Below are 81435 nucleotides of genomic sequence, written 5' to 3'. Positions count from 1 at the left end.
TGTTTTGGCGGTGAGAGAGACGATTTTCAGCCTGATACAGATTAACAGAATTTGCCTGGCGGCTTTAGCGCGGTGGTCCCACCTGACCCCATGCCGAACTCAGAAGTGAAACGCCGTAGCGCCGATGGTAGTGTGGGGTCTCCCCATGTGAGAGTAGGGAACTGCCAGGCATCAAATTAAGTAGTAAGCCGGTGCATTAATCCGGTGGTTACAAGCAGTCTTCGGTGGAGCGGTAGTTCAGTCGGTTAGAATACCTGCCTGTCACGCAGGGGGTCGCGGGTTCGAGTCCCGTCCGTTCCGCCACTTATTAAGACGTTAAGCCTGCCAGTAATGGCAGGCTTAATGGCAAAAAACTTTAGGGGCGTAGCTCAGTTGGTAGAGCACCGGTCTCCAAAACCGGGTGTCGCGAGTTCGAGTCTCTCCGCCCCTGCCATATAGAATCCTTTGCTTCGGCAAAGGATTTTTTTTTGCCTGAAACCCGGTGAAATTTCAGCATTCTTAAATGCAGCCAGCGTCCCTGCTGGCCTCAGCCTCAATCCATTACATTGATTTTTAATAGATCTTTTATTTGCGATTGCTTGTCGCTATTTTGCAACCAAATCGCATACAGCGGCCGCAAAAGGGTAGTGGAATCCACCACGGTATGCAGTCCAGGCTTGGTATCTGCCCAACGGACTGGTAACCAGGTGCAACCCTTCAGCAAGGGGAGTTGCTGACAGGCAATCTCGGCAGAACTGGTTGTTAACTGTGGAACATCATCAGGTGCGATCAATCCCGTCTCATGTTGCTGAAAATCAGGTCCCCACTCCAGCCGCAAATAGGTCAGGTCTGCTTTCATCTTTGAGGGTTCAGAAGCATAAAGAGCCAGACCGAACTGTCCAACAATCTGGCTGCTAAATTCGTCCATCTTGGGGGCTTCTGTAGTGATCAGCAGATCCAACTGACGCTCATGAAGTTGCTTAACCAGCGACTGACGTTGCGCAATTCTGGCTTCAAATTGTAAATGGCCATGGGAGTGATATAGCCGGGTAAGCCACTGACTGAGCATGCATTCCCACAGAGATGCGCTGGCCCCTATCGAGAACTCGTTGTGCCTCGACGTATGTGCAACCTCTTTGCGCGCTGCCTGCCAGGTATTCATCAATGTCTCCGCATACGGAAGCAGTTTTTCACCGGCAGGCGTGAGGCGGATATTGTTGCGATGGCGGGTAAAAAGATTCACACCCAGTTGATTTTCCAGCTGTCGAATACGAAAACTGACTGCTGACTGCGTCAGGTAAAGGGCTTCAGCGGCTCGCCCGAAGTGACGCGTTCTACTCACTTCAAGGAAAGTTTTTAGCAATTCCGTATCCACATCTTTCTCCGCAAAATAATTTGTCGTTATGATTTAAATGTTTTGTTTTACACTCTGTCAAGCGTAACTAATACTCCGCGCCATAAATAGCTCGGCCAAAGAATTAGGAGCGTGTAGGATGGCGGAAAGCTTTACGACGACTAATCGTTTTTTCGACAATAAACATTATCCGCGCGGGTTCTCTCGTCACGGCGATTTCACCATCAAAGAGGCGCAGCTGCTTGAGCGTCATGGTTATGCCTTTAACGAGCTGGATCTGGGTAAACGTGAGCCTGCAACTGAAGATGAAAAACAGTTTGTCTCAGTGTGCCGTGGTGAGCGTGAGCCGCAGTCTGAAGCGGAACGTGTATGGATCAAGTACATGGCTCGCATTAAGCGTCCAAAACGTTTCCATACGCTGTCTGGCGGTAAACCGCAGATGGAAGGTGCAGAAGACTACACCGAGTCTGACGACTAATAAAAAAAGGGGCTACGGCCCCTTTTTTATGCCAGTAACTTTTGCAGATGCAAAAGCAAACGATCGATCGCCCGATAGCTCAGCGCTTCCTGCAAGTGTTTCCTCGCAATATCAGTACAGCCCTCCACGTCCGCAATGGTTCTGGCTACTTTTAACAAGCGCTGCCACGCACGTATGGAAAGCCCAAAGCGCGTCAACGTCTCCTCCAGCCAAGCCGCATCTTCAACGTTAAGAGAACAAAACTGTCGGATCCCTGCATTATCCAGTCGTGCATTCAGCCTGTTTTGACGGACATACTGTCTCGCCTGTGCCGCGATAACCCGCTCGCGAACATGCGCGGAGCTTTCACCCAGTCTATCCGTCTGCCTGAGCAGGCCCGGCGGCGGAAGGGGGATTTCCAGTGATAAATCGAAACGGTCGAGAAACGGGCCAGACAGCTTTCCCAGATAGCGCAGCGTCTGCTCTGGCGTACAGCGGTTATGGTTGCCCTGATAATGCCCCGTCGGACTGGGGTTCATCGCCGCCACGAGCTGAAAACGGGCGGGATAGCTTATTTTGGCTCGCGTGCGTGAAATATGTATCTCACCGGATTCAATGGGCTCCCTCAGCGCATCCAGCACGCGGCGCTCAAACTCAGGCAGCTCATCGAGAAACAGAATGCCATTGTGTGCCAGCGAGATCTCACCCGGCCCCGGAATAGACCCACCACCGACCATTGCCGTCAGTGACGCGCTATGATGCGGGGAACGAAAGGGACGTCGACGCCACTGTTTGTGCAACGACGTCGAACCGATCAGGCTATAGATGGCGGCGCTTTCCAGCGCTTCATGGTTACTAAGCGGCGGGAGCAGCCCGCTTAGCCTGCTCGCCAGCATGGTTTTGCCCGTACCCGGCGGGCCAATCAGCAGGAGATTGTGCCCACCCGCTGCCGTAATCTCCAGCGCCCGTTTCCCTTGCTCCTGTCCCATGATCTCGCTGAGGTCTTCTGGCGCATCCGCTATAGCCTCGTCGCACTCTTCCGGCTCGGACAGTTCATGGCGGCCTTCCAGCCAGGCGCACACTTCCTGAAGATGCCCGGCGACGAGACATCCCTTTTCTGCAATAAGACTCACTTCTGATGCGTTTTCATTGGCCACAACGATTTGCCGCCCTGCACGTATGGCTTCCAGCGCTCCCGATATCGCACCGGGAACGCCTCTCAGTGCGCCTGTGAGCGCGAGTTCACCCACGAACTCATACGAGCCTAGCCTGGTCGTATTAAGCTGCTCAGAAGCCGCGAGAAGCGCAATTGCGATAGGTAAATCGTATCGCCCACCCTCTTTGGGCAGGTCGGCGGGAGCAAGGTTGATGGTGATCTTCTTTGCGGGGAAGGTATAACCGCTGTTTATTATTGCGCTACGAACGCGGTCCCTGGCCTCTTTAACCGTGGTTTCAGGTAACCCGACAAGCGTGAGTCCGGGCAGCCCATTACTCAAATGAACCTCTACGGAAATAAGCGGAGCCTTTACCCCGAGAGCCGCTCGCGTATAAACAACTGACAGTGACATTTGTACTACCTCCTGGTCTGACTATGCCAGTGCCTTTTTTCTATGTTTAGCGTCTTTTTACGTATTTACGCCGCCTGTTCAGAGATTTTCAGGGTGCATTGAAACCATTGCATCACCGTGGAAGCACACTCGCAAAATGTAAAAAGACGCGCTTTAAGGGTTAGATCTGCAATAAAAAAATGAAAAATATTCACTTCCAAATTTCCTCATATAAAACAATGCGTTCATGAAATTTGGTTCGCTTGCTAACCAAATACTTCATAAATAAATCTTGTGTTTGATTTAAAAACTGTGATAACTCTTTAGGTATTCCTTCGAACAAGATGCAAAAAGAACTGAAAATGACAGCCCTTCTACGAGTGATTAGCCTGGTCGTGATTAGCGTGGTGGTGATTATTATCCCACCGTGCGGGGCTGCACTTGGACGAGGAAAGGCTTAGAAATCAAGCCTTAACGAACTAAGACCCCCGCACCGAAAGGTCCGGGGGTTTTTTTATGACTAAAAAACTTAAATGAGGAGCAGAGAATGACGACTAGCACAAAATTCTGTTTCTCCAGATTTATGACGGGGAACTAACTATGAATGGGGCACAATGGGTAGTACATGCGTTGCGCGCGCAGGGAGTCGAAACCGTATTCGGTTATCCGGGTGGCGCAATTATGCCGATTTACGATGCACTGTATGACGGCGGCGTGGAACACCTCTTGTGCCGACACGAGCAGGGCGCAGCGATGGCAGCTATTGGTTATGCCCGCGCGACAGGTAAAACCGGTGTATGCATGGCGACCTCAGGTCCGGGCGCAACGAACCTGATCACCGGCCTGGCTGACGCGCTGCTCGATTCCGTTCCTGTCGTGGCGATTACCGGTCAGGTGGCCTCTCCGTTCATCGGTACCGATGCCTTCCAGGAAGTAGATGTCCTCGGCTTATCGCTAGCCTGCACCAAGCACAGCTTCCTCGTTCAGTCCCTCGAAGAGCTGCCGCGCGTGATGGCCGAAGCGTTCGAGGTTGCCAGTTCTGGCCGTCCTGGCCCGGTTCTGGTGGATATTCCGAAAGATATCCAGGTTGCATTTGGCGATCTGGAGCCGCATTTCTCCACCGTGGAAAGCGACGATGCGTTTCCCCATGCAGAGGTTGAAGAGGCGCGTCAGATGATGGCGCAGGCGAAGCAGCCGATGCTGTACGTCGGCGGCGGGGTGGGTATGGCGCAGGCTGTTCCGGCGCTTCGCGCGTTCCTTGCAACCACGCAAATGCCCGCCACCTGCACCCTGAAAGGTCTGGGTGCGGTAGACGCGGACTACCCGTACTACCTCGGCATGCTGGGAATGCACGGCACTAAAGCGGCAAACCTGGCGGTGCAGGAGTGCGACTTGCTTATCGTCGCAGGCGCCCGTTTCGATGACCGCGTCACCGGCAAGCTGAATACCTTCGCGCCGAATGCCAAAGTGATCCATATGGATATCGACCCGGCGGAGATGAACAAACTGCGTCAGGCGCACGTGGCGTTGCAGGGCGATCTTAACGCGCTGTTACCGGCGCTGGAGCAGCCGCTAGATATCAACACATGGCGTCAGCACGCCGCAGACATGCGCGCCGAGCACGCCTGGCGTTACGACCATCCCGGCGAGGCCATCTACGCGCCGCTGCTGTTGAAGCAGTTGTCCGACCGTAAACCCGCCGACAGCGTGGTGACGACGGATGTGGGCCAGCATCAGATGTGGTCAGCCCAGCATATGACCTACACCCGCCCGGAGAACTTCATCACCTCCAGCGGCTTAGGCACGATGGGCTTTGGCCTGCCGGCAGCCGTTGGCGCACAGGTGGCCCGCCCGAACGATACCGTGATCTGTATCTCCGGTGACGGCTCCTTCATGATGAACGTTCAGGAGCTCGGCACCGTGAAGCGCAAGCAGTTACCGCTGAAGATCGTGTTGCTCGATAACCAGCGTTTAGGGATGGTTCGCCAGTGGCAGCAGCTGTTCTTCCAGGAGCGTTACAGCGAAACAACCCTGACCGATAACCCCGATTTCCTCACCCTGGCCAGCGCCTTCGGCATTCCTGGCCAGCACATCACCCGTAAAGACCAGGTTGAAGCGGCACTCGACACCATGCTGTCAAGCGAAGGGCCATACCTGCTTCATGTCTCAATCGACGAGCTTGAGAACGTCTGGCCGTTGGTACCGCCCGGTGCCAGTAACTCACAAATGCTGGAGAAATTATCATGATGCAACATCAGGTCGCCGTGCAGGCTCGCTTCAACCCGGAAACGTTAGAACGCGTTTTGCGTGTGGTCCGCCACCGTGGTTTTCAGATTTGCTCTATGAATATGGAAACGGCCACCGACGCCCAGAACATCAGTATCGAATTAACCGTTGCCAGCCCGCGGCCGGTCGACTTACTGTTTAGTCAGTTATCAAAGCTGGTAGACGTTGCCCATGTTGCCATCTGCCAGAGCACAACCACATCACAACAAATCCGCGCTTGAGCGTGACAGGACGAAAAAATGACGACAAAAAAAGCTGATTACATTTGGTTCAATGGTGAGATGGTTCGCTGGGAAGACGCGAAAGTTCACGTGATGTCCCATGCGCTGCACTACGGTACCTCCGTGTTTGAAGGCATCCGTTGCTACGATTCTCACAAAGGGCCAGTGGTGTTCCGCCATCGCGAACACATGCAGCGTCTGCATGACTCAGCCAAAATTTATCGTTTCCCGGTCTCTCAAAGCGTTGATGAGTTGATGGAAGCCTGCCGCGAAGTGATTCGCCAGAACAAACTGACCAGCGCCTATATTCGCCCGCTGGTCTTCGTGGGTGATGTGGGCATGGGCGTGAACCCGCCGGCCGGTTACAACACTGATGTGATCATTGCTGCGTTCCCGTGGGGCGCCTACCTGGGCGCAGAAGCACTGGATCAGGGGATCGACGCAATGGTTTCTTCCTGGAACCGCGTGGCGCCAAACACCATCCCGACCGCCGCAAAAGCGGGCGGTAACTACCTCTCCTCACTGCTGGTCGGCAGCGAAGCGCGCCGCCACGGCTATCAGGAAGGCATCGCCCTCGACGTGAACGGCTACATCTCAGAAGGCGCGGGCGAAAACCTGTTTGAAGTAAAAGACGGCATTCTGTTTACCCCGCCGTTCACCTCTTCCGCGCTGCCGGGCATCACCCGTGATGCGATCATCAAGCTGGCGAAAGATCTGGGTATCGAAGTGCGCGAGCAGGTGCTGTCCCGCGAATCCCTCTACCTGGCAGACGAAGTGTTCATGTCCGGTACCGCGGCTGAAATCACGCCGGTTCGCAGCGTCGACGGTATTCAGGTGGGTGAAGGCCGCTGTGGTCCGGTGACCAAACGCATCCAGCAAGCCTTCTTCGGCCTCTTCACCGGCGAAACAGAAGACAAATACGGCTGGTTGGATCAGGTTAATCACTAAATATAAATGTGGGACGGCACGCACCGTCCCATTAAATAGTCAGACGGGAGTCAATAAAGCATGCCTAAGTATCGTTCAGCCACCACCACCCACGGCCGTAACATGGCGGGTGCCCGCGCATTGTGGCGCGCCACCGGAATGACCGACGCCGATTTCGGCAAGCCGATTATCGCCGTGGTGAACTCCTTCACCCAGTTTGTACCGGGCCACGTGCATCTGCGCGATCTCGGTAAGCTGGTTGCCGAGCAAATCGAAGCCTCCGGCGGCGTGGCGAAAGAGTTCAACACCATTGCGGTGGATGACGGTATCGCAATGGGCCACGGGGGAATGCTCTATTCACTGCCGTCGCGCGAGCTGATCGCCGACTCGGTGGAGTATATGGTCAACGCCCACTGCGCCGATGCGATGGTCTGTATCTCCAACTGCGACAAAATCACCCCGGGGATGCTGATGGCCTCCCTGCGTCTGAACATTCCGGTGATCTTCGTCTCAGGCGGTCCGATGGAGGCGGGTAAAACCAAGCTCTCCGACAAAATCATCAAGCTCGACCTGGTCGATGCGATGATCCAGGGCGCAGACCCGAAAGTCTCTGACGAGCAGAGCGATCAGGTGGAACGCTCCGCGTGCCCGACCTGCGGTTCTTGTTCCGGCATGTTCACGGCCAACTCCATGAACTGCCTGACCGAAGCGCTGGGCCTTTCCCAGCCGGGCAACGGCTCGCTGCTGGCGACCCACGCCGACCGTAAGCAGCTGTTCCTCAACGCCGGTAAACGTATCGTTGAGCTGACTAAGCGCTACTACGAGCAGGACGACGCCAGCGCGCTGCCGCGCAGCATCGCCAGCAAAGCGGCGTTCGAGAACGCCATGACGCTGGATATCGCCATGGGCGGTTCCACCAACACCGTTCTGCACCTGCTGGCCGCCGCGCAGGAAGCCGAAATCGACTTCACCATGAGCGACATCGACAAGCTCTCCCGTAAAGTGCCGCAGCTGTGTAAAGTCGCGCCGAGTACCCAGAAGTACCACATGGAAGATGTCCACCGTGCGGGTGGCGTGATTGGTATCCTCGGCGAGCTGGATCGCGCCGGGCTGCTGAACCGCGACGTGAAAAACGTGCTCGGCCTGACGCTGCCGGAGTCGCTGGAGCAGTACGACGTCATGCTGACCAAAGACGACGCGGTGAAAAACATGTATCGCGCCGGTCCGGCGGGCATCCGTACCACCCAGGCGTTCTCGCAGGACTGCCGCTGGGACACGCTGGATGACGATCGCGCCGAAGGCTGCATCCGCTCGCTGGAACACGCCTACAGCAAAGACGGCGGCCTGGCCGTGCTGTACGGTAACTTTGCGGAAAATGGCTGCATCGTGAAAACCGCTGGCGTGGACGACAGCATCCTCAAATTCACCGGTCCGGCAAAAGTGTATGAAAGTCAGGACGAAGCGGTAGACGCTATCCTCGGCGGCAAAGTGGTGGCGGGCGACGTGGTGGTCATTCGCTACGAAGGGCCGAAAGGCGGTCCGGGCATGCAGGAGATGCTCTACCCGACCACCTTCCTGAAATCGATGGGCCTCGGCAAAGCCTGCGCGCTGATCACCGATGGTCGTTTCTCTGGCGGCACGTCAGGCCTCTCCATTGGCCACGTCTCCCCCGAAGCGGCAAGCGGCGGCAATATCGCGATCATCGAAGATGGCGACCTGATCGAAATCGACATTCCGAATCGCGGCATTCAGCTCAAGCTGAGCGACCAGGAGATTGCGGCCCGCCGTGAAGCGCAGGAAGCCCGCGGCGACAAAGCCTGGACGCCGAAAGATCGCCAGCGCGAAGTCTCCTTCGCCCTGCGCGCCTACGCGAGCCTTGCAACCAGTGCAGATAAAGGCGCGGTGCGCGATAAATCTAAACTTGGGGGCTAATGATGGCCGAGTCACAACCCTTATCCGCCGCCCCTGAGGGGGCGGAATACCTGAGAGCGGTGCTACGCGCGCCGGTCTATGAAGCCGTGCAGGTCACGCCCCTGCAAAAAATGGAAAAACTCTCCTCGCGCCTCGACAACGTCATTCTGGTGAAGCGCGAAGACCGCCAGCCGGTGCACAGCTTTAAGCTGCGCGGTGCCTACGCGATGATGGCCGGGCTGACGGATGAGCAGAAAGCGCGCGGCGTCATTACTGCGTCGGCGGGCAACCATGCGCAGGGCGTGGCGTTCTCGTCTGCTCGTTTGGGTCTGAAAGCGCTGATCGTGATGCCGGTTGCCACCGCGGATATCAAAGTCGACGCGGTGCGCGGTTTTGGCGGAGAAGTGCTGCTCCACGGCGCGAATTTTGACGAAGCCAAAGCCAAAGCGATCGAGCTGGCGCAGCAGCAGGGCTTCACCTGGGTGCCGCCGTTCGATCACCCGATGGTGATTGCCGGGCAGGGCACGCTGGCGCTTGAGCTGTTGCAGCAGGATGCCCATCTCGACCGCGTCTTCGTCCCGGTGGGCGGCGGCGGGCTGGCGGCAGGCGTGGCGGTGCTGATTAAACAGCTGATGCCGCAGATCAAAGTCATCGCCGTTGAGGCGGAAGACTCTGCCTGCCTGAAGGCGGCGCTGGACGCCGGTCATCCGGTAGACCTGCCGCGTGTCGGGCTGTTTGCCGAGGGCGTGGCGGTGAAGCGCATTGGCGATGAAACGTTCCGTCTGTGCCAGGAGTATCTGGACGATATCGTCACCGTCGACAGCGACGCCATCTGCGCGGCAATGAAAGATCTGTTCGAAGATGTACGTGCGGTGGCGGAGCCGTCCGGCGCGCTGGCGCTGGCGGGGATGAAAAAATACATCGCCCAGCACAACATTCGCGGCGAACGTCTGGCGCACGTGCTCTCTGGTGCGAACGTGAACTTCCACGGCCTGCGCTACGTTTCCGAGCGCTGTGAGCTGGGTGAGCAGCGTGAAGCGCTGCTGGCGGTGACCATCCCGGAAGAGAAGGGCAGCTTCCTCAAGTTCTGCCAGCTTCTGGGGGGACGTTCGGTAACGGAGTTCAACTACCGCTTTGCCGATGCGAAAGATGCCTGCATTTTTGTCGGCGTGCGTCTGAGCCGTGGCGTGGAGGAGCGTAAAGAGATCCTCAGCCTGCTGCATGAAGGCGGCTACAGCGTGGTCGATCTGTCCGACGATGAAATGGCTAAGCTGCATGTGCGTTACATGGTTGGCGGTCGTCCCTCAAAGCCGCTCCAGGAACGCCTGTTCAGCTTCGAGTTTCCGGAATCGCCGGGCGCGTTGCTCAAATTCCTGCACACGCTCGGCACGCACTGGAACATCTCTCTGTTCCACTACCGTAGCCACGGCACCGACTACGGGCGCGTGCTGGCGGCGTTCGAACTGGGCGAGCACGAGCCGGATTTCGAAACGCGCCTGAACGAGTTGGGCTATGAGTGCCACGACGAAACCCATAACCCGGCGTTCAGGTTCTTTCTGGCTGGCTAGTGGTTCGGCAATATCGTCCAGAACGCATCAATAAGCGGCTCATGCAGCCGCTTTTTTTGTGCGCACACGCCAAGTTCAAAAGGCGTCTTCTCGTCGCTGCGCTCCAGAATCATCACGCGATTACGCACCGGTTCCGGGCTGTTTTCCAGCACCACTTCCGGCAGCAGCGCCACGCCGCAGCCGAGCGCCACCATCGACACCATCGCCTCATGACCGCTAACGGTGGCGTAAATCGATGGATTGCTGATTTTCTGACGGCGGAACCACAGCTCGATGCGGCGGCGCACCGGCCCCTGATCGGCCATGATAAACGGCACCGTCGACCAGTCCGGTTTTTCTACCGATACCTGATTACGCACCGGGCAGGGCAGCGCCGGGGCAATCAGCACCACCGCCAGATTCTCCAGCATCGAGAACGCCACCGCGCCCGGCAGGGTTTCGGGTTTTCCGGCAATGGCCAGATCCGCTTCGCCGGTCACCACTTTTTCCATTGCGTCGGCGGCGTCGCCGGTGGTGAGCTTAATTTCAACCGACGGATGCGCCGCGCGGAAGCGGTCAAGGATGGGGGGCAGATGGCTGTAGGCGGCGGTTACGGAGCAAAAAATATGCAGCTCACCGGAGAGTGATGGCCCCTGCTGATCGATTGAGTGCCGCAGCTGCTGGTACTGTAACAGCGTCTGCTGGGCAAAAATGCGCAGCTCTTCGCCCGCTTCCGTGAGGGTGACGGTGCGGTTATCGCGCACGAAAAGCGGCTGGCCGAGGTCTTCCTCAAGGCGCTGGATCTGGCGCGAAAGCGTGGACGGGCTGACGTGCATCGCCCGGGCGCTGCGGCCAAAGTGACGGCTTTCCGCCAGGTGCAGGAACATTTTTAGATCGCGTAAATCCACCGATTCCACTCCCTCTTTTTACATTGCAAAAATTGCAATGTGACGTTGTGAATATATCAATTTCCGCAATAAATTTCCTGTTGTAATGTGGGTACATTCTCGCTGAAACGCGAACCGAACAATAAGACACACAACATCACGAGGTATCACCCATGGCTAACTACTTTAATACACTGAACTTGCGCCAGCAGCTGGCGCAGCTGGGCAAATGCCGCTTCATGGCGCGCGATGAATTTGCCGATGGCGCAAGCTACCTTCAGGGTAAAAAAGTGGTCATCGTCGGCTGTGGCGCACAGGGCCTGAACCAGGGCCTGAACATGCGTGACTCCGGTCTGGATATCTCTTACGCCCTGCGTAAAGAAGCGATTGCCGAGAAGCGCGCTTCATGGCGTAAAGCGACTGAAAACGGCTTCAAAGTGGGTACCTATGAAGAGCTGATCCCGCAGGCGGACCTGGTCGTTAACCTGACGCCAGACAAGCAGCACTCTGACGTGGTGCGTTCCGTACAGCCGCTGATGAAAGACGGCGCCGCGCTGGGTTACTCCCACGGCTTCAACATCGTTGAAGTGGGCGAGCAGATCCGTAAAGACATCACCGTAGTGATGGTGGCGCCGAAGTGCCCGGGTACCGAAGTGCGTGAAGAGTACAAGCGTGGCTTCGGCGTGCCGACGCTTATCGCAGTTCACCCGGAAAACGATCCGAAAGGCGAAGGCATGGCGATTGCCAAAGCCTGGGCTGCGGCGACCGGCGGTCACCGCGCTGGCGTGCTGGAATCTTCCTTCGTTGCGGAAGTGAAATCTGACCTGATGGGCGAGCAGACCATTCTGTGCGGCATGCTGCAGGCGGGTTCTCTGCTTTGCTTCGACAAGCTGGTGGAAGAAGGTACCGACCCGGCATACGCAGAAAAACTGATTCAGTTCGGCTGGGAAACCATCACCGAAGCGCTGAAGCAGGGCGGCATTACGCTGATGATGGACCGTCTGTCCAACCCGGCAAAACTGCGTGCTTACGCTTTGTCTGAACAGCTGAAAACCATTATGGCGCCGCTATTCCAGAAACATATGGACGACATCATCTCCGGCGAATTCTCTTCCGGCATGATGGCGGACTGGGCCAACGACGACAAGAAACTGCTGACCTGGCGTGAAGAAACCGGTAAAACCGCGTTCGAAACCGCGCCGCAGTATGAAGGTAAAATCGGCGAGCAGGAGTACTTCGATAAAGGCGTACTGATGATTGCGATGGTGAAAGCAGGCGTTGAGCTGGCGTTCGAAACCATGGTGGATTCCGGCATCATCGAAGAGTCGGCGTACTACGAATCTCTGCACGAGCTGCCGCTGATCGCGAACACCATCGCCCGTAAGCGTCTGTACGAAATGAACGTGGTTATCTCTGATACCGCAGAATACGGTAACTATCTGTTCTCTTACGCCTGCGTACCGCTGCTGAAAGAGTTCATGACCACACTGCAGACGGGCGATCTGGGCAAAGCGATTGCGGAAGGTGCGGTAGACAACGCGCAGCTGCGCGACGTAAACGAAGCGATTCGCAGCCACCAGATCGAGAAAGTGGGCCACAAACTGCGCGGCTACATGACCGATATGAAACGTATTGCTGTAGCAGGTTAACAACCTTGTCGGGTGGCGCTTCGCTTACCCGACCTACAAAAACGTAAGATGTAGGCCGGGTAAGGCGCAGCCGCCACCCGGCTTTTTTATTTGCGATACAGCACTTTAATAATGTGATAACCGAACTGAGTATGCAGCGGACCGGTTGGCTCCAGCACCGGGCAGGAGAAGACCACTTTATCGAACGCCGGAACCATTTGACCCTGACGGAATTCGCCTAAATCGCCGCCACGCTTGCCTGACGGACAAATAGAGTGCTTCTTCGCCAGTTTGCCGAAGTCGGCGCCGTTTTTGATCTGCTCCAGAAGATCCAGAGCCAGTTTCTCTTCTTTAACAAGAATATGCAGTGCTGCTGCTGTTTTTGCCATGATCGTGCCTTGAGTGGTATGGATTAGGCTCGCTATACTACCACGCTGTTATTCTCCCCTCCTGACTTTCATTGAGCGATCATTTATGCGTTTAAATCCCGGACAACAACAAGCCGTCGAATTTGTAACCGGACCGTGTCTGGTGCTGGCGGGCGCAGGATCCGGTAAAACGCGCGTCATCACCAATAAGATTGCGCACCTGATCCGCGGCTGCGGCTATCAGGCCCGCCACATTGCGGCGGTTACCTTTACCAACAAAGCGGCGCGCGAGATGAAAGAGCGTGTTGGCCAGACGCTGGGGCGCAAAGAGGCGCGCGGGCTGATGATCTCTACCTTCCACACGCTGGGGCTGGATATCATTAAACGTGAATATGCAGCGCTGGGGATGAAATCCAACTTTTCGCTGTTCGATGACACCGACCAGGTGGCGTTGCTCAAAGAGCTCACCGAGGGGCTGATCGAGGATGATAAGGTGCTATTGCAGCAGCTGATCTCAACGATCTCGAACTGGAAAAACGATCTGATGACCCCGGCCCAGGCTGCGGCGATCGCCAAAGGCGAACGGGATCGGATCTTTGCCCACTGCTATGGTCTGTACGACGCGCACATGAAAGCGTGCAACGTGCTGGACTTCGACGATCTGATCCTCTTACCGACGCTGCTTTTACAGCGAAATGAAGAGGTGCGCGAGCGCTGGCAGAATAAAATCCGCTACCTGCTGGTGGATGAGTATCAGGACACCAACACCAGCCAGTACGAGCTGGTGAAGCTGCTGGTGGGGCAGCGCGCGCGCTTCACCGTGGTTGGCGATGATGACCAGTCAATTTACTCCTGGCGCGGCGCACGCCCGCAAAACCTGGTGCTTCTGAGCAAAGATTTCCCCGCGCTGCAGGTGATTAAGCTGGAGCAGAACTACCGTTCCTCCGGGCGCATCCTGAAGGCGGCAAACATCCTGATTGCCAATAACCCGCACGTTTTTGAAAAGCGTCTCTTCTCCGAACTTGGCTACGGTACGGAGCTGAAGGTGCTCAGCGCCAATAATGAAGAGCATGAGGCGGAGCGCGTGACGGGCGAACTGATCGCCCACCACTTCGTCAATAAAACCGAATACAAGGATTACGCGATCCTCTATCGCGGCAATCACCAGTCGCGCGTCTTTGAAAAGATGCTGATGCAGAACCGCATTCCGTACAAAATTTCCGGCGGCACTTCGTTCTTCTCGCGGCCAGAAATTAAAGATCTGCTGGCCTATCTGCGCGTGCTCACGAACCCGGATGACGACAGCGCGTTTCTGCGCATCGTGAATACACCAAAGCGCGAGATTGGTCCGGCGACGCTGCAAAAGCTGGGCGAATGGGCGATGACCCGCAATAAGAGCCTGTTTACCGCCAGCTTTGATATGGGGCTGAGCCAGACGCTGACGGGGCGCGGGTATGATAATTTAACCCGCTTCACCCACTGGTTAGGTGAAGTGCAGCGCCTGGCTGAGCGCGAGCCCGTGGCGGCGGTACGCGATCTGATCCACGGCATTGACTACGAATCCTGGCTGTACGAAACCTCTGCCAGCCCGAAAGCGGCAGAAATGCGTATGAAAAACGTTAACCAGCTTTTTAGCTGGATGACCGAAATGCTGGAAGGCTCTGAGATAGATGAGCCGATGACGTTAACGCAGGTGGTCACCCGCTTTACCCTGCGCGACATGATGGAGCGCGGCGAGAGCGAAGAAGAGGCCGACCAGGTTCAGCTGATGACGCTGCATGCGTCAAAAGGGCTGGAGTTCCCGTATGTGTATCTGGTCGGTATGGAAGAAGGATTATTGCCGCACCAGAGCAGCATTGATGAAGATAATGTCGACGAGGAGCGCCGTCTGGCCTACGTGGGGATCACCCGCGCGCAAAAGGAGCTGACGTTCACGCTCTGTAAAGAGCGCCGTCAGTACGGTGAACTCGTGCGCCCGGAACCCAGCCGTTTCCTGCTGGAACTGCCGCAGGACGATCTGATCTGGGAACAGGAGCGCAAAGTGATTACCGCGGAAGAGCGGATGCACAAAGGGCAGGCTAACGTGGCGAACATTCGCGCCATGCTAGCAAAAGCCAAAGAGAAGGGATAATGATGAGTAGGCCGGGTAAGGCGAAGCCGCCACCCGGCAGTGTTCAGCGTATTACTTCACCTCAAGCACCCAGTGCACATAGCTCTGCCACTGGCACTCCTGCTCGATCATCTCTGCCCCAAGCGGGTGATTCTCAATCCAGTTTTCCGGCAGCGTCAGCGTCAGCTTCTCATCATCGGCTAGCAGATTAATGGCGGGTAACAAATCATCGCGGCGGCGGCTGGCAAACAGAATTGCCAGACGCAGCAGGCGACACATATGCTCGGCCACGCGCGGCGGTACGGCATTTTGCTGATGCAAAGAGGAGAGATCGACGGCGTTGGTCTGGTTCAGCAGTAGCGTTGCCAGCAGCTTTTTCTGTGCGGGCGTGTAGCCCGGCAAATCCAGGTTGCGCACCAGATACGCTGCGTGAGCAGGTGCCTGCTTAAAATCTATGCTGAGCCCCACCTCGTGCAGCGCACAGGCGCTCAGCAATAAATCGCGGCTCAGATGATCAAGATCCCAGGCGTTAGCGACCTGGTCGGCAAAGCGTGATGCCAGCTGTGATACGCGGCCAGCCTGATCGATATCAACCAGAAAACGACGCTGGACGTTGCGCAGCGTACGGTTGCGGATGTCCTGATCCACCGACAGATGCAGCATCCCGTAGACCAGACCTTCGCGCAGCGCGCCGCCGGCCAGGGTCATACACTGGATATTTAGTTCGGTGAATATGGCGATCAGAATGGCCAGCCCGCTTGGGAAAACCAGGGCACGTTCCAGCGTCAGGCCTTCAATTTCCAGCTCTTCCAGACGTCCGCACTGAATGGCACGCTGTTTAAGCTGCTGAAGTTTGGCAAGCGTAATCCGCTCGTCCATGCCCTGCGCCATCATGATTTCCTGCAGGGCCTGCACGGTACCCGAAGCCCCGACGCAGACTTTCCAGCCGTGATAGCGCAGTTCGTCCATTACCGGGCGTAGCACTGCGCGCGCGGCGTTTTCCGCCTCGTCGAAGTTCTCTTTACCCAGATTCCGGTCAGTAAAGTAACGTTCAAGCCAGGTTACGCAGCCCATCGACAGGCTGAACAGCGACGTCGCCTGCGCGCCGGTGCCGGTTACCAGTTCGGTACTCGCTCCGCCGATATCCACCACCAGACGGCGATCGTCACCCCCGGTGGTGTGGGCAACGCCCTGGTAGATCAGGCGTGCTTCTTCTTCACCGCTGATAACCTGAACCGGACACCCCAGAATTTCCTGCGCTTTGGCAATAAAATCTACGGCGTTAACTGCCAGTCTGAGCGTCGCTGTGGCGACGACGGTGATTTGAGCATGCGGGATATCCTGCAGACGCTCAGCAAAGAGCCGCAGGCATTGCCAGCCACGTTCCATGGCTTCAGGCGAGAGGTAATTATCACTGCTCAGGCCCGCCGCGAGGCGGACCTTGCGCTTAATGCGCGTCAGCGTTTGTATGCTTCCCGCCACCTCACGCACAACCAGCATATGAAAACTATTCGAACCGAGATCAATTGCCGCATAGAGCGAGGTGGAGCTGAGCATAATGTATTAACCTGAACGACGACGATTACGCGGTGCGCCGCCTGAACGACGCGGACCATTGCCGGAGCGCGGGCGGGAAAGACGCTTAGGCGGCGGCAGTTCGCTTAACAGCGCTTCCGGATTGTATTTACTCTGCGGAATAGAGTGACCGATGTAGGTCTCAATGGCTGGAAGATTCAGCGCATACTCTTCACACGCAAGGCTAATCGAGTGACCGCTTGCGCCCGCACGACCGGTACGACCGATACGGTGTACGTAGTCTTCGCAGTCGTCTGGCAGATCGTAGTTAAAGACGTGCGTCACGGCCGGAATGTGTAAACCACGTGCCGCCACATCGGTTGCGACCAGAATATCAAGATCGCCACGGGTGAACTCGTCGAGGATACGAAGGCGTTTTTTCTGCGCCACGTCGCCGGTCAACAGGCCAACACGGTGACCGTCGGCAGCCAGATGGCCCCAGATGTCTTCACAGCGGTGTTTAGTGTTCGCGAAGATAATGGCGCGATCGGGCCATTCTTCTTCGATCAACGTTTGCAGCAGACGCATTTTCTCTTCATTGGAAGGATAGAAGAGCTCTTCTTTAATGCGGTGGCCCGTTTTCTGCTCCGGCTCCACTTCCACATACTCGGCGTTGTTCATCTGCTCGAACGCCAGCTCGCGTACGCGATAAGAAAGGGTGGCAGAGAACAGCATGTTCAGGCGCTGATTTGCCGGCGGCATGCGGCGGAACAGCCAGCGGATATCTTTAATGAAGCCCAGATCGTACATACGATCTGCTTCATCAAGCACCACAACCTGGATGGCGCCGAGGTTGATATGGTTCTGTTTGGCGTAGTCGATAAGACGGCCGGTGGTCCCAATCAGGATATCCACGCCGCTTTCCAGCACTTTCAGCTGCTTATCGTAGCCGTCGCCGCCATAGGCCAGGCCAAGCTTCAGACCAGTAGCCTGTGCCAGGGGTTCAGCGTCTGCATGGATCTGTACCGCCAGTTCTCGCGTCGGGGCCATAATTAGCGCGCGCGGCTGGTTAACTTTGCGGTCTGCAATCGCTGGGTGAGAAAGTAAATAATGGAACGTTGACGTTAAAAACGCCATCGTTTTGCCGGTACCGGTTTGCGCCTGCCCTGCAACATCGCGACCGGCCAGCGTCAGCGGCAGGGCGAGAGCCTGAATGGGCGTGCAGTTATGAAACCCTTTTGTTTCAAGGGCTTCGATCACTTTTGGGTGCAGGGCGAAGTCGGAAAACTTCTGTTCTGTTAAATGTGTTTTGCTCATAGTGTGGTAGAATATCAGCTTACTATTGCTTTACGAAAGCGTATCCGGTGAAATAAAGTCAACCTTTAGTTGGTTAATGCGACATCAACACGTCGTTGGTGGAGACAAAACCAACGTACCAGGCTTATTCCTGTGGAGTTATATATGAGCGATAAAATTATTCACCTGACTGACGACAGTTTTGACACGGACGTACTTAAGGCTGACGGGCTGATCCTCGTCGATTTCTGGGCTGAATGGTGTGGTCCTTGCAAAATGATCGCCCCGATTCTGGATGAGATCGCTGACGAATATCAGGGCAAACTGACGGTTGCCAAGCTGAACATCGACCAGAACCCGGGCACCGCACCGAAATACGGTATCCGTGGAATCCCGACCCTTCTGCTGTTCAAAAACGGCGAAGTGGCGGCGACCAAAGTGGGCGCGCTGTCCAAAGGTCAGCTGAAAGAGTTCCTGGACGCTAACCTGGCGTAAGGTTTCTCCGCTGTGCGTCCAGAGCCCCCGGCTAAATGATGTGGAACTCTGGACGCCCGGCTGAAGTCGTGCTAAGTTAGCTATGACTTCGTTTTAAACATATCTATTGTTTGAATCTTGTTTTACCCGATACTTCCCTTTGTTGACATGAACAATGCGTGAAGTGGCTAAATTCCGGGCTTGTCACTCAATCCGTCTTGTCGTTTCAGTTCTGCGTTTTTTCCCTGTGACCAGACAGCGAACAGACATGAGGTGATGGCCGCTAAACAGGCATGGATGACCCTGCCATACCATTCACAACATTAAGTTCGAGAATCACTCCGAGTTTAAGAACCCACACCATTATGAATCTTACCGAATTAAAGAATACGCCGGTTTCTGAGCTGATCACTCTCGGCGAAAATATGGGACTGGAAAACCAGGCTCGTATGCGCAAGCAGGACATCATTTTCGCCATCCTGAAGCAGCACGCTAAGAGTGGCGAAGATATCTTTGGCGACGGTGTGCTGGAGATATTGCAAGACGGATTTGGTTTCCTCCGCTCTGCAGACAGCTCCTACCTCGCCGGCCCTGACGACATCTACGTATCCCCCAGCCAAATCCGCCGTTTCAACCTCCGCACTGGTGACACCATTTCAGGTAAGATTCGTCCTCCTAAAGAGGGTGAACGCTACTTTGCGCTGTTGAAAGTCAATGAAGTTAACTTCGATAAACCAGAAAACTCGCGTAACAAGATCCTCTTTGAGAACTTAACGCCTCTGCACGCGAACTCTCGCCTGCGCATGGAGCGTGGTAACGGTTCTACCGAAGACTTAACCGCGCGCGTCCTGGATCTGGCATCGCCAATCGGTCGCGGCCAGCGTGGTCTGATTGTGGCCCCGCCAAAAGCGGGTAAAACCATGCTGCTGCAGAACATCGCGCAGAGCATTGCCTACAACCACCCAGACTGCGTGCTGATGGTGCTGCTGATTGACGAACGTCCGGAAGAAGTGACCGAGATGCAGCGTCTGGTTAAAGGTGAAGTGGTTGCTTCTACCTTCGACGAGCCAGCATCTCGCCACGTTCAGGTTGCGGAAATGGTTATCGAGAAGGCGAAACGCCTGGTTGAGCACAAGAAAGACGTGATCATCCTGCTTGACTCCATCACCCGTCTGGCGCGTGCCTACAACACCGTGGTGCCAGCTTCCGGTAAAGTGTTGACCGGTGGTGTGGACGCTAACGCCCTGCACCGTCCAAAACGCTTCTTCGGTGCGGCACGTAACGTGGAAGAGGGCGGCAGCCTGACCATCATCGCAACGGCGCTGATCGATACCGGCTCCAAAATGGACGAGGTTATCTACGAAGAGTTTAAAGGTACAGGTAACATGGAACTGCACCTCTCTCGTAAGATCGCTGAAAAACGCGTCTTCCCGGCTATCGATTACAACCGTTCCGGTACCCGTAAGGAAGAGCTGCTCACCACGCAGGAAGAGCTGCAGAAAATGTGGATCCTGCGCAAAATCATCCATCCAATGGGTGAAATTGACGCGATGGAGTTCCTCATTAACAAACTGGCGATGACCAAAACCAACGACGATTTCTTCGACATGATGAAGCGCTCGTAACGCAAATAAAGCCAGCGAACGCCACGTTTTTACGTGGCGTTTTTCTTTTATGGACTATACGCTAGTATCGCCTACTCCCAATTTTGACCGGTCAGTGCGACAATAAGATAATTCGCACAGTAAAAACATTAATAGCTTGAATAATAAACAAATGGAATTGTAAGAGGTTTGCTTTATAACTTCAGGCGCGGCCCCTTGATGGTTATACTTCCTTGACTAACATTTGTTGAGAACATCCATTGTGAACCTACTTGATACGTTTACTGAACTAACCAGTATTTTCTTGTTTACCACCTGCTTTTTGTTTCTGGCACGTAAGGTTGCAAAATATCTGGGCTTAGTGGATAAACCCAACTTCCGTAAACGTCATCAAGGCATGATCCCTCTGGTCGGTGGCATCTCTGTTTTTGCGGGGATCTGCTTCACTTTTGCTATTGCAGATTACTATATTCCGCATGCCAGGCTTTATCTCATATGCTCAACAGTTCTTGTTGTGATTGGTGCGCTGGACGATAGATACGACATCAGCGTCAAAATCCGCGCTTTCGTTCAGGCAGCTGTCGCTATTGCAATGATGGTGTTTGCTAAGTTGCACCTGAGTAGCCTGGGCTATATTTTCGGGGCCTGGGAGATGGAACTCGGCCCATTCGGCTATTTCCTGACACTTTTTGCCGTGTGGGTGGCGATTAACGCGTTCAACATGGTTGACGGTATTGATGGTTTGCTTGGTGGCCTGTCCTGCGTCTCATTTGCCGCCATTGGTTTCATTTTATGGTTCGATGGGCAATATAGCCTTGCTATGTGGTGTTTCGCCATGATTGCTGCCATCCTGCCTTATATCCTGTTAAATCTCGGCGCATTGGGCCGACGCTATAAAGTCTTCATGGGCGATGCGGGTAGCACGCTTATCGGCTTTACTGTCATTTGGATCTTGCTGGAAACCACTCAGGGCGATGTGCATCCCATCAGCCCGGTAACGGCGCTATGGATTATTGCCATCCCCTTAATGGATATGGTTGCGATTATGTATCGCCGCCTGCGTAAAGGAATGAGTCCATTCTCTGCTGACCGTCAGCACATTCATCATTTGATCATGCGAGCCGGATTCACTTCCCGGCAGGCATTTGTGCTTATTACGCTGGCGGCTGCTATTCTAGCGGGGATTGGCGTGACGGCGGAATATACGCACTTTGTGCCTGAGTGGGCCATGTTGGTATTGTTCTTGCTAGCATTTTCTCTCTACGGCTACTGCATTAAGCGCGCATGGAAGGTGGCGCGATTCATTAAACGTATTAAGCGCAGGATGCGACGTAACAGTAGCAAAAACACAACATTAACTAAGTAAAACCGGGACTATGATGACTCAACCGTTGGCGGGAGCGAAATCAGTGGTAACAGAGAATGAACTGGACATTCGGGGTTTGTTTCGCGTGTTATGGGCAGGCAAACTTTGGATTGTGGGGATCGCGCTGGGGTTTGCACTGTTAGCGCTAGCCTACACGTTCTTTGCAAAACAGGAGTGGAGCGCCACGGCAATCACGGACAGACCCACGGTTAACATGCTCGGAGGGTACTACTCCCAGCAGCAGTTCCTGCGAAACTTGGATATTAAAGCCAGCCTTGCCACCCCGGATCAGGCTTCCGTTATGGATGAGGCCTACAAAGAGTTTGTGATGCAGCTGGCCTCGTGGGATACGCGCCGCGATTTCTGGTCCCAGACAGATTACTTCAAGCAGCGTCGGGTTGATAACACCAAAGCCGATGCCGCGCTGCTGGACGATCTGATTAACAATATTCAGTTTATGCCGGGCGACGTGCTGCGTAACGTCAACGACAGCGTCAAGCTGATTGCCGAAACTGCGCCGGATGCAAACAACCTGTTGCGCCAGTACGTCGCGTTTGCCAGCCAGCGTGCCGCCAGCCATCTAAATGAAGAGCTTAAAGGCGCCTGGGCAGCGCGCACTATCCAGATGAAAGCGCAGGTCAAACGTCAGGAAGAGGTGGCAAACGCCATTTTTGCGCGCCGCGTGCATAACATTCAGCAGGCGCTGAAAATTGCGGAGCAGCACAACATTTCCCGCACTGAGACGGATGTTCCGGCTGATGAATTGCCTGATTCTGAAATGTTCCTTCTTGGTCGCCCAATGCTGCAGGCGCGTCTGGAAAACCTGCAGGCCGTTGGGCCTGATTTTGATCTCGACTACGATCAAAACCGCGCGATGCTTAACACGCTTAATGTCGGTCCCTCCCTGGACCCGCGTTTTCAGACCTATCGTTATTTGAGAACGCCTGAAGAACCTGTAAAACGCGACAGTCCGCGCCGCGCATTCCTGATGATCATGTGGGGTATTGTGGGTGCACTCGTTGGTGCTGGCGTGGCGTTAACGCGTCGTCGTACAAACTAAGAACGCCGTTTACGATGAAGGCTGCGGCCTTCATCGCCTAATCGAAGAGAATCGATGTGAAAGTACTTACCGTATTTGGCACCAGGCCGGAGGCCATTAAGATGGCGCCTCTGGTTCATGCGCTGGCCAGCGATCCTGATATTGAAGCGAAGGTCTGCGTCACGGCCCAGCACCGTGAGATGCTCGATCAGGTCCTAACCCTCTTTTCCATCGTCCCGGATTACGACCTTAATATTATGAAGCCGGGACAGGGATTGACGGAAATAACCTGCCGCATTCTGCAGGATCTCAAGCCGATCCTGGAGTCATTCAAGCCCGACGTCGTGCTGGTGCACGGGGATACCACGACGACGATGGCAACAAGCCTGGCCGCGTTTTACCAGCGTATTCCCGTCGGCCATGTTGAAGCGGGCCTGCGCACCGGCAATCTTTATTCTCCATGGCCGGAAGAGGCCAACCGTACGCTTACCGGGCATCTGGCGATGTACCATTTTGCGCCAACCGAGAACTCTCGCCAGAACCTGCTGCGTGAAAATGTCGCCGATAACAACATCTTTGTTACCGGCAATACGGTCATTGACGCGTTGATTTGGGTACGCGATCGCGTGCTGGCAAACAGCGATCTGCAGAAAGAACTCGCTGCCCGCTATCCTTTCCTGAATAACGGCAAAAAAACCATTCTGGTCACTGGCCACCGTCGCGAAAGCTTTGGTCGGGGCTTTGAGCAAATCTGTCACGCGCTGGCTGAAATCGCCGCGCAGAACGACGATGTGCAAATTGTCTATCCGGTACACCTTAACCCTAACGTCAGCGAGCCAGTCAACCGCATCCTGGGCCACGTCGAAAACGTCCTGCTGATTGAACCGCAGGACTACATGCCGTTTGTCTGGCTGATGAACCACGCCTGGCTGATCCTCACCGATTCCGGTGGGATTCAGGAAGAAGCGCCCTCTCTTGGCAAGCCGGTGCTGGTGATGCGTGAAACCACTGAACGTCCGGAAGCGGTTAAAGCCGGGACAGTGCGTCTTGTCGGCACCAACGCACAGCTCATCGTCGAAGAGGTCACGCGGCTGCTACACGACGATGAAGCGTATCAGGCGATGAGCCGGGCCCACAATCCCTACGGAGATGGGCAGGCTTGTGGCCGTATTTTGCAAGCACTTAAACACAATCGGGTATCGCTATGAGTTTTACTACCATCTCTGTCATTGGTCTTGGCTACATTGGCCTGCCTACTGCGGCGGCATTCGCCTCCCGTCAAAAGCAGGTTGTTGGTGTGGATATCAACGCACGTGCGGTAGAAACCATTAATCGTGGCGAAATTCATATTGTGGAGCCCGATCTTGACCGCGTGGTGAAAGAGGCGGTTGATGGCGGCTTCCTGCGCGCCAGCACGACGCCAGTGGAAGCGGATGCCTACCTGATTGCCGTTCCAACGCCCTTTAAAGGCGATCACGAGCCCGATATGGTCTACGTCGAGGCGGCGGCAAAATCTATTGCCCCCGTGCTCAAGAAAGGGGCGCTGGTAATTCTGGAGTCGACTTCTCCCGTCGGCGCTACCGAGCAGATGGCGCAGTGGCTGGCCGATGCGCGTCCTGATTTACGCTTCCCGCAGCAGGCCGGTGAGCAGGCGGATATCAACATCGCCTACTGCCCGGAGCGCGTGCTGCCGGGGCAGGTGATGGTCGAACTGATTAAAAACGACCGGGTGATAGGCGGCATGACGCCGGTCTGTTCTGAACGCGCCAGCGCGCTGTACAAGATTTTCCTGGAAGGCGAATGCGTGGTAACCAACTCCCGCACCGCCGAGATGTGCAAGCTGACGGAAAACAGCTTCCGTGACGTTAACATCGCCTTCGCAAACGAACTGTCGCTGATCTGTGCCGATCAGGGGATTAACGTCTGGGAGTTAATCCGCCTGGCGAATCGACATCCGCGCGTCAACATTCTCCAGCCTGGCCCAGGGGTGGGCGGTCACTGTATCGCCGTCGACCCGTGGTTTATCGTGGCGCAGAACCCGGCGCAGGCGCGCCTGATTCGCACCGCGCGTGAAGTGAACGATAGCAAACCTCACTGGGTGCTCAACCAGGTTAAAGCGACGGTAGCGGATTGTCTGGCAGAGAGCGGCAAGCGCGCCAGCGAGCTGAAAATTGCCTGCTTTGGTCTGGCATTTAAACCCAATATTGACGATCTGCGCGAAAGCCCGGCGATGGAAATTGCTGAGATGATTGCCGAATGGCATAAGGGCGAAACGCTGGTGGTCGAGCCAAATATTCATGAACTGCCGGCAAAACTGGCGGGGCACTGCACGCTGACGACGCTCAATGACGCGCTGGCGACGGCGGACCTGCTGGTGCTGCTGGTGGACCATAAAGAGTTTAAAGCGACGTCCGGTGATGCAGTGCGTCAGCAGTATGTGGTTGATACGAAAGGCGTCTGGCGTTGAGTGCACTCCACGGCGTGCTGGAATCCCTTGAGTGGGAAAGCGCATTTTTTGCCCGCCCCTCGGCGATAGTCCGCTGGCGCGAGAATGCGCCCGCCCTGCAGGAAGTGGACTTCAGCGCCTGGCAGCGCGTGCAGGCTAAGATCCCGGCGGACCGTGCCGACCTGCTTGACGCGCTCCAGCAACACGGTTTTCAGCTGGTTGAAGGCGAGGTAGACCTTTCCATCACCCTCACCCGGCACGATGCGTCCGGCGCGGAAATTGCAACGGAACAGGACATTCCTGTGCTGCGCCAGATGGCGGCCCGGGCGTTTGCGCAAAGCCGCTTTCGCACGCCCTGGTATGCGCCTGACGATAGCGGACGTTTCTATGCCCAGTGGGTAGAGAATGCGGTCAAAGGTACCTTTGACCACGTCTGCCTGATTTTCCGTGCAGCGAACGGTCAGATCCAGGGATTTGTCTCGCTGCGCAAGCTTAACGAGCGCGAGGCGCGTATTGGCTTATTAGCCGGGCGCGGCATGGGGGAGAAACTCATGCAGGCGGCGCTGCACTGGGCGCAGCTGCAGCAGGTTGAGACGCTGCGGGTGGCGACCCAGGTGGGCAACACCGCCGCGCTTAAACGTTATATTGCGAGTGGTGCCAACATCGACGCCACCGCCTACTGGTTATACAGGTGACAAGATGATTCCATTTAACGCACCACCCGTCGTGGGAACCGAGCTCGACTATATGCAGTCTGCTATGGGCAGCGGCAAACTCTGCGGTGACGGCGGTTTTACCCGTCGCTGTCAGCAGTGGATGGAGCAACGTTTTCGCAGTGCTAAAGTGCTGCTGACCCCGTCCTGCACGGCATCGCTGGAAATGGCGGCCCTGCTGCTGGATATCCAGCCCGGTGATGAAGTGATCATGCCGAGCTATACCTTCGTCTCTACCGCGAATGCATTTGTCCTGCGCGGAGCGAAAATCGTCTTTGTGGATATCCGCCCGGACACCATGAACATTGATGAGACGCTGATTGAAGCGGCGATCACCGACAAAACGCGTGCGATTGTGCCGGTTCACTACGCGGGCGTGGCCTGTGAAATGGACACCATCATGGCAATCGCCAAAAAGCACAACCTGTTTGTGGTAGAAGATGCCGCGCAGGGCGTGATGTCCACCTACAAGGGGCGCGCGCTGGGCACTATCGGCCACATCGGCTGCTTCAGCTTCCACGAAACGAAAAACTACACTGCCGGCGGTGAGGGCGGTGCGACGCTGATTAACGATCGTGCCCTGGTTGAGCGTGCGGAAGTGATCCGTGAAAAAGGCACCAACCGCAGCCAATTCTTCCGCGGTCAGGTTGATAAGTACACCTGGCGCGATATCGGCTCAAGCTATCTGATGGCCGACCTGCAGGCAGCGTACCTGTGGGCACAGCTGGAAGCGGCAGAGCGAATTAATCTCCAGCGCCTGTCCCTGTGGCAAACCTATTACGATGCGCTTGAGCCGCTGGCAAAAGCCGGTCGCATTGAGCTGCCAACCATTCCGGCCGATTGTGTCCACAACGCCCACATGTTTTACATCAAGCTGCGCGATAACGACGATCGCAGCCAGCTCATCGCCTGGCTGAAAGAGGCCGAAATTATGGCGGTCTTTCACTATATTCCGCTGCACTCCAGCCCGGCGGGCGAAGCGTTTGGGATGTTCGCAGGGGAAGACCGTTACACCACGAAAGAAAGTGAGCGTTTGCTTCGCCTGCCACTGTTCTTCAACCTCGCGCCAGTTAACCAGCGTACGGTGATCAATACCCTTCTGAGCTATTTCGGCTGATATGTCTCTGGCAAAAGCATCGGTGTGGACCGCCGCGTCCACGCTTGTAAAAATTGGTGCCGGACTGCTGGTCGTCAAGCTGCTGGCCGTCTCATTCGGCCCCTCAGGCGTCGGGCTGGCGGGCAACTTCCGCCAGCTTGTTACCGTCCTTGGGGTGCTGGCCGGTGCCGGAATCTTCAACGGCGTAACCAAATACGTTGCTCAGTATCATGATGATGCGGCCCAGCTTCGCAGGGTAGTGGGCACCGCGTCGGCAATGGTCACGGGCTTTTCGACCCTGCTGGCGATTGTGTTTCTGCTGGCCGCGGCGCCCATTAGCCAGGGATTGTTCGGGCACACCCATTATCAGGGGCTGGTGCGTCTGGTCGCGCTGGTCCAGATGGGCATTGCCTGGGCCAACCTGCTGCTGGCGCTGATGAAAGGTTTTCGCGATGCAGCCGGGAACGCGCTTGCGCTCATCCTGGGTAGCGTCATCGGCGTGATTGCCTATTATTTCTGCTACCGCCTGGGCGGCTATGAAGGCGCACTGCTTGGGCTGGCGCTGGTCCCGGCACTGGTTGTTGTGCCTGCGGCGTTCATGCTGATGCGCCAGGGCGTTATTCCTCTGAGCTACCTGAAACCGCAATGGGACAAGGTGCTTGCCAGCCAGCTGGGTAAGTTTACCCTGATGGCGCTCATTACTTCCGTCACGCTGCCGGTGGCTTACGTGATGATGCGAAACCTGCTGGCGGCGCATTACAGCTGGGATGAGGTGGGGATCTGGCAGGGCGTAAGCAGTATTTCCGATGCTTACCTCCAGTTTATAACGGCTTCCTTTAGCGTTTATTTGCTGCCAACCTTATCGCGTCTGACGTCCAGGCAGGATATTACCCGCGAAATTTTCCGCTCCCTGCGTTTTGTATTACCCGCAGTGGCGGCGGCCAGTTTGGCCGTCTGGTTATTGCGTGATGTCGCCATCTGGCTGCTGTTCTCGGCGAAGTTTACCGCCATGCGCGATCTTTTTGCCTGGCAACTGGTGGGTGATGTGCTGAAAGTGGGTGCTTACGTTTTCGGCTATCTGGTGATTGCGAAAGCCTCGCTGCGGCTGTATATCCTCGCGGAGGTTAGCCAGTTTGCATTGCTGACAGCATTTTCGCACTGGCTGATACCCGCGCACGGTGCGCTGGGGGCGGCTCAGGCCTACATGGCAACCTATATCGTTTATTTCGCTGCCTGCTGCGGCGTATTTTTATTGTGGCGTAAACGCGCATGACTGCACTGATTCACATCCTGGGATCGGATATCCCACACCATAACCAGACCGTTTTGCGGTTCTTCAACGACGAGCTGGCATCGGGCAATCCTGATGCGCGCGAGTTTATGGTTGCAGGTCAGGATAATGGCCTGAGCGCGGCGTTTCCGGCGCTGACAATCACCTTCTGGCCGGATAAAGCTGCCCTGGCGAAGGCGGTTATTGCCAAAGCCAAAGCGGATCGTGAGCAACATTTCTTTTTCCACGGGCAGTTCAATACCGGCCTGTGGCTGGCTCTGCTCAGCGGGGGAATTAAACCCTCCCAGTGCAGCTGGCATATCTGGGGAGCCGATCTCTACGAAGTCTCGCGCGGCTGGAAATTCCGTCTTTTCTATCCGCTGCGTCGCATGGCGCAGGGAAGGGTGGGCCGCGTTTTTGCCACCCGTGGCGATCTGAATTATTTTGCGAAGCAGCACCCTAATGTGCGCGGTGAGCTACTCTATTTCCCAACCCGTATGGATCCGGCGCTGAACACCATGGCGAATGACGCGGTTCGCGAAGGCAAGCTGACGGTGCTGGTGGGGAATTCCGGCGACCGCAGTAACGAACATGTCGCCGCGCTCCGGGCGGTACACCAGCAGTTTGGCGACACGGTGAACGTGGTGGTGCCGATGGGTTATCCGGCCAACAACGACGCCTACATTGATGAGGTTCGCCAGCAGGGGCTTGCGTTATTCAGCGAAGAAAATCTGCACATTCTCAGCGAAAAGCTGGAGTTTGATGACTATCTTGCGCTGCTGCGAAAATGCGATCTGGGCTATTTCATCTTTGCTCGCCAGCAGGGGATTGGTACGCTGTGCCTGCTGATTCAGGCGGGTGTACCGTGCGTGCTTAATCGTGAAAACCCGTTCTGGCAGGACATGGCCGAGCAGCATATTCCGGTGTTGTTCACCTCAGACGCGCTGAATGTCGAAGTGGTACGTGAAGCACAACGCCAGCTCACGCTGGTGGATAAAAATAGCATCGACTTTTTCAGCCCGAATTACCTCACGCCGTGGCACCGCGCGCTGCGTAGCGCTTCAGGAGACAACGCATGAGTCAGTTGCAGTTTAGCGGCTTACTGGTTGTCTGGCTTCTGAGCACGCTATTTATCGCCACGCTCACCTGGTTTGAGTTCCGCCGGGTGCGCTTCAACTTTAACGTGTTCTTCTCGTTGCTGTTTCTGCTGACCTTCTTTTTCGGCTTCCCGCTGACCAGCATTCTGGTCTTCCGTTTTGACGTGAGCGTCGCGCCGCCGGAAATTCTTCTCCAGGCCCTGCTGGCGGCGACCTGCTTCTATGGTGTTTACTACGTCACCTATAAAACGCGTCTGCGACCAGCGCAGGCCGCTGCCCCGCGTCGGGCGCTCTTTACCATGAACCGGGTGGAGACCCATCTGACGTGGGTGATGCTCATGACGATCGCCCTGGTCAGCGTCGGCATCTTCTTCATGCATAACGGCTTCCTGCTGTTTAAGCTCCACTCCTACAGCCAGATTTTTTCGGCTGAAGTCTCAGGCGTGGCGCTTAAGAGATTCTTCTATTTCTTCATCCCGGCGATGCTGGTGATCTTCTTCCTTCGCCAGGACAGCAAGGCGTGGCTGTTCTTCCTGGTCAGTACGGTTGCGTTCGGTATCCTGACCTACATGATCGTGGGCGGTACGCGTGCCAACATTATCATCGCTTTCGCTATCTTCCTCTTCATCGGCATCATCCGCGGCTGGATCTCGCTGTGGATGCTGGTTGCGGCAGGGGTATTTGGCATTGTGGGGATGTTCTGGCTGGCGCTGAAGCGCTACGGGATGAACGTGGCGGGCGACGAGGCGTTTTACACGTTCCTCTACCTGACGCGCGACACCTTCTCGCCGTGGGAAAACCTGGCATTGTTGCTGCAAAACTACGACAAGATTGATTTCCAGGGGCTGGCGCCGATTGTGCGCGATTTCTACGTCTTTATCCCGAGCTGGCTGTGGCCGGACCGCCCTGGCGTAGTACTCAATACCGCGAACTATTTTACCTGGGAAGTGCTGAACAACCATTCGGGCCTGGCGATCTCGCCTACCTTGATTGGTTCCCTGGTGGTGATGGGGGGAGGCTGGTTTATCCTGCCGGGCGCGTTTGTCGTAGGGTTGATTATTAAGTGGTTTGACTGGCTTTACGTGCGTGGTAACGAAGAGACCAACCGCTATAAAGCGGCCATTTTGCACAGTTTCTGCTTTGGTGCCATTTTCAATATGATCGTTCTGGCGCGCGAGGGGCTGGACTCGTTCGTTTCGCGCGTGGTGTTCTTCATGGTCGTTTTTGGCATCTGCCTGTTACTGGCCAAACTGTTGTACTGGCTGTTCGACAGCGCAGGGCTTGTGCACAAGCGCGAGCCACAGGGCAGCACAACGCTGTCGCAAGTCTGAGTAGGGAAAGTAATGACTGATAAAACTTCTGCACCGCGCTATGCGCTTCGTGGTTTGCAGCTGATTGGCTGGCGCGACATGCAGCACGCGCTGGATTTTCTGTTCGCCGACGGGCAGATGAAATCCGGTACGCTGGTCGCTATCAATGCGGAAAAGATGCTGGCGGTGGAAGATAACGCCGAAGTCAAAAGCCTGATAGAAGCGGCTGAATTTAAATACGCGGACGGTATCAGCGTGGTCCGCTCTATCCGTAAAAAATATCCTGACGCTAATGTATCTCGCGTGGCGGGTGCCGATCTCTGGGAGCAGCTTATGGCCCGCGCTGGTGCGGAGGGTACGCCGGTGTTCCTGATTGGCGGTAAGCCTGAGGTGCTGGCCGAGACCGAAGAGAAACTGCGTCGTCAATGGAATGTTAATATTGTTGGTAGCCAGAATGGTTACTTCAAGCCTGCAGACCAGCAGGCTTTGTTTGCCCGCGTGCACGACAGCGGGGCAAAAATCGTCACCGTGGCAATGGGGTCCCCGCGCCAGGAGATCCTGATGCGCGACTGCCGCCTGGTCTGCCCGGATGCGCTTTATATGGGCGTCGGCGGCACCTACGATGTCTTTACCGGCCACGTGAAGCGCGCGCCGAAGATTTGGCAAAATATGGGGCTGGAGTGGCTCTACCGCCTGCTCTCCCAACCCACCCGCATTAAACGACAGATTCGACTGCTTCGCTACCTCACCTGGCACTATACCGGTAAAATGTAATCAAAATGTAGCGCGATATGCTGTTCGCGCTGCAACTCACCTGCAAAACTGCCGATAATTTGTGCAATGCATTCATTTTTTTAATGCATCGTTTGCCATTTGGCCGATTTTAAGAAACCATTCGCACCGTATTTTAGTACCCCTAAAAAACAATAACCGGTATTAAGCCGGGAAACAGCAAACACAATCGAGGATCTATGGCAGAGAAAAAACCGGAGCTACAGCGTGGGCTGGAAGCTCGTCATATTGAACTGATAGCGCTGGGTGGCACTATCGGCGTGGGCCTGTTTATGGGCTCCGCAAGCACCCTCAAATGGGCAGGCCCTTCCGTATTACTGGCGTATATTATCGCCGGGCTGTTTGTTTTCTTCATCATGCGCTCAATGGGCGAAATGCTCTTCCTGGAGCCGGTAACCGGCTCTTTCGCCGTTTACGCACACCGCTATATGAGCCCGTTCTTTGGCTACCTGACGGCCTGGTCATACTGGTTTATGTGGATGGCGGTGGGCATCTCTGAAATCACCGCCATAGGGGTTTACGTCCAGTTCTGGTTCCCGGACATGGTCCAGTGGATACCGGCACTCATTGCTGTGGGGCTGGTGGCGCTGGCAAACCTGGCCGCCGTGCGCCTTTACGGTGAAATCGAGTTCTGGTTTGCGATGATCAAAGTAACCACCATCATCGTGATGATTGTTATTGGCCTGGGCGTGATTTTCTATGGTTTTGGCAACGGCGGACATGCCATCGGCTTTGGCAACCTGACTGAACACGGCGGCTTCTTCGCCGGCGGCTGGAAGGGCTTCCTGACGGCGCTGTGTATTGTTGTGGCCTCGTATCAGGGCGTGGAGCTGATCGGGATTACCGCCGGGGAAGCGAAAAACCCGCAGGTTACGCTGCGTAGCGCGGTGGGCAAAGTGCTGTGGCGCATCCTGATTTTCTACGTGGGCGCAATCTTCGTTATTGTGACCATCTTCCCGTGGAACGAAATCGGCACGACGGGGAGTCCGTTCGTATTAACCTTTGCGAAGATTGGGATTACAGCAGCAGCGGGTATCATCAACTTTGTGGTCCTGACGGCAGCGCTGTCAGGCTGTAACAGCGGGATGTACAGCTGTGGCCGTATGCTCTACGCACTCTCGAAAAATAACCAGCTGCCTGCGGCAATGAGTAAAGTCTCACGTGCTGGCGTGCCGGTAGCGGGCGTCGCGGTCTCCATTGTCATCCTGCTGATTGGCTCCTGCCTGAATTACATCATCCCTAATCCGCAGCGCGTGTTTGTTTATGTCTACAGCGCCAGCGTGCTGCCGGGCATGGTGCCGTGGTTTGTTATCCTCATCAGCCAGCTGCGTTTCCGCCATGCGCATAAAAAAGCGATCGCCAGCCATCCGTTCCGCTCGATCCTTTTCCCGTATGCGAACTATTTGACGATGGCGTTCCTGATTTGCGTATTAATTGGAATGTACTTTAATGAAGATACCCGCATGTCGCTGTTTGTCGGGCTGATCTTCCTGGCGGCAGTGACGGCCGCGTATAAGCTTTTTGGCCTGGGTCGCCGTGCCACCACGCAGAAAGTGGAGGAATAAGCGGCAAAATGTGCAAACCATAACCAAACGCGCATTTTTTTCAAAAAAGCACTAGACAGCGGGGACGGAGGTACGTAATATCCAGCCCCGCAACGGCGCTAAGCGCCCGTAGCTCAGCTGGATAGAGCGCTGCCCTCCGGAGGCAGAGGTCTCAGGTTCGAATCCTGTCGGGCGCGCCATTTTAGTTCCCGGCGCTAGAGCTGCGGTGGTCTGAGAAGTAGTCAGTACCGCGTGAAAGAATACAGTGGTGGCTATAGCTCAGTTGGTAGAGCCCTGGATTGTGATTCCAGTTGTCGTGGGTTCGAATCCCATTAGCCACCCCATTATTGAAAGAGTTGTGAATTGCGAAGGTGGCGGAATTGGTAGACGCGCTAGCTTCAGGTGTTAGTGTCCTTAGGATGTGGGGGTTCGAGTCCCCCCCCTCGCACCACGACTTTTTAAATGAATTGAACTAAAAATTCAAAAAAGCAGTACATCGGCGAGTAGCGCAGCTTGGTAGCGCAACTGGTTTGGGACCAGTGGGTCGGAGGTTCGAATCCTCTCTCGCCGACCAATTTTGAACCCCGCTTCGGCGGGGTTTTTTGTTTTCTGTAAGTTTTTTCCCCTGTCGTTATCTCCAGAAAGCACCCTTTATCATTGTCGCGATTCAGTGACATGCAAGTCATTGAAAATAAGATAAATAATTATTTGTGGGATTTACTGTCTCTTCCTGGCGACATATTTCTGCTTTTGCCGATACGCTATGAAGCTTCAGATGCGACTTAACAGCATAATTTCCTTTTATCTTAAAATGTTGCGCCATGTAAAAGTTCTGCGTGTAAATCTGGCACGTAACGTGCAATAATATACGCGTAGATGCTCATTCCATCTCTTATGTTCGCCTTAGTGCCTCATAAACTCAGGAATGACGCAGAGCCATTTACGGTGCTTATCGTCCACTGACAGATGTCGCTTCGGCCTCATCAGACACCATGGACATAACGTTGAGTGAAGCACCAAATATGTTGTCTTACAGACCTGTTTTAACGCCTGCTTTTATAGCAGGCGTTTTTTTATGTCTTATTCCCGATACCCACGCATGATCAGGGCGACCAACAGCAGGGCGGCTGACGAGACCGTATAGAGCGCCAGCACTGAGCCAAGCCCAACAGCCACTATCGCTGTAATGCCGGTGAAAAGCGAGGCGCTGAGCGTTTGCCAGCGCCAGGCTTTACCGCTGGCTGACGCGGTTTGCGTGATATGAAAACTGCTGAGTACGCCAAACGTGCCGGCTGCGAAGAGAACGTTTGAGGCCAGATGCGCGATAAAGATCATCCCCAGCGCACATGCCATCCACCCGGACAACAACGGCAGCATTCCATAAGCGGCAAGAAAAATACCGAGACAAACGATGATTCGCGGCGTGTGGACGGCAAAGCGCGTCAGGCTCTCTTTTTTTAGCAGCATGGGGCCGCAAAGTTGCCCCATGCTCCTTGCGAAAAGCAGAGGCAGAGCAAGGCCCGCCGCATCCTGAGGATGGAGCTGCTGCGCCAGGGCCGGAAGTAGCGCCATAGCCGGTGAGCCGACGGCCGCCAGCGCCGGCAAAATGAGCAGGCTGCGCTTTTGCCGAACGGTCAACGTCCCCCAGCGCAGTGGCGCGGGGGCTGCCTCTTCACCGGGGAGAGGTAGCAATGGCGCAGAAAACCGGCGCCCAGCCAGCCACAGTAGCAGCAGCGATCCGAGAAAACTGGCGGCATCAATAGCCAGCAAGGTAAACACAGAGGTCTGCTTGAATAGCACCACGCCGAGTCCAGTACCTAATAACACCTGAGAAGCAAAAATCACATTTTCCAGACAGGTCGCAGCAGGCAGCTCTGTTTCGCTAAGTCCGCGTTTAAAGAGTAATGTCAGCGCGGGCCAGCTCATCCCGCTGAGCAGCGCTTCGGTGGATTGCACGGCGAGAAGCGAGGCAATGCTGTGATAACCCGCACCGAGCAGGGGGAAGAGCAGGGCGAGCAGGCCCAACGCCTCGGTCAGTATCAGCAGGAATACTGGAGAATAGCGCGAGCACAGCTTTTCGCCGATCGCGCTGCCGATGAATCCCGGAACCGTTGCGAAAAGAAAAGCGAGGGTGAGCAGGGCGGGCGGGGCCGACCACGCTAACAGTAAACCAAAGACCACGACCTGGGTTAAACCATTTCCCAGCGAAGAAAAGATAAAAGCACAGGCAAGCAGGCGCAGCCAGCGGTGGCAGCGCAGCGCTTCAATAAGCGCATACAAAAGCGAGTTCATGAAGATTTCCTTTCAAAAACGATTTAATCCACGCTGCAGAAAGTGCGCGTGTGTGAAAAAAGGTTAATGAAAAGACATCGTTACATTGGCGGGTTCGTTTGCAGATGTGGGTGTAAAGAATGTAGCAGGAGAAAGGCGATAAAAAAAGGAGGCCGTCTGGCCTCCTTTTTTATTTATTGCGGGTTACCGTTATTTTGCAGCGTCAGCAATAGCCCATCGCGCCGCATGGCGGCCGCCTCTTCTGGCTTATGCTGTTTGTCCAGCGTATCGGCAAGCCACGCGTAGTCAAACGCGTCCGGACGCTGTTTCAGTGCCGCACGGAAGGCCAGGCTCGCCTCTTGCCATTCGCCGTGCTTCATCAGCGACTGGCCCAGGGTACTCCACAGCAGCGGACGGTCACCGACGGTTTTGATCTGCTGGCGCAGCACTTTTTCGACCTGCTCGGGGTTATTGGTTTTCAGGCGCGGGATCACCATGACCAGGCGATCGTCGTACTGGCGCTTCAGGCCGTCGAGAAGGATCTCCTGGGCAGTGTCATGATCGTCACATTCAATAAGATGTTCCGCCATGGCCACCTGCAGGGGGACCTGCTGGCGCGTTTTCCGGCTCTGATTCTTCCACCAGGTTTTCAGGCCTTCGCTGCCCAGGTCGGCGCGCGCCTGATCCATCAGGCCAATCCATGCCAGACGCTGAAGTTCATCACGATGTTCATCATCACCCACCTCGGCCTTCGCCATCGACGGAATAATGTCCAGCAACGAGCCCCACGCTCCGGTACGAATATAGGCCTGCTCCGCAAGGCGCAGGACTTCCGGATGACGCGGTGCGATTTCCAGCAGACGGTCAATGCCGTGGCGCGCCGCGTGGTTCTCATTGCGCGCGAGCTGCAGGCGTACGCGGGTAATTTCCACTGGGATCGGGTCGCCAGACGCCAGTTCTGACGCGCGTTCCAGATGCTGGTTAGCGCGGGCTTCATCACCGCGCTGCTGCGCCGCTTCGGCGGCCAGAAGATAGTTCACCACCGGCTGTTCCGCGTGATCGGCGTTTTTCGACATCAGCTTTTCAACCTGCTGGTAATCGCCTTCGGCCAGCTTTAGCAGTGCCTGTTCCGTTTGCTTACGGGCGCGGCGACGCTTACGACCAACGAACCAGCCGCGGGTATGGGCACCGGTGCGGAAAATACGGCGCAGGATCCATTCAACGGCAAGCAGGACCACGACGCCGAGGATCAGAACGATCGCCAGACCCGTTACGCTGGTTTCAATGTTGTAGTTATCGGTCTGGATCAGGACGTATCCCTGATGACCTGCAAGCATCGGGCCCAGGACGATCCCGGCGATCAGCAGGATGAAGAGTAAAAGGACTTTTAGCATCATTACTCTCCCTGTGGCGCGCTTTCAGGCGCTGGTGCCGCCGCTGTGCCGGTCTGCCCGGCCGGAACGCCCGGCTGCGCCAGCAGGTTACGCACGCGCGTCTGCATCAGCTTCTCCAGAATCGGCTGGCTGGCCAGTTTATCCGGCACGTTCATGGTGATGTTCTGCTGGCTCAGCTTGTCGATATCTTCGAGGAAGGCGGTGGTCGTTGCATCATCGGTGTTGTAGTAGGCGCGTACCCACGTCGAGACGTTATCCAGCGCCTGTTTGTACGTTTCTTCCTGATGGCGCGGCACGGCCTGCGCCGCGACCAGCAGGCGGGAACGGATGTTTTCGCGCAGATAGATATCCTGATTCGGCGCTAACAGCGGTACGGCGGTTTCATCGCGACGGCGGATGGTGATGAAGCTGTCCATAAAGTTCTGCCAGCTTTTCTGCAGGTTTATGCGCCATTCGCTCAGGGAGCTGGACAGCTCGGTACCGTCAGAGTCCATCGGGGAGTCGTCGTCATTGTTATCCGCCAGCTGCAGGTTATCTATTTGATTCGAAAGCTGGTTCACCTTGAGGATAATGCCGTCGTAATCCACCTGTGAAACGGCGGAGAGGCTGGCGATATCTTCGGTAATCGCACGGCGCGCGGTAATGAGGCTCGGATCGTTCATGTCGGCCAGGCTCGCATCGGCGCTTTTCAGCAGCGCGGCGGCGGTGGTCACGTCCTGATCGCTCCACAGCTTACGCCCGGCGAGTTTGACGAGGAAATCGGCCTGCGAGAGCAGCCAGGTTTTGGCATCGGTGCCGGAGATGGTGGCGACTTTCTGCTGTACTTCGCCCAGCTGTTTGGTCAGCTCTTCCTGTTTGCTGTTCGCCTCGGCAAGCGCGGCGGCCTGCTGCTTAATCACCGCTTCCAGCTCGGTTTTCTGCGTTTCCTGCGCTTTTTGCAGGGAGGTAAGCTGATTGACCAGCGTATCGCTGGTGGCCGTCTGGTTAGCACTCTGTTGCTTTACCAGACCATACAGGCCGACGCCTGCTGCCAGCGCAATGGCGATGGCAATCGCGCTCAGCGCGAGGCTGGTTTTATTGCTGCCGTTTTTCTTCTCAGCGGTTTTCTCAGTCGTCTCTGGCTGTGGCGTTGTCTCCACAGTCTCCCTGGTCTCTTCAACCACGGCGGAGGATTTTTCGTGTTCCGTCATTATGGCTTCCCATTTGAGAGTTATTGTAATGCGCGCAGCAGCGCATCGTTGTCGGCGTTATCAGCGATCCGAATATCCTGCCAGCCCAGTTCCCGGGCGAGGTTCGCCAGACGCTCACTGACGACCAGAAGCCGACAGCGGAGTAACCAGTTTTCGCGATACCAACGCGGTATCAGCGACCAAAGCTGTTGTAACATTTCACCGCTGGTGACCACCAGCGTATTAATACCGCGCGCGTGCCAGCGCATCGCCTCTTCAGCACCGTCGTAGTGTTTCGCACAGCGCTGGTAGCACTCAACAAACGTGACGTCAGCCCCGCGTTCCCGCAGCGTTTCACCCAGCAGTTCGCGGCCACCGTTGCCGCGCAAAATGAGCGCGCGCTTTCCGGCAATAGTTTGTAATTCAGGTAATTGTAGCAAGACTTCGCTGATTTCCCGATCCAACGGGTAGCGAACGTCTGTTCCACTCACGGTATGTAAGGCCAGCGCGGTGGTTCTGCCGATAGCGAAATAGCGCGGAGCGGTCGGCCAGCGTGTTCCCGCCTGTTGCAGCTGCGCATGGGCAAATTCCACGGCATGCTGCGATAGCGCAAACAACAGGTCGCCTTCCTGAAGAGTATTCATCTGGTCGGCGAGCGCAGAGAGCTCCCGACCGGGGGAGAATTCAATTAGCGGAAAACTCCAGGCCACCTGCCCCAGTGCGCGCAGACGGCTCACTAACTGCTCTCCTGCGGGAGAAGGGCGGGTGACAAGAATACTCATGCAGGGGGTTCTCCGTTATAGACCTCGGCCAGAATTTCACGTGCGCCGTTATTCAGCAGCTCTTCCGCCAGCGACACGCCAAGCGCTTCGGCATCCTGCGGCTTGCCGCGACGTTCGCCGCGCACCATCTGTGAACCGTCCGGCGCGCCCACCAGCGCACGCAGCCACAGTTCACCGTCTGTTAATTCAGCATAGCTGCCAATCGGCACCTGACACCCGCCTTCGAGGCGAGTATTCATCGCCCGCTCGGCTTTTACGCGGGTTGCGGTCTCGTCATGGTTCAGCGGAGCGAGCAGCTCGCGGGTGCGCGCATCGTCCAGACGGCACTCAATGCCGACGGCGCCCTGTCCGACGGCCGGCAGCGACAGCTCTGGCGGCAACGCCACGCGAATGCGTTCCTCCAGCCCCAGGCGCTTCAGGCCTGCAACGGCAAGAATAATGGCATCGTAATCGCCGTTATCCAGCTTGCCCAGACGCGTGCCAACGTTACCGCGCAGCGAGCGGATGATAAGGTCAGGACGACGCTCCGCCAGCTGACACTGACGGCGTAAACTGGACGTGCCAACCACGCTACCCGCCGGCAGCGCGTCGAGCGAGTCATAGCGGTTTGAGACAAACGCATCGCGCGGGTCTTCGCGCTCGCAGATGGTCACTAGCCCCAGCCCTTCCGGGAACTCGACGGGCACGTCTTTCATCGAATGTACGGCGATATCGGCGCGGTTCTCAAGCAATGCCAGTTCCAGTTCTTTGACAAACAGGCCCTTGCCGCCCACTTTCGCCAGCGGCGTATCGAGGATCACGTCACCGCGCGTGACCATCGGCACCAGCTCGACGCGCAATCCACTGTGGCAGGCTTCCAGGCGCTGCTTCACATAATGTGCCTGCCAGAGCGCGAGAGGGCTTTGGCGTGTGGCAATTCTCAAAACATTGTCTAACATGCTTGTTACCGTCATTATCAATCGCTAACCATCCTAACATTGTTGACTCTGGGATGGCAGTTTTACGGTTGATGAAGCGTGAGAGGGACAAGGCGGCGTATTCGTCAGCCATAGCCGTATTCAGGAATTTACACGTACAGAACGGTGCTACACTTGTATGTAGCGCATCTTTCTTTACGGTCAACCGGCAAGGTGTTAAATTGATCACGTTTTAGACCATTTTTTCGTCGGTACCACCATAATGACAAGGGCGAAAAAAGGGTAACGGTTATCTTTTTGAAATACTGCGGGCTCGCTGTTATTCGTGTTTTGAATAGCTTACGATACCCGGAAACATCAGGCGATACGTCTTGTACCTCTATATTGAGACTCTGAAACAGAGACTGGATGCCATAAATCAATTGCGTGTGGATCGCGCGCTTGCTGCCATGGGCCCTGCTTTCCAGCAGGTATACAGTCTGCTGCCGACATTATTGCACTATCACCACCCGCTAATGCCTGGCTACCTTGATGGTAACGTTCCCCAGGGCATTTGCCTCTTCACGCCTGATGAAACCCAACAGCATTATTTGAACGAGCTGGAACTCTACCGCGGCATGCCGCCTCAGGTTTCTCCGAAAGGTGAACTGCCGATTACCGGCGTTTACTCCATGGGGAGCACCTCATCGGTAGGGCAAAGCTGTTCTTCGGACCTGGACATCTGGGTCTGCCATCAGTCCTGGCTCGACAACGAAGAGCGCCAGCTGCTGCAGCGTAAATGCAGCCTGCTGGAGAGCTGGGCGGCATCGCTCGGCGTGGAAGTGAGCTTCTTCTTGATTGATGAAAACCGTTTCCGCCATAACGAAAGCGGCAGTCTGGGTGGTGAGGACTGCGGCTCGACCCAGCACATTCTGTTGCTGGATGAGTTTTACCGTACTGCCGTTCGCCTGGCCGGGAAACGTATTCTGTGGAATATGGTGCCGTGCGATGAAGAAGAGAATTATGACGATTACGTCATGTCGCTTTACTCGCAGGGCGTACTGACGCCTAACGAGTGGCTTGATCTGGGCGGCCTGAGCTCCCTGTCTGCCGAAGAGTACTTCGGCGCAAGCCTCTGGCAGCTCTATAAGAGTATTGATTCACCGTACAAAGCGGTACTCAAAACCCTGCTGCTCGAAGCCTACTCCTGGGAATACCCTACGCCGCGCCTGCTGGCGAAAGACATCAAGCAGCGCCTGCACGATGGCGAGATTGTCTCCTTCGGGCTGGACGCTTACTGCATGATGCTGGAGCGCGTAACCGAATACCTGAAAGCCATTGATGACGCCACGCGTCTTGACCTGGTGCGTCGATGTTTCTATCTCAAAGTCTGTGAGAAGTTGAGCCGTGAGCGCGCCTGCGTGGGCTGGCGTCGTGAAGTGGTCAGTCAGCTAGTGAAAGAGTGGGGATGGGACGAAGCGCGTCTGTCCATGCTTGATAACCGCGCCAACTGGAAGATCGATCAGGTGCGTGAAGCGCACAACGAACTGCTCGACGCGATGATGCAAAGCTACCGTAACCTGATCCGTTTTGCGCGCCGCAATAACCTTAGCGTTTCCGCCAGCCCGCAGGATATCGGGGTGTTAACCCGTAAGCTGTACGCCGCGTTTGAAGCGCTGCCGGGCAAAGTGACCCTGGTTAACCCGCAGATTTCGCCTGACCTGTCTGAACCAAACCTGACCTTTATCTATGTGCCGCCGGGCCGCGCGAACCGCACCGGGTGGTATCTGTACAACCGTGCGCCAAGCATGGATTCCATCATCAGCCATCAGCCGCTGGAATATAACCGCTATCTGAACAAGCTGGTGGCGTGGGCCTGGTTTAACGGCCTGCTGACCTCGCGCACGCGCCTGTTTATCAAAGGCAACGAGGTGGTCGATCTCGCTAAGCTGCAGGAGATGGTGGCGGATGTCTCGCACCACTTCCCGCTGCGTCTGCCTGCCCCAACGCCAAAAGCGCTCTACAGCCCGTGCGAGATCCGTCACCTGGCAATCATCGTTAACCTGGAGTACGACCCGACGGCGGCCTTCCGCAATCAGGTGGTCCATTTTGACTTCCGCAAGCTGGACGTCTTCAGCTTTGGCGAGCAGCAAAACTGCCTGGTGGGCAGCGTAGACCTGCTGTACCGCAACTCGTGGAACGAAGTGCGTACCCTGCACTTCAACGGCGAGCAGGCGATGATTGAAGCGCTGAAAACCATTCTCGGCAAGATGCACCAGGACGCCGCGCCGCCGGACAGCGTCGAAGTGTTCTGCTACAGCCAGCACCTTCGCGGTTTAATTCGTACCCGCGTGCAGCAGCTGGTGTCTGAATGCATCGAACTGCGTCTCTCCAGCACCCGCCAGGAAACCGGGCGCTTTAAAGCGCTGCGCGTCTCCGGGCAGACGTGGGGCCTGTTCTTCGAGCGTCTGAACGTGTCGGTGCAGAAGCTGGAAAACGCTATCGAGTTCTACGGCGCGATTTCACACAACAAGCTGCACGGCCTGTCGGTTCAGGTGGAAACCAACCACGTCAAGCTGCCGCAGGTGGTGGATGGCTTTGCCAGTGAAGGGATTATTCAGTTCTTCTTTGAAGAGTCGGGCGACGATGCCGGGTTCAACATCTACATTCTGGATGAGACCAACCGCGCCGAGGTGTATCACCACTGTGAAGGCAGCAAAGAGGAGCTGGTGCGCGACGTCAGCCGCTTCTACTCTTCCTCGCATGACCGTTTCACCTACGGTTCCAGCTTTATCAACTTCAACCTGCCGCAGTTCTACCAGATTGTGAACGTGGATGGGCGAGCGCAGGTGATCCCGTTCCGTACGCAGGCGATTACCCCAGCAGTGCCTGCGAATCAGGATACCGCACCGCTGTTGCAGCAGTATTTTTCCTGAGGCTTTTCGCCCGGTAAGGCGTAGCCGCCACCGGGCAACAAAACTACCTGAAACGCACTTCCTCGCCCGCCTGCGCGGTCGCCGCCTGTTCCAGCAGATCCCAGAACGTTTCGCCGCTGCGATCGCAAACCCACTCGTCACCCTTCAAATCAAAGTGATAGCCGCCCTGTTTGGCCGCCAGCCACACCTGGTGAAGCGGCTCCTGACGGTTAATAATAATTTTGCTGCCGTTTTCGAAGCTCAGGGTCAGAATGCCGCCGTTGATTTCACAATCGATATCGCTGTCGCCGTCCCAGTCGTCGATACGTTCTTCGATGGTCATCCACAGGGTGTCGGCAAGGCGATGGAATTCACTGTCGTTCATGGTTTTGTTCCTGTTTTTCGTGATGGCGGCAGTATAACGCTAAATAATTCCCGTTGCAGGAAAGCGGCAAACTCTTGCTTTTGTGTCTTCTCCTGCGATGATAGAAACAGATTTGAACTTACGGGCAACTTTATAATGAAAAACGCTTTCCGAACGCTTGCCGTTCTCATCACGCTGTTTAGCCTGACCGGCTGCGGACTGAAGGGACCACTCTACTTCCCGCCTGCGGATAAAACCGCGCCGCCGCCGACAAAACCGGTTAACAGCGGCATCGAGTCTTCCACGCCAAAGACTAACGATCGTGGCGATAACGGCGGTCCGACTCAGGTTAACCTCTGACGACAACGTTCTGTACCCGCGCAATGGAGCAAATGATGCAGTTCTCTAAAATGCATGGCCTTGGCAACGATTTTATGGTCGTCGACGCGGTAACGCAGAATGTGTTTTTCTCCCCGGAACTGATCCGCCGCCTGGCGGATCGGCACGTGGGCGTGGGGTTCGATCAGCTGCTGGTGGTTGAGCCGCCCTACGATCCTGACCTCGATTTCCACTACCGTATTTTCAACGCTGACGGCAGTGAGGTTAACCAGTGCGGCAATGGCGCGCGCTGTTTCGCCCGCTTTGTCCGCCTGAAAGGGCTCACCAATAAGCGCGATATCCGCGTCAGTACCGCCAACGGTCGTATGGTGCTCAGCGTTACCGACGATGAGCTGGTGCGCGTCAATATGGGTGAGCCTAACTTCGAGCCTTCCGCCGTGCCGTTTCGCGCAAACAAAGCGGAAAAGACCTATATTATGCGGGCGGCCGAGCAGACAGTATTGTGCGGCGTTGTCTCGATGGGTAACCCGCACTGCGTGATTCAGGTGGATGACGTGGAAACTGCGGCGGTCGAAACGCTCGGTCCGGTGCTGGAGAGCCACGAGCGGTTCCCGGAGCGGGCGAACATCGGCTTTATGCAGGTAGTGAAGCGTGAACACATCCGTCTGCGGGTTTACGAGCGCGGCGCGGGCGAAACCCAGGCCTGCGGAAGCGGCGCCTGTGCGGCGGTGGCCGTCGGTATCTCCCTGGGGTTACTGGCAGAAGAGGTTCGCGTGGAATTACCGGGCGGTCGTCTTGATATCGCCTGGAAAGGAGCGGGTCATCCACTGTACATGACTGGCCCGGCGACACATGTTTATGACGGGTTTATCCATCTATGAAACAACCAGGGGAAGAACTGCAGGAAACAGTGACGGAACTGGACGACAGCGCTGTTGTTGATTATCTGCTGAACAATCCTGAGTTTTTTATTCGCAATGCACGCGTCGTCGAACGAATGCGCGTGCCGCATCCGGTTCGCGGGACCGTGTCGCTGGTCGAATGGCACATGGCGCGCTCGCGTAACCACATCAACCAGCTCGAAGAGAATATGACGCTGCTGATGGAGCAGGCCAGCACCAACGAAAGCCTGTTCTATCGCCTTCTGCACCTGCAGGCGCGTCTGGCCTCGGCGCATAGCCTTGAAGAGTTTCTCAGCCGCTTCCATCGCTGGGCGCGCGAGCTGGGGCTGGCGGGCGCAACGATTCGTCTGTTCCCTGACCGCTGGCGCATCGGCGCACCGTCGGGGTTCACCCATCTGGCGCTCAGCCGTCAGGCGTTTGAACCGCTGCGCATTCAGCGCCTGGGTCATGAGCATCACTATCTGGGGCCGCTGAACGGACCTGAGCTGCTGGTAGTGCTGCCGGAAGCCAAAGCGATTGGCTCGGTGGCGATGTCGCTGATGGGGCGCGATGGCGACCTGGGGGTAATATTATTTACCAGCCGCGACGCGCACCACTATGAGCAGGGGCAAGCCACGCACCTGCTGCAGGAGATCGCCCTGATGCTGCCCGAGCTGCTGGAGCGCTGGATTGAACGCGTATGACGGACGGACTGCTCGCCACTGACGTCACCCGGTTTCTGCGCTATCTGGGCGTTGAGCGCCAGCTCAGCCCCATTACGCTGCTTAACTATCAGCGTCAGCTTGATGCCATCATGCAGATTGCCGAAGAAATCGGCCTGAAAAGCTGGCAACAATGTGACGCCGCCACGGTACGCGGGTTCGTCGTGCGTAGCCGTAAAAAAAACCTTAGCCCGGCGAGCCTTGCGCTCCGGCTCTCTGCCCTGCGCAGCTTTTTCGACTGGCTGGTCAGCCAGGGCAAGCTGAAAGCTAACCCGGCAAAAGGGATCGCCACGCCAAAAGCCCCGCGCCATCTGCCGAAAAATATTGACGTCGACGACGTAAACCGCCTGCTGGATATCGATCTAAACGATCCGCTGGCCGTGCGCGACCGCGCGATGCTGGAGGTAATGTACGGTGCGGGCCTGCGTCTCTCCGAACTGGTGAACCTCGACTTAAAGCATCTCGATCTGGAATCCGGCGAAGTGTGGGTGATGGGCAAGGGCAGCAAAGAGCGCCGCCTGCCGATTGGCCGCAACGCCGTCTCCTGGATTGAGCACTGGCTGGATCTGCGCGGCCTGTTTGGCGCGGAAGAGGATGCGCTGTTTTTATCAAAGCTCGGCAAGCGGATCTCCGCGCGTAACGTGCAGAAGCGCTTTGCGGAGTGGGGCATCAAGCAGGGGCTGAACAGCCACGTGCATCCCCACAAGCTACGCCACTCTTTTGCGACACACATGCTGGAATCGAGCGGCGATCTGCGCGGCGTACAGGAACTGCTTGGCCACGCGAATCTGTCGACCACTCAAATCTACACCCACTTAGACTTCCAACACCTTGCCTCGGTGTATGACGCGGCGCATCCACGCGCCAAACGGGGGAAATAATGCGTTTTTACCGCCCACTCGGTCAGATCTCAGCCCTGACGTTTGACCTTGATGACACCCTTTATGACAACCGCGAGGTGATCCTGCGTACCGAGCAGGAGTCGCTGGCGTTTGTGCAGAACTACCATCCCGCGCTGAAGGCGATGCAGAACAAGGATTTCCAGAAGCTGCGTCAGTCCCTGCGGGAGACCGAGCCGGACATTTACCACGACGTGACCGAATGGCGTCGTCGCGCGGTTGAGCAGGCGATGCTGAACGCGGGTCTGAGCGCACAGGATGCCGCCGTCGGTGCCGAAGCGGCAATGGAAAACTTCGCCAAATGGCGCAGCCGCATCGACGTGCCGCAGGAAACCCACGACACGCTGGCGAAGCTTGCCGAAAAGTGGCCGCTGGTGGCCATCACCAACGGCAATGCCCAGCCGGAGCTGTTTGGCCTCAGCGATTATTTTGAATTCGTGCTGCGCGCGGGTCCGCACGGGCGCGCGAAGCCGTTCAGCGACATGTACCATCTGGCAGCGGAGAAGCTTAACCTGCAGCTGGGTGAGATCCTGCACGTGGGGGATGACCTGACCACAGACGTGGCCGGTGCCATCCGCTGCGGCATGCAGGCCTGCTGGATCAAGCCAGAAAATGCGGAGCTGATGACCGCAACAGACAGCCGTCTTCTGCCGCACGTGGAAATTTCGCGGTTGGCATCCCTCACGACGCTGATATAATCATCAATTGTTCTGTATAAATTAACAGGGTTTTGGCGAGTGGAAACATTTGCCTGCCCGACATGACGTGACGGTGCCAATGGACGTTTCTTACCTGCTCGACAGCCTTAATGACAAACAGCGTGACGCGGTTGCCGCCTCGCGCACCAACCTGCTGGTTCTGGCTGGGGCGGGGAGTGGTAAGACACGCGTGCTGGTTCACCGTATCGCCTGGCTGCAGAGCGTGGAAAACTGCTCACCGTACTCGATTATGGCCGTGACGTTTACCAACAAGGCGGCGGCGGAGATGCGTCACCGTATCGCCCAGCTGATGGGCACCAGCCAGGGCGGCATGTGGGTTGGCACCTTCCACGGCCTGGCGCACCGTCTGCTGCGCGCGCACCATATGGACGCTAACCTGCCGCAGGATTTCCAGATCCTCGACAGCGAAGATCAGCTCCGTCTGCTGAAGCGCCTGATCAAGGCGATGAACCTCGATGAGAAGCAGTGGCCGCCGCGTCAGGCGATGTGGTACATCAACGGTCAGAAAGACGAGGGGCTGCGCCCGCACCACATTCAGAGTTTCGGCAACCCGGTCGAGCAGACCTGGCAGAACGTCTATAAGGCCTATCAGGAAGCGTGCGATCGCGCCGGCCTGGTGGATTTCGCCGAGCTGCTGCTGCGCGCCCACGAGCTGTGGCTCAACAAACCGCATATCCTGCAGCACTACCGCGAACGCTTCACCAACATCCTGGTTGACGAATTCCAGGATACCAACAACATCCAGTACGCGTGGATCCGCCTGCTGGCCGGAGATACCGGCAAGGTGATGATCGTGGGCGATGACGACCAGTCGATCTACGGCTGGCGCGGCGCGCAGGTGGAGAACATCCAGCGCTTCCTCAACGATTTTCCCGGCGCGCAAACCATCCGTCTGGAGCAGAACTATCGCTCAACCAGCAACATCCTGAGCGCGGCCAACGCCCTGATTGAGAACAACAACGGGCGTCTGGGCAAAAAGCTGTGGACCGACGGCGTCGACGGCGAACCGATTTCGATTTACTGCGCCTTCAACGAGCTCGACGAAGCGCGCTTCGTGGTGAACCGCATCAAAACCTGGCAGGACAACGGCGGCGCGCTGGAGCAGTGCGCCATTCTCTACCGCAGCAACGCCCAGTCGCGCGTGCTGGAAGAGGCGCTGCTGCAGGTGAGCATGCCGTACCGCATTTACGGCGGCATGCGATTCTTCGAACGTCAGGAGATCAAAGATGCGCTTTCGTATCTGCGCCTGATCGCCAACCGCAACGACGACGCGGCGTTTGAGCGCGTGGTGAACACGCCGACTCGCGGGATTGGCGACCGTACGCTGGACGTGGTGCGTCAGGCCTCGCGCGATCGCCAGCTGACGCTGTGGCAGGCGTGCCGCGAGCTGCTGCAGGAAAAGGCCCTTGCCGGACGCGCAGCCAGCGCCCTGCAGCGCTTCCTTGAGCTGATTGACGCCCTGGCGCAGGAAACCGCCGACATGCCGCTGCACGTGCAGACCGACCGGGTGATTAAAGACTCCGGCCTGCGCACCATGTACGAGCAGGAAAAAGGCGAGAAGGGTCAGACCCGTATTGAGAACTTAGAGGAACTGGTCACGGCAACGCGCCAGTTCAGCTACAACGAAGAAGACGAAGACCTGATGCCGCTGCAGGCGTTCCTCTCTCACGCCGCGCTGGAAGCGGGTGAAGGGCAGGCGGACACCTGGCAGGACGCGGTTCAGCTGATGACCCTGCACTCCGCCAAAGGTCTGGAGTTCCCGCAGGTGTTTATCGTCGGCATGGAAGAGGGCATGTTCCCAAGCCAGATGTCGCTCGATGAAGGCGGGCGTCTGGAAGAAGAACGTCGTCTGGCTTACGTGGGCGTGACGCGAGCGATGCAGAAGCTGACGCTAACCTACGCTGAAACCCGCCGCCTGTACGGTAAAGAGGTCTATCACCGTCCGTCGCGCTTTATCGGTGAACTGCCGGAAGAGTGCGTGGAAGAGGTGCGTCTGCGCGCCAGCATCAGCCGTCCGGTTAGCCATCCGCGCATGGGCTCGCCGATCTCTGAAACCGACACCGGCTACAAGCTGGGCCAGCGTGTGCGCCATTCTAAGTTTGGCGAAGGTACCATTGTGAATCTGGAAGGCAGCGGCGAGCACAGCCGCCTGCAGGTCGCGTTCCAGGGGCAGGGGATCAAATGGCTGGTGGCGGCCTACGCGAAGCTGGAAACAGTCTAACATTCAGAAAAATATCATTATTTTGTAATAATCTGCTAGCCTTATACGTTGAAGGTCAATTAATGCCCTTCAGCGTTCCGTTGCGTGTTGACGCCACAGTTACTGCTGGCGTAACATGCGCGCACGATTACGCTAAGAGGACATTCGCCTTGGACACACCCAGTAGATACTGGCTCAATTCCCTGTCATCCAGGAACAACTCCTAAGGCTATCTCCTCATGCTGATGGCCTTAGTGGTTGTCAGCGACTGCATTATTCCCGTCGCGCTGAGTCAGGCTGTTTAATGGTCTGAAACCCAATTTGTTTCTGTGTGCCCACCGAACTGTCCGATATTTTTTGCATTGGGAGTCCCGGTCATGTTGAGCGCATTTCAACTCGAAAATAACCGACTGACTCGGCTTGAAGCCGAAGAGTCACAGCCCCTCATTGATGCCGTATGGGTGGATCTGGTCGAGCCGGACGACGATGAACGCCTTCGCGTACAATCTGAGCTGGGGCAAAGCCTGGCAACCCGCCCGGAACTGGAAGACATCGAAGCCTCCGCGCGTTTCTTTGAAGATGAAGACGGCCTGCACATTCACTCCTTCTTCTTCTTTGAAGATGCGGAAGATCACGCGGGCAACTCCACCGTGGCGTTTACCATTCGCGACGGTCGTCTGTTTACTCTGCGTGAACGCGAACTGCCGGCATTCCGTCTCTACCGCATGCGCGCCCGCAGCCAGGCGATGGTGGACGGTAACGCTTACGAGCTGCTGCTCGATCTGTTCGAGACTAAAATTGAACAGCTGGCGGATGAAATTGAAAACATCTACAGCGATCTGGAAAAGCTGAGCCGCGTGATCATGGAAGGCCATCAGGGGGATGAGTACGACGAAGCGCTTTCGACGCTGGCAGAGCTGGAAGATATCGGCTGGAAGGTGCGTTTGTGTCTGATGGATACCCAGCGCGCGCTGAACTTCCTGGTGCGCAAGGCGCGTCTGCCGGGCGGTCAGCTGGAGCAGGCGCGTGAGATCTTACGCGATATCGAATCTCTGCTGCCGCACAACGAATCCCTGTTCCAGAAGGTGAACTTCCTGATGCAGGCGGCGATGGGCTTTATCAACATCGAGCAGAACCGCATCATCAAGATCTTCTCGGTAGTGTCCGTGGTGTTCCTGCCGCCGACGCTGGTGGCGTCCAGCTACGGAATGAACTTCGAGTTTATGCCGGAGCTGAAGTGGAGCTTTGGCTACCCAGGGGCGATTATCTTCATGATCCTCGCCGGGCTGGCACCGTATCTGTACTTTAAGCGTCGGAACTGGCTGTAAAATCTGGCGGGTGGCGCTGCGCTTACCCGCCCTACAAAACACCTACATTCCTCTGCGGGTTCTGCGCTGGGTATAAATCGCATCGGCGACGAAAATCGCCAGCGCCACCCAGATAAAGGCGAAGGTCACCATCTTATCCGCACCCGGCACTTCGCCGTAAAACACCACCGCCAGCAGGAACATCAGCGTCGGGCCAATGTACTGGAAGAAGCCCAGCGTGGAGAGGCGCAGGCGCGTTGCCGCACCGGTGAAGCACAGCAGCGGAATGGTGGTCACTACGCCCGCCGCCATCAGCATCAGGTTCAGCGACCACGGGTTGCTGCCCATATGGCTGGTGGCGCTGTCGGCGATACCGAACAGATAGATCGCCGCCACCGGCAGCAGCCACAGGGTTTCAAACAGCATCCCGGTTTGCGCTTCCACCGCAATTTTCTTACGTACCAGGCCGTAAAAAGCAAAGCTGAACGCCAGACCGAGGGCGATAACCGGCAGCGAGCCAAACGTCCACAGCTGCACCAGCACGCCGCAGAAGGCGAGAATCACCGCCACCCACTGCATCCGGCGGAAGCGTTCGCCGAGGAAAATCATCCCCAGCACGATATTCACCAGCGGGTTAATGAAGTACCCCAGGCTCGCTTCGAGCATGTGGTGGTTATTCACCGCCCAGATAAACAGCAGCCAGTTGCCGCCGATCAGCACCGCAGAAAGCGCCAGCAGGAAGACCTTTTTAGGGGTTTGCAGCAGCGTTTTAACGCCGGACCACTGACGGCTGATGCTCATCAGCGCGATCATAAAGAAAAACGACCAGATGACGCGGTGAGTGAGGATCTCGTCGGCCGGAACATAGGCGATAAATTTGAAGTACGCCGGGGCGATACCCCAAATAAAATAAGCGGCAAGGGCGAGTAAAACGCCCTGCCGCGTCTGTTTAGCATCCATCGGGAAAATCCGTTACAAAAAAGTGAATCAATTTTACCCGAATTTGCCGCCTCAACCCACCATATAAGTGGCGGTTGCGCTGGCGATATAAACCTGCTCCTCGTTATGCAGCTCAACGCGGGCAACGGCAACTTTGTTCCCGGCACGCAGCAGGCTGCTGGTGCAGGTAAAGCGGTTTCCGCGCCCCGGGCGAAGATAGTCGACGCGTAAATCAATGGTGCCCATGCGCGCCAGACGCTGGCGGAGTTCATCTTCGTTGATGGTGTCATGGCGCGTCAGCGTACTGCCCACGCAGACCAGGCCTGCCGCCACGTCCAGCGCGGAGGCAATCACCCCGCCGTGCAGAATACTTTGCGCCCAGTTACCCACCATCATCGGCTGGTTGTTGAAACTCAGCTGGGCAAACTCTTTCTCATAACGCTCCAGCTCAAGACCCAGCGCACGGTTAAACGGCATATGGTAAACAAAAATCTCGCCCACGAGTTTTAACACTTCTTCGGCGGTAAGCATGGCTGACATGAGACATTACATCCTTATTGTTAATGAAATGTTGATTTTATGCTTCAGCAATAAGGAATTCCACTTTCAGAAACGAGGATGCAGCAGTTATCGCAGAAGTCTGTAGAATGTTCGCCTCATAACTATTCAGGTAATTTTACTCTTTGCAGGAGAACACCACCGATGCGGACGTATCTGGCCTGGTTACTGGCGGCGGTTGCGCTGCCCCTCACAGCATATGCGCAGGAAGCGACGATTAAAGAAGTCCATGATAAACCTGCCGTTAAGGGCAGCATTATCGCCAATATGCTGCAGGAGCATGACAATCCGTTCACGCTCTACCCGTATGACACGAACTACGTGATTTATACCCAAACCAGCGATCTCAACAAAGAGGCGATAAGCTCCTATAACTGGTCTGATAATGCGCGTAAGGATGAGGTGAAGTTCCAGCTTAGCCTCGCGTTCCCGTTCTGGCGCGGCATCCTGGGGCCGAACTCGGTGCTTGGGGGCTCTTACACGCAGAAGTCCTGGTGGCAGCTCTCTAACAGCGGGGAATCCTCGCCGTTTCGCGAAACCAACTACGAGCCGCAGCTGTTCCTCGGCTTCGCAACGGATTATGAATTCGCCGGCTGGACGCTGCGTGACGTCGAAGTGGGCTTTAATCACGACTCCAACGGCCGCTCTGATCCAACCTCGCGTAGCTGGAACCGCGCCTATACGCGTCTGATGGCGCAGAACGGTAACTGGATGGTGGAGGTGAAGCCGTGGTATGTGGTGGGCAGCACCGATGACAACCCGGACATCACCAAATACATGGGCTACTACCAGCTCAAGGTCGGCTACCAGCTTGGTGATGCCGTGCTGAGCGCGAAGGGGCAGTACAACTGGAACACCGGCTACGGCGGTGCGGAGCTCGGTCTGAGCTACCCGGTGACGAAGCACGTGCGTCTCTATACCCAGGTGTATAGCGGCTACGGCGAGTCGCTGATCGACTACAACTTCAATCAGACTCGCGTTGGCGTGGGCGTAATGCTGAACGATATTCTCTAAGCTGCTCGAATGTTTTTGCGTTAAACGTTGAAGTTTCTCTCTCAGGCGCTGAAAATAGCGCCTGTTTTATTTTTCGCAAATGGGGTTAACGTGGCGCAGGCGGAAGTATTGAATCAGGAGTCGCTGGCTAAACAGGTTTTGCATGAAACCTTTGGCTACCAGCAGTTCCGCCCCGGCCAGGAAACCATCATTGAAACCGTGCTGGAAGGCCGAGACTGCCTGGTGGTGATGCCGACCGGCGGCGGTAAATCCCTCTGTTATCAGGTGCCCGCGCTGGTGCTTAACGGCCTGACGGTCGTGGTATCCCCGCTCATTTCCCTGATGAAAGACCAGGTTGACCAGCTGCTCGCCAACGGCGTGGCGGCGGCCTGCCTGAACTCGACGCAAACCCGCGAGCAGCAGCAAGAGGTGATGGCCGGATGCCGCACCGGGCAGATCCGCCTGCTGTATATCGCGCCAGAGCGCCTGATGCTCGATAACTTCCTCGACCATCTCGCGCACTGGAACCCGGTCCTGCTGGCGGTGGATGAAGCCCACTGTATCTCCCAGTGGGGACACGATTTCCGTCCGGAATACGCTGCCCTCGGCCAGCTGCGTCAGCGCTTCCCTGAACTGCCGTTTATGGCGCTTACCGCCACGGCGGACGACACCACGCGTCTGGACATTGTTCGCCTGCTGGGGCTGAACGACCCGTATATTCAGGTCAGCAGCTTCGACCGCCCGAACATCCGCTACATGCTGATGGAAAAATTCAAGCCGCTGGACCAGCTCCTGCGCTACGTTCAGGAGCAGCGCGGCAAGTCCGGTATCATCTACTGCAACAGCCGTGCGAAGGTGGAAGACACCGCCGCGCGTCTGCAAAACCGTGGCTTTAGCGCCGCGGCCTATCACGCCGGGCTGGAGAACCACATCCGCGCCGACGTGCAGGAGAAATTCCAGCGCGACGACCTGCAAATCGTGGTCGCAACGGTGGCGTTCGGGATGGGGATCAACAAGCCCAACGTGCGCTTTGTGGTGCATTTCGACATTCCGCGCAATATCGAATCCTACTATCAGGAGACCGGCCGCGCCGGGCGTGACGGCCTGCCTGCGGAAGCGATGCTGTTTTATGATCCGGCCGATATGGCGTGGCTGCGCCGTTGTCTGGAAGAGAAGCCCCAGGGACAACTCCAGGACATCGAGCGCCACAAGCTCAACGCGATGGGTGCCTTCGCTGAAGCGCAAACCTGCCGCCGTCTGGTGCTGCTCAACTACTTTGGTGAAGGGCGACAGGAGCCGTGCGGCAACTGCGATATCTGCCTCGATCCGCCAAAGCAGTACGATGGGCTGATGGACGCGCGCAAAGCGCTCTCGACCATTTACCGCGTGAATCAACGCTTCGGGATGGGCTACGTGGTGGAAGTGCTGCGCGGTGCCAATAACCAGCGTATCCGCGACATGGGGCACGACAAGCTGCCGGTTTACGGCATCGGTAAAGACCAGAGCCACGAGCACTGGGTCAGCATTATTCGTCAGCTGATCCACCTCGGCTTTGCCACACAGAACATTGCCCAGCACTCCGCGCTACAGCTGACCGAAGCAGCGCGTCCGGTGCTGCGCGGTGACGTTGAGCTCAAGCTCGCCGTGCCGCGCGTGGTCGCCCTCAAGCCGCGCGTGATGCAGAAATCCTACGGCGGTAACTACGACCGCAAGCTGTTTGCCAAGCTCCGCAAGCTGCGTAAAGCTATCGCTGACGAAGAGAACATCCCGCCATACGTGGTGTTCAACGACGCGACGCTGATAGAGATGGCTGAGCAGATGCCGCTCAGCGCCAGCGAAATGCTCAGCGTTAACGGCGTGGGGACGCGTAAGCTGGAGCGCTTCGGTAAAGAGTTTATGGCGCTTATCCGCTCTCACGCCGATGGTGACGACGAGGAGTAGTCAGACGGGCGAAAAAGTGCCAGGATGATGACTCACTGAATTATTTCCCCGCGAGCTAATTATGTTAATGCTATTTCTCACCGTGGCGTTAGTGCACATCGTTGCGCTGATGAGCCCTGGCCCAGACTTTTTCTTCGTGTCGCAAACTGCCGTCAGCCGCTCCCGCAAAGAGGCGATGATGGGCGTGCTCGGTATTACCATGGGCGTTATGGTCTGGGCGGCGGTCGCGCTGCTCGGTCTGAACCTGATCCTGGCGAAGATGGCGTGGCTGCATAACATCATTATGGTTGGCGGCGGGCTGTACCTGTGCTGGATGGGCTACCAGATGCTGCGCGGGGCGCTGAAGAAAGAAGAGAAAAAGCCAGAAGAGCCAAAGGTAGAGCTGGCAACGGGCGGCCGCAGCTTTGTAAAAGGGCTCCTGACTAACCTGGCAAACCCGAAAGCGATTATCTATTTCGGATCCGTGTTCTCGCTGTTTGTGGGTGACAGCGTCGGCGCAGGCGCGCGCTGGGGGATCTTCCTGCTGATCGTTGTTGAGACGTTCGCCTGGTTCACTATTGTTGCCAGCCTGTTCGCCTTACCGGCGATGCGCCGCGGCTATCAGCGCATCGCGAAGTGGATCGACGGCTTCGCCGGCGCGCTGTTCGCCGGCTTCGGCATTCATCTCATCATCTCTCGCTAAGCATGACGCGCTGACGCAAGCAGCGCGCCCACCAGCATAAACAGCGAACCAAAGACTTTGTTCAGGGCCTTCATCTGCTTAGGCCCTTTGATCCACGCCGCTATCCGCTGCGCCAGCGTCGCGTAACCAATCATCACGATGATATCGACAATAATGGTGGTCGCGCCCAGCACCACGTACTGCATCACCTGAGGCTGATGTGGCACGATAAACTGTGGGAACAGGGCGGCGAGGAACACGATGCTTTTCGGGTTCGTCAGGTTCACGAACACCGCGCGCTTAAACAGGTGGCCGCGCGTTTGCGTCCTGGAGAGCGTATTCAGGTCAATCGAGCCTGCCGCGCGCCACTGCTGGATACCGAGCCAAATCAGATACGCCGCACCGGCCCACTTCAGCACTTCAAACGCCAGCACCGAACGAGAGAACAGCGTCCCCAGACCAATCCCCACCAGCACAATATGAATGCCGAGCCCGGTCTGTAAACCGGCAATGGACGCCGCCGCACCGCGATAGCCGTGGTTGATGGAGGTGGTCATAGTGTTAATGGCGCCAGAGCCGGGTGAAAGGCTAAGGATGATTGATGTCAGCAGGTAGGCGAACCACCACTCGAAGGTCATTTGAAGCTCCCGAACCGTCTATTTTTATGCCACAATACGCTATTGTTGAGTCATTTTGTGACCAGTGACGAAAAAAAACGATATTCCCTGGATTACGTGAGTGGAAACCCAATGTTTCAGCAGAAAAAGGACTGGGAAACACGAGAAAACGCGTTTGCTGCTTTCTCAATGGGGCCGCTGACCGATTTCTGGCGGCAGCGTGAGGAAGACGAGTTTACGGGCGTCGGTGGCATCCCGGTGCGCTTCGTTCGCTTCCGCAATGAAAAAAATGACCGGGTGATCGTGGTCTGCCCCGGGCGTATCGAAAGCTACGTTAAATATGCCGAACTGGCCTACGACTTGGTCAACATGGGGTTTGACGTGCTGATCATCGACCACCGTGGACAGGGGCTGTCCGGGCGCATGCTGCCGGATACGCACCGCGGGCATGTGGATCACTTCAGCGATTATGTCGACGATTTTGCCGCGTTCTGGCAGCAGGAAGTTCAGCCCGGCCCCTGGCGCAAGCGGTACATCCTTGCGCACTCCATGGGCGGCGCCATTTCGACGCTGTTTTTGCAGCGGTATGAGCACCAGTGCGACGCCATTGCGCTCACCGCGCCGATGTACGGTATTGTCATTCGTTTTCCCGACTGGATGGTGCGCCATCTTCTCGACTGGGCTGAGGGCCATCAGCGCATTCGTGAAGGCTATGCCATCGGAACCGGACGCTGGCGCGCTTTGCCGTTCGCCATCAACGTCTTAACCCACAGTCGGCAGCGCTATCGCCGCAACCTGCGCTTTTATGCCGATGAACCGCGCTTGCGCGTCGGCGGCCCGACCTGGCACTGGGTGCGTGAGGGTATTCTGGCCGGTGAGCAGGTGCTGGCAGGCGTAGGCGATGATGACACGCCGACGCTTCTGATTCAGGCGGAGGAAGAGCGTGTGGTGGATAACCGCATGCATGACCGCTATTGTGAACTGCGCGCTGCCGCCGGTCACCCTTGTGAAGGGGGTAAACCGCTGGTCATCAACGGCGCGTACCATGAGATCCTTTTTGAAAAGGACGCTATGCGCTCAGTCGCGCTTAACGCCATCGTCGAGTTTTTCGACCGGCATAACTGATTTTCTATTGAGGTTAAATTTTCCTATGTACCAGGTTGTTGCATCTGATTTAGATGGCACGCTGCTTTCCCCCGACCACACCCTGTCGCCTTATGCGAAAGAGACCTTAAAGCTTCTGACCGCCCGTGGCGTGAACTTTGTGTTCGCTACCGGCCGCCACCACGTGGACGTGGGGCAGATCCGCGATAATCTGGAGATCAAGTCGTACATGATCACCTCCAACGGTGCGCGCGTGCATGATACCGACGGCAACCTGATCTTCACCCATAACCTGGATCGCGATATTGCTGCCGATCTCTTCGGCGTGGTGCATAACAATCCGGCTATCGTCACCAACGTATACCGTGACGACGAATGGTTCATGAACCGCCACCGCCCGGATGAAATGCGTTTCTTCAAGGAAGCGGTATTCAACTACTCCCTGTATGAGCCGGGCCTGCTGGATCCAGAGGGGATCAGCAAGGTGTTCTTCACCTGCGACAGCCACGAAGAGCTGCTGCCGCTTGAGCAGGCGATCAACGCCCGCTGGGGCGATCGCGTCAACGTGAGCTTCTCTACCCTGACCTGTCTGGAAGTGATGGCGGGCGGCGTTTCTAAAGGTCACGCGCTCGAAGCGGTTGCGAAACGTCTGGGCTTCGCGCTTAAAGACTGTATCGCCTTTGGCGACGGCATGAACGACGCCGAGATGCTCTCTATGGCGGGCAAAGGCTGCATCATGGAAAACGCGCACCAGCGCCTGAAGGATCTGCATCCGGAGCTGGAGGTCATCGGCACCAACGCAGACAACGCGGTACCGAAATACCTGCGCAAACTGTTCCTTGAATAATCTTCATTCGGTTGTTTATTGTTCAGTTGTCAACTAAAGAGTTCGCTACAATGCCTGTCCTTCTTTCTGAGAGACAAGCATTGTGGCGCTACTCATTATCACCACTATCCTGTGGGCCTTCTCCTTTAGCCTGATTGGCGAATACCTTGCCGGTTCGGTCGACAGCTACTTCTCGGTGCTAATGCGCGTGGGGCTGGCGGCGCTGGTGTTTCTGCCGTTCCTGCGCACGCGCGGGCAATCGCTGAAAACCATTCTGCTGTACATGCTGGTGGGGGCGATGCAGCTTGGCATCATGTATCTGTTCAGCTTCCGGGCTTACGTCTACCTGTCCGTCTCCGAATTCCTGCTCTTTACCGTGCTGACGCCGCTCTATATCACCCTGATCTACGACCTGCTCAGCAGGCGCCGTCTGCGCTGGGGATATCTGCTAAGCGCCGCGCTGGCGGTTATTGGCGCGGCGATCATTCGCTACGACAAAGTTAGCGATCACTTCTGGACAGGGCTGATGTTCGTCCAGCTTGCCAACATCAGCTTTGCCATTGGTATGGTGGGCTACAAGCGCCTGATGGAAACCCGCCCGATGCCGCAGCACAACGCGTTTGCGTGGTTCTATATGGGTGCGGCGATCGTCGCGGTGGCGGCGTGGTTTATGCTCGGCAACCCGCAAAAGCTGCCGACCACCACCGTGCAGTGGAGCGTTCTGGTCTGGCTGGGCGTGGTGGCGTCGGGGCTGGGGTACTTTATGTGGAACTACGGCGCTACGCAGGTAGACGCCGGTACGCTGGGGATCATGAACAACGTGCACGTCCCGGCGGGGCTGCTGGTGAACCTTGCCATCTGGCAGGAACAGCCGCACTGGCCGAGCTTCCTTATTGGGGGGGCGGTGATCCTGGCTTCACTGTGGGTCCATCGCCGCTGGGTCGCTCCGCGCTCCGCACAAACGGAAGATGGTCGCACGCGTGGTTCCGCGCTGAGCGAATAAACGCCTCCGTAACCGGCTGACGCTGCTCGCCATCGCGCACGGCGGCGTACAACCGGCTCCACAGTCCTTCCCCCAGGGTTTTGGTGACCACCAGACCCTGGCGTTCAAAGCTCTCAACCACCCAGTGCGGCAGCGCCGCGATACCCATGCTGGCCGCCACCATCTGGATCAGCAGCAGGGTGTTATCCACGCTTTTCAGTTGAGGGCTGATGCCTGCCGGCTGCAGAAAATGACGCCAGATATCCAGGCGGCTGCGCTGAACCGGGTAAATCAGCAGCGTTTCTGTCGCCAGATCTTCCGGCGTAATGCGCGTTTTGGCCGCCAGCGGATGGTCCGGCGCCAGCACCAGACGCACCTCAAAATCAAACATCGGCGAATAGTGCAGGCCGCTGCGCGGCAGGATGTCGGACGTCATCACCAGATCCAGCTCGCCCTGCTGGAGCGAGGGCTGCGGGTCGAACGTCACGCCGGATTTAAAGTCCATCTCCACCTGCGGCCACTTCTGGCGAAAGTTCTCAAGCGCGGGGGTCAGCCACTGAATACAGCTGTGGCACTCAATGGCGATCCGCAGTTTGGTCTGCTGCGGCTCGTTACACGCCTGCAGCGCGCTGGCGATCTGCGGCAGTACCTGATTCGCCAGTTGAAGAAGAATTTCACCCTGCGGCGTAAAGCGCAAAGGCTGGCTCTTACGCACAAAAAGACGAAATCCGAGGCGTTGTTCCAGATCGCTGAACTGGTGAGAAAGGGCGGACTGGGTCTGGTGCAGCGTGGCCGCTGCCGCCGCTAGCGAACCGCAGTTCCGCAACGCTTGTAGCGTTTTCAGGTGTTTAATCTCGATCATGAAAGTCCTTCACTCCGCCATGAACATTTTGCGCTTGAGGAATATACAGTACCTGCCAATTATAGATGTGTAAACATCTGGACGTCTAAATAACAAATTTCACAAGGGGCATACCATGACAATCCGCACTCACACTCTCGGTTTTCCTCGCGTTGGCCTGCGTCGCGAGCTGAAAAAAGCGCAAGAAAGCTACTGGGCGGGCAACGCCACCCGTGAAGAACTGCTGGCGGTGGGGCGGGAGCTGCGCGCCCGTCACTGGGATCAGCAAAAACAGGCGGGTATTGACCTGCTGCCTGTGGGCGATTTCGCCTGGTACGACCATGTTCTGACGACCAGCCTGCTGCTGGGCAACGTGCCGGCTCGTCATCAGAACAAAGATGGATCGGTGGATATCGACACCCTGTTCCGCATCGGCCGTGGCCGCGCGCCAACGGGTGAGCCAGCGGCAGCGGCGGAAATGACCAAGTGGTTTAACACCAACTATCACTATATGGTGCCGGAGTTCGTCAAAGGTCAGCAGTTTACGCTGGCCTGGACGCAGCTTCTGGACGAAGTGGATGAAGCACTGGCGCTGGGTCACCAGGTGAAGCCCGTATTGCTGGGGCCGGTAACCTACCTGTGGCTGGGTAAAGTGAAGGGCGAACAATTTGACCGCCTCAGCCTGCTGAACGATATTCTGCCGGTCTATAAGCAGGTGCTGATTGAGCTGGGCAAGCGCGGCATTCAGTGGGTGCAAATCGACGAACCCGCGCTGGTGCTGGAGCTGCCGCAGGAGTGGCTCGATGCCTTCAAACCGGCGTATGATGCGCTCACCGGACAGGTGAAGCTGCTGCTGACCACCTATTTCGAGGGCGTGACGCCGAACCTCGACACTATCACCGCGCTGCCGGTTCAGGGCCTGCACGTTGACCTGGTTCACGGTAAGGACGATGTCGCAGAGCTGCACAAGCGCCTGCCTGAGGAGTGGTTGCTCTCCGCCGGTCTGGTCAACGGCCGTAACGTCTGGCGCGCCGATCTGACCGAGAAATACGCCCAAATTAAAGACATCGTCGGCAAACGTGAGCTGTGGGTGGCTTCATCCTGCTCGCTGCTGCACAGTCCTATCGATCTGAGCGTGGAGACCCGTCTCGACCCTGAAGTAAAAAGCTGGTTTGCCTTCGCCCTGCAAAAATGTGAAGAGCTGGCACTGCTGCGCGACGCGCTCAACAGCGGCGACACGGCGGCGATTACCGACTGGAGCGCACCGATTCAGGCGCGTCGTCACTCGGCTCGCGTGCACAACCCGGCGGTAGAAAAACGTCTGGCGGCCATCACCGCCGGGGACAGCCAGCGTCAGAGCCCGTACGAGGTACGTGCCGAAGCCCAGCGCGCCCGCTTCAACCTGCCCGCATGGCCGACCACGACCATCGGTTCATTCCCGCAGACTACCGAGATCCGCGGCCTGCGTCTGGACTTCAAAAAGGGCAATCTGGATGCGAATCACTACCGCACCGGCATTGCGGAACACATCAAGCAGGCGATTATCGAGCAGGAACGCCTCGGGCTGGACGTGCTGGTGCACGGTGAAGCCGAGCGTAACGACATGGTGGAATATTTCGGTGAGCACCTGGACGGCTTCGTCTTTACCCAGAACGGCTGGGTACAGAGCTATGGCTCCCGCTGCGTGAAGCCGCCGGTGGTCATTGGCGACGTCAGCCGCCCGGAACCGATCACGGTGGAGTGGGCGAAGTACGCCCAGTCCCTGACCGACAAGCCGGTAAAAGGCATGCTGACCGGCCCGGTGACCATCCTCTGCTGGTCGTTCCCGCGCGAAGACGTGACCCGTGAAACCATCGCCAAACAGATCGCCCTGGCGCTCCGTGATGAAGTGGCGGATCTGGAGGCGGCGGGGATTGGCATCATCCAGATTGACGAACCGGCGCTGCGCGAAGGTTTACCGCTGCGCCGCAGCGACTGGGATTCTTACCTGCAGTGGGGCGTGGAAGCATTCCGCATCAACGCCGCAGTGGCGAAGGACGACACCCAGATCCACACCCATATGTGTTACTGCGAATTTAACGACATTATGGATTCGATTGCCGCGCTGGATGCAGACGTGATCACCATCGAGACCTCGCGTTCAGACATGGAGCTGCTGGAGTCGTTTGAAGAGTTCGACTACCCGAACGAAATTGGGCCGGGCGTGTACGACATTCACTCCCCGAACGTGCCGAGCGTGGAGTGGATTGAGGCGCTGCTTAAAAAAGCCGCTCAGCGTATCCCGGCAGAACGCCTGTGGGTAAACCCGGACTGCGGCCTGAAAACCCGCGGCTGGCCGGAGACGCGTGCGGCGCTCGCCAACATGGTGAAGGCGGCGCAGAACTTACGTCAGGCTTGATGACGCGCAGGCCCGGTAAGGCGCAGCCGCCACCGGGCTTTTTTTTATGCTTTCTTCCCGCCGTACTGGCTAAACCATGCCAGCATTCTCTGCCAGCCATCTTTAGCGGATTCCGCGTGATAGCTCGGACGATAATCGGCATTAAACGCGTGTCCGGCATCGGGATACACCACGATTTCGGCCTTCGCGTTCGCCGCCCGCAGCGCGTGGCGCATCGTCTCGACGGTATCAAGCGGAATGCCGGTATCCTGGCCGCCATATAGCCCTAACACCGGGGCATTGAGATCGGTAGCGATATCAACCGGATGCTTCGGTGAGTTCAGCGTCTTTTCGCCCACCAGTTTGCCGTACCAGGCAACGGCGGCTTTCAGCTGCGGGTTATGCGCGGCATACAGCCAGCTAATGCGTCCACCCCAGCAGAAACCGGTGACCATTAAGCGGTGCGGGTCGCCGCCGTTGCGCGCCGCCCAGCTGGCGACGTGGTCGAGGTCTGCCAGCACCTGCGCGTCCGGCACTTTGCTGACCAGGTTGCTGAACAGCGTCGGGATATCACTGTAGTCATTCGGATCGCCCTGACGGAAGTAGAGCTCTGGCGCAACGGCCAGATAACCCTCCAGCGCCAGGCGGCGGCAGAGGTCGCGAATATGTTCGTGAACGCCGAAAATCTCCTGAACCACAATCACGATGGGCAGCGGGCCGTCTGCTGACTTTGGCCGCGCGTGCCAGGCAGGCATATTTTCTCCCTGAGAGGGGATGGAGGTCTCGCCCGTTGTAATGGCCTCTTCTGAGGTTGAGACGATGGTTGAAGCATGCGGAGCCGCAGCAGGTGCAAATCCGGTTTTTTCAGTCATGGCATTCTCCGTACCAATGAGTTAGCGCAAAGGTAAATATAGTCACCAGGTTAACAACTCACAGTGCCTTAAACGGTCTATCTTTTGTGCAGCACCTGACGATATAACTTGTTAATGTGATGTAAATCACTTTTTTATGGAAATTCAATGCAATCATTTTCATTCATGGTGAGATGCGTCACGAAATTATGCTTACCGCTTCTGTAAAGTACCGTTTTACTTCTTCTGACTAACCGACCCACAGAGGAGTCACCTATGTCTAAGTCTGATGTTTTTCATCTCGGCCTCACTAAAAACGATTTACAAGGGGCTACGCTCGCTATCGTCCCTGGCGACCCAGAGCGTGTGGAAAAGATCGCCGCGCTGATGGATAAGCCGGTCAAGCTGGCTGCCCATCGTGAATTCACCACCTGGCGCGCAGAGCTGGATGGCAAAGCGGTGATTGTGTGCTCTACCGGTATCGGTGGCCCGTCTACCTCTATCGCCGTGGAAGAGCTGGCGCAGCTGGGCATTCGTACTTTCCTGCGTATCGGCACCACCGGCGCGATTCAGCCGCACATTAACGTGGGCGACGTGCTGGTGACGACCGCTTCCGTGCGTCTGGACGGCGCAAGCCTGCACTTTGCACCGATGGAATTCCCGGCAGTGGCTGACTTCGAGTGCACCACCGCGCTGGTTGAAGCGGCGAAATCCGTGGGCGCAACCACTCACGTGGGCGTAACTGCCTCTTCTGATACCTTCTATCCGGGCCAGGAGCGTTACGACACCTTCTCAGGCCGCGTGGTGAGCCGCTTCAAAGGCTCAATGGAAGAGTGGCAGTCTATGGGCGTGATGAACTACGAGATGGAATCCGCAACGCTGCTGACCATGTGCGCAAGCCAGGGTCTGCGTGCCGGTATGGTGGCGGGCGTTATCGTCAACCGTACCCAGCAGGAGATCCCGAACGCCGAAACCATGAAGCAGACAGAAAGTCACGCGGTGAAAATCGTGGTTGAAGCGGCTCGCCGCCTGATCTAGTTCTCCTCTCTGAGATAAAAGGCCGACGCGTTCGGCCTTTATTTTTTGCGTAGCGCCTCGCAGGAAAACCCTTTCAAACTGGACGTTTATACAGCACAATCTTATTTTGTGCGGGTAATACGTTGATGCAGGGGGCATTGTGGATATATCAATCCTGATTTATGCGGTAATTGCGCTGGCGGGCGTGGCGATAGGCTGGCTGATATCCAGCTATCAGCATGTACAGCAGAAGACCGAGCAGTTGGCTGAACGCGAAGAGATCGTCGCCGATTTAAGCGCCGCAAAACAGCAGCTTGCCCTAAGCGACCACTGGCGCGACGAGTGTGAACTGCTCAATAACGAACTGCGTAACCTGCGTGATATCAACACCTCGCTGGAGGCCGATCTCCGCGAAGTGACTACCCGCCTTGAATCCACCCAGCTGCATGCCGAAGACAAAATCCGCCAGATGATCAACAGCGAGCAGCGCCTCAGCGAGCAGTTCGAGAACCTCGCCAACCGCATTTTCGAGCACAGCAACCGCCGCGTTGATGAGCAAAATCGCCAGAGCCTGAACAGCCTGCTGACGCCGCTGCGCGAACAGCTGGACGGCTTTCGCCGTCAGGTACAGGACAGCTTTGGTCAGGAAGCCCGCGAACGCCACACGCTGGCGCATGAGATCCGCAATCTTCAACAGCTGAATGCCCAGATGGCGCAGGAGGCGGTCAACCTGACGCGGGCGCTGAAAGGCGATAACAAAACCCAGGGTAACTGGGGGGAAGTGGTGCTCACCCGCGTGCTGGAGGCCTCTGGCCTGCGGGAAGGGTATGAATACGAAACGCAGGTGAGTATCGAAAACGATGCCCGCTCGCGAATGCAGCCGGATGTGATTGTGCGTCTGCCGCAGGGCAAAGATGTGGTCATTGACGCCAAAATGACGCTGGTGGCCTATGAGCGCTACTTCAACGCTGAAGATGACTATACGCGCGAATCGGCGCTGCAGGAGCACATTGCCTCCGTGCGTAACCATATTCGCCTGCTGGGTAGAAAGGATTATCAGCAACTGCCGGGGCTGCGCTCGCTGGACTACGTGCTGATGTTTATCCCGGTCGAACCCGCGTTTTTGCTGGCGCTCGACAGACAGCCCGAACTGATCACCGAAGCGCTGAAAAATAACATTATGCTGGTCAGCCCCACCACGCTGCTGGTGGCCTTACGCACCATTGCGAACCTGTGGCGCTATGAGCACCAGAGCCGTAACGCGCAGCAGATTGCCGACCGCGCCAGCAAGCTGTACGACAAAATGCGCCTCTTCGTGGACGACATGTCCTCCGTCGGGCAAAGCCTGGATCGTGCGCAGGATAACTACCGCCAGGCGATGAAAAAGCTCTCCTCCGGGCGTGGCAACCTGCTTGCGCAGGCTGAAGCATTCCGCAGCCTGGGAGTGGAGGTTAAACGCGAGATTAATCCGGAATTGGTCGAACAGGCGACAGCCCAGGACGAAGAGTTCCGACTGCGTGAGGGCGGGGATGAACAAAATTCACCCAGCCAGGACAACGATTTAGCGCCGGATTTATCGCCAGACGAGCAGCCAGCGCGTTTCTTTCGCGGTGGTTGAATCGTAGGGCAATTGCGCCCAATCTGTTACACTTCACGAACATTTGACTGATTAGCAGGCTCTGAAATGGTTGACGATTCACAAGACACGACGCACTTTGGCTTTCAGACTGTAGCCAAAGCGCAGAAAGCTGACATGGTGGCCCACGTATTTCATTCCGTGGCGGCGAAGTACGATGTGATGAATGACTTGATGTCGTTCGGCATTCATCGCTTGTGGAAGCGCTTCACCATCGACTGCAGCGGTGTGCGTCGTGGACAAACGGTTCTCGATCTGGCTGGCGGTACGGGCGATCTGACGGCGAAATTCTCCCGTCTGGTGGGCGAAACCGGTCGCGTTGTACTGGCTGATATTAATGACTCCATGCTTAAAATGGGACGCGAAAAGCTGCGTAACATCGGCGTGGTGGGTAACGTGGAATACGTGCAGGCCAACGCCGAAGCGCTGCCGTTCCCGGACAATACTTTTGACTGCATCACGATTTCCTTCGGTCTGCGTAACGTCACTGATAAAGAAAAAGCGCTGCGCTCCATGTACCGCGTGCTGAAGCCGGGTGGACGCCTGCTGGTGCTCGAGTTCTCTAAACCGATTATCGACCCGCTGAGCAAAGCCTACGACGCCTATTCCTTCCACGTGCTGCCGCGTATTGGCGAACTGGTGGCAAACGACGCGGAAAGCTATCGCTATCTGGCGGAATCAATTCGCATGCATCCGGATCAGGACACCTTAAAAGCCATGATGCAGGATGCGGAATTTGAGAACGTTGAGTACTTCAACATGACGGCGGGTGTCGTCGCGCTGCATCGCGGTTACAAATTCTGAGTGGAGGTGTCCCGTGCCCTTTAAACCCTTAGTCACCGCAGGCATCGAGAATGTGCTGAATGCCTTCCTGTATCGCGCTCCGGCGCTGAAAGCCGCACGTCAGCGGCTAAACGGGAAGGTACTGCGCATTGTGTTAAAAGAGTTCTCGACGCCGCTCGTGCTGGTTTTCAGCGAACGTCAGCTTGACGTTCTGGGTGAGTGGGAAGGTGAAGCTGATTGCTCGGTCATTACCCATATGAGCGTGCTGCCAAAACTGCGCGATCGCCAGCAATTAACGGCGCTTATCCGCAGCGGTGAGCTGGAAGTGGAAGGCGACATCCAGGTCGTGCAGAACTTCGTTGCGCTCAGCGATCTGGCTGAGTTTGACCCGGCAGAGCTGCTGGCGCCTTTTATTGGCGACATCGCCGCTGAAGGGATCGGGAAAGTTATTCATGGCGGCACGGCGTTCCTGCGCAAAAATCTGCAACGCCAACAGCGTTATGCCGCAGAAGTACTGACCGAGGAGTGGCGCATGGCGCCCGGGCCGCTGGAAGTTGCGTGGTTCGCAGAAGAGACGGCCGCGGTTGAACGTGCGGTTGATGCCCTAAGCAAACGGCTGGAAAAACTGGAGGGCAAATGACGCCTGGTGAAATTCGGCGCCTCTATTTTATCATCCACACCTTTTTGAGTTACGGGCTCGACGAGCTCATCCCCAAAATGCGTATCACGCTGCCGCTCAGGATCTGGCGGCGGACGCTGTTCTGGATGCCAAATCGCCATAAAGGTCAGCCGCTGGGTGAACGCCTGCGTCTGGCGCTGCAGCAGCTCGGCCCGGTATGGATTAAGTTCGGACAGATGCTCTCAACTCGCCGCGATCTCTTCCCGCCGCACATTGCCGATGAACTGGCGATGCTGCAGGACCGTGTCGCCCCGTTTGACGGGGTGAGAGCGAAGAAACAGATCGAGGAGGCGATGGGTAACCTTCCCGTTGAAACCTGGTTTGACGATTTCGAAATAGAACCGCTGGCGTCGGCTTCTATCGCTCAGGTGCACACTGCGCGTCTGAAAGAGAACGGCAAAGAGGTGGTGATCAAGGTGATCCGCCCGGATATCCTGCCGATTATCAAAGCCGACATGAAGCTAATTTATCGTCTGGCGCGTTGGGTTCCGCGTCTGCTGCCGGACGGCCGTCGACTGCGCCCGATGGAAGTGGTGCGGGAATATGAAAAAACGCTGATTGATGAGCTTAATCTGCTGCGTGAATCGGCAAACGCCATTCAGCTGCGCCGCAATTTTGAAAACAGCCCGATGCTGTACGTGCCTGAAGTCTATTCTGACTATTGCAGCCAGAACATGATGGTCATGGAGCGCATCTACGGTATTCCGGTTTCGGATGTGGTGGCCCTGGAGAAGCAGGGAACGAACATGAAGCTGCTGGCCGAACGTGGCGTGCAGGTCTTCTTTACTCAGGTATTCCGCGACAGTTTTTTCCATGCGGACATGCATCCGGGCAATATCTTCGTGAGCTATGAGCATCCTGAGGATCCGAAATACATCGGTATCGACTGCGGAATTGTGGGCTCGCTGAATAAAGAAGATAAACGTTATCTGGCTGAGAACTTCATCGCCTTCTTCAACCGCGACTACCGTAAGGTGGCCGAGCTGCATGTGGATTCCGGCTGGGTTCCGCCAGACACCAACGTCGAAGAGTTCGAGTTTGCTATCCGTACCGTTTGCGAACCGATTTTTGAAAAACCGCTGGCAGAGATCTCTTTTGGACACGTGCTGTTAAACCTGTTCAATACGGCCCGCCGCTTTAATATGGAAGTTCAGCCACAGTTAGTTTTACTTCAGAAAACATTACTTTACGTTGAGGGTGTAGGTCGACAACTCTATCCTCAGTTAGACTTGTGGAAGACGGCTAAACCTTTCCTGGAATCCTGGATTAAGGATCAGGTTGGCCTTCCAGCGCTGGTGCGTTCGCTGAAAGAGAAAGGACCGTTCTGGATCGAAAAAATGCCTGAAATTCCTGAACTGGTTTACGACAGTTTGCGTCAGAGCAAGAATCTTCAGCACAGCATGGATAAAATCGCCCGCGAGCTTCAGTCCAGCCGTGTGCGCCAGGGACAGTCACGCTACCTCTTTGGCATTGGCGCAACGCTGCTGCTGAGCGGTACGTTGCTGCTGATCAACCGTCCTGACTGGCAGATGATGCCCGCCTGGCTGATGGCTGGCGGGGTTGTTGTCTGGCTTGCAGGATGGAGAAAAACGCGCTGAGTTTGCATCGCCATCGACAGGTCGCATACGTATAATGCGACCTGACCAATTAATCATCTATCCCTGAGGAATATGTATGGGTGGTATCAGTATCTGGCAATTAGTCATTATTGCCGTCATCGTTGTGCTGCTGTTTGGCACCAAAAAGCTCGGTTCTATTGGTTCCGATCTGGGCGCGTCTATCAAAGGCTTCAAGAAAGCAATGAGCGATGATGAGAGCAAGCAGGATAAAACCAGCCAGGACGCTGACTTTACTGCTAAATCCATCTCCGATAAGCAGGAAGATGCCAAAAAGGAAGACGCTAAACGCCACGATAAAGAGCAGGTGTAAGTCGTGTTCGACATTGGTTTTAGTGAGCTGCTGCTGGTCTTTGTGATTGGTCTGATTGTGCTGGGACCGCAGCGTCTGCCGGTAGCGGTGAAAACCGTTGTGGGCTGGGTTCGAGCGCTAAGATCGCTGGCTTCGACCGTTCAGAACGAGCTGGCGCAGGAACTTAAGCTGCAGGAATTTCAGGAAAGCCTGAAAAAGGTTGAGAAGGCGAGCATGGATAACCTGACGCCGGAACTGAAAGCCTCAATGGATGAGCTGCGCGAAGCGGCGGAATCCATGAAGCGCTCTTACAGCGTTAACGATCCTGAAAAAGCGAGCGATGAAGCGAACACTATTCATAACCCGGTGGTGAAGGACAGCGAAGCGCAGCGTGAGGGCGTGACGCCAGCGAGTGCGGAGCACCAGGCCGCAGCGCCTGAACAAACGCCGCAGGAAACTGAACTGAAAAAACAGGCGCAGCCGGAAGAGCCGGTTGTAAAAGCGGCTGAAGCGAAACCCGCTGCGCCCGTTTCCGAATCATCCCCCTCGTCGAGTGATAAAGCGTAACCATGGCAGTAGATGATACTCAACCGCTTATTACGCACCTGATTGAGCTGCGTAAGCGCCTGTTAAACTGCATTATTGCGGTATTCCTCATATTCCTGTGCCTGGTCTATTTCGCCAACGATATTTATCAGGTGGTTTCTGCGCCGCTGATCAAGCAGATGCCGCTGGGGGCAACTATGATTGCAACAGACGTTGCATCACCGTTTTTCACCCCGATTAAGCTCACCTTCTGGGTGTCGTTGATTGCGTCTGCACCCGTCATCCTTTATCAGGTATGGGCATTTGTGGCGCCAGCACTGTACAGGCACGAACGTAAACTGGTGATCCCGCTGCTGGTCTCCAGTTCGCTGCTGTTCTATATCGGCATGGCGTTTGCCTACTTCGTTGTCTTCCCGCTAGCCTTTGGCTTCCTGACGCATACCGCGCCGGAAGGGGTTCAGGTATCGACGGATATCGCCAGCTACCTCAGCTTTGTGATGGCGCTGTTTATGGCGTTCGGTGTGGCGTTTGAAGTGCCGGTGGCCATTGTGCTGCTCTGCTGGGTTGGGGTAACCACCCCTGATGACCTGCGTAAGAAGCGTCCCTATATTCTGGTGGGCGCCTTCGTAGTCGGCATGCTGCTGACGCCGCCGGACGTCTTCTCACAAACGCTGCTGGCAATACCGATGTACTGCCTGTTTGAGGTTGGCGTATTCTTCTCGCGTTTCTACGTGGGAAAAGGACGCCGGTCGGACGATGAAGACGATGCGTCCGAAAAGACCACTGAAGAGTAAAACCAGCCGCCCGTCAGGGCGGTTGTTCTATGGGGAATCGCATGTTTGATATCGGACTCAACCTGACCAGCTCGCAGTTTGCGAAAGATCGTGACGAGGTGGTTGCGCGTGCTTTTGAGGCTGGCGTAAAAGGGCTGCTCCTGACCGGGACCAACCTGCATGAGAGCGAGCAGGCGCTGCTGTTGGCGCAACGCTATCAACACTGCTGGTCAACCGCCGGCGTCCACCCTCATGACAGCAGCCAGTGGACGGCTGAGAGCGCAGAAACCCTGCGCACGCTGGCAAAAACGGCAGAGGTGGTGGCTATTGGCGAGTGCGGGCTCGATTTTAACCGCAACTTCTCCACGCCTGAAGAACAGGAAAAGGCGTTCACTGCCCAGCTTGTGCTGGCGGCAGAGCTTCAAATGCCCGTCTTTATGCACTGTCGCGATGCGCATGAACGTTTTCTCGCACTGCTGGACCCGTGGCTGGATAAACTGCCCGGCGCAGTGCTCCACTGCTTCACCGGGTCTCGCCAGGAAGCGCTGGATTGCCTGAACCGCGGTTTGTATCTGGGGATCACCGGTTGGGTGTGTGATGAGCGCCGCGGGCTTGAGCTTCGCGAGCTGCTGCCGATAATCCCGGCAGACCGTTTGCTTCTTGAAACCGATGCGCCATACCTGCTGCCGCGAGATATGAAGCCCAAACCGGCATCGCGGCGAAACGAGCCCGCCTTGCTGGGGCACATTGTTGAGCGCGTAGCGCACTGGCGCGGAGAGGATCCGCACTGGCTTTCCGCGCAGACGGATGACAACGTGCGTCGCCTGTTCGGGATAAACGTTTAAACTTTGCGGAAGTCGGTGTTTTTCACGCTCTGCAGCACCTGCTTGTTCAGCAGATTGAGCAACAGCATGGAGCGCGCTTCACCGTCCGGCTCGGCGAAAATCGCCTGCAGGCCTTCGAATGCGCCTTCGGTAATGACGACGCTATCACCCGCGTAAGGGGTTTCCGGGTCGGTGATCCCTTCAGGCTGTTGATAAACAGACAGCTGATGAATGACGGTCGACGGAACGGTTGCCGGGTGGGCACCAAAACGAACGAAGTGGCTGACGCCGCGCGTTGCGCTGATGGTAGTGGTGTGGATCACCTCAGGGTCGAACTCCACGAACAGATAGTTCGGGAATAAAGGCTCACTGACGGTTGTGCGCTTCCCGCGCTGCATTTTTTCAAGCGTGATCACGGGTGTCAGACAATTTACAGACTGACGTTCAAGATGTTCCTGCGCGCGCTGAAGTTGCCCGCGTTTGCAATACAGTAAATACCAGGCCTGCATAATCACTCTTTCCCTTAGTTCGGGGCGCAAGCATATCAAAACCCTGGAGGGATCGCTAAGTTGATTATAATGGGGGAAATTCGAACACAGCGGATAAGTTCACGCTAATTTAACAAAATTACAGCATCAAGCAGGCTTACGCCGTATAATGAAGCGCTTACAGAGAGGCCATGACTAACTGCATGAAATACCACGATCTCCGCGACTTCCTGACGCTGCTGGAAAAGCAGGGTGAACTGAAACGCATTACACTTCCTGTTGATCCTTATCTGGAAATGACAGAAATTGCTGACCGCACCCTGCGTGCCGGTGGCCCTGCATTACTGTTTGAAAATCCAAAAGGTTACTCAATGCCGGTGCTGTGCAACCTGTTTGGCACCCCGCGTCGTGTCGCGCTGGGAATGGGGCAGGAAGACGTTACCGCGCTGCGTGAAGTGGGGAAACTGCTGGCATTTCTGAAAGAGCCTGAGCCACCGAAAGGTTTCCGCGATCTGTTCGATAAGCTGCCGCAGTTTAAGCAGGTGTTGAACATGCCCACCAAACGCCTGCGCGGCGCGCCGTGTCAGCAGAAAGTGCTGGAAGGCGATGCGGTGGATCTCACCAAAATCCCTATCATGCAGTGCTGGCCTGAAGATGCTGCGCCGCTGATCACCTGGGGCCTCACCGTGACGCGCGGACCGCATAAAGAGCGGCAAAACCTCGGTATTTATCGCCAGCAGCTGATTGGCAAGAATAAGCTCATCATGCGCTGGCTGTCGCACCGCGGCGGCGCGCTGGATTTCCAGGAGTGGTGTGCTGCACATCCGGGTGAACGGTTCCCGGTGTCTGTCGCGTTAGGTGCCGATCCGGCCACCATTCTGGGGGCGGTCACGCCCGTACCGGATACGCTCTCTGAATATGCGTTTGCTGGCCTGCTGCGCGGGACTAAAACCGAGGTCGTGAAGTGTATCTCCAACGATCTCGAAGTGCCGGCCAGCGCCGAAATTGTGCTGGAAGGTTACATTGAGCAGGGTGAAATGGCGCCAGAGGGCCCATACGGCGACCATACCGGCTATTACAACGAAGTGGATAACTTCCCGGTGTTTACCGTCACGCATGTTACTCAACGTGAAGATGCGATTTATCACTCCACCTATACTGGCCGCCCACCGGATGAACCGGCGGTGCTCGGCGTGGCACTGAACGAAGTATTTGTGCCGATCCTGCAAAAGCAGTTCCCGGAAATCGTTGATTTTTATCTGCCGCCTGAAGGATGCTCGTATCGCATGGCGGTGGTCACGATGAAGAAGCAGTATCCCGGACATGCTAAACGCGTGATGATGGGCGTATGGTCTTTCCTGCGCCAGTTTATGTATACCAAATTTGTTATTGTCTGCGATGATGACGTTAACGCCCGTGACTGGAACGATGTTATCTGGGCGATAACCACGCGAATGGATCCTGCGCGTGATACGGTGTTAGTCGAAAATACGCCGATAGATTATCTGGATTTTGCCTCGCCGGTTTCCGGTCTTGGCTCAAAGATGGGACTGGATGCCACAAATAAATGGCCTGGCGAAACCGACCGTGAATGGGGTCGCCCGATCAAAAAAGATCCTGCTGTGACCGCGCGAATTGACGCGATCTGGGACGAACTGGCCATAATGAATAACGGTAAACCCTGAGCTGACCGTTAAGCCCTATAGACTTCCCGACAGAGAGAGCGAATGACAACCTTAAGCTGTAAAGTGACGTCGGTAGATGCTATTACCGACACCGTATATCGCGTCCGTTTGGTTCCTGAAGCGGCATTCTCATTCCGTGCCGGCCAGTACCTGATGGTGGTGATGGATGAGCGTGATAAGCGTCCTTTCTCTATGGCCTCTACGCCAGCAGAGCAGGAATTTATTGAGCTGCATATTGGTGCGTCTGAGCTTAACCTGTACGCGATGGCCGTGATGGACCGCATCCTGAAAGAGCGTGAGATTGTGGTCGACATTCCTCACGGCGACGCGTGGTTGCGTGATGACGAAGACCGTCCGCTGATTCTGATCGCGGGCGGTACGGGCTTCTCCTATGTGCGCTCTATTCTGTTGACCGCGCTGGCGCGTAATCCAGACCGTGACATCACCATCTACTGGGGCGGCCGCGAAGAGAAGCACCTGTACGACCTGTCTGAACTGGAAGCGCTGAGCGTTAACCATCCTAACCTGCGCATTGAGCCAGTGGTCGAGCAGCCGGAAGAGGGCTGGCGTGGACGTAGCGGGACGGTGCTGACGGCGGTACTGCAGGATCACGGCACGCTGGCGGGACATGATATCTACATTGCAGGCCGTTTTGAGATGGCGAAAATTGCCCGCGACCTGTTCTGTAACGAACGCGATGCGCGTGAAGATCGCCTGTTTGGCGATGCGTTTGCCTTCATTTAAATAAAAAACCCGCCCCTGACAGGCGGGAAGAACGGCAACTAAACTGTCTCTCTTCGCCAATGACGCCATAACTGCGTTGGCTGCGCTCGTTCACCCGAATCACTTACTAATGTAAGCTCATCGGGATTCGCTCGCTTGCCGCCTTGTTCTGACGTCATTGGCTTTGAGATACTTTTCCTTACTTACACTCTCTCAAACACCGTCGCGATACCCTGACCCAGGCCGATACACATCGTTGCCAGACCAAACTGGGCATCTTTGCGTTCCATCAGGTTAATCAGCGTCGTGCTGATACGCGCCCCGGAACAGCCCAGCGGGTGACCGAGGGCGATCGCGCCGCCGTTGAGGTTAATCTTCTCGTCGATCTGCTCCATCAGCCCCAGATCTTTAATGCACGGCAGGATCTGTGCGGCAAACGCTTCGTTCATCTCGAACAGATCGATATCGCTGGCAGTTAAGCCCGCTTTTTTCAGCGCCAGCTTCGAGGCCGGAACCGGGCCGTAACCCATGATTGAAGGATCGCAGCCCACCACCGCCATCGAACGCACGCGAGCGCGTGGCGTCTGGCCCAATTCACGGGCACGGCTTTCGCTCATCACCAGCATCGCGGCGGCACCGTCGGATAGCGCCGACGACGTCCCTGCCGTTACCGTACCGGTGACCGGATCAAATGCCGGACGCAGGGTAGAAAGCGCTTCGACCGTCGTTTCCGGACGAATGACTTCGTCGTAGCTAAACTGCTTCAGTACGCCGTCTGCATCGTGGCCCCCGGTCGGGATGATCTCATTCTTGAAGGCACCGGACTGCGTGGCGGCCCAGGCGCGGGCGTGAGAGCGCGCGGCAAAAGCATCCTGCATTTCACGACTGATGCCGTGCAGGCGGGAGAGCATCTCGGCGGTAAGGCCCATCATGCCTGCGGCTTTCGCCACGTTGCGGCTCATGCCCGGATGGAAATCGACCCCGTGGCTCATCGGCACATGGCCCATGTGTTCAACGCCGCCGACCAGACAGGCCTGCGCATCGCCGGTCATGATCATGCGCGCCGCGTCGTGCAGGGCCTGCATCGACGAACCGCACAGGCGGTTGACGGTGACCGCCGGAACCGAATGCGGGATCTCCGCCAGCAGCGACGCGTTGCGGGCGATGTTGAAGCCCTGCTCCAGCGTTTGCTGCACGCAGCCCCAGTAGATATCGTCGAGCGCTGCTGGGTCCAGCGCCGGGTTACGCGCCAGCAGGCTACGCATCAGGTGCGCGGAGAGATCTTCCGCTCGCACGTTACGGAACGCACCGCCTTTTGAACGGCCCATCGGGGTGCGAATCGCATCAACAATGACAACCTTTTCCATTGTGACTCCTTAAGCCGTTTTCAGCGCGCCAACCGGACGGGCTGGCTCAACTGCTGGATAGTAGGGTTCGTTATGGCGCGCTTTGTTACGCAGCCCTTCCGGCACTTCATAAAGCGGACCGAGGTGCTGATACTGCTGCGCCATATCGAGATAGCGGGCGCTGCCGAGCGTATCCAGCCAGCGGAACGCGCCGCCGTGGAACGGAGGGAAGCCCAGGCCGTATACCAACGCCATATCCGCTTCTGCCGGGCTGGCGATAATGCCTTCTTCCAGGCAACGGACCACTTCGTTGATCATCGGAATCATCATGCGGGCAATAATTTCGTCGTCGGTGAAGTCGCGTTTCGGCTGGCATACGTCGGCCAGCAGGCCATCCACCGCCGCATCTTCTTCTTTCTTCGGTTTGCCTTTGCTGTCTTCTTTATAACGCCAGAAGCCCAGGCCGTTTTTCTGTCCGAAGCGGTTGGCGTCAAAGAGGGCGTCAATGGCATCGCGATAATCTTTCTGCATGCGCTGCGGGAAGCCCGCCGCCATGACGGCCTGCGCGTGGTGGGCGGTATCAATGCCGACGACGTCCAGCAGATACGCCGGGCCCATCGGCCAGCCGAACTGTTTTTCCATTACTTTGTCGATTTTGCGGAAGTCCGCGCCGTCGCGCAGCAGCTGGCTGAAGCCGGCGAAGTACGGGAACAGCACGCGGTTGACGAAGAAGCCTGGGCAGTCATTAACGACGATCGGCGTTTTACCCATCTTGCTTGCCCACGCCACGACTTTAGCGATGGTTTCGTAAGAGGTTTTTTCTCCACGGATCACTTCGACCAGTGGCATACGGTGTACCGGGTTGAAGAAGTGCATTCCGCAGAAGTTTTCCGGACGCTTCAGCACGCTCGCCAGTTCGCTGATGGGGATGGTGGAGGTGTTTGAGGCCAGGACGGCGTCCGGGCGAACCTTGTCTTCCGTTTCCGCCAGCACCGCTTTTTTGACTTTCGGGTTCTCAACGACCGCTTCAACCACCACGTCCACACGGTCGAAACCGCTGTATTCCAGCACAGGCTGGATGGTTGAGATCACGCCTGCGAGCTTCAGCCCGTCAATTTTTCCGCGCTCAAGCTGTTTATTCAGCAGCTTGGCGGCTTCGGTCATGCCCAGCGTCAGAGATTTCTCGTTGATGTCTTTCATCACTACCGGCACGCCTTTCCAGGCCGACTGGTAAGCGATGCCGCCGCCCATAATACCGGCGCCGAGTACCGCCGCGTGTTTTGGCGTCTCAACGTTTTTGGTCAGCTGTTTGGCTTTGCCCTTCACGAACTGATCGTTGAGGAAGATGCCAACCAGCGCGCGGGCTTCATTGGTGTGCGCCAGCGGAACAAAGCTCTGGTTTTCCAGCTTCAGGGCTTCGTCGCGGCCAAAGCGGGCTGCCGCTTCAATGGTTTTCACCGCCGTGATTGGCGCCGGGTAGTGTTTACCCGCCGTCTGCATCACCATGCCTTTGGCGATGGTGAAGCTCATGGTGGCTTCAATCTTGCTGAGCTTTAACGGCTCCAGCTTCGGCTGACGTTTGGCCTTCCAGTCGAGGTCGCCGTTAATCGCCTGACGCAGAATGGCGAGTGCACCTTCAACCAGCTTCTCTGGTTTCACGACGCCGTCGAGCAGACCGATTTTCTGCGCCTGTTCTGCACCCACGTCTTTACCAGCGGCAATGATTTCCAGGGCGCTGTCGGCGCCCAGCATGCGGGGCATACGCACGGAACCGCCAAAGCCCGGCATGATGCCCAGCTTGGTTTCCGGCAGGCCGATACGCAGGTCCGGCGTCGCCAGACGGTAGTCGGTCGCCAGCACGCACTCGCAGCCGCCGCCCAGCGCGTAGCCGTTCACGGCAGAGATCGTTGGAACAGGCAGATCTTCCAGACGATTAAAGACGCTGTTGGCAAAGTGCAGCCACTGGCTCAGCTGTTCTTCCGGAACCTGGAACAGCGAAAGGAATTCGGTGATATCGGCACCGACGATAAAGGCCGCTTTGTTCGAACGCAGCAGCAGCCCTTTTAATTCAGATTGCTTTTCAAGTACTTCCAGCGCCTGGCCAAGACTGGCCACCGTCGCGGTATCAAGCTTATTCACTGAGCCGGGGGCATCGAACACCAGTTCGGCAATGCCATCTTCCAGCCAGTTGAGGTACAGGGTGTCGCCTTTGTAAAGCATGTCAGTCTCCTGAATCCAGCAAGTGGATCTGGTCATACCAGATGAGACGGAGTGTGGAATTTATGTTAATAAAATGCAAATTACTCATTAAGAAATTGCTGCGTTGATCACGGTCGGTGGAAATCACGCAGCCGGAGTGAGGTGTGCTAAGATGCGATGACTTGAGGTCAAAAAAACGAAAGGAAGAATGATGGACTCACTGGCTTCGCTTTATAAAAATCATATCGTTACCCTACAGGAACGTACCCGCGATGTACTGGCCCGCTTCAAGCTGGATGCTCTTCTGATCCACTCCGGCGAGCTGATGAATACTTTTCTTGATGACCACGCCTATCCGTTTAAGGTTAACCCGCAGTTTAAAGCCTGGGTGCCGGTGACACAGGTTCCGAATTGCTGGCTGCTGGTGGACGGCGTGAACAAGCCGAAACTGTGGTTCTACCTGCCGGTTGATTACTGGCACAACGTCGAACCGCTGCCGACCTCTTTCTGGACCGAAGAAATTGAGGTGATCGCCCTGCCAAAAGCGGACGGCATTGGCAGCCAGCTGCCAGCGGCGCGCGGCAACATCGGCTACATTGGCCCTGTACCTGAACGTGCGCTCGGTCTGGATATTCCGGCAGACAAACTCAATCCGAAAGGCGTGCTGGATTACCTGCACTATTACCGCGCGTATAAAACCGACTATGAACTCTACTGCATGCGTGAAGCGCAAAAAACGGCGGTGAATGGTCACCGCGCCGCGCACGAAGCGTTCCAGTCAGGCATGAGCGAGTTCGATATCAACCTGGCCTACCTGACCGCAACCGGTCATCGTGACACCGACGTACCGTACAGCAACATCGTCGCGCTGAATGAGCATGCGTCTGTTCTCCACTACACCAAACTGGATCATCAGGTTCCGTCTGAGATGCGCAGCTTCCTGCTGGACGCAGGCGCAGAGTACAACGGCTATGCGGCCGATCTGACTCGCACCTGGGCGGCGAATGCGGATACCGATTTTGCGCAGCTTATTAAGGACGTAAACGACGAACAGCTGGCGTTGATTGGCACCATGAAGGCCGGAACCAGCTACGTGGATTACCACATCCAGTTCCATCAGCGCATTGCTAAACTGCTGCGTAAGCATCAGATTGTGAAAGACATGAGCGAAGAGGCGATGGTCGAAAACGACCTGACCGGACCATTCATGCCGCACGGTATCGGCCACCCGCTGGGCCTGCAGGTTCACGACGTTGCGGGCTTCATGCAGGATGATACCGGTACGCACCTGGCGGCACCGTCTAAATATCCTTACCTGCGCTGCACCCGTATTCTTGAGCCGCGCATGGTATTGACCATCGAGCCGGGGATCTACTTTATTGAATCCCTGCTGGCGCCGTGGCGTGAAGGGCAGTTCAGCAAGCACTTCAACTGGGAAAAAATCGACGCGCTGAAACCGTTTGGCGGCATTCGTATCGAAGATAACGTGGTGGTTCACGAGAACGGTATCGAGAATATGACGCGAGACCTGAAGCTGGCCTGATGGAAAGCTGGCTGATACCGGCTGAACCGGTCACTTTTGTTGAGGAAATCAAGAAAAGCCGCTTTATTACGCTGCTGGCGCACACCGACGGCGTAGAGGCGGCGAAAGCGTTTGTCGAGTCCGTTCGCGCGGAGCACCCTGACGCACGTCACCACTGCGTGGCGTGGGTGGCAGGGCCGCCGGACGATTCGCAACAGCTCGGTTTTTCCGACGACGGTGAACCGGCGGGCACAGCCGGTAAACCCATGCTCTCCCAGCTGATGGGCAGCGGCGTGGGTGAAATTACCGCCGTGGTGGTGCGCTACTACGGCGGCATCCTGTTGGGCACGGGCGGGCTGGTTAAAGCGTATGGCGGTGGGGTGCAGCAGGCACTGAATATCCTGACGACCACCCGCAAAACGCCGCTCACCGAATATACTTTATTGTGCGATTACGCTCAGCTATCGGGCATTGAAACACTGCTCAAACAATTTAACGGCGTGATTGCGCACAGTGATTACCAGGCAATGGTGCAATTACGCGTGGCGCTTCCTCAGGCAGAACTGGCTGCTTTTTCAGCAAAACTGGCTGATTTCAGTCGCGGTTCGTTGCAATTGCTGCCGATTGAAGAATAATCCCCACCTCACTTTTTGAATACCAAAGGAAGCGGCAGAGATGCATTTTCGTGCCATAACCCGAATCGTTGGACTGCTGGTCATACTCTTTTCGGGGACGATGATTCTCCCTGGACTGGTGGCGCTTATCTACCGGGACGGCGCGGGGCGGGCTTTTACCCAGACCTTCTTTGTCGCGCTGGCGATCGGCTCGCTGCTGTGGTGGCCGAACCGTCGTCAGAAAGGTGAACTGAAATCTCGCGAAGGCTTTCTGATTGTGGTCCTGTTCTGGACGGTGCTGGGAAGCGTCGGTTCGCTGCCCTTTATCTTCTCTGAGCAGCCTAACCTCAGCATCACGGATGCCTTTTTTGAATCGTTTTCTGGTTTAACGACCACTGGTGCGACGACGCTGGTGGGGCTGGATTCGTTACCCCACGCTATTCTCTTTTATCGCCAGATGCTGCAGTGGTTCGGGGGGATGGGGATCATCGTCCTGGCGGTGGCCATCCTGCCGATTCTGGGCGTCGGGGGGATGCAGCTGTACAGGGCTGAAATGCCGGGGCCGCTGAAAGACAACAAGATGCGCCCACGTATTGCCGAGACGGCGAAAACCCTGTGGCTGATTTATGTTCTGCTGACGGTAGCCTGCGCGCTGGCGCTATGGTTTGCCGGGATGCCTGCCTTCGATGCTATCGGGCACAGCTTCGCGACGATTGCCATTGGCGGGTTCTCCACCCACGACGCCAGCGTGGGGTACTTCGACAGCCCAACGATTAACACCATCATTGCGATTTTCCTGCTGATCTCCGGCTGTAACTACGGCCTGCACTTCTCTTTACTGAGCGGACGTAGTCTGAAGGTGTACTGGCGCGATCCTGAGTTCCGCATGTTCATTGGCGTCCAGCTTACCCTGGTCGTCATCTGCACCCTGGTGCTGTGGTTCCATGATGTTTACAACTCGGCGCTGACCACGCTCAATCAGGCGTTTTTCCAGGTGGTGTCGATGGCGACGACCGCCGGTTTTACCACGGACAGCATCGCGCGCTGGCCGCTGTTCCTGCCGGTACTTCTGCTGTGCTCCGCGTTTATCGGCGGATGCGCCGGGTCGACGGGCGGTGGTCTGAAGGTGATTCGTATTCTGCTGCTATTCAAGCAGGGGAACCGTGAGCTGAAGCGCCTGGTCCACCCGAATGCGGTCTACAGCATTAAGCTGGGGAACCGCGCGCTGCCGGAACGTATCCTCGAAGCGGTGTGGGGGTTCTTCTCGGCGTATGCGCTGGTCTTTATCGTCAGCATGCTGGCTATCATCGCGACGGGAGTGGATGATTTCTCCGCTTTTGCGTCCGTCGTCGCAACACTAAACAACCTCGGGCCTGGCCTGGGGGTTGTGGCGGATAACTTTGCCAGCATGAACCCGGTTGCGAAATGGATCCTTATTGCCAATATGCTGTTTGGTCGTCTTGAGGTCTTTACGCTGCTGGTGCTGTTTACCCCAACATTCTGGCGCGAATAAGGAGCCGTTGATGAAAACACTGATTCTTTTCTCTACGCGAGACGGGCAAACGCGTGAGATTGCCGCGTATCTGGCGTCGGAATTAAAAGAGCTGGGCATTTACTCAGATGTGGTGAACCTGAATCGCGCGGAGGAGATTGCCTGGCAGGAGTACGATCGCGTGGTGATTGGCGCCTCCATTCGTTACGGACACTTCCATCCGGCGCTGGATCGCTTTGTGAAAAAGCATACGGCGGTACTCAACACATTGCCGGGCGCGTTTTACTCGGTCAATCTGGTTGCCCGTAAAGCTGAGAAGCGTACGCCGCAGACCAACAGCTACACGCGCAAGTTTTTGCTCGGCTCGCCGTGGCAGCCAGACCTGTGCGCCGTCTTTGCCGGTGCGCTGCGCTATCCTCGCTACCGCTGGTATGACCGCTTCATGATCCGCCTGATAATGAAGATGACGGGTGGCGAAACCGATACGCATAAAGAAGTGGTTTATACCGACTGGTCGCAGGTGGCCAGTTTTGCGCGGGAAATTGCCCATTTAGCGGGCGATTCGCGACTTAAATAAGCGTTAAGTTTGAAAAGTGAGCGAACGAAAAGTTTTTTGTATTTTGTGCTTGTCACTTCAGAATAACTCCCTATAATGCGCCTCCACTGACACGGAACAACGGCACACACGCCGCCGGGTCAGCAGAGAAAAGCAAAATAAAGGCTTGACTCTGAAGCGGGAAGGCGTAATATGCACACCCCGCGCCGCAGCGAAAACGAAGCGGCACTGCTCTTTAACAATTTATCAGACAATCTGTGTGGGCACTCAAAGTGACATGGATTCTTAATGTCTTCGGACAATAAATGAATA

At 56.5% G+C, this 81435-nt stretch carries 74 protein-coding genes, 6 tRNA genes and 1 rRNA gene; 61 read left to right on the top strand and 20 right to left on the bottom strand.

Annotated elements, in window-relative coordinates; translation table 11 throughout:
* Nucleotides 1–54 precede the first annotated feature (54 nt).
* From rrf to APT89_RS11555, 3 genes are all read left to right on the top strand, one after another.
* Nucleotides 55–170 (top strand): 5S ribosomal RNA (gene rrf, locus APT89_RS11565).
* A gap of 56 nt (nucleotides 171–226) precedes the next feature.
* Nucleotides 227–303, top strand: a tRNA-Asp gene (locus APT89_RS11560).
* 54 nt (nucleotides 304–357) lie between these two features.
* Nucleotides 358–433, top strand: a tRNA-Trp gene (locus APT89_RS11555).
* Between the two features lie 99 nt (nucleotides 434–532).
* Here the strand turns inward: APT89_RS11555 and hdfR are convergent.
* A complete protein-coding gene (gene hdfR / locus APT89_RS11550; protein WP_045631349.1) occupies nucleotides 533–1354 on the bottom strand; it encodes an HTH-type transcriptional regulator HdfR in 822 nt (273 codons plus the stop codon).
* Nucleotides 1355–1472: 118 nt separating this feature from the next.
* Here hdfR and APT89_RS11545 point away from each other — a divergent pair, with 118 nt between their 5' ends.
* Entirely contained in the window at nucleotides 1473–1811 is a 339-nt protein-coding gene (locus APT89_RS11545) for a DUF413 domain-containing protein (RefSeq protein ID WP_008501577.1), read from the top strand.
* Nucleotides 1812–1837: 26 nt separating this feature from the next.
* On the opposite strand, the gene APT89_RS11540 is transcribed toward APT89_RS11545, so the two are convergent.
* Nucleotides 1838–3358: a YifB family Mg chelatase-like AAA ATPase gene (locus APT89_RS11540; protein ID WP_060572404.1), complete on the bottom strand. Its 1521-nt coding sequence runs from the start codon at nucleotides 3356–3358 to the stop codon at nucleotides 1838–1840.
* 341 nt (nucleotides 3359–3699) lie between these two features.
* Here APT89_RS11540 and ilvL point away from each other — a divergent pair, with 341 nt between their 5' ends.
* The 7 genes from ilvL to ilvA all read left to right on the top strand — a co-directional run bounded on the left by ilvL (nucleotide 3700) and on the right by ilvA (nucleotide 10250).
* On the top strand, nucleotides 3700–3798 hold the full coding sequence (ilvL, locus tag APT89_RS23395; protein ID WP_001311244.1) for an ilv operon leader peptide: 99 nt from the start codon (nucleotides 3700–3702) through the stop codon (nucleotides 3796–3798).
* Between the two features lie 86 nt (nucleotides 3799–3884).
* Nucleotides 3885–3935, top strand: a complete 51-nt coding sequence (gene ilvX, locus APT89_RS24480; RefSeq protein ID WP_166792073.1) for a peptide IlvX — start codon at nucleotides 3885–3887, stop codon at nucleotides 3933–3935.
* Between the two features lie 2 nt (nucleotides 3936–3937).
* Nucleotides 3938–5584 (top strand): acetolactate synthase 2 catalytic subunit, encoded by a 1647-nt coding sequence (gene ilvG / locus APT89_RS11535; protein ID WP_045631347.1) that lies wholly within the window; start codon nucleotides 3938–3940, stop codon nucleotides 5582–5584.
* Nucleotides 5581–5844 carry an acetolactate synthase 2 small subunit gene (gene ilvM / locus APT89_RS11530; protein WP_003860184.1) on the top strand — a complete coding sequence of 88 codons (264 nt, stop codon included), beginning with the start codon at nucleotides 5581–5583 and terminating at the stop codon, nucleotides 5842–5844. The genes ilvG and ilvM overlap by 4 nt, the downstream gene beginning before the upstream one ends.
* Nucleotides 5845–5862: 18 nt before the next feature.
* On the top strand, nucleotides 5863–6792 hold the full coding sequence (gene ilvE / locus APT89_RS11525) for a branched-chain-amino-acid transaminase (RefSeq protein ID WP_003860182.1): 930 nt from the start codon (nucleotides 5863–5865) through the stop codon (nucleotides 6790–6792).
* A 60-nt stretch (nucleotides 6793–6852) separates the two neighbouring features.
* Nucleotides 6853–8703 (top strand): dihydroxy-acid dehydratase, encoded by a 1851-nt coding sequence (gene ilvD / locus APT89_RS11520; RefSeq protein ID WP_060572402.1) that lies wholly within the window; start codon nucleotides 6853–6855, stop codon nucleotides 8701–8703.
* A 2-nt stretch (nucleotides 8704–8705) separates the two neighbouring features.
* On the top strand, nucleotides 8706–10250 hold the full coding sequence (gene ilvA, locus APT89_RS11515; protein WP_088204713.1) for a threonine ammonia-lyase, biosynthetic: 1545 nt from the start codon (nucleotides 8706–8708) through the stop codon (nucleotides 10248–10250).
* Here ilvA and ilvY read toward each other — a convergent pair.
* Entirely contained in the window at nucleotides 10247–11137 is an 891-nt protein-coding gene (gene ilvY / locus APT89_RS11510) for an HTH-type transcriptional activator IlvY (RefSeq protein ID WP_008501572.1), read from the bottom strand. The two genes, ilvA and ilvY, sit on opposite strands and share 4 nt — an antisense overlap.
* 152 nt (nucleotides 11138–11289) lie before the next feature.
* Between ilvY and ilvC the strand changes: the two genes are divergently transcribed.
* A complete protein-coding gene (ilvC, locus tag APT89_RS11505; protein WP_021242831.1) occupies nucleotides 11290–12765 on the top strand; it encodes a ketol-acid reductoisomerase in 1476 nt (491 codons plus the stop codon).
* Nucleotides 12766–12851: 86 nt separating this feature from the next.
* Here ilvC and ppiC read toward each other — a convergent pair whose 3' ends face one another.
* Nucleotides 12852–13133 carry a peptidylprolyl isomerase PpiC gene (gene ppiC, locus APT89_RS11500; RefSeq protein ID WP_004886861.1) on the bottom strand — a complete coding sequence of 94 codons (282 nt, stop codon included), beginning with the start codon at nucleotides 13131–13133 and terminating at the stop codon, nucleotides 12852–12854.
* Between the two features lie 85 nt (nucleotides 13134–13218).
* On the opposite strand from ppiC, the gene rep reads away from it, so the two are divergent.
* The gene (rep, locus tag APT89_RS11495) at nucleotides 13219–15243 is read left to right on the top strand and encodes a DNA helicase Rep (protein ID WP_028014817.1); all 2025 of its coding nucleotides are present in this window, start codon (nucleotides 13219–13221) and stop codon (nucleotides 15241–15243) included.
* A gap of 51 nt (nucleotides 15244–15294) precedes the next feature.
* Here the strand turns inward: rep and gppA are convergent, their stop codons facing one another.
* Nucleotides 15295–16779: a guanosine-5'-triphosphate,3'-diphosphate diphosphatase gene (gene gppA, locus APT89_RS11490; protein WP_045631343.1), complete on the bottom strand. Its 1485-nt coding sequence runs from the start codon at nucleotides 16777–16779 to the stop codon at nucleotides 15295–15297.
* 6 nt (nucleotides 16780–16785) lie between these two features.
* Complete coding sequence (gene rhlB / locus APT89_RS11485) at nucleotides 16786–18054, bottom strand: ATP-dependent RNA helicase RhlB (protein WP_028014815.1); 1269 nt, start codon at nucleotides 18052–18054, stop codon at nucleotides 16786–16788.
* A gap of 144 nt (nucleotides 18055–18198) precedes the next feature.
* On the opposite strand from rhlB, the gene trxA reads away from it, so the two are divergent.
* The 17 genes from trxA (at nucleotide 18199) to APT89_RS11400 (ending at nucleotide 33358) form a co-directional block, all read left to right on the top strand.
* Complete coding sequence (gene trxA / locus APT89_RS11480; RefSeq protein WP_006179218.1) at nucleotides 18199–18528, top strand: thioredoxin TrxA; 330 nt, start codon at nucleotides 18199–18201, stop codon at nucleotides 18526–18528.
* Between the two features lie 344 nt (nucleotides 18529–18872).
* Nucleotides 18873–20132 carry a transcription termination factor Rho gene (gene rho / locus APT89_RS11475; RefSeq protein WP_008501566.1) on the top strand — a complete coding sequence of 420 codons (1260 nt, stop codon included), beginning with the start codon at nucleotides 18873–18875 and terminating at the stop codon, nucleotides 20130–20132.
* Nucleotides 20133–20373: 241 nt separating this feature from the next.
* The gene (gene wecA, locus APT89_RS11470) at nucleotides 20374–21477 is read left to right on the top strand and encodes a UDP-N-acetylglucosamine--undecaprenyl-phosphate N-acetylglucosaminephosphotransferase (protein WP_028014814.1); all 1104 of its coding nucleotides are present in this window, start codon (nucleotides 20374–20376) and stop codon (nucleotides 21475–21477) included.
* A gap of 13 nt (nucleotides 21478–21490) precedes the next feature.
* Nucleotides 21491–22537, top strand: coding sequence for an ECA polysaccharide chain length modulation protein (wzzE, locus tag APT89_RS11465; RefSeq protein WP_028014813.1), 1047 nt, complete (start codon nucleotides 21491–21493; stop codon nucleotides 22535–22537).
* A gap of 56 nt (nucleotides 22538–22593) precedes the next feature.
* Complete coding sequence (wecB, locus tag APT89_RS11460) at nucleotides 22594–23724, top strand: non-hydrolyzing UDP-N-acetylglucosamine 2-epimerase (RefSeq protein WP_028014812.1); 1131 nt, start codon at nucleotides 22594–22596, stop codon at nucleotides 23722–23724.
* Entirely contained in the window at nucleotides 23721–24983 is a 1263-nt protein-coding gene (gene wecC, locus APT89_RS11455; protein ID WP_060572399.1) for a UDP-N-acetyl-D-mannosamine dehydrogenase, read from the top strand. Before wecB ends, wecC begins: the two co-directional genes overlap by 4 nt.
* On the top strand, nucleotides 24980–25657 hold the full coding sequence (gene rffC, locus APT89_RS11450; RefSeq protein WP_049138385.1) for a dTDP-4-amino-4,6-dideoxy-D-galactose acyltransferase: 678 nt from the start codon (nucleotides 24980–24982) through the stop codon (nucleotides 25655–25657). The genes wecC and rffC overlap by 4 nt, the downstream gene beginning before the upstream one ends.
* A gap of 4 nt (nucleotides 25658–25661) precedes the next feature.
* The gene (gene rffA, locus APT89_RS11445; RefSeq protein ID WP_041911819.1) at nucleotides 25662–26792 is read left to right on the top strand and encodes a dTDP-4-amino-4,6-dideoxygalactose transaminase; all 1131 of its coding nucleotides are present in this window, start codon (nucleotides 25662–25664) and stop codon (nucleotides 26790–26792) included.
* A 1-nt stretch (nucleotide 26793) separates the two neighbouring features.
* On the top strand, nucleotides 26794–28044 hold the full coding sequence (wzxE, locus tag APT89_RS11440) for a lipid III flippase WzxE (RefSeq protein ID WP_060572397.1): 1251 nt from the start codon (nucleotides 26794–26796) through the stop codon (nucleotides 28042–28044).
* Nucleotides 28041–29120 carry a TDP-N-acetylfucosamine:lipid II N-acetylfucosaminyltransferase gene (locus APT89_RS11435; RefSeq protein WP_060572394.1) on the top strand — a complete coding sequence of 360 codons (1080 nt, stop codon included), beginning with the start codon at nucleotides 28041–28043 and terminating at the stop codon, nucleotides 29118–29120. The genes wzxE and APT89_RS11435 overlap by 4 nt, the downstream gene beginning before the upstream one ends.
* A complete protein-coding gene (gene wzyE / locus APT89_RS11430; protein WP_028014806.1) occupies nucleotides 29117–30469 on the top strand; it encodes an ECA oligosaccharide polymerase in 1353 nt (450 codons plus the stop codon). Before APT89_RS11435 ends, wzyE begins: the two co-directional genes overlap by 4 nt.
* Before the next feature lie 12 nt (nucleotides 30470–30481).
* A complete protein-coding gene (wecG, locus tag APT89_RS11425; protein WP_047362652.1) occupies nucleotides 30482–31222 on the top strand; it encodes a lipopolysaccharide N-acetylmannosaminouronosyltransferase in 741 nt (246 codons plus the stop codon).
* Between the two features lie 197 nt (nucleotides 31223–31419).
* Nucleotides 31420–32805 (top strand): bifunctional threonine/serine APC transporter ThrP, encoded by a 1386-nt coding sequence (gene thrP, locus APT89_RS11420; RefSeq protein ID WP_049001421.1) that lies wholly within the window; start codon nucleotides 31420–31422, stop codon nucleotides 32803–32805.
* A 102-nt stretch (nucleotides 32806–32907) separates the two neighbouring features.
* Nucleotides 32908–32984 (top strand) — tRNA-Arg (locus APT89_RS11415).
* 68 nt (nucleotides 32985–33052) lie between these two features.
* Nucleotides 33053–33128 (top strand) — tRNA-His (locus tag APT89_RS11410).
* Nucleotides 33129–33149: 21 nt separating this feature from the next.
* Nucleotides 33150–33235, top strand: a tRNA-Leu gene (locus tag APT89_RS11405).
* Nucleotides 33236–33281: 46 nt separating this feature from the next.
* Nucleotides 33282–33358 (top strand) — tRNA-Pro (locus tag APT89_RS11400).
* Nucleotides 33359–33864: 506 nt separating this feature from the next.
* Here APT89_RS11400 and APT89_RS11395 read toward each other — a convergent pair.
* From APT89_RS11395 to hemC, 5 genes are all read right to left on the bottom strand, one after another.
* Nucleotides 33865–35076, bottom strand: coding sequence for a hypothetical protein (locus APT89_RS11395; protein ID WP_060572392.1), 1212 nt, complete (start codon nucleotides 35074–35076; stop codon nucleotides 33865–33867).
* 173 nt (nucleotides 35077–35249) lie between these two features.
* On the bottom strand, nucleotides 35250–36449 hold the full coding sequence (gene hemY, locus APT89_RS11390; protein WP_028014802.1) for a protoheme IX biogenesis protein HemY: 1200 nt from the start codon (nucleotides 36447–36449) through the stop codon (nucleotides 35250–35252).
* 2 nt (nucleotides 36450–36451) lie between these two features.
* The gene (gene hemX, locus APT89_RS11385; protein ID WP_041911826.1) at nucleotides 36452–37639 is read right to left on the bottom strand and encodes a uroporphyrinogen-III C-methyltransferase; all 1188 of its coding nucleotides are present in this window, start codon (nucleotides 37637–37639) and stop codon (nucleotides 36452–36454) included.
* Between the two features lie 20 nt (nucleotides 37640–37659).
* Complete coding sequence (gene hemD / locus APT89_RS11380) at nucleotides 37660–38400, bottom strand: uroporphyrinogen-III synthase (protein WP_045631336.1); 741 nt, start codon at nucleotides 38398–38400, stop codon at nucleotides 37660–37662.
* Nucleotides 38397–39338, bottom strand: a complete 942-nt coding sequence (hemC, locus tag APT89_RS11375) for a hydroxymethylbilane synthase (protein WP_060572390.1) — start codon at nucleotides 39336–39338, stop codon at nucleotides 38397–38399. Before hemC ends, hemD begins: the two co-directional genes overlap by 4 nt.
* Before the next feature lie 350 nt (nucleotides 39339–39688).
* Here hemC and cyaA point away from each other — a divergent pair, with 350 nt between their 5' ends.
* Nucleotides 39689–42232: a class I adenylate cyclase gene (gene cyaA / locus APT89_RS11370; RefSeq protein WP_060572387.1), complete on the top strand. Its 2544-nt coding sequence runs from the start codon at nucleotides 39689–39691 to the stop codon at nucleotides 42230–42232.
* A gap of 43 nt (nucleotides 42233–42275) precedes the next feature.
* On the opposite strand, the gene cyaY is transcribed toward cyaA, so the two are convergent.
* On the bottom strand, nucleotides 42276–42596 hold the full coding sequence (cyaY, locus tag APT89_RS11365; RefSeq protein ID WP_041911829.1) for an iron donor protein CyaY: 321 nt from the start codon (nucleotides 42594–42596) through the stop codon (nucleotides 42276–42278).
* A gap of 135 nt (nucleotides 42597–42731) precedes the next feature.
* On the opposite strand from cyaY, the gene lptM reads away from it, so the two are divergent.
* The 8 genes from lptM to corA all read left to right on the top strand — a co-directional run bounded on the left by lptM (nucleotide 42732) and on the right by corA (nucleotide 49663).
* Entirely contained in the window at nucleotides 42732–42935 is a 204-nt protein-coding gene (lptM, locus tag APT89_RS11360; protein ID WP_041911830.1) for an LPS translocon maturation chaperone LptM, read from the top strand.
* A gap of 35 nt (nucleotides 42936–42970) precedes the next feature.
* On the top strand, nucleotides 42971–43795 hold the full coding sequence (gene dapF / locus APT89_RS11355; RefSeq protein WP_060572385.1) for a diaminopimelate epimerase: 825 nt from the start codon (nucleotides 42971–42973) through the stop codon (nucleotides 43793–43795).
* Nucleotides 43792–44499 carry a DUF484 domain-containing protein gene (locus APT89_RS11350; protein WP_028014794.1) on the top strand — a complete coding sequence of 236 codons (708 nt, stop codon included), beginning with the start codon at nucleotides 43792–43794 and terminating at the stop codon, nucleotides 44497–44499. The genes dapF and APT89_RS11350 overlap by 4 nt, the downstream gene beginning before the upstream one ends.
* Complete coding sequence (xerC, locus tag APT89_RS11345) at nucleotides 44496–45398, top strand: tyrosine recombinase XerC (protein WP_041911832.1); 903 nt, start codon at nucleotides 44496–44498, stop codon at nucleotides 45396–45398. Before APT89_RS11350 ends, xerC begins: the two co-directional genes overlap by 4 nt.
* Nucleotides 45398–46114, top strand: a complete 717-nt coding sequence (gene yigB / locus APT89_RS11340; RefSeq protein ID WP_060572383.1) for a 5-amino-6-(5-phospho-D-ribitylamino)uracil phosphatase YigB — start codon at nucleotides 45398–45400, stop codon at nucleotides 46112–46114. The genes xerC and yigB overlap by 1 nt, the downstream gene beginning before the upstream one ends.
* Nucleotides 46115–46193: 79 nt before the next feature.
* Nucleotides 46194–48356, top strand: coding sequence for a DNA helicase II (gene uvrD / locus APT89_RS11335; protein ID WP_041911833.1), 2163 nt, complete (start codon nucleotides 46194–46196; stop codon nucleotides 48354–48356).
* A 149-nt stretch (nucleotides 48357–48505) separates the two neighbouring features.
* The gene (gene ysgD / locus APT89_RS24585) at nucleotides 48506–48562 is read left to right on the top strand and encodes a YsgD/CorL family protein (RefSeq protein ID WP_212743980.1); all 57 of its coding nucleotides are present in this window, start codon (nucleotides 48506–48508) and stop codon (nucleotides 48560–48562) included.
* Between the two features lie 150 nt (nucleotides 48563–48712).
* Nucleotides 48713–49663: a magnesium/cobalt transporter CorA gene (gene corA / locus APT89_RS11330; RefSeq protein ID WP_008501540.1), complete on the top strand. Its 951-nt coding sequence runs from the start codon at nucleotides 48713–48715 to the stop codon at nucleotides 49661–49663.
* A 42-nt stretch (nucleotides 49664–49705) separates the two neighbouring features.
* Here the strand turns inward: corA and rarD are convergent, their stop codons facing one another.
* Both rarD and yigI read right to left on the bottom strand, forming a co-directional pair.
* Nucleotides 49706–50602, bottom strand: a complete 897-nt coding sequence (rarD, locus tag APT89_RS11325) for an EamA family transporter RarD (RefSeq protein ID WP_048959726.1) — start codon at nucleotides 50600–50602, stop codon at nucleotides 49706–49708.
* A 51-nt stretch (nucleotides 50603–50653) separates the two neighbouring features.
* Nucleotides 50654–51121: an acyl-CoA thioesterase YigI gene (gene yigI, locus APT89_RS11320; RefSeq protein WP_028014789.1), complete on the bottom strand. Its 468-nt coding sequence runs from the start codon at nucleotides 51119–51121 to the stop codon at nucleotides 50654–50656.
* Nucleotides 51122–51283: 162 nt separating this feature from the next.
* On the opposite strand from yigI, the gene pldA reads away from it, so the two are divergent.
* From pldA to rhtC, 3 genes are all read left to right on the top strand, one after another.
* A complete protein-coding gene (gene pldA, locus APT89_RS11315) occupies nucleotides 51284–52153 on the top strand; it encodes a phospholipase A (protein WP_060572381.1) in 870 nt (289 codons plus the stop codon).
* Between the two features lie 90 nt (nucleotides 52154–52243).
* On the top strand, nucleotides 52244–54073 hold the full coding sequence (recQ, locus tag APT89_RS11310) for an ATP-dependent DNA helicase RecQ (protein ID WP_032644788.1): 1830 nt from the start codon (nucleotides 52244–52246) through the stop codon (nucleotides 54071–54073).
* 61 nt (nucleotides 54074–54134) lie between these two features.
* The gene (rhtC, locus tag APT89_RS11305; RefSeq protein ID WP_010426287.1) at nucleotides 54135–54755 is read left to right on the top strand and encodes a threonine export protein RhtC; all 621 of its coding nucleotides are present in this window, start codon (nucleotides 54135–54137) and stop codon (nucleotides 54753–54755) included.
* Here rhtC and rhtB read toward each other — a convergent pair.
* Entirely contained in the window at nucleotides 54752–55372 is a 621-nt protein-coding gene (rhtB, locus tag APT89_RS11300) for a homoserine/homoserine lactone efflux protein (RefSeq protein ID WP_028014786.1), read from the bottom strand. The genes rhtC and rhtB overlap by 4 nt on opposite strands.
* A 111-nt stretch (nucleotides 55373–55483) precedes the next feature.
* On the opposite strand from rhtB, the gene pldB reads away from it, so the two are divergent.
* The 3 genes from pldB to APT89_RS11285 all read left to right on the top strand — a co-directional run bounded on the left by pldB (nucleotide 55484) and on the right by APT89_RS11285 (nucleotide 58284).
* The gene (gene pldB / locus APT89_RS11295) at nucleotides 55484–56476 is read left to right on the top strand and encodes a lysophospholipase L2 (RefSeq protein WP_041911835.1); all 993 of its coding nucleotides are present in this window, start codon (nucleotides 55484–55486) and stop codon (nucleotides 56474–56476) included.
* 25 nt (nucleotides 56477–56501) lie between these two features.
* Complete coding sequence (yigL, locus tag APT89_RS11290; RefSeq protein ID WP_028014784.1) at nucleotides 56502–57302, top strand: sugar/pyridoxal phosphate phosphatase YigL; 801 nt, start codon at nucleotides 56502–56504, stop codon at nucleotides 57300–57302.
* Nucleotides 57303–57384: 82 nt separating this feature from the next.
* Nucleotides 57385–58284, top strand: a complete 900-nt coding sequence (locus APT89_RS11285) for a carboxylate/amino acid/amine transporter (RefSeq protein WP_032644934.1) — start codon at nucleotides 57385–57387, stop codon at nucleotides 58282–58284.
* On the opposite strand, the gene metR is transcribed toward APT89_RS11285, so the two are convergent.
* Nucleotides 58172–59125, bottom strand: a complete 954-nt coding sequence (gene metR / locus APT89_RS11280) for an HTH-type transcriptional regulator MetR (RefSeq protein ID WP_028014783.1) — start codon at nucleotides 59123–59125, stop codon at nucleotides 58172–58174. The two genes, APT89_RS11285 and metR, sit on opposite strands and share 113 nt — an antisense overlap.
* 115 nt (nucleotides 59126–59240) lie before the next feature.
* On the opposite strand from metR, the gene metE reads away from it, so the two are divergent.
* A complete protein-coding gene (gene metE, locus APT89_RS11275; RefSeq protein ID WP_060572379.1) occupies nucleotides 59241–61502 on the top strand; it encodes a 5-methyltetrahydropteroyltriglutamate--homocysteine S-methyltransferase in 2262 nt (753 codons plus the stop codon).
* Nucleotides 61503–61546: 44 nt separating this feature from the next.
* Here metE and APT89_RS11270 read toward each other — a convergent pair whose 3' ends face one another.
* Entirely contained in the window at nucleotides 61547–62353 is an 807-nt protein-coding gene (locus APT89_RS11270; protein ID WP_059355313.1) for a dienelactone hydrolase family protein, read from the bottom strand.
* A 255-nt stretch (nucleotides 62354–62608) separates the two neighbouring features.
* On the opposite strand from APT89_RS11270, the gene udp reads away from it, so the two are divergent.
* The 9 genes from udp to tatD all read left to right on the top strand — a co-directional run bounded on the left by udp (nucleotide 62609) and on the right by tatD (nucleotide 70519).
* Nucleotides 62609–63370 carry a uridine phosphorylase gene (gene udp / locus APT89_RS11265; RefSeq protein ID WP_003860792.1) on the top strand — a complete coding sequence of 254 codons (762 nt, stop codon included), beginning with the start codon at nucleotides 62609–62611 and terminating at the stop codon, nucleotides 63368–63370.
* Between the two features lie 139 nt (nucleotides 63371–63509).
* Nucleotides 63510–64967 (top strand): DNA recombination protein RmuC, encoded by a 1458-nt coding sequence (gene rmuC, locus APT89_RS11260; protein ID WP_060572376.1) that lies wholly within the window; start codon nucleotides 63510–63512, stop codon nucleotides 64965–64967.
* 66 nt (nucleotides 64968–65033) lie between these two features.
* Entirely contained in the window at nucleotides 65034–65789 is a 756-nt protein-coding gene (gene ubiE, locus APT89_RS11255) for a bifunctional demethylmenaquinone methyltransferase/2-methoxy-6-polyprenyl-1,4-benzoquinol methylase UbiE (protein ID WP_028014779.1), read from the top strand.
* A gap of 13 nt (nucleotides 65790–65802) precedes the next feature.
* On the top strand, nucleotides 65803–66408 hold the full coding sequence (ubiJ, locus tag APT89_RS11250; protein WP_028014778.1) for a ubiquinone biosynthesis protein UbiJ: 606 nt from the start codon (nucleotides 65803–65805) through the stop codon (nucleotides 66406–66408).
* Nucleotides 66405–68045 carry a ubiquinone biosynthesis regulatory protein kinase UbiB gene (gene ubiB / locus APT89_RS11245; RefSeq protein WP_047362643.1) on the top strand — a complete coding sequence of 547 codons (1641 nt, stop codon included), beginning with the start codon at nucleotides 66405–66407 and terminating at the stop codon, nucleotides 68043–68045. The genes ubiJ and ubiB overlap by 4 nt, the downstream gene beginning before the upstream one ends.
* Nucleotides 68046–68121: 76 nt before the next feature.
* On the top strand, nucleotides 68122–68376 hold the full coding sequence (gene tatA / locus APT89_RS11240) for a Sec-independent protein translocase subunit TatA (protein ID WP_013099238.1): 255 nt from the start codon (nucleotides 68122–68124) through the stop codon (nucleotides 68374–68376).
* A 3-nt stretch (nucleotides 68377–68379) separates the two neighbouring features.
* Nucleotides 68380–68922: a Sec-independent protein translocase protein TatB gene (gene tatB / locus APT89_RS11235; RefSeq protein WP_028014776.1), complete on the top strand. Its 543-nt coding sequence runs from the start codon at nucleotides 68380–68382 to the stop codon at nucleotides 68920–68922.
* Nucleotides 68923–68924: 2 nt separating this feature from the next.
* Nucleotides 68925–69695: a Sec-independent protein translocase subunit TatC gene (gene tatC, locus APT89_RS11230; RefSeq protein WP_028014775.1), complete on the top strand. Its 771-nt coding sequence runs from the start codon at nucleotides 68925–68927 to the stop codon at nucleotides 69693–69695.
* A gap of 41 nt (nucleotides 69696–69736) precedes the next feature.
* Nucleotides 69737–70519, top strand: a complete 783-nt coding sequence (tatD, locus tag APT89_RS11225; protein WP_041911840.1) for a 3'-5' ssDNA/RNA exonuclease TatD — start codon at nucleotides 69737–69739, stop codon at nucleotides 70517–70519.
* Here tatD and rfaH read toward each other — a convergent pair.
* Nucleotides 70516–71007, bottom strand: coding sequence for a transcription/translation regulatory transformer protein RfaH (gene rfaH / locus APT89_RS11220; protein ID WP_020882871.1), 492 nt, complete (start codon nucleotides 71005–71007; stop codon nucleotides 70516–70518). The two genes, tatD and rfaH, sit on opposite strands and share 4 nt — an antisense overlap.
* A gap of 170 nt (nucleotides 71008–71177) precedes the next feature.
* Here rfaH and ubiD point away from each other — a divergent pair, with 170 nt between their 5' ends.
* Together ubiD and fre are read left to right on the top strand one after the other, a co-directional pair.
* Nucleotides 71178–72671 carry a 4-hydroxy-3-polyprenylbenzoate decarboxylase gene (ubiD, locus tag APT89_RS11215; protein ID WP_028014773.1) on the top strand — a complete coding sequence of 498 codons (1494 nt, stop codon included), beginning with the start codon at nucleotides 71178–71180 and terminating at the stop codon, nucleotides 72669–72671.
* A 42-nt stretch (nucleotides 72672–72713) separates the two neighbouring features.
* Nucleotides 72714–73415, top strand: coding sequence for an NAD(P)H-flavin reductase (gene fre, locus APT89_RS11210; RefSeq protein WP_028014772.1), 702 nt, complete (start codon nucleotides 72714–72716; stop codon nucleotides 73413–73415).
* A gap of 182 nt (nucleotides 73416–73597) precedes the next feature.
* Here fre and fadA read toward each other — a convergent pair whose 3' ends face one another.
* On the bottom strand, nucleotides 73598–74761 hold the full coding sequence (gene fadA / locus APT89_RS11205) for an acetyl-CoA C-acyltransferase FadA (protein WP_041911841.1): 1164 nt from the start codon (nucleotides 74759–74761) through the stop codon (nucleotides 73598–73600).
* Between the two features lie 9 nt (nucleotides 74762–74770).
* Complete coding sequence (gene fadB, locus APT89_RS11200) at nucleotides 74771–76960, bottom strand: fatty acid oxidation complex subunit alpha FadB (RefSeq protein ID WP_060572374.1); 2190 nt, start codon at nucleotides 76958–76960, stop codon at nucleotides 74771–74773.
* 190 nt (nucleotides 76961–77150) lie between these two features.
* Between fadB and pepQ the strand changes: the two genes are divergently transcribed.
* Genes pepQ through hemG form a run of 4 tightly spaced genes read left to right on the top strand, consistent with a single transcriptional unit; the run spans nucleotide 77151 to nucleotide 81144 of the window.
* A complete protein-coding gene (pepQ, locus tag APT89_RS11195; RefSeq protein WP_028014769.1) occupies nucleotides 77151–78482 on the top strand; it encodes a Xaa-Pro dipeptidase in 1332 nt (443 codons plus the stop codon).
* A complete protein-coding gene (locus APT89_RS11190; RefSeq protein WP_041911843.1) occupies nucleotides 78482–79096 on the top strand; it encodes an IMPACT family protein in 615 nt (204 codons plus the stop codon). The genes pepQ and APT89_RS11190 overlap by 1 nt, the downstream gene beginning before the upstream one ends.
* A gap of 40 nt (nucleotides 79097–79136) precedes the next feature.
* Nucleotides 79137–80588 (top strand): Trk system potassium transporter TrkH, encoded by a 1452-nt coding sequence (trkH, locus tag APT89_RS11185; RefSeq protein ID WP_013099227.1) that lies wholly within the window; start codon nucleotides 79137–79139, stop codon nucleotides 80586–80588.
* A gap of 10 nt (nucleotides 80589–80598) precedes the next feature.
* Complete coding sequence (gene hemG / locus APT89_RS11180; RefSeq protein ID WP_047362642.1) at nucleotides 80599–81144, top strand: menaquinone-dependent protoporphyrinogen IX dehydrogenase; 546 nt, start codon at nucleotides 80599–80601, stop codon at nucleotides 81142–81144.
* The last annotated feature ends 291 nt before the right edge of the window (nucleotides 81145–81435 follow it).

Source organism: Enterobacter sp. 50588862 (genome assembly GCF_001462935.1).
Classification (GTDB): domain Bacteria; phylum Pseudomonadota; class Gammaproteobacteria; order Enterobacterales; family Enterobacteriaceae; genus Enterobacter; species Enterobacter bugandensis.
Note: the sequence above shows the minus strand (reverse complement) of the source record. Positions and strands in the feature narration are given on the sequence as shown.

Coding starts and splice junctions, on each gene's coding strand:
- fadA (WP_041911841.1), bottom strand. CDS start 74,761: ATGGAAAAGGTTGTCATTGTTGATGCGATTCGCACCCCGATGGGCCGT.
- rhtC (WP_010426287.1), top strand. CDS start 54,135: ATGTTAATGCTATTTCTCACCGTGGCGTTAGTGCACATCGTTGCGCTG.
- hemG (WP_047362642.1), top strand. CDS start 80,599: ATGAAAACACTGATTCTTTTCTCTACGCGAGACGGGCAAACGCGTGAG.
- tatA (WP_013099238.1), top strand. CDS start 68,122: ATGGGTGGTATCAGTATCTGGCAATTAGTCATTATTGCCGTCATCGTT.
- trxA (WP_006179218.1), top strand. CDS start 18,199: ATGAGCGATAAAATTATTCACCTGACTGACGACAGTTTTGACACGGAC.
- rho (WP_008501566.1), top strand. CDS start 18,873: ATGAATCTTACCGAATTAAAGAATACGCCGGTTTCTGAGCTGATCACT.
- rffA (WP_041911819.1), top strand. CDS start 25,662: ATGATTCCATTTAACGCACCACCCGTCGTGGGAACCGAGCTCGACTAT.
- wzzE (WP_028014813.1), top strand. CDS start 21,491: ATGACTCAACCGTTGGCGGGAGCGAAATCAGTGGTAACAGAGAATGAA.
- ilvD (WP_060572402.1), top strand. CDS start 6,853: ATGCCTAAGTATCGTTCAGCCACCACCACCCACGGCCGTAACATGGCG.
- hemX (WP_041911826.1), bottom strand. CDS start 37,639: ATGACGGAACACGAAAAATCCTCCGCCGTGGTTGAAGAGACCAGGGAG.
- ilvA (WP_088204713.1), top strand. CDS start 8,706: ATGGCCGAGTCACAACCCTTATCCGCCGCCCCTGAGGGGGCGGAATAC.
- pepQ (WP_028014769.1), top strand. CDS start 77,151: ATGGACTCACTGGCTTCGCTTTATAAAAATCATATCGTTACCCTACAG.
- metE (WP_060572379.1), top strand. CDS start 59,241: ATGACAATCCGCACTCACACTCTCGGTTTTCCTCGCGTTGGCCTGCGT.
- rhlB (WP_028014815.1), bottom strand. CDS start 18,054: ATGAGCAAAACACATTTAACAGAACAGAAGTTTTCCGACTTCGCCCTG.
- APT89_RS11540 (WP_060572404.1), bottom strand. CDS start 3,358: ATGTCACTGTCAGTTGTTTATACGCGAGCGGCTCTCGGGGTAAAGGCT.
- cyaY (WP_041911829.1), bottom strand. CDS start 42,596: ATGAACGACAGTGAATTCCATCGCCTTGCCGACACCCTGTGGATGACC.
- fadB (WP_060572374.1), bottom strand. CDS start 76,960: ATGCTTTACAAAGGCGACACCCTGTACCTCAACTGGCTGGAAGATGGC.
- dapF (WP_060572385.1), top strand. CDS start 42,971: ATGCAGTTCTCTAAAATGCATGGCCTTGGCAACGATTTTATGGTCGTC.
- APT89_RS11190 (WP_041911843.1), top strand. CDS start 78,482: ATGGAAAGCTGGCTGATACCGGCTGAACCGGTCACTTTTGTTGAGGAA.
- lptM (WP_041911830.1), top strand. CDS start 42,732: ATGAAAAACGCTTTCCGAACGCTTGCCGTTCTCATCACGCTGTTTAGC.
- ilvC (WP_021242831.1), top strand. CDS start 11,290: ATGGCTAACTACTTTAATACACTGAACTTGCGCCAGCAGCTGGCGCAG.
- rfaH (WP_020882871.1), bottom strand. CDS start 71,007: ATGCAGGCCTGGTATTTACTGTATTGCAAACGCGGGCAACTTCAGCGC.
- APT89_RS11545 (WP_008501577.1), top strand. CDS start 1,473: ATGGCGGAAAGCTTTACGACGACTAATCGTTTTTTCGACAATAAACAT.
- APT89_RS11270 (WP_059355313.1), bottom strand. CDS start 62,353: ATGACTGAAAAAACCGGATTTGCACCTGCTGCGGCTCCGCATGCTTCA.
- APT89_RS11435 (WP_060572394.1), top strand. CDS start 28,041: ATGACTGCACTGATTCACATCCTGGGATCGGATATCCCACACCATAAC.
- uvrD (WP_041911833.1), top strand. CDS start 46,194: ATGGACGTTTCTTACCTGCTCGACAGCCTTAATGACAAACAGCGTGAC.
- yigB (WP_060572383.1), top strand. CDS start 45,398: ATGCGTTTTTACCGCCCACTCGGTCAGATCTCAGCCCTGACGTTTGAC.
- APT89_RS11350 (WP_028014794.1), top strand. CDS start 43,792: ATGAAACAACCAGGGGAAGAACTGCAGGAAACAGTGACGGAACTGGAC.
- udp (WP_003860792.1), top strand. CDS start 62,609: ATGTCTAAGTCTGATGTTTTTCATCTCGGCCTCACTAAAAACGATTTA.
- fre (WP_028014772.1), top strand. CDS start 72,714: ATGACAACCTTAAGCTGTAAAGTGACGTCGGTAGATGCTATTACCGAC.
- thrP (WP_049001421.1), top strand. CDS start 31,420: ATGGCAGAGAAAAAACCGGAGCTACAGCGTGGGCTGGAAGCTCGTCAT.
- hemD (WP_045631336.1), bottom strand. CDS start 38,400: ATGAGTATTCTTGTCACCCGCCCTTCTCCCGCAGGAGAGCAGTTAGTG.
- trkH (WP_013099227.1), top strand. CDS start 79,137: ATGCATTTTCGTGCCATAACCCGAATCGTTGGACTGCTGGTCATACTC.
- wecG (WP_047362652.1), top strand. CDS start 30,482: ATGACTGATAAAACTTCTGCACCGCGCTATGCGCTTCGTGGTTTGCAG.
- ppiC (WP_004886861.1), bottom strand. CDS start 13,133: ATGGCAAAAACAGCAGCAGCACTGCATATTCTTGTTAAAGAAGAGAAA.
- wzyE (WP_028014806.1), top strand. CDS start 29,117: ATGAGTCAGTTGCAGTTTAGCGGCTTACTGGTTGTCTGGCTTCTGAGC.
- rep (WP_028014817.1), top strand. CDS start 13,219: ATGCGTTTAAATCCCGGACAACAACAAGCCGTCGAATTTGTAACCGGA.
- rhtB (WP_028014786.1), bottom strand. CDS start 55,372: ATGACCTTCGAGTGGTGGTTCGCCTACCTGCTGACATCAATCATCCTT.
- pldB (WP_041911835.1), top strand. CDS start 55,484: ATGTTTCAGCAGAAAAAGGACTGGGAAACACGAGAAAACGCGTTTGCT.
- pldA (WP_060572381.1), top strand. CDS start 51,284: ATGCGGACGTATCTGGCCTGGTTACTGGCGGCGGTTGCGCTGCCCCTC.
- hemC (WP_060572390.1), bottom strand. CDS start 39,338: ATGTTAGACAATGTTTTGAGAATTGCCACACGCCAAAGCCCTCTCGCG.
- ubiD (WP_028014773.1), top strand. CDS start 71,178: ATGACTAACTGCATGAAATACCACGATCTCCGCGACTTCCTGACGCTG.
- hemY (WP_028014802.1), bottom strand. CDS start 36,449: ATGCTAAAAGTCCTTTTACTCTTCATCCTGCTGATCGCCGGGATCGTC.
- tatC (WP_028014775.1), top strand. CDS start 68,925: ATGGCAGTAGATGATACTCAACCGCTTATTACGCACCTGATTGAGCTG.
- APT89_RS11395 (WP_060572392.1), bottom strand. CDS start 35,076: ATGAACTCGCTTTTGTATGCGCTTATTGAAGCGCTGCGCTGCCACCGC.
- xerC (WP_041911832.1), top strand. CDS start 44,496: ATGACGGACGGACTGCTCGCCACTGACGTCACCCGGTTTCTGCGCTAT.
- gppA (WP_045631343.1), bottom strand. CDS start 16,779: ATGCTCAGCTCCACCTCGCTCTATGCGGCAATTGATCTCGGTTCGAAT.
- ilvM (WP_003860184.1), top strand. CDS start 5,581: ATGATGCAACATCAGGTCGCCGTGCAGGCTCGCTTCAACCCGGAAACG.
- tatD (WP_041911840.1), top strand. CDS start 69,737: ATGTTTGATATCGGACTCAACCTGACCAGCTCGCAGTTTGCGAAAGAT.
- ubiE (WP_028014779.1), top strand. CDS start 65,034: ATGGTTGACGATTCACAAGACACGACGCACTTTGGCTTTCAGACTGTA.
- ilvL (WP_001311244.1), top strand. CDS start 3,700: ATGACAGCCCTTCTACGAGTGATTAGCCTGGTCGTGATTAGCGTGGTG.
- metR (WP_028014783.1), bottom strand. CDS start 59,125: ATGATCGAGATTAAACACCTGAAAACGCTACAAGCGTTGCGGAACTGC.
- ilvG (WP_045631347.1), top strand. CDS start 3,938: ATGAATGGGGCACAATGGGTAGTACATGCGTTGCGCGCGCAGGGAGTC.
- ubiB (WP_047362643.1), top strand. CDS start 66,405: ATGACGCCTGGTGAAATTCGGCGCCTCTATTTTATCATCCACACCTTT.
- yigL (WP_028014784.1), top strand. CDS start 56,502: ATGTACCAGGTTGTTGCATCTGATTTAGATGGCACGCTGCTTTCCCCC.
- rarD (WP_048959726.1), bottom strand. CDS start 50,602: ATGGATGCTAAACAGACGCGGCAGGGCGTTTTACTCGCCCTTGCCGCT.
- ilvE (WP_003860182.1), top strand. CDS start 5,863: ATGACGACAAAAAAAGCTGATTACATTTGGTTCAATGGTGAGATGGTT.
- wecC (WP_060572399.1), top strand. CDS start 23,721: ATGAGTTTTACTACCATCTCTGTCATTGGTCTTGGCTACATTGGCCTG.
- yigI (WP_028014789.1), bottom strand. CDS start 51,121: ATGTCAGCCATGCTTACCGCCGAAGAAGTGTTAAAACTCGTGGGCGAG.
- wzxE (WP_060572397.1), top strand. CDS start 26,794: ATGTCTCTGGCAAAAGCATCGGTGTGGACCGCCGCGTCCACGCTTGTA.
- corA (WP_008501540.1), top strand. CDS start 48,713: ATGTTGAGCGCATTTCAACTCGAAAATAACCGACTGACTCGGCTTGAA.